A 115,343-nucleotide genomic window follows, 5' to 3' on the forward strand; every position below is an offset into this window, starting at 1 on the left:
TATTAACCCTCTAGTCCAGGCCAAATAGCTCCCGCTGGAATTGCGTGGGGTTCTTCAGCCGCTCGGCGTCCGGCAACTTACCTGGCAGGGTGGTGCCCTCCGCAAACGGCGCACCCGGCAGGTGGTCGCGGCCATGAGGCTGCGCCAGGCCCGAGAGATCCGGGCCGGCCGGGACGACCTGCGTGGGATTCACTTCGCGGTGGACGATGTAATAGTGCTGCTTGATCTCCTTGAAGTCGGTGGTATCGCCGAACCCAGGGATCTGGAACAACTCGCGCAGGTAGCCGTAGACGTTCGGCATCTCGCTGATCTTGTTCCGGTTCGTCTTGAAGTGCCCGTGGTAGACAGCATCGAAGCGGATCAGGGTGGCATATGCCCGGATGTCGGTCTCTGTGATGTGCTCACCCATGATGAATCGCCGGTTTGCCAGGCGCTCCTCCAACCAATCGAGGACCTCGAATACATCCTCATAAGCTTGCTCATAAGCTTCTTGTGACGCCGAAAACCCAGCCCTGTACACGCCGTTATTGAACTTTCGGAAGATGAAGTCATTGATCTCCTCCATCTCTTCCCGCTGTTCTCCTGGTGGAAGCAGGTTGGGAGCACCGGCCCGCTGGTACTCGGTCCATTCAGTTTGAAAGTCGCGGACGATCGAATTGAAATCGTTGGTCACGACCTTGCCGCTGGCTTCTTCCACCAACGCCGGCACGGTGATGCCCCGCGGGTAGCCCGGGAAGCGCTTAAAGTACGCATCCTGCAGGCGGGGGATCTGCAGTACGGGGTCGACGCCACCCGGATCCAGATCGAAAGTCCAGGAACGCTTGTCGTGGGTAGGACCCGCCAACCCCAGGGAGATCACATTTTCCAGCCCCAGCAGGCGCCGCACGATGACCGCGCGGTGCGCCCACGGGCAGGCGCGTGCGGCGACCAGCCGGTAGCGGTTCGGCTGCACTGGCCAGTGCAGCGCGTCAGCAGTGCTTCCACTGTTGCCATCTCCACTTGCAGGCTGCGGCTCCTCGCCGGTAACGGAAGCGACGATGCGGTCGCCGATGTAATTGGTATCCCGTTTGAACTCGCCGTCGGTAGAGGCATTTTGGGCATCGCCGGCCCAGTCCTTCCGTGAATCTTTCTGAGCTTCTGTGGCCATGCCCTTCCTTCCTGTTGTTTGCCCTATCTAGCTTTAGGCTTCGCCGATCTCTGCAAGAACCTCCCGCATCAGTTCCGCTGCCTGGGTGGGAGTCTTACCCACCCGCACACCAGCTTCCTCCAGCGCGACCTTCTTTGCCTCGGCCGTGCCCGAGGAACCGCTGACGATAGCTCCGGCATGCCCCATGGTCTTGCCCTCCGGAGCAGTGAAACCTGCGACGTAGCCCACCACGGGCTTAGTGACGTTCTTCGCGATGTACTCGGCGGCGCGCTCTTCAGCATCGCCACCAATCTCGCCGATCATGATGATCGCCTTGGTCTCTGGATCATTTTGGAAGGCCTCAATCGCATCGATGTGGGTGGTGCCGATAATCGGATCGCCACCGATGCCAATGCAGCTGGTGAACCCCACGTCGGAGAGCTCGTGCATCACCTGGTACGTCAGAGTGCCGGACTTGGATACCAGACCGATCTTGCCAGCCTCACCGGCGGAATCAGAGGGGATAATGCCCGCATTGGACTGCCCGGGAGAAATGATGCCAGGGCAGTTCGGCCCGATGATGCGGGTCTTGGAGTTCTTCGCCAGGGCAAAGAAGCTCGCTGTGTCGTTGACCGGCACGCCTTCGGTAATGAGCACAACCAGCGGCATCTCTGCCTTGATTGCCTCTTCTGCCGCAGCCTTGGTGAACTTCGCCGGGACGAAGATAACCGAGACATTCGCGCCAGTTTCTTCCATTGCCTCAGTAACGGAAGCGAAAACAGGTACCTGCTTGCCGCCTTCAAAGGTGACCGTCTGTCCGCCCTTGGAGGGGTTCACGCCGCCGACGATGTTGGATCCGGAGTCCAGCATGCGTTGGGAGTGCTTCATGCCCTCCGAGCCGGTCATTCCTTGGACGATGATCTTGGAATCGCGATCTAGAAAAATAGCCATAGTTTTTAGTCCTCTACCTGTTGGAATCCGTGGTGCTTATTTGTTCTGATCAGCCTGGGAAGCTAGCTCCGCGGCTCTGCGCGCGGCGCCGTCCATCGTGTCTTCCCGCTGCAGATTCGGCAGGTTGGCATCGTCCAAGAGCTTCCGACCCTCTTCTGCATTGTTGCCATCCAGGCGGACAACTAGGGGCTTCGGCTCGATTCCTTCAGCGGCCAGGATCTTGTAAGCCTGAATGATTCCGTTAGCAACCTCATCGCATGCGGTGATTCCACCGAAAACGTTGACCAATATCGACCTGACCTGTTCATCTGCAAGGATTACTTCCAAGCCATTGGCCATGATCTCAGCATCGGCACCACCTCCGATATCCAGGAAGTTGGCGGGCTTCGGGGCGCCGGGGAATTCCTCGCCGGCGTAGGCGACCACATCCAGGGTGGACATCACCAGACCGGCACCGTTGCCGATTACGCCCACCGAGCCGTCCAACTTCACGTAGTTCAAGCCCATCGTCTGGGCCTTCAACTCCAGCGGATCGGTGGTGTTGTGATCTGCTAGCTCGGAATGCTCCGGGTGGCGGAAGTCTGCGTTGTCGTCCAAGGTCATCTTGCCGTCGATCGCCAGCAGCTCCCCGGAATTGGTCTTGACCAGCGGGTTGACCTCAACCAGCGTGGCATCTTCGCCAACGTAGGTCTCGTAGAGCTTCTGCAGAACGGGTACCAGCTTCTCCACATCGTCTGCGGGGAAGCCGGCATCTTCTGCAATTTCGCGGGCAATGGAGTCCGTCAGCCCCTCCAGCGGGGAGAAATTGCGGCGGACGAGCGCCTCCGGCCGCTCCTTGGCCAGCTTTTCGATGTCCATGCCACCCTCGCGAGACAGCATGGCAAGGTACTGGCGCTGCGTGCGGTCCAGCATGATGGAGAAGTAGTACTCCTCGGCGATATCCGCCCCCTCGGCAACCATGACCTTGCGCACGGTGTGCCCCTTAATATCCAGCCCCAGAATGTCCTTCCCCGCCGCGGCTGCTTCGGCTGGCGAGTGGGCCAGTTTTACACCCCCGGCCTTGCCTCGGCCGCCAACCTTCACCTGGGCCTTTACGATTACGGTGCCGCCTAGCTTCTCCGCAGCCCGTTCAGCTTCCGCAGATGATGTGGCAACGATGCCCTGCAGGACAGGTACGTCGTAGTTTTCGAAAAGATCTCGAGCTTGGTACTCGTATAGATCCACTTAAATTCTCCATACATTCTGTAGGTGGGAAAGGTCAGAATATGCGACGAGCCCACTTATGACCTACCTCACTTTGGAGGCAACTTTGTGAGCTCTCAGAAACCATCGTAATGAAAAAAATGCATACTCGACAGAAAGCGCTGCTAGCTATCGTCCAGGGCGCGCAGGTAGAAGCGGCGGATAAGAGCACGCCGCGGCAGGTCGAGGACTGGGCGCAGCACGGGGAAACGGGCTGGCTGAGACTTGGCGTCAATAAGAAAAAGAACCCTTCCATCCTGCAACCGCTCGAGGGTGAAGGTCTCCTCGCCCCGTTCGGCGTGGCCGGGGAGGGTGCCATAAGTAAAGCCGCAGCGGCCGGGCGCGGAGAAAGCGTCGACCACCCGGCAGCGGAACGTCCACGGCCCGAAGCCGAGTGCGACCTCGGCGCCAGTCTCTACAACCTCGTGGGTGGGGCGCACGCGGAAGAGACCGCTGCGCTGCACACCCCAGCGGAAAAGCCGGTCGGAAGCGGCATCAAAGTCCGCGTCGATGACCCGCGACATGTGCAGCTCCGGGAAGCCGTCGGTCGAGGTGTAGGAGAGGGGAGTCATGGGAAACCCAGGCTACTGGATGTGCCCGGCGATCTGTGCGTGCTCTGGGACGTAAGGGACGAAACCCTGCACGTAGGCACCCATGGCAATCAGCGCGTTGACCCTTTCCCAGATCGGCGGGTGGGTAGCGGAAAAATTCCGTTTCTTCGTCATGGCGCGCTTGAAGACGGACCCCTTCTTGCCTGCGTCGGAATTGTGGAAGCCCTGGATGATGTCCTGCTCCGGCGCGTACAGCGCCAGGGAGCCAGGTGTGCCGTACATGGAGTTCTGCACGGTTGAAGGGTTCGCCTGGTGGAACGCGCGGATAGTGATCAGGGCTTGCGCCAGTGCGGTGGGGTTACGACACAGGGAGACCCCGTGGCTATCGGCCTGTTGCTCGCGGTGGCGAGACATGTAGGCTCTGGCGATATTGGCCAGCGCAGGGGCGGCGAGGATTACACAGAAGGAGATCAGCAAGATCACGATGGCGGCGATAGCGTTTCCGCCGCCGTTCGAGTTGGAGCTAGAGCGGCTCCGGTTGTTGTTGCTGAAGCTGCCGTAGATAAACACCGACTGCAAGATGGAAATAACAGATGCGATGGCCACCAGCTGCGTCATCACGCGATTATCGTCGGCGGTCAGGTGGCTCATCTCGTGGGCGATGACGGCCTGCATCTGCTCGCGGTTCAGCAGGTACCCAAGCTCTTCGGTAACGACGATGGTGCCGGTGTGGGGCTTGTTGCGCTTGCCTCCCAGGGCGTAGGCGTTGGGCACGCCGGTGCCGATGAGCACATAAACCTTCGGCGGGGAGGGCAGGCCTGCGGCGATCGACATCTCTTCCACGATGTTGTAGACCATGCCCTTTTCCACCTTGCGCTTCTCGCCGCCGATGGCGGAGATCACGGTCTTGGTGGAAAAGAAGTACGAATACAGCAGGATCAGCGCGGCAACTGGGATGGCGACCCCGGCGGAGATCAGGATGACCTTGCCCAGGGTGTTGTAGTCCAGGTCTCCGCCCTGGATGCCGACGTAGGCTGCGCAGGCGCAGGCCACGATGGAAAGCTGCAGCACCAGCACGTTCGCAATCCACGCGACGGCGACGCCTTTGCGTAGCTGCGAAAGCGATTCGTCAAAGGTTCTTGGCTGGTTGGACATTGTCCGTTATCCGTCCTTTCAGCACTTTCAGTGCTCACGAGTCCTGCCCGCTAGGTGCGACGCTTAAGAAGCGGAAGTGGCATTGAGGGGGCGGGGCAGGGCAAGAAAGCTAGAAAGAAACGTCCGGAGCCTGGCGCTTGGACTCTTCCACCTGGAAGAACCCGAAGGGCTGGAAGCCGTGCACGGAAGCGACGATGTTGGTCGGCACGGACTGGATTGCGGTGTTGTAGGCGTTCGTGGAGGAGTTGTAGTACTGGCGGGCGAAGCCCACCTTGTTCTCGGTGGAGGCGAGCTCTTCCTGCAGCTGCTGGAAATTGCGGGAGGCCTGCAGCTCCGGGTACGCCTCGGCGGTGGCGCGCAGGGTAGCCATGGTGCGACCGAACACGGCGTCTGCCTGGGAGGCATCCTGCACGTTGCCGGTTGCCTGCGCGCGTTCGGTGGCGGTGCGCAGCTCGGCGATGTCGTGGAACACCTTGGCTTCGTGGTTGGCGTAACCCTTGACGGTGGCCACCAGGTTGGGGATCAGGTCGCCGCGGCGCTGCAGCTGGGTATCGATCTGGGCGTAAGCCTCGTTAACCGTGTTCCGCTTCTTGACGAGGCTGTTGTACATGGCGAACCAGATGATGGCGAGGACTACGAGGATGGCGAGGATGACAACTGCGATGATCATGTAAGCAAAACTTCCCTAAAAAACTCTTGAACGTACGTATCTAGAAAATCTCGGCGCATGGCGGTTCGGTAGCGACCCGCACAGGCTAACAGTATTGGAATGTATTATCGCCAACGTTTGTTCCCGGCGCAGGCGGGGAAGTCGAAAAATTTTTCTTGCTAAGGCTGGCTAGGGTGGGGGCATGCCTACAAACTCAAACCCGATGGTCGAACGTCAGCTTTCCCACCGCACGATCAGGGAGTTCACGGATCAGCCGGTGGATGACCAGACTCTGGAAACCATCTATGACGTAGCCATGCGCACGGCATCTTCCCGCGGGATGCAGCAGGCCAGCATCATTCGCGTGACGGATACGCAGCTGCGGGAACGCCTGGCGGAGATCGGCAACCAGGAGTACGTCCGCCGCGCGCCGGTGTACCTGTTGTTCCTGGCGGATACGGCGCGGAATGCGCAGATCTTGCGGGAAAACGGGGGCGACCCGCGGGCCGCCGGACGCACGAAGGCTTTCGTGGAGGCCTTCACCGACGCCTGCCTGATGGCGCAGAATGTGGTGAACGCCGCCGAGTCCTTTGGCCTGGGCGCCAATTATCTGGGCAATATTCACAACGACACTGCCGGGGTGATTGAGCTGCTTCAGCTGCCGCGCTACACCTTCCCGGTGGTGGGGCTTACCCTGGGCTGGCCGAACCAGGATCCGCAGCTGAAGCCTCGCATGTCGCGCAGGTTCCGTGTGATGGAAAACGGCTACCAGACCAGCGAGAACCTGACCGCCGACCTGGCGGATTACGATGCGGAGATGCGGACCTACTATGACCTACGCAACGCCAACCAGCGCGTGGATAGCTTCACCAACCAGGTCTTGAAGAACTTCCCCTTCACCCGTGACAGCAACGATGACTCGCTGCAAGCCGCGCGCTGGCAAGGCTTTATTGTTTAGTGTTTTTTCTTCCTGTCTTCTTTTTTGACGCCCACAGCGTCACCCGCGCCTAACCTCAAATTAACCTGACGTTCAGAAACCTGGGTTAGTATCCGCAGGAGTTTATAAAACTATTGCAATAGTCGCCGGGCGGGCCTGGAAGCTTGGCGTCAAAAAGAATTGCAGGACGAGACTTCAAGGGTGAGAGAAAAGTGACCAAGAACAAGAGCCTCAAGATCACGATGGCCACTGTGATGGCTACGACAATGTCCCTTTCCGCAGTGAATGTGGCGCCGGCGGTTGCAGTGCCGACCGTGCCGACGATCGCGGGTTCCGAGGGAGTACCGGGTTACCCGCATCCGGTGCAGCACCCGGGCGCCCCAACCCCGCAGCCTTTCGGCCCGGAGTACCTGGGCGGCTACATCTCTGACATCAGCTCCCACGGCTACGGCGTGTACCTGGACGTCGTCGATGGCTTCAACGATGTGCGCGCCAACCACCCGGCAATCATGCAGCAGAACCTGGACAAGGTTGTGAAGATCAACAACGCTGCGCAGAACAACCCGGGCGCTATCCAGCGTGCGCAGAAGGACGCCCGCGCGGACAAGGCGGGCGTGATGGATGCGTTCTCCGACTCGCTGGGCGACGAACTTGGCCGCCACTTCCGTGCTGCCCTGCGTGAGAACCGCCTGCCGAAGACCCAGTACCTGCTGGGCAACGGCTACCTGGCACGTGCGGGCGGAGTGGCTTCCTCCACCTTCGTGGAGAAGATGGTGTTTGGTTACGACCGTCCGTTCGTGGTCGCTCCGGAGCGCATCAAGAAGTACGAGGATGGCCAGAACAAGTACTACGGCACCTCCAAGTCCTACCCGTCTGGTCACACCAACCAGGCCGTGTGGTCCACCACTCTGCTGGCTCTTACCCTGCCGGAGCTGGCTCCGCAGATCCTGGCTCGCGGTTCCGAGGCTGGCAACAACCGCGTTGTCATGGGCGTGCACTACCCGCTGGACGTCATGGGTGGCCGCATGTCCGGCACCGCCGCTGCCGCTGACCGCTGGAACGATCCGAAGATGCGCGACGCAGTCCAGCAGGCGGGCAAGGAGCTGCGCGCGGAGCTGGAGTGGCGCGCGGGTCGCCCGATCGCGGAGGTCATCAAGAAGGACAAGCCATACCGCTCCACCGATCAGGCTGTGCGCGAGTACACCGACCGCATGACCTACGGCTTCCCGAAGATCTACCGCAAGGATGCGCCGATGATCGTGCCGCAGGCTGCGCCGGATCTGCTGCTGCCGAAGTTCCCGAAGCTGAGCTACAACCAGCGCGCCTCCATCCTGCGCCAGACCGCCATCCCGTCCGGTTCCCCGCTGGACGATCAGGGCCCGCGCGGCTCCTGGCAGCGCCTGAACATGGCTGCCGCATTTGCCGCAAAGGTCAAGGTAAACGGCGACGGCAGCGTCACCGTTCTTCGCTAATTGCTGGCTAGCTGGCGGCTAATCGTCAGCTAGGCGGCAGCGCAAAAAGGGAGGCGGGGGAGCAGGGGTAACCTTGTCCAAATTGTTACCTCTGTGACGCATGTGAATCCCCGCTTCTGCGCTAGGGTTAGGTTTATGGAAGCCGCATCTGTATCCACTCAAACCCCAGCTGGGCGCTCCTTTCGTAGCGCCATCCGCCGTCGCCTCGGCGCCCTGATGGCAGGCGTGGCGCTGGCCATCTCCGCCGTTTTCGGCTCGGCCTTCACCGCGCCAGATGCCGCCGCCGCGCCCGCTGGTTCCGCAGATGCATTCTTGCAAGCTACCGGCCAACCCGGCCCGCACCGCGTTCCGGGCCACTACTTCACCTCTCCGGGTATTCCGAAGGCTCAGCGTGCCGCGGCGCCCAGCGTTCTGGCTGGGCCTTCCATGCCGATCTACGTTGGCAACAACATCTGCACCCTGGGTGTGGTTGGCTACGACAAGGCCGGAAACAAGGTGGGCATCACCGCAGGCCACTGCGGTGGGCCCGGTGCTCCGGTCGTTTCTATGGACGCCGAGGGAGCCGGCCAAATCGGCACCGTCGTCCGCAACGGGTACCCGGACTACGCCGTGATCAAATTCAACAACAAGGTGCGCCTGACCCGCGGCTACAATAACGTTCACCTCAACGCCCTCGGCGGCTCCACCCCGGCGAGCCTGCAGCAGATGTGCAAGACCGGTGTGGCCACCGGAGTTTCCTGCGGCCCCATGCTGGCGATCTCCGGGCCGTTCCTGGTTTCCCACCTGTGCGGCTCTATGGGAGATTCGGGAGCCCCGATTTACGTCGGCAACCGGTTGGTCGGCATCGTCAACGGTGGCGTGGCCAACCTGCCTTCCTGCACCACCCCGCTGCAGGGGCCGCTGCACGCGCCGACGGCGGGTGCAGCGTGGAACGTGATCGCCGCGGATCTTAATGCGGCCGGCGGGGTGGGAGCCGGATTCCGTCTGGCCTAGTTTTACTTAGCCCAAGCGCCCTCTGCCCAGTTGCAGCAGGGCCTTTGCTATTTCTACGCCCTCGGGGCCAAACTCTGCGCGGAATTGGTTAATGATGGCGACCTCGCGGGTGTAGACCAGCTTCGTTCCGCCGGAGCCCAAGCGCGTTTTACCGATCGCCTTCGATACCTCGCTGCGACGGTGGATTGCGTCGATGATGACGCGGTCGAGGCGGTTGATCTCCTCGCGGTAGGATTGAATTTCTGAATCCGACAAGGGATCGTCCGTGCCCGAGGGCATGCGGACGGTGAACTCGTTGGGCTTCGACGAAGCCGCAGAATCGTTGTCGCTCATGCGTTGTATTCTACCGCTAGTCCGGAAGCCGAGATCCGAAAGAGCCCCGGGGCACATGCACCGGCGAATTTCGGGTAATTTTTTGAGGGAGCACAAAGGGAGACATGAACAACCAGCACGATCCGTTTGCCGACCTGCCGCTGCCTGAAGAACCAACGCTTTTCGACGACGAGGTTCCGCCGCCGGCGGACGAGCTGCCGCCGGAGGGGTACGAAAGCGTGCTGGCGAACATGCACTCCGACAGCCCGGAGTACGCTCCGCAGCCGCAACGGGCAGGGAAGCGGACGGAACAGACACCGGCGCAGCCGCACAGGGATGCTGGGACGATTGCGGGGGAGACGGGGCGTCAAAAAGAAAGGTTCCTCGAAGGCCTCAACCCACAGCAGCGGCAGGCGGTGGAGCACATGGGCAGCCCGCTGCTGATCGTGGCGGGCGCGGGCTCCGGCAAGACGAGTGTGCTGACGCGCCGGATTGCATACCTGCTGGCAAATGGGGTGGCGCCGTGGCAGATCCTGGCGATCACCTTCACTAACAAGGCCGCAGCGGAGATGCGCGAGCGCGTGGTGGATATGGTCGGCTCGCAGGCGGAGCGCATGTGGGTCTCCACTTTCCACTCCTTTTGTGTGCGCGTGCTGCGTGCCAATGCACACCTCGCACCGGGGCTGAACACGAACTTCAGCATCTACGACTCGGACGATTCCAAGCGCCTGATGACGATGATCATCAAGGATGCCTCGCTGGACTTGAAGGAGTTCTCGCCGCGTGGGGTGCTGAATGTGATCTCCAATTGGAAGAACGAACTGGTCGGCCCTGCCGGGGCGCTGGAGGAAGCACAGCGCGATTCCAACCCCCACACCGCCCAGATCGCCACGCTGTACAAGACGTATCAGAACCGCCTGCGGGCGGCGAACGCGGTGGACTTTGACGATCTGATCGGTGAGGTCGTGGCGATCCTGAACAACAACCCGGACGTGCGCGAGCACTACCGGCGCCGTTTCCGTCACATCATGGTCGACGAGTACCAGGACACGAACCACGCACAATACGAGCTGGTGGCGTCTCTCGCGGGCAAGGGCAAGGCCGAGTGCGAGCTGTGCGTGGTGGGCGATGCCGACCAGTCGATCTACGCTTTCCGCGGCGCGACGATCCGCAACATCGAGGAGTTCGAGCGCGACTACCCGGATGCCCACACGATCCTGCTGGAGCAGAACTACCGCTCCACCCAGAAGATCCTGTCCGCAGCGAACGCGGTGATCGACCGGAACCAGGGGCGCCGCCCGAAGAAGCTGTGGACGGATCTGGGTGATGGCGAGCTGATCGGCGGCTACGTTGCGGACAACGAGCACGACGAGGCGAACTTCATCGTCGAGCAGATCGACGACCTGGTGGACAACGAGGGCTACTCCTACGGCGACATCTCGATCATGTACCGCACCAATAACGCCTCTCGTGCGATCGAGGACGTGCTGGTGCGCTCCGGAATGCCGTACAAGGTCGTCGGTGGCACGCGCTTCTACGAGCGCCGCGAGATCCGCGACATTGTGGCTTATCTCAAGGTTCTGGACAACGCGGACGACACGGTGGCGCTGCGGCGCATCATCAACACCCCGCGACGCGGAATCGGGGACAAGGCCATCGCGCAGGTCACTGTGCACGCGGAGGGTCAGGGGATCGGTTTTTCGGCTGCTCTTGGTGACGCCGCCGCGGGGAAAGTAGCCGGCCTTTCCGCACGCGGCCGCAATTCCATTGGCAAGTTCCTGGAAATGATGAACGCGTTGCGGGCGGAGACGGAGTCTATGGAGATGACGGCCTCGGACGGGTCCGGACTGGGATTGCCCGACCTGGGGCGGGTGATCTCTGCGGTGCTGGACATGACCGGCTACAAGGAGCTGCTAGAGAAGTCCAACGACCCGCAGGATGGGGCGCGCCTGGACAACCTGAACGAGCTGGTGAGCGTGGGACATGAATTCTCGCAGGAGTCGGCGAACCTGAAGGCGTACGAGGAGATGCCGGGTGGTGGCACCGCCGGTAGCGCTGGTAGCAGCGATGGCAGCGCCGACGCTGCCGACGCCATGCTCGCCGAAGGGGAAGCACCGCTGGGTAGCCTGCAGGCCTTCCTAGAGCGCGTGAGCCTGGTAGCGGACGCGGACCAGATCCCCGCGGACGAGCAGGACATGGTGACGCTTATGACATTGCACACCGCCAAGGGGTTGGAGTTCCCCGTGGTGTTCCTGACCGGCTGGGAGGACGGCCAGTTTCCGCACATGCGCGCGCTGGGTGACCCGACGGAGCTGGCCGAGGAGCGGCGCCTGGCCTATGTGGGCATTACCCGCGCAAAGCAGCGGCTGTTCCTTACCCGCGCGATTACGCGCAGCGGTTGGGGCGCACCGGTGAACAACCCGCCGTCGCGCTTCCTTTCCGAGGTGCCGGAGGACCTGATGGAATGGATCCGCGAGGAGCCCGCCCGCTTCGGCAGTAGTGTGGATTCCACCTGGGGTGGCGGTGGCTACGCCGATGGCACCAGCTTCGGCGGCTCAGGCGGCTCGGGTGGCTGGGGCGCGGGGTCCAGCGGCTGGGGCGGCCAGTCCTACCGGAAGCCAGCGAAGAAGGCGAAGCCTGCCTTCGGAGCCGGGGCGAAGAAGAACCAGGATCTCGACTTGGCGGTGGGGGACAAAGTCAACCACGACAAGTACGGCCTGGGCACGGTGAAGAGCGTGGACGGCAGTGGCTCGCACACGACCTGCATGATCGACTTCGGTAGCCAGGGCACGGTGCGTTTGATGTTGTTCGGTGGCGTGCCGATGGAGAAGCTCTAGCCCCTGGGGCTCTGGCGGCACTCAACCAGCGTGTTGCAGAAGTGACGATTGTGACCAATGTTGCGCAGAAAATGTTTTCTTAATGTAACGTAACAGCATCCTCTTTCGATGGGTTAGGCGTAACAAGAAGGGTATTAATGCAAAACAATCAACAAGTGACTTCCAAATTGCAAGACCTTAAGCACTTGGGCGAGGCCGCCTGGGCGGAGACCCACGCTATTGCCACCGGCCTGGGGACTGCGCTGAAATCGGGCGTAGTCGTCAGGGGTGGCGGCGTTAAGGGGAAAGCCAAGCTGGTCGAAAGCATCGCCCGCTACGGCTTCACCGCTGGTCGTCAGGCGTGGTACGCAGCAGAAGTAGCGCCGAACCGCACGGCCATCATTGATGACATCGGCGAGCGCACGTATGCGGAGGTTCGCAGCGATTCGCTGGCCTTCGCTCGCGCACTGCAGCGCATGGGCTTGGGGCCGGGCAAGAACATTGCGGTCATGGCCCGCAATTCCCGCGTGGTCGTCTACGCGCTGGTCGCCAAGGGATTCATCGGGGCGGACATTAGCCTGCTCAACCCGGCTTCCAGTCCAGTCCAGCTGCAGAAGAGTATGGAGGAGCTGGATGTTCACACCATCATCATCGACGAGGAGTTCGCGGACAGGCTGCCCGCGGACTATTCGCGCGCCAATGTGATCATCGGCTACGCGGAGGACCTGGAGAACCCGCAGGCTCCGAACCCGGAATGGGAAACCTTCCAGCAGGTCATCGACCACGCGCCCTCCGAAGCGGAGGAGAAGCTGCCTAAGATCCCGAAGCGCGGCTTCATCACCATCTTGAGCTCCGGCACCTCTGGCACCCCGAAGGCCGTAGTGCACCGGGAGCCGCCCATCCCGACTCCGCTGGCGGATCTTGTCACCTGGATCCCGTGGCGGGCGGAGATGATGATCCAACAGACGGCCTCTATGTTCCACTCGTGGGGCTGGGCGAACCTCAATCTGATCTTCGCCCACCGTGCGACTGTGGTGTTCCGCCGTGACTTCGACCCAGTGCAGGCGATGGAGGACGTCGAGCGTTACAAGGTCAACGGCATCATCACCTCGCCCATCTTCATTAAGGAGCAGCTCAAGGTCGCGCAGAACGGCGACTACGACGCGTCGTCGATTGAGTTCATCGTGTCCTCCGGCAATGCCATGCACGAAGATCTGCTCCGCGGCCTCCACAAGCAATTCGGTCCCGTGGTCTGCAACTTCTACGGATCCACCGAAAACAGCGTGGTCGCCATTGCCAAGAAGGAGGAACTCGTTGAGAATCCGGCGCTGGCTGGGCGTCCGGTTCGTGGCGTACGCGTCAAGATCTTGGACGACGACGGCAACGTGCTGCCGCCGAACACCCCGGGCCGCATCTATGCCCGGGGCACCATGACCATGCGCCGCTATGCCCACACGCGCGATCAGATGAAGATCAAGCACGGGCTGCTGGAGATCGGCGACCGCGGATACCTCGATGAGGACGGTCGCCTGTTCGTGCTCGGCCGGGCGGACGACATGATCATCGTCGGCGGCGAGAACGTGTACCCGCGCAGCGTGGAAGAGGTGCTGGCACCAATGCCTGGCATTCGAGACCTCTACGCAAAGGGCGTGGACGATGAAGAGAGCTTTAAGCGCATGGCGGTGTGGATCGTGCGTGAAGACAACCCGGAGGGCGAGGCGCTGACCAAGGAGTCTGTCCAGGAATGGGTTAGGGACAACCTGGCGGAGCACTCCGTTCCGCGTGAGGTTACGTTCCTGGATAAGCTTCCGCGAAACGCAACTGGTAAGGTCATGCCGGCAAAGCTTCCGAACAGCTAACATTTTCGCTTCTCGATCGATAGCCTTAGTACGGCATAAAAACACATACGGGAGAAACTGATGAAGAAAATTGCACGCATTCTGACTGCGGCGGTAGCCGTGGCGGGATCTGTCATGGGTCTGGCGCCTGCTGCCCAGGCTGCCCCGGGAAACACCGTGCTGCTTGGTGATTCCTACTTCGCTAATACAACGCTCAACCAGATTATTGACGCCAAGCGCGGTGGCGCACGTGGTTGCATCAAGGGCAAGTTCCGCGTAGCCACTGAGCTGCAGCGCCTGACGGGCGCTCGCGTGGATGATTACTCCTGCAACGGCAAGGAGCTGTACCTGGGCCGCGAGCCGCTGGAGGCTCGCCTGGATCAGGCTATCCGCGATGGCAAGCTGAACCGCCACACGCGCAACGTGCCGATCATGGTCGGTGCTAACGACACCTACCGCACCCTGGATCCGATCAACAACCGTGCAGCGGCTCGATCCTATGATCGTCTCGCTAACAAGATCAAGCGCGCTGCTCCGAACGCTCGTATCCAGTTCGTAAGCTACCCGCACCTCACGAACGATCGCGCTGGCCTGTGCCTGATCCGTCTGAATGGTCTGCCGCCGATTCAGGCTCCGTTCCCGATCGTGAAGGAAGCCGAGCGTCAGCTGTGGCGACAGGCTAACGATGCCGCCAAGCGCAACGGTGGCGTTTTCGTCGACCTGCACCGCTCCACCCGCGGGCACGATACCTGCCAGCCGGGCGGTAAGGCTTGGGTTGCCGGAGTCATCGATACTCAGACTCCGCACTACAACCTGACCCTGCACATGTCCCACGACGGTGTGACCAATGCGGCCAAGCAGATCGGCGCTGCTCTGAAGTAAAACTTCGGAAAGCCTCGGCTTCCGGGGTGGGGGGATCCCCACCTCGAAAGCCAAAGTCGCAGGAGGCAGGCGAAAAACCTCCCGACCGCCTTTACAGAGGCAGTCGGGAGGTTTCCTTTGTGGCCATAAACGGCCGGAGGCTCAAAGCTTGGGTGTAGAGCTAAAGCTTAGAGCTGGATGCCGCGCTCGGCGAGCCAAGGCTTCGGGTCGATAGCCTCGCCGCCGTTCGGGTGAACCTCGAAGTGCAGGTGGGAGCCGGTAGAGAAGCCCAGGGAACCCATTCCAGCGATCTTCTGGCCGGCGGTTACACGGTCGCCAACCTTAACGTCCAGGGTGGCCATGTGACCGTAGACGGTGACGGTGCCGTCGTCGTGCTTGATGCGGATCCAGTTGCCGAAGCCGGAAGCTGGGCCGGAGTCGATGACGGTGCCGTCGTGTACGGCGCGGATGGCGGTGCCCACAGCGTTGGCGATGTCGATGCCCTTGTGGAAGGTGCCCCAACGCGGACCGAAGCCGGAGGTGAAGGAGCCCTCGGCGGGCTTGACGAACTCGGGCATACGAGCAGCCAGATCAGCCTCGGTGCGCTCCTTGGCGAAACGCAGGGCGGAATCGAGCTGCTGAGACAGATCGGAAACCGGCTTGGCCTGCGGAACCTCTAGGATCTGCGGAGCTTCGTTGGCGGTCGCCTGAGCGTCCGCCGGAGCTGCAGAGCCCTGAGCGCCCTCGCCCTGGGCGAGGATGGTGGTGTTCTCGGAAGCCAGGGCGATGTCGTCCTTGGAGTCCTGGGATGCACCGGCGGTAGCGCCGGCAGCGCCAGCAGTAGTCACAGCGGTGGTAGCGACGGCCACGAGCGCGAAGCGGCGCTTCGCGGTGTTCTCCTGCTTGCGGTGGATGCCGGTACGGCTCGCTTCAGTAGTGTTTCGCACTGTCCTAGTAACCCTTTGACCTAATCGATGTTTCTTAACAACTGTCACATGTGATTTCGCACTATCGCTTTCGCTCCTCCTCGAGCCTGGTTGTTGGGGCTCGAGTCTGTTGCGCAAGCAATTTGTAACCACTTTGTTATCAACGGAACGTAACACTATCGGTTTGGCAACATTGCGGCAACTAAATCGGCTAAAAATAACGCTTTGGTTACATTGCGGGGGTAGTGAAGTTAACCTTATCTGAGCCTAAGAATGCATTTCTCCTGCTCCAGGCGTTTTTCTGCCATTTTCGTAACGGTTGAACCCCGCTAGTGATCTTTATTACGTTACCCACAAACCCTCAAGTAGAACCTTAAGTGTGTCTGCGTTAGAGGGGGTAGAGCGGGTACATTGCGGGCGCCGAACGGGAGCCGACCGGGCAATAACCAGACGCACAAGAGGGTCTAGAAGGTGGGTCAGTCCGCCAGGTGGCTGCCACTGTTAGGCACAATAGGACGGGTGAGTAAAGATTCTGCTGCCCAACGACCCGGATCCCGACGATCTGCGTCTTCACGACGCCCCGGCTCCAGCCGCACCAGGCGGACGTCGCCCGCCAGCAGTGCAGACAGAATTAAAGGCGCTGGTGCCAACACCACCGACGGTGCTGGCAACGAGCGCTTTGTTGCGGCGAAGCCCACCGGTGCCACGAACGCTAAGGCCACTCCAAAGGCCAAGTCTAAGGCTGCCGCAGATGCGTCGGCTGGCGGCGCGAAGGCTGCGGTTGTGAACTGGTGGTCGAAGTGGAAGCCCCATGTCAAGCGCTTTGGTCCCCAGCTGATGATTAATCACGCTGTAACTCTGGGCGTCATTGTTATCATCGCCGTCCTCATCGGCATCGGCGCGGGCTTTAGTGTAGTCCCCGCCAGTATCGCCTCTATGTGGATGGTGTTTAACCTGGCCCCCGTTGAGATGGCGGGGGCGAAGCTGGGCTTCGTGCCGCTGCTGCCCGCGCTGGTGTTGGTGTGGGGGCATGCGAAGCGTGCGACCACGGTGCTGGGCAATTCGATAAGCGTGCGCGGCCTGCGGGTATTCACCACATTAAGCCTGCTGATTCCCATGCTGCTGACGTGCATTGCGTGGGTGATGCTGTGGGATGCCTCCAGGGTCTACGACATCACCCCGCCGAACCTGCTGGTGGCGCTGATCTCCACGGCGCTGGTGAACGGCGCTGCGATTGTTATCGGCATGCGGGCCCGCGTGTGGCGAGCACTGTTGCTGCGCCGTGGTTGGTCCACGTGGCCGGTGGAGTCGATGCTGCTAGCCGGACGCTTCCTCAAGTGGATGGCCGCAGCCGGTGCCCTCGCCGCTGCCGTATATCTATTGACGAACATGGAGGCAGTCGGCAAGGCCTACGAAATCACTTCCTCCACCATGGGCGTTCTGGGGCTGACCTTCGTCGCGTTGCTGTATGTGCCAAATGTGGTGGTCGCGGCGATGGCGGTGCTGCTGGGCGGTGAGTTCCACGTCGGTAACGGCGCGGTCAGCCTCTTTACCGCCAACAACGTGAATCTGCCACCGCTGCCGGTCCTGGCCGCGATCCCCAACGATCAGATTCCTTTCGGCGCTGTGCTGCTGGCCGTCCCCGCTTGTGTGGCGGTCGCGTGCGTTTACACGTTCCTGCGTGGCCGCACTTATGTGGAGGCGCCGCTGCTGCAGGGCGTGGGGGCTGGTGCCTGCGCCGGGCTGATCGGCTTCTGCACCTCCTGGCTGGCCGGCGGCGAGCTGGGCGTGTACGGGCGCGCGGGTGCGGTCGAGTGGCTCTTTGCCGTGGAGCTCGCCGCCTGGCTGCTGGTGCCCGCCGCCGTGATGATGTTCCTCACCGCCCGTCGTGGCGAGTCCGTGGTTGAGGACATCCCGGAGGCCGAGGTTGTGGAGCCGGGAGAATCCCAGCAAGCTCAGACTGAGACCGAGCATGATGCCGAGGCAGGCACTGACGATGCTGACGATGCAGCAGACGGTGCGGAAAGCACGGACACTGACTCTTCTGAAGATGACGCCCCTACGGAGGAACTGGAGGACGGGGAAGATGGGGGCGTCATCAAGAAAGAACGAGAAGATACAAAAGATACAGAAGACAAAGAAGACAAAGAAGACAAAGAAGACACAGAAACAGAGGAAGAAGCAGACGATGAGGATAGTGATTCTGGCGAGCGGGACGGGGACTCTGCTCCAGAGCGTGATTGATAACGTCGACCGCTCGCGGGTGGAGATCCTCGCCGTGGGCAGCGACCGACAGTGCGAGGCGCTGGAGCGCGCCGAGCGCGCGGGTATCGAGAACTTCCTGGTCGAATACGTGCCAAAGCAGACCGACCGGGAAAAGTGGAACGAAGATCTGGCGGACAAGCTCGCCAGCTACGAGCCCGACCTGGTGGTGAGCGCCGGCTTCATGCGCATCATCGGCCCGAAGGTGGTTGAGCGTTTCGAGGGGAAGATCATCAACACCCACCCGGCGCTGCTGCCCGCATTCCCCGGGGCGCACGCTGTTGAAGATGCACTAAATTACGGTGTTCGCGTAACCGGGTCTACAGTTCATGTTGTAGATAGTGGCGTGGACACGGGACCGATCATCGCCCAGAAGGCGGTGGCGGTCGCGCGGGACGACACGGTCGACAGCTTGCATGAGAGAATCAAGAAGGTGGAGCGCGCACTCTTGGTAGAGGTGCTGCACGATTTTCAACAACAGGGAACCTTCTAGGAACGAAAGGCCAGGATCCAAAAACCATGAGTGATGGCACCACAGCAACCAACGGCGCAGACAAGAAGGAAATCCGTCGCGCGCTGATCAGCGTGTACGACAAGACCGGCCTGGAGGAGCTGGCCACGGGGCTGCACTCCGCGGGCGTGGACATCGTCTCCACCGGCTCCACCGCCAAGAAGATCGCGGACGCCGGAGTGCCCGTGACCGAGGTGGAAGCGCTGACCGGATTCCCGGAGGTGCTGGAAGGCCGCGTGAAGACGCTGCACCCGCGCGTGCACGCGGGCATCCTGGCCGACACCCGCAAGGAAGGCCACCTGAAGCAGCTGGAGGACCTGGATGTTGAGGCCTTCCAGCTGGTCGTTGTGAACCTGTACCCGTTCACCGAGACCGTGGCCTCCGGCGCTGACTTCGACGCCTGCGTGGAGCAGATCGACATCGGCGGCCCGTCCATGGTGCGTGCCGCCGCGAAGAACCACCCGTCCGTGGCCGTTGTGGTGGATCCCAACCGCTACGAGGACGTCGTGGCCGCCGCCAATGCCGGGGGCTTCACCCGCGCCGAGCGCACCGACCTGGCCGTGGATGCGTTCCGCCACACCGCTGCTTACGACGTGGCTGTGGCTACCTGGATGGGCGAGCAGACCGCCGCGCAAGTCGGGGCAGACGCAGAGTCGGATGCAGGCGTGCAGTTCCCAGAGTGGATCGGTGCCTCCTACGAGCGCGCCAACGTGCTGCGCTACGGCGAGAACCCGCACCAGGCTGCGGCGCTGTACTCCGACGGCACCGGCCTGGCCGGCGCCAAGCAGTTCCACGGCAAGGAGATGAGCTACAACAACTACACCGACGCGGATGCCGCCTGGCGCGCTGCGTGGGATCACAAGCGCCCGACTGTGGCCATCATCAAGCACGCCAACCCGTGCGGAATCGCGGTCTCTGACGAGTCCATCGCCGATGCCCACAAGAAGGCACACGCCTGCGACCCGATGTCCGCATTCGGCGGCGTGATCGCAGTGAACCGCGAGGTTAGCGTGGAAATGGCCAACCAGGTGGCCGAGGTGTTCACCGAGGTCATCATCGCGCCGGGCTACGAGGAGGGCGCGGTAGAGGTCCTGTCCCAGAAGAAGAACATCCGCATCCTGCAGGCAGATGCCCCGAGCGAGGAGCCGGAGCTGCAGGGCCGTGAGATCTCTGGCGGCCTGCTGGTGCAGCAGGTGGACGCCATCGACGCGAAGGGCGACAACCCGAGCAACTGGACCCTGGCCGCCGGCGAGGCTGCCGACGAGGCTACCCTGCGCGAGCTGGAGTTCGCATGGCGCACCGTGCGCGCGGTGAAATCGAACGCCATTTTGCTGGCCAAGGATGACGCCACCGTGGGCGTGGGCATGGGCCAGGTCAACCGCGTGGACGCAGCCAAGCTGGCCGTGGAGCGTGCAAACTCCCTGGCCGGTGACGAGAAGCGCGCCGAGGGTGCGGTTGCGGCCTCGGATGCCTTCTTCCCCTTCGCCGACGGCTTTGAGGTGCTGGCTGCCGCTGGCGTCCGTGCAGTGGTGCAGCCGGGTGGCTCGGTCCGCGACGCGGAGGTCATCGAGGCGGCGGAGAAGGCGGGCGTCACCATGTACCTCACCGGTGAGCGCCACTTCGCGCACTAGAGTGCGCACTCGCGGTGAGTGGGCTTAACGGTTCGCTACCCGCGAGGCCGGGAGGGCGCCTAAAGTTGGATTAGTTTAAAAACTGACAAGACGTTTCAACGCAGGAGTTCTCCGGTTATGTCTAACGAGCACCCCACTGATCCCGGCGTCGGGAAGAACAACCCAGATCAGCCGGAGCCGCCGCAGTACCGCCACAACGAGCAGGGTGCGGGGAAGAATCAGTGGCAGGTGCCGTCGCAACAGAGCGGTAGCCCGGGTGCGCAGGGGACGCAGGGGGATCAGAGCCAGCAGCGCTGGCAGCAGTGGGAGGCTTCGCAGCCGCCCCAGAACCAGCAGCAGAACTGGCAAGGGCAGCAGTATCAGCAGCCCCCGCAACCCCAGTACCAGCCCGACCAGCAAGCTCAGCAGTATGCCTACGCGCAGGAGCCGGAGAAGGAAAGCAAGTTCCTGCCGATCTTAGGTGTCGTGCTGGCTGTGCTCCTTGCCCTTGCCCTAGTCGCGGGTGCCGCATATTACATGGGCTGGATTGGCGACAAGGACGGAGCGGAAGACAGCGACGGCAAGGCTGCGAGCAGTTCCTCCCAGTCGCAGGGCGAAGAAGGCGAAGGCACTGACGACGAGGATGCGGCCGCGGAAAGCGAAGACACCGCAACCGACGACGAGGAAGAAGCCACGGACGACGAAGAGGATGCTGACGACGAGGCTAGCGAGGACGAGGAAGAGTCCCGCCCGGCTCATCCGAAGCTGCCTTCCGGCGCGGTGCCGGCCAACAGTGCAGCTGAAGAAGGTAAGCCTGCGGGCGACTTCAACAACGCCTACACCGGCAGCGACCTTACTTCTAAGCCTTTTGCAGTAGCCGTACGCGATGCTTTTGTGTCCCACTACCTGGATACCGATAGGACGAACGGCACCGTTTCCGCGTATTCGTCCGTCACGGGGCAGACCTACTCCATGAAGTGCAGGGATAACGGTGATTACGTGACCTGCACGGGAGGCAATAATGCCATTGTTTACATTTCCTAAACCCAGATCGCTTCGTCGCGGTCTGGTCGCCGCCGTGCTCTGCGCTGCAAGCGTTACCGTTGCGGGTTGCACGATTGGGGATGTGGAAAGGGATGATGCCACCGTCTCCGACCAGTCAAACCAGTCCCACCCAGCCCAACAGGACGAGAAGCCGAAGTCCCGCGGTCCGCAGCCGACCACTGGGGCGTCCACACCGGAAAAACCGCAGGAAGAACAGCGCGGGGAGCTCGGCTACGACGGTACTGCGACCATCGCAGTGGCCGGGATGGGTGGCGCGGGGGATACGTCCGTGGCTCCGTGGTCGACCGCGAAGGTGCCGATTGCGATTGCCGCGCTGCGGAATGATCCGAGCCTGCAGGAAGCGATGACGCAGGCGATCCAGAACTCCGACAATGCGGCGGCGGAAACGCTATGGGGCTCGCTGGGATCTCCGGAGCAAGCTGCAGAGGCGACTAGCGCGGTGATCCGCGAGGGCGGCAGTAGTGCACGGGTGGAGTCCCAGGTGGTGCGCCCGGGGTTTAGTTCCTTCGGGCAGAGCGACTGGTCGCTGAGCGAACAGGCCGATTTCGCCTCTCACCTGCGGTGTATCCGGGGGTCGGAGTCAGTGGTTTCCGCCATGGGCAACATCGGCAACGGCGGGGGCTATGGGTTGGGGACGATCCCGGGAGCGATCTTCAAGGGTGGCTGGGGGCCGAACGCCGCGGGCGCGTATGGGCTACGGCAGTTTGGGCTGATCCCGAAGTCCGATGGCGCGGGCTCGGGCTACGTGGCCGTGGCCATTGCAGTGGAAAGCCCGGATGGTAGCTACGAGTCCGGGCAGGCGGAGCTGACGGCGGCGGCGGAGTTCCTGCGGTCGAAGGTGAACAGCCTGCCGGAAGCGGCCTGCTAATCGCGGGGAAGGTATTCAGTTAGCGACGCTTAACCAGTAGGGTGTTGGTTATGCGTTCTCATTATCTAGCCGAGCCCGCCACGGAAGGCCTGTCTGCGCGTGCGGCGGCAAAGGAACAACGACGGGTGGAGCTGTTGCGTGCTGCCGCCACGATCATGGCGAACAAGGGATTCCATGGGACGCGCCTGGAGGAGGTCGGGCACGCCGTGGGGGTATCCGGGCCGGCGGTGTATCGGCACTTTTCCGGCAAAGAGGAGATTCTGACGGAGCTGATGACGGGCATCTCGGAGCACCTGCTTTCCGAGGCGCGCAAGATCGTCGACGGCCTGGAGGATCCGCGTGAGCGTCTGGCGGTGCTGATCGACTTCCAGGTGGACTTTGCACTGTCCCAGCCGGAGCTAATTCGCCTGCATAACCGTGAACTTTTCCGTATGGGGGAGGAAGGGCGCGGGCGCGTGCGTTCCGCACAGGGCAGTTATTTGAAGATGTTTGCGGAGGCGTTGGGGGAGATGGACGCGCGCTACAAGGGGGAGGCGGGGCGTATTACTGCGCAGCTGGTGATGGGGATGATTAACTCCTCGGAATTGACGCATAGCTGGGCGTCTACCGCGTTGGTGCGACGGCAGACTGCGGCTGCGGCGCGTGCTGCGGTGGGTCTGGCTTAAAGGGGGAGTACTGCTTTCGGGGGTAGTTAAAGAGGGGAAACTTTTTAGATTCACTAGCAAAAGTGGTCTAAGTCACTTAAGGTGACGGCAACAAGTTAGTTAATCGCTTGTAACTGAAACTGAGGTGCGGGGCGTTCGGTAGCTCTCCAGCACTCGCATCCCGTCACCTTCCGTCACCTTCCGTCATCTTCCTAGGAGCTGCATACGTGGATACTGCAACCACCCAAGCGACAGATCCGGCCAACCCCCGCGGCGCCGCTCGCGAAATCCCGAGCCACCGCGAGCTCGTCGAAGAGCTTCGCCAGCGCCTCACCCGTGCTCAGGCCGGAGGAGGGGAGAAGGCACGCAAGCGCCACACCGACCGCGGCAAGCTGCTGCCGCGCGACCGCATCCGCCTGCTGCTGGACCCCGGCAGCCCGTTCCTGGAGATCGCGCCGCTGGCGGCCGAAGAGATGTACGACGGCAAGGCTCCAGCGGCGGGCATCGTCGCCGGAGTCGGGCTCGTGAGCGGTCGCCTGTGCCTGATCGCCGCTAATGACGCCACCGTCTCCGGCGGTACCTACTACCCGATGACCGTGAAGAAGCACCTCCGCGCCCAGGAGATCGCCGAGCAGAACCACCTGCCGTGCATCTACCTGGTGGATTCCGGCGGCGCGATGCTGCTGCAGCAGGACGACGTGTTCCCAGACCGCAACCACTTTGGCCGCATTTTCTTCAACCAAGCCAACCTGTCGGCCAAGGGCATCCCGCAGCTGTCCGCCGTCATGGGCTCCTGCACCGCAGGTGGCGCCTACGTCCCCGCCATGAGCGACGAGACCATCATCGTGGAGAACCAGGGCACCATCTTCCTGGCCGGCCCGCCTCTGGTGAAGGCCGCCACCGGCGAGGACGTCACCCCCGAGGAGCTCGGCGGCGGTGCGATGCACTCCCGCATCTCCGGCGTGACGGATCACCTGGCAGCCGACGACGAGGACGCGCTGCGGATCATGCGCAACATCGTCGAGACCCTGCCGGAATCCAAGCCGACCCCCTGGAAGCGCAGCACCCCCGTGCCGGCCCCGCGCCCGCAGGAGGACCTCTACGACATCGTGCCTACCGACCCGAAGATTCCCTACGATGCGCACGAGGTTATCGAAACCCTGTGTGACGAGGGCAGCCTGTCGGAGTTCAAGAGCGAATACGGCAACAGCATCATCACGACGTTCGCCCGGCTGGAAGGCCACCAGGTTGGAGTGATCGCCAACAACGGCATCATCTTCTCCGAAGCCGCCATGAAGGGCGCACACTTCATCGAGCTCTGCGAGCAGCGGAATATCCCCATCATCTTTCTGCAGAACACCACCGGCTTCATGGTGGGGCGTCAATACGAAGAGGGCGGCATCGCGAAGCACGGGGCGAAGATGGTGAACGCCGTGGCCACCGCATCGGTGCCCAAGCTCACCGTCGTCACCGGCGCTGCCTTTGGCGCGGGCAACTACTCGATGTGCGGGCGGGCCTACTCGCCGCGCTTCTTGTGGATGTGGCCGAACGCGCGCATCGCGGTTATGGGCGGCCCGCAGGCGGCCATGACCCTCTCCACCGTCCGCCGCGCGCAGATCGAGCGCCGGGGCGAGGAATGGTCGGCCGAGGAGCAAGAGGCTTTCGAGGCTCCCATCCGCGAGATGTTCGACGAGAAATCCACCTGCTGGTACTCCACCGCGCGCCTGTGGGACGACGGGGTGATCGACCCCGCGGACACCCGCCGCACCCTCGCCATGGCCCTCGACATCTGCGCCCAGGCTCCGCGCGAGGAAACCGGTTTCGGCGTATTCCGCATGTAACTCCTGTTCAAGCTACCTACGTACCCACCACAAGAAAGAGATACTGACGTGAGTGACACACATGCTCTCACCGGCCCGTTCGATACGGTGCTGGTCGCCAACCGCGGCGAGATCGCCCTGCGCGTGATCCGCACCGTGCATCGCATGGGGCTGAAGGTCGTGGCCGTTTACTCCGAGGCGGATTCCGCCGCGCCGCACGTGCACGCTGCCGACAAGGCCGTGTGCTTGGGCCCTGCCGCCGCTGCGGAGTCTTACCTAAACATCGATAAGGTTATTGACGCCGCCAAGGCGACCGGCGCCGGCGCCATCCACCCCGGCTACGGCTTCCTCTCGGAGAACGCGACCTTCGCCAAGCGTTGCGAGGACGAGGGAATCATCTTCATCGGCCCGCCCGCCGGCGCCATCGACAAGATGGGCGACAAGATCACCGCCCGCGCCACCGTGGAATCCCGCGACGTGCCGACCGTGCCCGGTATCTCCCGGCCGAATCTAACGGACCAGGAGATCATCGACGCTGCCGACTCGGTGGGCTTCCCGGTGCTGATTAAGCCTTCCGCCGGCGGTGGCGGCAAGGGAATGCACCTGGTGGAGGAGCCGGAGAAGCTCGCCAGCGCGCTGGTTTCCGCCCGCCGCGAGGCCGCCAGCTCCTTCGGCGACGACACGCTGTTCCTGGAGCACTTCGTGGACACGCCCCGACACATCGAGGTGCAGATCGTCGCCGACTCCCACGGCAACGTCATCCACCTGGGCGAGCGCGAGTGCTCGTTGCAGCGCCGTCACCAGAAGGTCATCGAGGAAGCGCCGTCGGCCCTGCTGGATGAAAAGACCCGGCAGGAGATCGGCGAGGCCGCCTGCGACGCTGCCCGGGCCTGCGGCTACTGCGGTGCGGGCACCGTGGAGTTCATCGTCTCCGCCAAGCAGCCCGAGCGCTTCTTCTTCATGGAGATGAACACCCGCCTGCAGGTCGAGCACCCAGTCACGGAGATGGTCACCGGCCGCGACCTGGTGGAGTGGCAGATCCGCGTGGCCCGCGGCGAGGCCCTGCCGATCACGCAGGACGATGTGCAGCTCAACGGCCACTCGGTGGAGGCCCGCGTCTACGCCGAGGATGCCGCCGCCGGGTTCCTGCCCACCGGCGGACTGATCACGGGTCTTTCCTGGCCGCGTGGGGAAGGGATTCGTGTGGACGCCGGCGTGGTGGAGGGCCAAGAGGTCAGCTCCGACTACGACCCAATGCTGGCGAAGATCATCACCCACGCCGACACGCGCGAAGAGGCCCTCGAGCGCCTGGATCAGGCGCTTTCCCACACCCGCATCGAGGGACTGACCACCAACATCGACTTCAACCGCTTCCTGGTCACCCGCCCGGAGGTCGTGGCGGGAGACCTGCACACCGGACTGCTCGACTCCATTGTCGAAGAGTTCCAGCCCCGCGAGGTTCCCGCGGATACCTTCGCCGTCGCACTGCTGCACCTGGCTGGGGCGCTGGTTGGCGGAGCCGAAGGGGCGTCCGAAACAAAGGCAACCGCAACCCCGCTGGGCAGTGTGTGGACCGCACGCGACGGCTGGCGCGGCGCTGGGCACCGTGCCCCGCTGCGGCTGGTGCTGGCGGATCCGAGTGGCGTCACGGCGCCGGTGGAAGCCCGCGCGGAGTACAACGACGGCAGCTGGGAGGTGCAGCTCACTCCGCTGACCAGCGGTGACGACGAGGACGCGCCGGTGCAGACCGAGACCAGGAGCATCCAGGTGGTCGCCAACCCGCAGGTTAGTGCCACCGAATGGCGGCTCTCCTTCGACGGCGGCCCGGCAGAAAAGTGGAGCGCCACTGCCAACGGCAGCATCACCGGCCCGCACGGCACGCACGTGGTGGATGTGTTCTCCGGCACTGCGCACGACGCGGAAGCCGCCTCGGAGGAGTCTCCGGACATTCTGAGCCCCATGCCCGGCACGGTCATCGCCGTAGAAGTAGCCGACGGCGACGAGGTCGCCGAGGGTCAGCCCGTGATCGTCATCGAGGCCATGAAGATGGAGCACACCCTGGAGGCCACCTGCGACGGGCGGGTCAAGATCCACGCTGCCGTCGGCCAGAAGGTCGGCACCGGAGAAGTCCTGGCGGAGGTCATCGCCGCCGACAGTGCCGATGGTGCCGATACGGCTGCTAGCTAAGAACTTCACTTCACACACATCCCCCCGTAACCCAGACACCCACCCCAGAAATCCAACCCGGAAATCCAACCCAGAAAGAGGACCCAAACCATGAGCCAGAGCACCAAGAACCGCAACCCCTACCTCTCCGACGAGCTGCACGAGCTGCGCGACGCAGTCGAGGACTTCGCCAACCGCGTGGTCGACCCCGTCGCCGCCCAGCACGACCGCGACCACACCTTCCCCTACGACGTCGTCCGCCAAATGGGAGAAATGGGGCTGTTCGGCCTGCCGATCTCCGAGGAATACGGCGGCATGGGCGGCGACTACATGGCCCTCGGCGTGGCCCTGGAGGAGCTCGCCCGCGTGGACCAGTCCGTCGCCATCACCCTGGAGGCCGGAGTTTCCCTGGGAATCATGCCGATCTACCGCTTCGGCAGCGACAAGCAGAAGGAGACCTACCTGCCCAACCTGGTGGCGGGCAAGAACCTGGCGGGCTTCGGCCTGACCGAGCCTGAGGCCGGATCGGATGCTGGTGGCACCAAGACCACCGCCAAGCTCGACGGCGGCGAGTGGGTCATCAACGGCTCCAAGCAGTTCATCACCAACTCCGGCACGGACATCACCTCCCTGGTCACCGCCACCGCCGTCACCGGCCAGCGGGAGAACGGGAAGAAGGAAATCTCCGCCATCATCGTGCCCAGCGGCACTCCTGGTTTTACTGCTGAGCCTTCGTACAACAAGGTCGGCTGGAATGCCTCCGATACCCATCCGCTGACCTTCGACAACGTCCGCGTTCCGGAGGAGAACCTCGTCGGCGAGCGCGGCCGCGGTTTCGCCTACTTCCTGTCCATCCTCGAAGAAGGCCGCATTGCCATCGCTGCGCTAGCCACGGGTGCTGCCCAAGGCTGTGTGGACGAGTGCGTGCGCTACGCCAAGGAGCGCACCAGCTTCGGCAAGCCGATCTCCGAGTACCAGGCCATCAGCTTCAAGATCGCCCGCATGGAAGCCCGCGCCTGGACCGCCCGCCAGGCCTGGTATGCCGTCGCGGCGAAGATGGCCGCGGGGGAGAACTTCAGCAAGGAAGCCTCCATAGCCAAGATGGTTGCCTCCGAGGCCGCGATGGATAACGCCCGCGATGCCACGCAGATCCACGGCGGCTACGGATTCATGAACGAGTACCGCGTTGCCCGCCACTACCGCGACTCCAAGATCCTCGAGATCGGCGAGGGCACCACCGAGGTGCAGCAAATGCTCATCGCCCGAGCCCTGGGCGTGTAAGCCGCACGTCGATGGGCGCGGGGACGAGAAGGCGTCAATAAAAGAGCACCAGTAGCCAAACGAAAAGTATAGGAGACCAGCGACAATGAGCACAGAAAAAGAAGTTGTGCAGCGCGGCCTGTGGTTCGAGGAGTTCACCGAGGGCGTGGTCTACCGGCACCAACCTGGGCGCACCGTCACCGAGGCGGATAACACCCTGTTCACCACCATGACCATGAACACCCAGCCGCTGCACATCGACGCGGCATGGGCTGCCACGCAGGATGGCTTCCGTGGCGAGCGGCTGGTGAACTCCATGTTCACCCTGTCCACGGTGGTGGGCCTATCCGTCAGCCAGCTTTCCTTGGGCACCATCGTGGCTAACCTGGGGTTCAGCGAGATTTCCTTCCCCGCGCCCATGTTCCACGGCGATACCCTGTACGCCGAAACGCGCTGCGTGGGTAAGCGACTGTCGAAGTCGCGTCCCGGGCAGGGCATCGTGGAGCTGGAGCACATCGGGCGCAACCAGGACGGCACCATCGTGTGCAAGGCCACCCGCAAGACCTTGATGCAGTGCGCACCGGAAGGGGCGGGTGAAGATGTCTAACACTGCATGGCTACCACAAGGCCCCGCGCTGCTGTTCGCCCCGGCCGACCGCCCCGAGCGCTTCGCCAAGGCCGCCGACCGTTCCGACATGGTCATCCTCGACCTCGAGGACGGCTGCCGTGCCGAGAACCGCGCCGAGGCCAGGCAGAACGTGATCCACGCGGACCTGGATCTGGAGCGCACCATCGTGCGCATTAACCCCATCGATTCGCCGGATTTCGCCGCGGACCTTGCCGCCGTCACGGACTCGCCGTTTAGGACCGTGATGGTGCCGAAGGTGGAAAGCGCTCTTGTTCTTGGTGACGCCGACTCCAACCGCCGTGCGCTTCCCGAAGACTTTCGCGCAATCGCCCTGATCGAAACTCCCAAGGGCGTGGTGAACCTCGCGGAGATCACCGCGGACCCGCAGGTGGTGGCTCTGTTCTGGGGTGCCGAGGACCTCACTGCGGCACTCGGTGGGACGAGCTCCCGCTACGGCGTCGGGGAAGTTCCTACCCCCGGTGGCGGGCCGTCCGGCAACCCGGGAGGCTACCGCGAGGTTCCGCGCCTGACCCGTGCAATGGTGCTGCTGCACGCAGCCGCTGCGGGCATCGTGGCGCTGGATTCCATCCACGCGGACACGAAGGATACGGAAGGTGCCAGCGCCGAGGCCATCGACGCAGCCGCCAGTGGCTTCGCCGGCACCGTTTCGATCCACCCCGGACTGGTGCCCGTCATCCGCGAGGCCTACGCGCCCACCGAGGAACAAGCCACCTGGGCGCGCCGGGTCATCGAAGGGGCGGCCGAGAACTCCGGAGCGTTTGCGCTGGACGGCCAGATGATCGATGCGCCCCTGCTGCGCCAGGCCGAAGTGATCGCCGCCAGGATTCGCTAGTTCCCCCTCTTGCTGACCCGCTTTTTCACCCCGCCCATTCCACCCGCCCACCCGACTTTGCTGCAACGCAAGATTCCTTTCCCACGAAAAGGTTGATAACCATGACTACCCCGACTCGTAACGACCGCCCGATTGTTATTTCCGACCCGGCGGATCTGGACCCCACCCTGTCGCACCAGGTTGGACGCACCGACGTAGACCTGCTGGACGAGACCATCGGCCAGTGCCTCGCCCGCATCGTGGCTGAGTACCCGGACCACGACGCGATCATCGACTTCTACGGTGATGTGCACCTGACGTACACGGAGTTCTACCGCAAGGTGCAGCGTCTGGCCTCCGGCCTACACGCTGCCGGTTACCGCAAGGGCGACCGCATCGGCATCTGGGCGCCCAACCGCTGGGAGTGGACGCTGGTGCAATTCGCTACCGCCGAGATCGGCGCGATCCTGGTCTGCATCAACCCGTCCTACCGCCACAAGGAGCTGGTCTACGCCATGGGCCAGTCCGGTGTGAAGGGCTTGTTCTCCGCGGGCCGCTTCAAGGACTCGAACTACCGCGCGATGATCGACACGGCGGAAAGCCAGTTCAGCCGCCACAACTACAAGGAGACGATCTTCTTCGGGTCCGAGCGTTGGGACGAGCTGGCCAACCACGCGATCCTGGACCTGAATCCGGTGCGCGAGCAGCTGCACCCGGACGATCCCATCAACATCCAGTACACCTCCGGCACCACCGGTATGGCCAAGGGTGCCACCCTGACCCACCGCAACATCCTGAACAACGGCTACCTGGTGGGGGAGACCCTGCAGTACACCGACCAGGATAAAGTCGTCATCCCCGTTCCTTTCTTCCACTGCTTCGGCATGGTGATGGGCAATCTGGGTGCCATCACCCACGGTGCAACGACGATCATTGCCGGCCCGGTGTTCAACCCACAGTCGGTGCTAGAGGCCGTTGAGCACGGCAAGGCCACCAGCCTGTTCGGCGTGCCGACGATGTTCATGGCAGAGCTTGACGAGATCGAGCACGCCAAGGCCAAGGGAAAGACCTATGACCTTTCCAGCCTGCGCACCGGCATCATGTCCGGCACCGCATGCCCCACCCGCACGATGCGGCAGGTGATGGACATCATGAACATCAACGAGATCACCATCGCCTACGGCATGACGGAAACCTCGCCGGTGAACCACCAGACGCTGGTGGACGACCCGATCGAAAAGCGCGTGGGTACCGTCGGCCGCCCCAACCCGCACATCGAAGTGAAGATCGTGGACCCCGAGACCGGCGAGACCGTGAAGCGTGGCGAGCAGGGTGAAATCCTGATCCGCGGATTCCTGGTGATGCAGGGCTACTGGGATATGCCCGGCAAGACGGCGGACGCCATTGACGAGGACGGCTGGATGCACTCCGGCGACCTGGGAACGATGGACGAGGAAGGCTACGCGCGCATCACCGGACGCGCGAAGGACATGGTGATCCGCGGCGGAGAGAACCTCTACCCGCGGGAAATCGAAGAATTCCTCATGACGCACCCGGACATCTCCGACGTGCAGGTCGTGGGCGTGCCGGACGAGAAGTACGGCGAGGAGCTGATGGCCTTCATCATCATGCGCGAGGACGCCGAGCCGTTGGACCAGGCGGCAGTTCGTGAGTTCTGCGCTGGCGACCTGACCCGCCACAAGATCCCGAAGTACGTCGAGTGCGTGGACTCCTTCCCGATGACGCTTTCGGGCAAGGTCCGCAAGGTGGAGCTGCGCGAGCACGCGGTGGAGCTGCTCGGGATCTACCAGAAATAAGCACCAACCCGAACCCCCAAACCCAAACAGAGCCCAAATTGACTCAAACAGAAAGGAAGCAACCGTGAGCACCACAGCGCCACATCACTCAAAACTGCGCACTGCCGCGGAGGCAATCGCTGACATTCAAGACGGCGCCACCCTGGCTGTCGGCGGATTCGGGGTGTGCGGCATCCCGCAGGTCCTGCTCGAAGAACTCAGCCGCACGCAGGTCAAAGACCTGGAAGCGGTAAGTAACAACGCCGGCCTGGATGGCCGTGGCCTGGGGCTGCTGTTGGCGAACCACCAGCTGCGCCGCATCGTGGCCAGCTACGTCGGCGAGAACAAGGAGTTCGCCCGCCAATACCTAGACGGCGAGCTCGAGGTAGAGCTCACCCCACAGGGCACCCTGGCGGAGAGGCTGCGCGCCGGCGGTTCCGGCATCGGCGCCTTCTTCACCCGCACCGGCGTGGGCACGCTCGTCGCCGAGGGCGGCATGCCGTGGAAGTACGACCAGGCGGACAAGACCAAAGTGGAGATCGCTTCCCCTGCCAAGGAAACCCGCACCATCGACGGCGAGGACTACGTGCTGGAAACCGCCATCCGCGCCGACTTCGGCCTGGTCCGCGCCGCCGTGGCCGACAAGGACGGCAACCTGCGCTTCGCCAAGACCGCCCGCAACTTCAATCCCCTGGCTGCCATGAGCGGCAAAATCTGCATCGTGGAGGCCGAGAAGGTTGTGGAGGTCGGCGAGCTCGATCCGGACGACATTCACCTGCCCGGCGTGTTCGTCCACCGAATCGTGGAACTTTCCCCGGAACAGGCAGCCGACAAAATGATTGAAAAGGAGACCGTGCGATGACCGGCTGGACTAGGCAAGAAATGGCCGCCCGTGCCGCCCAGGAGCTCGAAGACGGCCAGTACGTAAACCTCGGCATCGGCATGCCCACTCTGGTGCCGAACTATGTGCCGGAGGGTGTGACCGTTTCCCTGCAATCGGAAAACGGCATGCTGGGCATCGGCCCCTACCCGGAAGCGGGCCACGCAGACCCGGACCTCATTAATGCAGGCAAGGAGACAGTGACGGCGCTGCCCGGCACCAGCTACTTCGATTCCGCCCTAAGCTTCGGCATGATCCGCGCGGGCAAGATCGACGTCGCCATCCTCGGTGCTATGGAGGTCAACGCCCGCGGAGACATCGCCAACTGGATGGTGCCCGGCAAGATGGTCAAGGGTATGGGTGGCGCCATGGATCTGGTCGTCGGCGCGCGCCGGGTGATCGTCCTCATGGACCACACCACCAAGACCGGGGAGCCGAAGCTCATCGAGGAGCTCACTCTGCCGACTACCGGCCTCGGTGTGGTCGATCGGATCATTACTGACCTTGCGGTTTTCGACCGCGACGAAGATGGGCTGACACTGGTGGAGCTGGCACCCGGCGTCACCAAAGAAGAGGTAGAAGAAAAGACCGCAGTGCCGTTTAGGACGGCGCTGGGGTAGACCCCCAATCGGCTTCGCTGGGCCATCGTTCGTGCCATACTTGAGGGCACGACGCAGGCTTTTTTAAGCGATGACGCCACTAGTTTCGAAAGTTAGGATTTATCAGATGACCTTGCAGGAAGACCCGAAGGACATTGTCGTTGTAGGCGCAGCACGCACCCCGCAGGGACGCATGCTCGGCGCGCTGGCGAAGAAGAGCGCGGTCGATCTGGGTGCAGAGACCATCAAGGCCGTGCTGGAGCGCTCCGGTGTGTCGGCGGATGCCGTGGATTACGTGCTGATGGGCCAGGTTGTGCAGGCGGGCTCCGGGCAGAACCCCGCGAAGCAGTCCGCCGTGGCCGCAGGTATCCCGATGAACGTCCCCGCCATGACCGTGAACAAGGTGTGCCTGTCCGGCCTGGATGCCGTGATTAACGCCTCCCGCCTGATCCGTCTGGGTGACGCCAGCATCGTCGTCGCCGGTGGCCAGGAGTCCATGACGAACGCCCCGCACATCGCCGCGGGCGTTCGCGCGGGTAAGGGCTACGGCTCCCTGGCGCTGCAGGATTCCCTGGAGCGCGACGGCCTGTCCGACCCGAACGAGGGCACCGCCATGGGCCTGGAGACCGACGAGGGCAACGCCGAGCGCGGCATCACCCGCGAGGAGCAGGACGAGATCGCAGCCCGCTCCCACCAGCTGGCCGAGGCCGCTACCAACGACGGTGTCTTCAACGACGAGATCGTCTCCATCGAGGTCAAGGGCCGCAAGGAGACCGTGACCGTCTCCGCCGACGAGGGCATCCGCCCCGGCACCACCGCCGAGGGACTGGCGAAGCTGCGCCCGGCTTTCGTGAAGGACGGCACCATCACCGCAGCCTCTGCCTCCCAGATCTCCGACGGTGCGGCAGCGGTGGTGCTGACCACCCGCGAGAACGCGGAAGCCAAGGGCCTGGAGATCCTGGCCACCCTGGGCGAGTACGGCCAGACCGCCGGTCCGGACACCAAGCTGCACTCCCAGCCGTCGCAGGCTACCGCCGCGGCGTTGAAGAAGGCCGGCTGGGAGGCCAGCGAACTGGACTTTCTGGAGATCAACGAGGCCTTCGCTTCCGTTGTCGCCCAGTCCATCAAGGACCTGGACTACCCGCTGGAGAAGACCAACATCCACGGCGGCGGCATTTCCCTGGGCCACCCGATCGGTGCCTCCGGTGCCCGCCTGGTGGTTCACGCGGCGCACGAGCTGAAGCGCCGCGGCTCCGGCAAGGCTGCCGTTTCCCTGTGTGGCGGCGGCGGTCAGGGTGACGCGCTGCTGCTGTGGCGCTAGGAACGCGGTCAGGCGCCGGTGGCGATATTCGAACTGGTGCTTTCAAAAAGCTGCTGCCGCTGGCAGTCGGCGCGGTAGCGGTGTGTGCGTGCTGCGCCATAGCCGCAGCTGATCCGCAGACCCCGGGCGGGATGATCCCAGAATGCCCCACGAAGGCACTATTCGGATTTAACTGCCCCGGCTGCGGATCGATGCGCATGATCCAGGCGCTGGTTCAGGGGGATTTCAGCGCCGCGCTGCACTACAACGCGGTTGGGATCCTCGCCGTCATCTTGTTGATTTGGAGCTGGGTGGCCTGGACCGCACGATCATGGGGGAAACGAATTCCCAACTGGGAACATTTCCGACATGCCCCCATGGCAGTGGGGGTAGTGATCGGGCTATGGTTCATCGCGCGCATTTTGCCGTTCTCGCCGTTTCTAGAATTGCGCGTATAGTTTCTTTCGGTTCGGGAACATTCTGCGCTGCTTTGGTATTTTAATGACGTATTTCAGTTACCAACCAACTCCAAGAAGTTAGCCGAGGAAGTCAGTGACCAACCCATACGATCAGAACCCTTCCAACGAGGACCCTTTCGGCCAGCAGGGAAACCAGGGGTACCCCTACAACAGCGGGTATAACCAGAACTCGAGCCAGAACCAGCCGCCGAGTTACGGCAGCTATCAGAACAACAGTTACCCGAATCAGTCCGCCGGCTACGGCGCGCAGCTGGGGCAGAGTTACCAGCCGGGCGTGGGTAGCACCCCGCCGGATAACTGGATGTGGGCGACTATTCTAGCCACCCTTCTGTGCTGCCTGCCCCTCGGCGCAGTGGGAATCTACTACTCCTCACAGGTAGAAAGCCGCTGGTACCGCGGCGATTATTCAGGTGCACAGGATGCGTCGGACAAGGCGAAGAACCTGGCCATCGCATCCGCAGTGGTAGTTCCTGTCTTTATCTTCCTGTACTTCGGCATTTTCGTCGGAGTCCTGGGCCTAAGCTTGAGCGAACTATCTGAAACTTAGAAGCACCATAATCAGCGCCATCACCGGTAGCGCGAGCCCCGTGGAAACCACCGCGGTGTCTCGCGCTAGAACTTTATTCACACCGAAACGCTGGGCGTAGGTGAATACGTTTTGCCCGGTCGGGAGAGCCGCCAGGAGAACCATGGCCAAAAGTAACTGGGACGGGGCGTCACAAAGAAAAACGCCGTAGAACGCGGCGATGGCGGGGTGCACGACAGTTTTGACGAGCGACGCTGCCCACACGGCGCGACGGGGCGACAGACCAGGCTGGAGCACGCGCACTTCCGCCATGGACATGCCGAAGGCGATCAGTGCACAGCCGACGGTGGCATCCGCGATGATCTCCAGCGGGTCAGCGACGATCGTCGGCAGGGTGAAGCCCGTGCTGTGCTGCAGCAACGAGATGACGATACCGATGGCGGCGCCGATGATAAGCGGATTCTTCAAGATCGTCAGCAGAGTGGAGCGCACAAAGTTCGTGGCCTGCTTACCGGTGCGCATATCCAGGGCAAGCACGCTTAGCGGGCCGTAAAAACCAACCTGGAAGAGGATCACCGGGAGAGTGAGCGTGGGGTCGTCCATCAGATGCGCGGCTAGCGGGATGCCCAGGTTGGAGCCGTTGCAGTAGGTACAGGCCAGCATAGCGATGATGGAATCCTCGGTGGACCGTCGCGTAATCCAGCGATAGCCGAGGAAAGCCAAGAAGCCCGTGGTGAGGGTGGACAGTGTCACGACCAGTAGGTTCGGGCCGAATAGTTGGGCAATGTCCGTCTTGGACATGAACGTGATCAGCGTGCAGGGCAGCGCAATCCAGAACACGAACATGTTGAGGGTATAGACCGCATTGGGGCCTAAAAGCCGAAGACGCCCTACTCCGAAGCCGATCGCTATGACGAAGATGACGACGGCGAAACCGGAGAGGACGTTCAACATGAGGCTCTGTTAAGTGTTTGCGCCTTAAGCGCAGTAGTCGCGACCTTAGTTAACCCCGTAGTACGCGGACTTGTCCACCACGTAGGCGTTGGCGAACTTATCGGTGAAGGACTGCTTCTCCGAGTTCTGGCCGATGGTCACGCCCACTGCAATGTAGACGACAAGCTGCAGAAAAGCACCGACGTTCGGGATCGCACCCAGGGCAACGCCGATGATGTACCAGCTGTTGCGCTTCAGCGACTCCACAGGTTCGATGTTCTGCCCGTCGGCGTTAACCACTCGGGCGCCGATAGCCATCTTGCCGAGGGTGGCTCCCTTCTTGGACTCCATGAGAACACGGTAGGTCAACCAAACGACCAGCATGATGACGCTGGAGATCATCACCTTGGTGGTCGGGTAGGGCACGTCCACGGCATCGGGGGACTCTGCGTTGACAGTGGCCTGGAACCAGTCCATCAGGTCCTGACCAGCGATAGCGAACATCACAACGCTGCCGATAACCACCTGAACCAAGAGGCTGTCGATGATGAGAGCCAGCAGGCGCTTCCAAGCGCCCGGGCGGTCGTTGCCGAACATGGCACCGTTATTGGCCGCAGCATTCGGGAATGCAGGGGCGCCGTAGGCATTGGGTGCGCCGGCGCCGTAGTTGCCGTCGCCGTAGCCACCCTGCTCAGCACCGTAACCGGCCTGCTCGGCTCCATAGCTGTTCTGTTCAGCGCCATAGCCGGCCTGCTCGTAGGGGTTGGAGTCGCCGGAGTTACCGCCGGTGTAGCTGTTGTAATCCGGCAGATCATTGGAACCAAAGTCGCCGTTGGGATAGTTGTTGTTATTGCTCAACTGCAGGCTTCCTAACTGTTGTTCGGCTTGCGCCCGATGGGGGCAGCGCCCCTTCTCAACCCGGCAGGCAAAGGGGAGCGCGTAAGAGTTTTACTGTGCAAGCTTAGCGAAGAATGCCGACAGGCCGCCGGGCGGGTGGCAAAAAGGCACGAAAAAGACCCGCCGCCTAGCTCGCGCTTTCGCACGGGGCGGTGGGTCTTGATCGTGTCTGTTAAACGTCTCCGGGCTGCGGCCTTATGCTGCCAGCCCGAAAGGGCACAGCGGCTTAGCGGCTGTGGAAGGGCAGCAGGGCCATCTCGCGCGCGTTCTTCACGGCGGTGGCAACCTGACGCTGCTGCTGCGGGGTCAGGCCCGTTACGCGGCGAGAGCGAATCTTGCCACGCTCGGAGATGAACTTACGCAGCAGATCGTAGTTCTTGTAGTCAACCGTCTCAATGCCCTCGGCCTTGAGCGGGTTCTTCTTCGGGCGGCGGGACTGTTCCATCCGCGCCTTCTTCATGTTGGTGCGCTTCATTGTGAAAGCTCCCCCTTACCAGCTGGACTTGCGTACGCCCGGCAGCTCACCGCGGTGAGCCATGTTGCGGACACGTACACGGGACAGGCCGAACTTACGCAGGTAGCCGCGCGGGCGGCCATCAGCTGCATCGCGGTTACGGACGCGAACTGGGGAAGCGTCGCGGGGCTGACGGTTCAGCTCCCACTGTGCATCCAGGCGCTCCTCGTCGGTGCTGTTCGGGTTCTTGATGATCTTCTTGAGCTCAGCGCGACGCTCCGCGTAGCGGGCGACGATTTCCTTGCGCTGCTCGTTCTTCGCGATCATGGACTTCTTAGCCATAAACTATCGCTCCTCGCGGAATTCGACGTGCTTGCGGGCAATCGGATCGAACTTCTTCAGAGTGATGCGATCCGGGTTGTTGCGCTTGTTCTTACGGGTGACGTAGGTGTAACCGGTGCCAGCCGTAGACTTCAGCTTGATGATTGGGCGGATATCGTTACGTGCCATAGTTAGATCTTCTCCCCACGGGCGCGGATCTTGGCAACGACAGACTCGATGCCGTCACGGTCAATGGTCTTCAGGCCCTTGGTGGACACGTTCAGCGTGATGGAACGGCCCTCAGAGGGCAAGTAGAACGTACGGCGCTGGATGTTCGGGTTCCAGCGACGGTTCGTGCGGCGGTGCGAGTGGGACACAGACTTGCCGAAGCTCGGCTTGCGTCCCGTGACCTGGCAATATGCCGACATGGGTTTTCTCCTTCCGCCGGAGATCTCAGGTGCCTGCGCCGCGCACTTAACAAAACCCATGGTTAGACGGGCCAAGGGTTTTAGGTGGTGGGGCGCTGCTTCTAGCGTATCTAGCCTAAAATCTGTCCGGCGATGACGTTTACATAGACAACAGCGGGAGCTAACTTTACAGCACCGCTGCGCCATAACCTAATCGCTGTTCTTGACGCCCCTACGCCCCAGCTGCTGGCCCCATCCCAGCTCGGGAAACGCGATTTTCTTTATGGCCTTCTCTTTCGCTATGATAATTCCTCGTTGTGCGACCGACTTTGTCACGCCCAAAATCCACCTGCTTAGCGGGCTGGCCTTAAGGGCGTCAGTAAAAAGAAGGCGCGCTGCTTTTTATGACCCGACTCAGGCACGACCCGCGCAAGTAACGCACGGGACCGACCTGATGTACACGTACCTAAGGGAATAAGAGGAAACCATGAAGAAGGATATCCACCCCGACTACCACCCCGTAGTCTTCAAGGATGCGAGCACTGGCCACCAGTTCATCACTCGCTCCACTGCTACCTCCGACCGCACCGTTGAATGGGAAGACGGCAACGAGTACCCGCTCATCGTCGTTGACGTGACCAGCGAGTCCCACCCCTTCTGGACCGGCGCTCAGCGCGTTATGGATACCGCCGGCCGCGTGGAGAAGTTCCAGCGTCGCTACGGCAACATGACCCGCCGCAAGAAGAAGTAAGACCTCTTCACACCAAGAAGTTCACAAGAAACCTATTTCAGACCATTAATAAGGAGGTAGAAGACAATGGCAGTTCCGAAGCGCCGTATGTCTCGTGCAAACACGCACTCCCGCCGTTCCCAGTGGAAGGCCGACAACGTAGCTCTGCAGCACGTTAAGGTTCAGGGCCAGGATGTTCAGATTCCTCGCCGCCTGGTGAAGGCAGCTCAGCTGGGTCTCATCGACCTGGATTAATGCGAGCCCAGTAGAGCGACCCCCGTCACACATGCCCGTGTGGCGGGGTTTTGCGTATGCAAACTAGGCCTAAGAAATCCTGTGCTTTCCTTAAAAATGTTGTTGCGCGCAGGCGTGATTTCAGAATCATAGGCACAATGGAGTGCATGAAGATTCTTGTTGTAGATGATGATCAGGCCGTGCGCGAATCCCTGCGCCGTTCCCTGATCTTCAACGGCTACACCGTCGTCCTGGCAACGGACGGCGAGGAGGCCCTTAAGCTCATCGCTGACGAACGACCGGATCTGGCCATCCTCGATGTGATGATGCCTAAGAAGGACGGCCTGGACGTATGCCGCGAGCTGCGTAGCCACGGCGATGACCTGCCGATCCTGCTGCTGACCGCCCGTGATTCCGTAGAGGAGCGAGTCGCCGGCCTGGATGCCGGTGCAGATGACTACCTGCCCAAGCCTTTTGCTCTGGAGGAGCTGCTGGCTCGCACCCGTTCGCTATTCCGCCGCGCGGCGCGCCCCGCGATCCAGGAAGGGGAGGCGCACGAGCCACTGAGGTTCGAGGATCTGACCCTGAACCCGGAGACGCGGGACGTTTTCCGCGGCGACCGACAGATCAGCTTGACCCGCACGGAGTTCGCCCTGCTGGAGCTGCTGATGAACAACCCGCGCAAGGTGCTTTCCCGCAATACCATCCTGGAAGAGGTCTGGGGTTATGACTTCCCAACCTCCGGAAACGCGCTGGAAGTCTACATCGGCTACCTGCGCCGTAAGACGGAGGCCAACAACGAGACTCGTTTGATTCACACTGTTCGTGGGGTGGGCTACGCGCTGCGTGAGACCGCACCGTGATCCTGCGTAGGCTCCCGGAGGGTTACCTCGCGGTAGAGCCCGAGCACGCCTCTGCCGAGAACAGGGGCGCGGATACTCGAGGAGAGAGCAGGAGGGACCGGCTGATCCAGTCCCTCCGTTTTTCCGTGCGCGGACTATCTCTGCGCACGCGACTGGCGGCCCTCACCGCCATGGTGGTGATGCTTTGTATCGCTATCATCACCATCTCCTCCTACGCCACAGTGAAGCAGGTGCTGTCGCAGGAGATGGATAAGACGCTGCAGACGCAGGCGCAGGCCTATATCGACTCGGGCTTTGAGTTCCCAGTCAGCGAGACCGGAGAGGGCGATGACTACCGTCCCCGCTTTTTCGACGCCGATAACAACCTGAGTGTCCTCGTCGTGCCCGCCGACCAGGCGGGGCGGCAAGCAGATGTGCACAAGTTCGAGGGCATTCTCAGCCCCAACGAGATCTCCGTCCTTGTTGGCGACGACCCGTATACCTTCGAATCAGAAGGCGACAAGCGAAGCTTCGCCATCGGCGCCCTCGACGGGCGCGTGATTGTGTTGCGCCTGGACATCGCCTTTACGAACCAGACTCTGGAATCCCTCTGGTTGGTTCTGATTCTGATATCGGTGACCGGCTTCATCGCCTCCATCATCGCGGGCATCGCTGTCGCGAACTCCGGCATTCAGCCGATTACTCGCCTCCGCCGCGCGGCTGACGAGGTTTCCCGTACCGGTGAGCTGCGCCAGATCCCCGTCTATTCCCAAGACGAGCTCGGATCCCTCACGGACTCTTTCAACAACATGATGAACGCCCTCCAGGAGGCGCAGACGAAGCAGAAGAACCTCGTAGCGGATGCCTCGCATGAGCTGAAGACACCGTTGACTTCGCTACGCACAAACGTGGAGCTGCTGATGTTGGCGTCACAAAGAAAAGACGGCGAAGGCCCCGGCATCAGCGAGGAAGACCGCAAGGATCTAGAGCGAGACGTGATCGCACAGATCGACGAGATGAGTGGGTTGATCGGCGACCTGGTGGATCTTGCCCGCGAGGACTCCAACCCGGAGGTTCTTAGCATCGTCGAGATCTCCGAACTCATCACCCTGGGCATCGAGCGCGTGCAACGGCGCCGTCCGGACGTGATCTTCGATACGCACCTGATTGAGTGGCACCTGCGGGGAGATGCCTTCGCCCTGTCGCGCGCGCTGCTGAATCTGCTGGACAACGCGGCGAAGTGGTCGCCAGAGGGCGGTGTGGTGCGCGTGTGGATGCAGCCGATTGTTGTTGAGGAAGGTGACGCCGCAGGCTCCGATACCGACGTCCCAGCGCACCAGGAAGTGGAGATCCGAGTGGCGGATTCCGGCCCTGGCATTCCAAAGGAGGACCGTGAGAATGTCTTCGACCGCTTCTACCGTTCGATCCAGGCGCGTTCAATGCCTGGCTCCGGCCTGGGGCTGGCGATCGTCAAGCAGGTCATTGAGAGGCACCACGGAGTGATCGTGGCTGACGAGTCGGACGACGGCGGCGCCCTGATGCGCGCGGTGCTGCCGGGGGGAGCCGAGTTAGCTGGATCCAGGCGGGGCTCGGGAACTTTTCTCTAAAAATTTTCCTTAAACTGGCAGAAAAACTACAGCATTCGTAGTGCTGAATTACATACATAACGGACATACTGGTCGCTATGGACGAAAGGGAACACAATATGGGTGAGAACAACTCGGGGGACGGTCAGCGGATGCCCGGCGAACCGGACTTTTCTAACCGTGGCCAGAAGCCGGTGCGAGGGGGCGGCGAGCCGCTGGGTGGAGTTCGCCGAGACCACATGCCCTGGGACGCTCAGCAGCGGCAGACGCAGGAGCCGGTTACACAGGTAGGCCCGGCGGTGCAGCCTCAGCAACCTGCACCGCCGGCACAGCAGGCGACACCTCCGAGCTCACAGCCATTCCCGCAGCAACTAAGTCCACAGCACCCAGAGCCGCCGCAGGGGCTGACCCCGCCGCCGGGGTCGGGACAGGAGCCTTTCACGGACCCGTACCAGCCTCAGCTGAGCAGCCAGCCGCAGGAAAAGAAGCGCTGGTCCACCCCGGCCGTTGCGGCGCTGCTACTGGCGGGCGCTGTTGTTGCTTCCGCCGTCACATATGTGGGCATGGACTCGATCAACGGCAACCAGGCCAGCAACAACGCCACATCTTCCTTCGACAACTCCAACAATTCTGGCAAGGCCTCGCAGGATAGGAAGGCTTCCAACCCGGTAAAGCCGGGCAGCACGACCGACATTGCCAACAAGGTCCTGCCCTCTGTGGTTTCAATCCGAGTTATGACATCTCGGGGCGGGGAAGAAGGCTCTGGCTCAATTATTTCCTCCGACGGCTTGATCCTCACGAACAACCACGTCGTCGCGGGTGCCGAGGACGGTCGCGCGAAGATGGAAGTTACTCTCAACGACGGCCGTACCCTCGAGGCAGATCTGGTTGCCGCCGATAAGCCCACGGATATTGCAGTTATCAAGGCAAAGAACGTCACGGACCTGCAACCCATCGAGTTTGGAGACTCGGACATGGTGAATGTCGGCGAGGACGTGATGGCGATCGGTTCCCCCCTGGGGCTGTCAGCCACGGTCACTACCGGCATTGTTTCAGCGAAAAACCGCCCCGTCCAGGCTTCTGGCGAGGACGGCGGAGAGGCCTCCCTCATCGATGCAATCCAGACTGACGCCTCCATTAATCCCGGTAACTCCGGTGGTGCCTTGGTGGACATGGAGGGCAAGCTCGTCGGCATTCCCTCCGTCATCGCCTCGACCGGTGGTAGGGAAGTGGCCGGTTCCATCGGCCTGGGCTTTGCCATCCCGATCAACCAGGCAGAGCGCATTTCCAAGCAGCTGATCGATAACGGCAAGGCCGAGCACCCGATCATCGGTGCGAAGGTCGATACACGCTCTAACGAGAATGGCGCAGTTATCGCGGATGTGAACAAGGACAGCCCCGCGGACAAGGCAGGGCTGAAGAGAGGCGATCTTGTTACTCACGTGGATGATCGACGCGTCGATTCGGGCGTGGGGCTGATCGCAGCCATCCGTTCACACGCTGTAGGCGACAAGGTCAAGCTAAAGGTCAAGGATGGCCCCGAAGGCGAGGAACGTGAGGTCGAGCTGACGCTCACCACCGCCGAGTAAATCCCTATCCCGTTCGCCTGTACAGCCGAGGGTGAACGGGATATTTTATTAGATACATCCTTTTATCGATTCAGGAGGAACGCCGTGCCAGCTCGGAAGGCTAAAGAAGGGTCTGCGGACATCAACGCGGACATCAGCGAAGTTATGGCCATGAGCTCCGTCGATCACGCGCAGGTGGACCGTCTGGCAGAGGAAATCCCGGAGCCGGACGACGCACTGTTCCACTCTCTGGATGCCCAGGAGCGTAGCCGCGAACAGCTCAGCAACGAGCCGCCACTGCACGCCATGGTTGTGCTGGTCACCGACTTCCCGGAGGAAAAGGCCAAGAACGGTGAACTGGTTGCAGAGCTGCTGGCAGAGGAAGGCTTCCTCGTCGATGCCGTGCTCAACGTCGAGTCCCGCAAGTCCGCAATCCGCAAAGTGATCCAGACCGCTGTGGTCGGTGGTGCCGATCTCGTAGTCACGATCGGTGGTACGGGTACCGGCCCGCGCGATAAGACTCCGGAGGCCACCCGCGCTGAACTGGATCGCAAGGTCCCGGGCATCGCGGAGGCTCTGCGCGCTTCCGGTTTGGCGGCTAACTCCCTGGATGCGGGTCTGTCCCGCGGAGTCGCAGGCATCTCGGGTTCGACCGTGGTGGTCAACATCGCCGGGTCCCGCGGCGCGATCCGTGATGGTATGGCCACTCTTGGACCTCTGGTTCGTCACGTTGTCGGCGATATGAATAACCGGGCTTAGCATGAGTGCCGGCCACCCGCGTAAGGGCCAGCCGGACCGCCGCCGTCGCCGGTTCTACGGCAAGGTAGGCAAAGCCGGCCAGGCTGGGGGTTCGGGTTCTTCTTTTATTGACGCCATCGTCTCCGACAAAACAAAACCCCACTCAAGCCCTTCACGGGATGAGTGGGGTGACGATCGCCCTTCCGCAGAGCAGGAGCGCCGCTTCCTAGAGGAACAGCGCCCGCCGCACTGGGGCTAGCGGGGGCTGGGGCACGTTAGTTTTCTGCGTGCTTGCCGGTCGGCTCTGCCTCGCCGCCACGCTGCTCCACCAGCAGGTCGCGGATCTCGGCCAGCAGCTCGGTCTCAGTAGCAGCAGCCTCCTCCGGCTCGATGCCCTTGCGGCGAGCGTTCATCTCAGCCAGCTTGTTCATCGGCATGATCATCACGAAGTAGATGACGGCAGCGATGATCAGGAAGTTGACGGCGGCGGTCAGGACAGCGCCGATGTTGACGAACGTTGCATCGTTGCCCTCGCGGAGGTGGAAGCCCATTCCGAACTCGGGGGAGCCGCCGACTGCAGCCAGGAGCGGCTCGACGATGCCGTTGGTGAAAGCGGTGACGATGGCGGTGAAGGCACCGCCGATGATGACGGCTACGGCAAGTTCCATGACGTTGCCGCGCATGATGAACTTCTTAAAACCTTCAAGCATTGCGCAAAAGACCTTTCTTGTCCGCGACCTAGCGCAGACTTTTTAAAGCAATTAAAAGATGGGGAAGTATCCGAGGTCGTGGATCACAGCGTCTACGACCAGATCGTGGTCTTGGCAGGGAACGTCGCGGGTGAATTCTTCGTGGTCTACCACTGCCCATACCTTCACATGCGATGGGCGATTGGCAAGAGTTCGATCATAGAAGCCACCGCCCTGTCCGAGCCGTGTCCCATGATAATCAATCGATAGAGCAGGTGTAACTATTACATCGACGCATGTCGGGAAAGTGTGAATTGCATTACTCTCCGAGTCGCTTACGGGCTCGCCCACCGGCTCGAGTATTCCCCACGTGCCTTCGACGAGGTTTGGGTTGTCCGGCTGATATTCGATCCATTCGAGACTGGGGGCGTCACCACGAACAACGCGAGGAAGCAACACTCGCGCTCCAGTGCGCGCCAGGACATCGGGAAGATCCGCGCCGCCCGGCTCGCCCGGGAGGGGGACATATCCGCAGATGGTGGAAGGTGTGCAGGGGAGGTCCGCGAGAGCGTCCAAGAGGTGAGTCTGAATGCTTCGGTCGCGAAAGGGGCGCTCGTCGACGCGGTCGGCGCGGGCAGCGCGCACTCGGGCGCGGGCGCGCTTCTTCAACTCAGAGGGGGTGGTCATCGCCTCAAAGCCTACTGCAAAAGAAAACTCTCCTTAAGCGGTGTGTAGAGCACGAAACCCGGAGCTTAAAGCGCTACTATTCCGGCATGACTTCTAGCCCTACGATCTCCACGTCCGAGCAAGCCGCACTGCGTACCGTCGTGGTCCCGGCTGCTGGGCTTGGAACCCGCTTTTTGCCCGCCACCAAAACCGTTCCCAAGGAACTGCTGCCCGTCGTGGACACTCCCGGGATCGAACTGATTGCAAAGGAAGCCGCCGATGCAGGTGCAGACCGCTTGGCGATTGTGACGGCTCCGAAGAAGGGCGGGGTGCTCGGCCACTTTGATACCGACGAAGAGCTGGAGCGCACGCTAGAGCAGCGCGGCAAGACCGACCAGCTGAACAAGGTGCGCGCTACCGACGGGCTGATCGACGTGGTGGCTGTCGAACAGGAGAAGCCGCTCGGCCTGGGGCACGCCATCGGGTTGGCCGAAGAGGTGCTGGATGACGACGAGGATTGCTTCGCCGTCATGCTGCCGGACGACCTGGTTCTGCCGATGGGCGTGATGGAGAAGATGCTTGCCGTGCGCAAGCAGTACGGCGGATCCGTGCTGTGTGCCTTCGAGGTGCCGCGCGAGGAGACGAGCAACTACGGAGTCTTCGAGATCGACGAGGCGGACCACGCCGACGTGAAGATCGTGAAGGGCATGGTGGAAAAGCCGGCCGTCGAAGATGCTCCGTCCAACTTTGTGGCCACCGGGCGCTACCTGCTGGATCGACAGGTATTTGATGCTCTGCGCCGCACGAAGCCGGGCAAGGGTGGGGAAATCCAGATCACCGACGCCATCGAGCTGATGATTACCGAAGGCCACCCTGTGCACATCATCGTTCACCACGGCCTACGCCATGACCTAGGCAACCCGGGTGGGTACATTCGAGCTTGTGTCGATTTCGCGCTTCAGAATGAGACATATGGCCCCAGCCTGAAGACCTGGCTGCGGGAGCGCCTGAACCAGGAAAACTAGGGGCAACAAACATGCGATCGGTCGAAGAACAACTGGCAATCATCACCTCTGCGGCGGTGACCCCTGAGCCAGTGCGCATCGCCATCACCGAGACTCTGGGGCTGCGCTGCGCCGAAAGGGTCGAGGGCGCCGAGCCGCTGCCCGGATTCGACCAGGCCGCCATCGACGGCTATGCCGTGCGCAGCGTGGATATTCGCCAAGCTCTGGCAGCCGCCCGGGGCGGCGACGCCGACCGAGACCCGGAGGATGCCGCGGCCGCAGAGAACACCAGCGGTGTGAAGGAAACCCTGCCGATCGTCGGCGACGTAACCGCCGGCTCCCTGCGTCCGATCCGTTTGCAGCCGCGCCAGGCGGTGCGGGTGGAGATGGGCGCGCCACTGCCGACCCTGGCGGATTCGGTGCTCCCACTGGACTGGGTGGAAAAGGAAGGCCGCAAGATCCGCCCGTTGGAGGCCATCGCCTCCGGCGAGTTCGTGCACCGGAAGGGCTCCGACGTGCAGCCCGGCGACGTTGTCGTGGAGGAAGGCGCCGTCATCGGTGCCGCCCAGGTGGGCTTGCTGGCCGCTGTGGGGCGATCCAAGGTGCTGGTTTACCCGCGCCCGCGCCTGTCGGTGCTCTCCTTCGGCCGTGAACTGCTGGACATCGACCGCGACCCGGCTGTGGGCCAGGTTTACGACGTGAACTCCTATGCCCTGGCCGCCGCCGCCCGCGAAGCCGGCGCGGACGTGCACCGCGTGGGCATCCTCAGTGGCGAGCCGCGCAAGATGCGCGAGGTGCTGGAAAGCCAGCTGCTGCGCTCCGAGGTTGTGGTGATCTCCGGCGCAGTGGGAGGTGCGGCCAGCGACGAGCTGCGGGAAATCCTCTCCGAGATGGGGGAGATGGACATTCAGCGCATCGCCATGCACCCGGGTTCAGTCATGGGCTTCGGCACGCTGGGGCAGGACAAGGTGCCGACCTTCCTGCTGCCGGCCAATCCCTCCGCCGCCCTCGTTTCCTTTGAGGTCATGGTGCGCCCGCTGGTGCAGCTGATCCGTGGCCGCCGTCAGGCCACCCGCCGCGTGGTTCCCGCCCGCACGATCGCCGGCATCGCCTCGGCTCCCGGTCGCCGTGGCTTTATCCGCGGCCAGTTGATGCGCGACCGGGAGACCCGCGAGTTCCTGGTGGATCCCCTCGGAGCGGTGAACGGCGGCGAGCCGACCCACCTGCTGGGCAGCCACGGGCAGGCTAACTGCCTGATTGTGGTGCCTTCCGATGTGACGGACGTGGCACCGGGGCAGGAAGTGGACGTGCTGTTCCTCAGCAACAAGGATTAGCCCACCCGTGCTTCATCGACTGCGCGCCGCCTTCGCCCCCACCGCGGTGCCCGAACAGCACACGCGCACCGTTTTGAGCCGTGGGCACATGTACGGAGATCTTAATGACGCCCCCACGGCCGCCCTGCCGGTAACTCTGCGTCCCGTGCGCGCCACCGACGGGGCGCAGTGGAGCGCCGCGCGGATCGAGGATCAGAAACTACTGCAGCCTTTTGAACCGACCGTGCCGGGGGACTGGGCTGCAGCGCACAGCCCGCAGGCCTGGCGGCAGACTTTCCACAACCTGCAGGTCCTGTCCGCCGACCGCCTGCTGGTGCCGATGGTCATCGACATTGATGGGGAGTTCGCGGGACAGCTGACGATCGGCAACATCCAATACGGAACCGTATCCAGCGCGTGGATTGGCTACTGGGTGCACTCGCGGTTCCAGGGCCACGGCGTGGCCACCGCGGCGGTAGCGCTGGGCGTGGACTTGGGGATGCAGGTAGTGGGGCTGCACAGGATAGAGGCTACGGTCATGCCGGAGAACGTGGCGTCCAGAAAAGTGCTAGAGAAAACCGGCTTCCGCATCGAAGGGCAGCTACAGCGAAACCTGCACATCAACGGCGAATGGCGGGACCACCTGCTGGTGGCGCAGACTCAGGAGGAAACGGCGCCGGACGGGGTGGTGCGCAGGCTGGTGAACCGCGGAATCTTGGGGCTGGCTGTGAACCGAAACTAGCCTCGGCGTGGCGAGCGCGGATATAGGGGTTACGCGGGTAGCGTGGCAAGCACTTGACCATTCACGCTGCCCGCATAAGCTTCACAAACTTCGAGGAGAACTGATACACGTGTCCGGCTCCCTTTTGCTCATTGCCGCCGTTTGGTTGGTGCTGCTGGCGCCGCTTCTGCTGCGCAACCAGAAACCCGTGCGACGGACTGCCCAGGCACTGAGCGAGACCCGCGTGCTGCACCGAGGTGGCAGCACCCTGAAGGCGAAGCGCAAGCTCAAGCCGGCCGAGGGCCTGTACATGTCCTCTGATGACGACGAACTGGAGCTGGTCGACGCAGAGCCGGAGTATGTCCTGCTGGAAGACGAAGATTCCGCAGCCGGCGCGAAGTCGGGCAAGCCGCGTGGGCTGCGGGCGCTGATGAACACGAAGGGCAGTGAGCGCAGTGAGGATAGCGTGGACGCTGAAGTCGTTGACGGCGAAGTGGTAGACGCTGAGATGGTCGATGCTGAGGTAGTGGACGCCGAAGCAGCAGATGCCGAAGCAGTAGATGCCAAGGCGAAGACCGCGGAGGCGACCGAGCAGACGGACGCGAACGGCGATGGTTCTGACGCAGCAGATAAGGGCTCCGGCAGGGGCGCCGAGAAGGTCTCCGAAAAGGTCGTGGCAGCGGCATCTGCGGGCAGCGCAGTGCGTTACACCGCCCAGGATGAAATGGACACCGGCGAGTTCTCCCCGGTGAAGAAGGCGGAGATGAGCGCTGAGTCTGCTGAGTCTTCTGGGTCTTCTGAGTCCAGCGACTCCAGCGATTCCACGGAGCACGCCGAGCAGTCCGAAGAGCAGAGCGCCCGCCAGGCCGCATACGCCGCAGTCCCGACTGAGTACGTGCGCGGTGGGGACGTGAAGGCGTCACCAGATTTGGTAGACCACGTCGATGAAGCACCGACGGGCAAGAACCTGGACATCCTCGAGGACTCCGATGAGCTGAGCGAGGCCGATCTGCAGTACCTGGCGTCCCGCCGTGGTCGCGGTGTGTACGACCCGGTAGCCTCCGCGCGCCTGGCCCGTGAGCGACAGAACCGCCGCAAGAAGGTGCTGCTGGTGCTGCTGGCGCTGTGCGCCCTGACCTTTGGCGCCAGCCTGGCCCTGGGCAGTGGCGTGTGGCTGACCTTCGTGGCCATGGTTGCCTTCACCGCCTTCTACCTGGTGATGCTCCGCCGCCAGGCCATCGAGGAGCGCGAGCTGCGCCACCGCCGCCTGGTGCGTATGCGCCGCGCCCGCCTGGGTGTGCGCAACACGGAGGACGACGAGCTGGGCGTGCCGGATCGCCTGATCCGCCCGGGCGCCGTGATCCTGGAAACCGACGAAGACGACCCGGCCTTCAGCAACCTGGAGTACGCCGACGGCAGCGACTTCTTCGACGTACCGGGCGGGGGCTCCGACGCGGGCGCACCATCCGCTTCCGCCGCAGACGAGGAATACCTCGACCCGCGCTCCGGCATCCGCGCGGTCTAGGAGTAAACCTCCCGCATGCTGAACCACCCCGCAGCGCGTGACGCGGCCCTGCTGCTCCTGCGCCTTGTCACCGGCGTGATCTTCATTGCCCACGGCTGGAAGAAAGTCTTCATCGACGGCATGGGCGGAGTAACCGGCACCGTCGCCACCTTCGACCGCCTGCACATTCCGCAACCAAAGGTCAGTGCCTGGGCGGCGGCCAGTTTCGAGATGCTCGGCGGCGCGATGCTCATCGTTGGTCTGCTTACCACGGCAGTCGCAGGACTCTTCGCCATCTACAGCGCGCTGGTGCTGTACTTCGTGCACTGGTCCAACGGTTTCTTCGTCGCCGATGGGGGCATGGAGTTTGTGCTGCTCCTGGTCGTCTCGCTTATGATGATTGTTGTTTTCGGCGCGGGGCGCGCGAGCCTGGACAAGGCTCTCTCGCGCTTCGGCTGAAGTTGAGTCAAGCACGCAAGAGGCGGGATTAAGCGCATGGACTGTCAAGCGGTCAGGACCTCAATGTCCGCCCGGCTCGACGGCGAGACCGCCGAGCTGTCCGACGACCTCGTCGACGCGCACCTTGCCGCCTGTGAAGACTGCCAACGTTGGTATGCCACCGTCACCGCACTGGGGCGCCGGATGAACGTCTCCGCCACCCCAACGGATGATGGCCCCACGACGGAGCCGGGCGACGAACAGAAGGCGGCGCTCCTCGCACAGGTGCTCGAGCAGGCCGATCACAACCCTCAGATCAGCGGAGGCCTGCGCCGCCGTCAGCTGCCTCTCTACTTTGGTCGCTTCGCCCTTGTTGCCGTGGCGCTGGTTTATGTTGTGTGGGGCCTGTCGCTGTTGTTCGGCTCGCCTATTGGGGATGACGCCGACTCGTCTCAGCTTCGACTAGTCTCCGACGCGGCGACGATGCGCTTTGCACTGGCCGGTGGCCTCCTGTGGGCGGCTTGGCGCCCGAAAGCGGCTGCCGCAGTGTTGCCGATCTACCTGGGGCTATGGGCTTTCGGTCTAGGGTTCGCAACGCGGGAGATCGTGCTGAGCATGGTCGGGGAAGGTGGCAGCCTGACCACACTCTGGCTGCTGCTGGTGCACTTGGCGGCGGTCGTGGCCCTGGTCGTGGTGTGGGCTGGCAGGCAGAACGTGTTCATGCCGCTGCAGCAGTCGCTGCGCGCGCTGATGGCCCAGCCGGTGAACTTCAGCCCGAGCGACGCCCGACGCAACTCCACCTTCGAGCTCGGCGAGCCGCGACCGCGGGGCTGGGATTAGCGCCAGGAAGGCAGCCACATCCGCATGTCGAAGGCGAAATCGGAAAGCGGAGTGGCCGTGTAAATCGGCAGGAAGTAAAGAAAGTTCCAGACCACCAGCATCAGGTAGATCACTACCAGCAGCTGACCGGGGCGAGCCTTCACGAAGGTCTTAGGGGAGGAGTGCGGCTGGGCGGCAACGTCCGGGCGCTGCCAGCGCAGCAGCTGCCCCAGGGCCATCGCCAGCGCAATCGCCAGGAACGGAGCCAAGTTGGCTGCGTAGAACAGGTACATCTGGCGATCGAGGTTGACTAGCCAAGGCAGGAAGCCGGCGGCGAAGCCGATGACGGGCACCACCCAGCGGCGGTCTTTATGCACGATCAGGCACCATAGCCCCCACAGCATGACGGGGACGCAGAACCACCAGATAGCGGGCGTGCCGACCAGCAGGATCACCTTGTGGATGCCCTCGTCGCTGGACGGGTTGTAGTACATCAGCGAACGGCTGGAAACCAGCCAGGACCACGGCTTGGACTCCCAGTTGTGGTGGTGGCCGTTAGAGTTCGTCAGCTCCGTGTGAAAGCGCATGACGGACACGTGATAGTAGATGAAGTTCTGCAGGGCATCGGGCAGGAAAGACCAGAACCAATCCCCGGTGGTGTTGGTGTACTGCTCGGACTCCACGGCGTGGCGGAACACGCCCGTTTCGGAGGCGAACCAGGCCCGCCAGCTGACCACGTACAGAATCGCGGGGACGATCACGATGGAAAAGAAGGAGGGCAGAGCGTCGAAGAAAGCGGTCCCGAGAAGGGGACGGCGCACGCCGAAACGGCGGCGTCGAAAGTAATCAACCGCAACAATCGTCACCCCGAAGAAGGCCATGTAGTACAGACCATTCCACTTCACCGAAAGCGACAAGCCCAGCGCCACGCCCGCGGCGAAGCGCCACCAGCGATAGCCCATGCGCGGGCCGAGGGCGAAATCGTGGATCCGGTCAGCGGCCCAGACGTGCTGGAAGCGGGCCTCCATCTGCTCGGCATCCCGCACCGCGAAGTAAGTCGCCAGGCACACCAGGAACACCTGGAAGTGGTCTAGCATGGCCGAGCGCCCCGTGACGAAGAGGATCCCGTCGCACAGGGCAATAATGCCGGCGAATAAACCGATGAGGTCGGACTTCGACACTCGGCGCGCAATCGTGGCAATCAGCAGGATCGTCATCACAGCCAGCAGGGCGGACATGATTCGCCAACCCCATGGCGTATAGCCGAACACCGCCATGCCCAGCGCCTCGAACTGCTTGCCCAGGGGCGGGTGGACGACCAGGCCGTAGCCGGGATTGTCTTCGATGCCGCCGATCAGCGGGTTAGACCAGCTCTGCAGAATCTGCCAGGCCTGCGGCACATAGTGCTTCTCGTCGAACACCGGGGTGCCCGCATCCGTGGGGCGCTGCAGCATCAGTAGGCGGCTGAGCGCACCGAACAGGCCGAGGACAACCAGGATGCCCGTCCACCGGGTGAAAGTGAACGTGTGGCGCCCGGACGCAGCGGTAGACACGCGACTGTCCACGTCGGTTGTGGCGCGCTGGTCGGCGGACACTGCAGGAGCGTCGGCAAGCGGGGGAGTCGGTGTGGTCGGCACGAAAGCCAACTGTAGTAGAAGCCCCGGACAATCGGGCGCACTGGCGGGCATACTGGCGGGTATGAGTGAACCCGTAGATGCCAAGACTCTTTCCGCCGACGCAGCTACTGCGCTGCTTACCCGCGCCGCCGAGAATCGACCTCTGCCGCAGGGAGGAATCATCTTGGCGGCCACGCCGCTGGGCAATCCGCTGGATGCCTCGGTGCGGCTGATCGACGCGCTGGCCAGCGCCGACATCGTGGCTGCGGAGGACACCCGCCGCACCCGGGCGCTCGCGGACACGCTGGGGGTGGAGATTGCCGGCCGGATCTACTCCAACTTCGACCACAACGAGGCCGAGCGGGCGGAGTTCTTCGTGGAGCAGGCAGAGCAGGGCCGGCGCGTGCTGGTGGTGACGGACGCCGGCATGCCCTCCGTCTCCGACCCTGGTTTCCCGCTGGTCGTCGCTGCCCGTCGCGCGGGGGTGCCGGTGACGTGCCTGCCGGGTCCCTCCGCGGTGCCGACCGCTCTGGCGCTATCCGGCTTGGGGGTGGGCCACTTCGCGTTCCTGGGCTTCGCCCCACGCAAGGACGGCGCCCGGCGTTCGTTCTTTGGTTCTTTTAGTGACGCCCCCTACGCCGTCTGCTTCTTTGAATCCCCGCACAGGCTGGCCAAGACTCTGCAGGTAGCAGCCGAAGAGCTGGGGGATCACCGACAGGCGGCGGTGTGCCGCGAGCTGACGAAGACCTTTGAAGAGGTGAAGGTCGGCGGGCTGCGCGAGCTGGCCGAGTGGGCGGAAAACGGCGTGAAGGGGGAGATCTGCGTGGTGGTGGATGCTGCGGACGAGCAGGCAGAACCGGACGTGGAATCGCTGGTCCCGCTGGTGGAGCAAAAGGTGGCGGAGGGGGAGCGCCTGAAGGTGGCAGCCGGGGACGTGGCAAAGGCCAAGGGTGTGAGCAAGCGCGAGCTTTACGAAGCTGTGCTGCGCGAACGCGAGGAGAATTAGAGTTCTTTAAAAATTTTTAGCTGGGCTACGAGGCAGGCGGTCGATGAGTGGGATAAGGGCAGGTGAATAGGGTTTTAGGAGAGGGGAGAACGGGCGCTAGGGGCGACGTCTGCGCGCGGCTGGGGCACCACTGCGGTTGAAAAGCCCCCGCAATACCCCCCAATATTGAGGAATGACTGTATCAAGAGAAGAAGTAACACCGACTGAGGCTGATCAAGAACAGTCCATCGACTGGGTGGTCACGGGCTGTGCGGCAGCCCTCATCCTGGCCGTCGTGCTGTGGGGCGTATTTGGTGGCGATAGCTTCGCCGCCTTCGCCTCGACGGCGCTGAGCTATGTCGTAGGTGACTGGGGCTGGCTGTACGTCCTCGCCGGCACGGTGTTTGTCGGGTTCATTCTGTTCATTGCATTCAGTAAGTTCGGGCACATTCGCCTGGGCAAGGATAACGAGCCGCCGGAGTTCAACAGCATCTCTTGGGTGGCCATGATGTTCGCCGCGGGCATGGGCATTGGTCTGATGTTCTACGGTGTGACCGAGCCGTTGACGTACTACCGCGACGGTGTTCCGGGAGCGCAGGAGAACGATGTGGCCAGCTCCTTCGCCTCCACGCTGTTCCACTGGGGCCTGCACCCGTGGTCGCTGTACGCCATCGTGGCGCTGGCCATCGCCTACGGCACCTTCCGTATGGGGCGCAAGCAGCTTCTGTCCGCGGCGTTTATTCCGTTGATCGGGGAGAAGCGCGCCGAGGGCGCGCTGGGCAAGATCATCGACATTGCCGCCATCTTCGCGACGGTCTTCGGTACCGCGGCTTCCCTGGGCTTGGGTGCCGTGCAGATCCAGTCCGGTCTAGATGCCACGGGCCTGATTTCCAACCCCGGTACTTGGGTGATTGTCGGCACCATCGTGATCCTGGGTCTTTGCTTCCTGGCTTCCGCCGCTTCCGGTGTGGGCAAGGGTATTCAATACCTGTCCAACACCAATATGGTTCTGGCCGGTCTCATCGCTTTGTTCGTCCTGATCGTCGGGCCGACCGTGGTGATTCTGAACCTTATCCCGACCTCCCTGGGTAACTACCTTTCCCAGTTCTTCCAGATGGCGGCCCGTACCGCTAACTCCGGCGATGGTGCGGATGAGTGGCTGGGTACCTGGACCATCTTCTACTGGGCATGGTGGGTCTCCTGGTCTCCGTTCGTCGGCATGTTCGTCGCCCGCATTTCCCGCGGACGTACGATCCGCGAGTTCGTGTGCGTCGTCCTGATGGTCCCAACCGTGGTGACCATCATTTGGTTCTCTATCTTTGGCGGTGCCGCGATCAACGCGGAAGAAACCGGCAATTCCATCTGGGGCGATGGTGAGGCCACCAGCCAGCTGTTCAACTTGCTGCAGACCCTGCCGATGGGCCAGGTAGCAAGTATCGTCGCGATGATTCTGCTGGCGACCTTCTTCATTACCTCCGCGGACTCCGCCTCCACCGTCATGGGGTCCATGTCGCAGCGTGGACAGCTGGTCGCCAACCGTGGCGTCACCGTGCTGTGGGGTGCGCTGACCGCGGTCATCGCCCTGATGCTGCTGCTCACTGGCGGCGACGAGGCGCTGACCAACCTGCAGAACGTGACGATCATCGCCGCCAGCCCGTTCTTGCTGGTGATCATCGCCCTGATGTTCTCCATCTACAAGGCTCTGTCTAACGACCAGCTGTACCTGGACGAAAAGGCACAGCGGGAATACGCCCTGCGTATGGCTCGCGAGCGCCGCATCAACCAGCAGAACGAAGCTACGGCCGCTAAGCGCAGCCGCCGTTACAGCGGGAGCGATGTTCCGGAGCCCGTCGCAGAAGGCAACGCAGAGCATTCCTAAGCCGGGCTGCTTTCGCGTCGTGGTAGGGGATCACCTAATCTAAGGGTTATGTCGAAACGAGTTCTCACCTCAGTTGCATGGCCCTACGCTAACGGCCCCCGCCACATCGGCCACGTCGCCGGATTCGGTGTGCCTTCGGACGTTTTCGCGCGTTTTCAGCGAATGGCTGGCAACGAGGTGCTCATGGTTTCGGGCACCGACGAGCACGGCACCCCGCTGTTGGTGCAGGCGGAGAAGGAAGGCACGACCGTCCAGGAACTGGCGGATCGCTACAATCGCATCATCGTCGAGGACCTCGCGGGCCTCGGCCTTTCTTATGACCTGTTCACCCGCACCACCACCCGCAACCACTACGCGGTCGTGCAGGAGCTCTTCACCGGCCTGTACAACAATGGCTACATGGTCACTCAGACCACCCGCGGTGCCATCAGCTCGTCCACGGGCCGTACCCTCCCGGATCGTTACATCGAGGGCACCTGTCCGATCTGTGGCGCCAATGACGCCCGCGGCGATCAGTGCGACAACTGCGGAAACCAGCTGGATCCCGAGGATCTAATCGACCCGCGTTCCAAGATCAACGGCGAAACGCCGGAGTTCATCGACACCGAGCACTTCATGCTCGACCTGCCCGCCCTGGCAGAAGCCCTCGCCACGTGGCTGAAAGGCCGCACCGACTGGCGCCCGAACGTGTTGAAGTTCTCCCTGAACCTGCTAGAGGACATCCGCCCGCGCGCCATGTCCCGCGACATCGACTGGGGCGTGCCGATCCCCGTCGAGGGCTGGCAGGACAACAACGCCAAGAAGCTCTATGTGTGGTTTGACGCCGTCGTGGGGTACCTCTCTGCGTCCATCGAATGGGCCTGGCGCATCGGCGACCCGGAGGCCTGGCGGAAGTGGTGGAACGACCCGGAGGCCCTGTCCTACTACTTCATGGGTAAGGACAACATCACTTTCCACTCCCAGATCTGGCCGGCAGAGCTGTTGGGCTACGGTGGCCAGGGCTCCAAGGGTGGCGAGGCCGGCGAGCTGGCCGAACCGGCGCTGAACCTGCCAACGGAGGTCGTATCGTCCGAGTTCCTGACGATGTCGGGCTCCAAGTTCTCCTCCTCCAAGGGCGTGGTCATCTACGTGCGCGACTTCCTGAAGGAGTTCGGCCCCGACGCGCTGCGTTACTTCATCGCCACCGCTGGGCCGGAGACCACCGATACGGATTTCACCTGGGACGAGTTCGTTCGCCGCATCAACTCCGAGCTCGCCAACGAGTGGGGCAACCTGGTGAACCGCACCGTCTCCATGGCTTACAAGAACTTCGGCGAGGTTCCCACCCCGGGCTCGCTGACCGCAGAGGACGAGGCGCTGCTCGCCGAGTCCGCCAAGGCCTTCGACGTTGTCGGCGATAACATCAACCTCTCCCGCTTCAAGGCCGGCATCACCGAGGCCATGCGCATCGCGGGACGTGCCAACCAGTACATCGCGGCTATGGAGCCGTGGAAGCTGGCGAAGGACGAGGACCAGCGCGAGCGCCTGGCCACGGTGCTGTACACCGCTCTGCAGGTCGTCTCCGACGTGAACACCCTGCTGACCCCCTACCTGCCGTTCTCCGCGCAGAAGATCTTCGAAACCCTCGGCGGCGAAGGCGTCTGGGCTGCCCAGCCGGAGGTCATCGAGGTGACGGATGACTCTCCACGGGAGCCGGTGGGCGTCGGGCTGCCCGAAGCAGGGCGCACCTACCCCGTCATCATGGGCGACTACACGAAGCAGAAGGCCACGTGGGCACGCCAGGAGATCCAGCCTGGCACGCCACTCAGCAAGCCCAAGCCGCTGTTCCCGAAGCTCGATCCGGAACTGGCGGAGACCGGCCCGGAGTGGGCTCCGGTGCAAAAGTAACGGGCTGGTTAGCCAGTTCTAACGCAACTAGTTTGCGCAGTTTGTGGCTAATTAGTCCGCGCGGCGCAGGCCGGTGATGGGCGAGAGCACCTCGTGGACGGATTCCACGCCGCGCCAGGGGAAGGCCTCCCAACCACGGCGCTTGGCGGCATCCAGGTTGGTCTGACGGTCGTCGAAGTAGATCAGGGAAGCGTACTCGTGGCCGGCTGCGGCCGCGGCCTGCTCGAAGCGGCGGAACGCACCCTGGTGGGGCTTGGTGAAGCGCAGGTCGGGGGAGAAGCAGCTGACGGCCGCGGCGGTCGTCCAATCCTGATCCATCACGGCCTCCATGACCAGGCGTGGTGCGTTGCTGAAAATTCCCCACGGCTGGTCGATGGCGTTCAGGTGATTCAGCAGGTTCAGCACGGATGTGTTCACGGTGGAGCACAGGCGAGTGTCGGTCTCCAACAGCTCCGCGATCAGCTCCTCGGTGGGCTGCACGCCGGCAGCGCGGCAGAGGGTGGTGAAGTAGTCGTTCGGCCCCATCGACAGGCTGTAGCTTTCGCGGTAGCGGCCGTAGGCTGCCTCGAAGCTGAACGGGTCGGTGATGATGCTGGGGACACTGGTCTGGCTGCCGTTGTTGGAGCGAGACTGAATGTTGGCGTGGCGGATCATCACGGTGGTGAGCTCGCGCAGGGTGTGGCGGCGCTGAACCAGTACGCCGCCCAGGTCGAAGACGATCAAGTGTTCCATGGTGTTGGTGCCTGCCTTTGCAGTCGCAATGTAGTGGGAGGTTGCTGGTCTAGTAGGGTTTGTAGCTAGTGTGCCGCGCCTGCGTGACTAGAAAGTGGCGCTGACGCGAAGCTAAAACGAACCGGGGGTGAACAAAATGATGAATATGTCCAGTGCGGCCAGCGCGAACCGTCGCGTGCCGTCCGCGGTGGCGATCATCGCTGCTCTCGCGGTGCTGCTGACCAGCTCCAACCTGCGCAGCCCCGTCAGCGCATTCCCGCCGATCGCCGACGAAGTGCGCACCGGCCTCGGCGCCTCCGACCTTTTCATCGGGCTGGTCGGCATGGCGCCTACGGCCATGTTCGCCGTCGCCGCGGTGCTTTCCAATCCCTTAGCCAAGGCGCTATCCTTCCGCGCGGTTATTAGCACCGCCATGGTGCTGGCCACCGCCGGGTTCGGCCTGCGCACGGTGGCATCCAACGAGTTGCTGTTCCTCGTCGGGACGATGATCGGCCTGGTTGGAGTGGGTATCACTAACACCCTGCTGCCTGCTGTTATTAAGGATTACTTCCCGTTCAAGCTAACGGTCATGTCTATCGCCTACATGGCCGTCGGGCAGGTCAGCATGGCTACCGCATCCGTGGTGTCCGTTCCGTTGGCCGAGCTGGGCGGGTGGCGCGTGGCGATTGGAGTCTGGGCGATTCCGCCGCTGTTGGCGCTGCTGTGCTGGGGTGTTCTCGTGTTCTCGGTGACTCCGGGAACCGCGGCCCAGCGCGGCAGCGAGATGTTGCGACAGGCGCACCCGCGGAAGCTTCTGGGCGTCATAAAAAACAAAAACAGCGAGTCGCGCGGCGCGTATCGGCACATGTGGCGCAATCCCGTGAGCTGGGGGATCGTGGTGATGTTCGCCATGACGTCCTCCATTTCCTACTGTTTTATCACCTGGGCGCCGAAGATCATCGTGGAATCCGGTGGATCGGCGCAGCTCGGCGGCATTATCGGCGGAGTGTTCGCGCTGGTCGGAACTGCCTCGTCGTTTATCGTGCCGTGGATGACCTCGCGCTTTGAGCGCGGCGCGGCATGGGTGACGATCCTGTCGTGCAGCTGCATGTTCGTGGCCCTGCTGATGGTGATCACCGACCCGATGCGCCTGCCGGTGGTGTGGATTTCACTGGTTTCGCTGGGCTGCTCTACTTTCCCGCTGGGGCTGATGCTGATCGCCACCCGCACCCGCGAGCCGAAGGCCGCCGCCGTGCTTTCCTCGGGTGCGCAGGGCATCGGGTACACGGTCGCCTGCGTTGGGCCTTTTGGTTTTGGTGCTCTTTATGACGCCACCGCGTCCTGGACCGCCGGACTGCTGGTTCTTGTGGGGTTCAACTTCGTTTTGCTGGCGGCGGGCCTGGTGGCCAGCCGGAAGGTGTTCGTGGACGACCGCACGTAGAACCGCCTAGGGAGCACCTCCTAAGGGAGCGCTAGGGTGGTGGGCATGGCAAAAAAGAAGCGTCCGACACCCGTTCCGCCCGCGCCGATCGTCCCGCTGTTCGACTCGCACACCCACCTGTGGTCCACAGTGCTGAAGAATCAGCGTCGGCAGGACGTGGTGGGCTCGGATGCAGGGGACAAGGCGTTCGGGGAGGAAGACCACCGCCGGCTGGTGAGGGAGTTCATGGATCGCGCCTATGCCGTCGGCGTGCGCGGTGTGTGCACCGTGGGCGACGGCATCGAAGAGACGGAGAAGGCCCTGCAGGCCGCGGAATTCCACGACCGCGTGTGGGCGGCCTGCGCTGTGCACCCGACGAAGGCTCAGACGGTGACGGGAGCAGTGCGCGAGCGCTTGCGCGAGATGGCCTTCCACCCGCGCTGCGTGGCGATCGGCGAGACCGGCCTGGATGCATATTGGATCGGCAAGGATCCCGGCGACGGGGAGGAAACCCCGAGCATCGAGGTACAGGAAGAGGCACTGCGCTTCCACATCGACCTAGCCTGCGAATCCGGCAAGGCGCTGATGATCCACAACCGCGAGGCCGATGCCGACCTGCTGCGGGTACTCGCCGACGCGCCGCAGCCGGAGAATGTGATCCTGCACTGCTTTTCCTCCCCGCTGGACGTGGCCAAGGAATCGCTGGATCGCGGCTACGTGCTGTCCTTCGCGGGCAACGTGACCTTCAAACGCAATGAGGAGCTGCGCGAGGCGGCGCGCATAGCCCCGGCGGAACAGATCCTGGTGGAGACCGATGCGCCCTACATGACACCCGAGCCTTTCCGGGGTGCGCGCAACGAGCCGGCCTTTGTTGGCTACACTGCCGCCTGCGTGGCGGAGCAGCGGGGGATGGCGCCGCAGGAGCTGGGAGAGCTGGTTACGGTGAACGCTCAACGGCTCTACGGGATCGATCTGGGCGCTTAGTGCACACTGTGGTTTTACCGGTATCTCTGCAGGTGTCTCCGCTAGTGAGGTTCCTGTTTCTGGTGTGACGCTAGGTAACGAAAACATATAGAAATTAACGCTTGTTGGGGGTTGTGGCTGCTGTTATCGCAGCTGCACCCCCCATATTTGTGATTTGCGGAACATTTTGGCGCGGATCTTTGTTTAACAAGGATCGTTATCGTATTGTGACAAAAGTTGAGAAAATCGGCGTTCGGGCGCCCCATCGCTACGTGCACAGAACGTGGCGAGGTTGAAACCTAAAGGGCGTCAGTAACAAGAGAGGCAACGATCTAGTGTCACCGAAGAAGAAGTCCCACCTGCACCGCATTAACAACACCAGCTCCACCCCGCTGCGCATCGCCACGGGTGGCATGCTCGCAACCCTGGTTGTCGGCGGTGGCGTTGCGGTGGCAGGTCAGAAGTCGGTCACTCTGGACGTCAACGGCGACATCATCCAGGCCAGCACCATGTCCGGCGACGTCGAGGGTGCACTGAAGTCCGCTGGCGTGGAGATCGACAACCGCGCAATGGTCACCCCGGCACTGGACGAGGCCATCAGCGACAACTCCAAGATCACCGTCCGCAGTGCCCGCACTGTGGCTCTGACCATCGACGGCAAGCAGGAGAAGATCGACACCACCGCGCTGACCGTCGGCTCCCTCCTGGATCAGATCGGCCGTAGCGACGCCGTCAGTTCGCTGTCCCAGGCTCGCAACCAGGAAATCCCGCTCGACGGCATGGAGCTGGAGATCGTTACCCCGAAGAAGTTCACCCTGAACGACGGTGGCAAGGACGGCCGCATGAGCCTGCCTGCCCGCACCGTGGGTGAGATCTTCGAGATGCGTGGCACCCCGCTGGGCAAGGAAGACAAGGTCACCCCGGCTGCTAACACCCCTCTGAAGGAGGGCATGCACGTCGAGGTCACCCGCATCGCCAACCGCGAGGAGACCAAGGTCGAGGAGATCCCGGCTCCGGAGCGTGTGAAGGAAGACCCGAACATGCCCGAGGGCGAGGAGAAGGTCGTAGAGAAGGGCGCGCCGGGCAAGGCTCGCGTTGTTGCGACCGTCCGCACCGTCAATGGCGAAGAGGTTAGCCGCAAGGAGAAGTCCAGCAAGGAGATCACCGCTCCGAAGGAGCGAGTAATCATCCGCGGCACCAAGAAGGCTGACAAGGACGAGGGCAAGGACAAGGGCTCCAACACCGGCGCAGCAGCTCCGGCTGTGGCCAACGGTTCCGTCTGGGACCAGCTGGCGCAGTGCGAGGCCGGCGGCGACTGGTCCATCAACACCGGCAATGGCTTCTCCGGTGGCCTGCAGTTTACCCCGTCTACTTGGGCCGGCTTCGGCGGTACTGAGTACGCCCCGGCTGCTCACATGGCTACCCGTGAGCAGCAGATCGCCGTTGCAGAGCGCGTCCAAGCCGCACAGGGCTGGGGCGCATGGCCTGCCTGCACCTCCAAGATGGGTCTGCGCTAAGCCTTAGGTCACTGCCGAGCATGGCTGTGCATAGTTATGCACAGCAGCGCAGCAACCTCGGTTTTTATCGGGCACCAGCTCGACTATCCTGTGAATGGTGAATGAACGGAAGATTCGGCTGCTGGGGCCCAATGAGATCCGGCAGCTCGCCGAGGAACTGGACCTAAACCCCACTAAGAAGCTGGGGCAGAACTTCGTCCACGATCCCAACACGGTGCGCAAGATCGTCAAGGCCGCCGATGTCACCACGGACGACAACGTGGTGGAGATCGGCCCTGGCCTGGGCTCTTTGACCCTCGCGCTGCTGGAAACTGGCGCGAGCGTTACCGCCGTGGAGATCGATCCGCGCCTCGCCGCCAAGCTGCCCGCCACCCTGGATGAACAGGGAGCAGGCGAGGCCGATGCAGCGGTGATCCTCAAGGACGCGATGGCGGTCACGGCGCAGGACTTTGCCGACGCTGGACGCCCCCTTCCCACCGCACTGGTGGCGAATCTTCCCTATAACGTCTCCGTTCCCGTGCTTTTGCACATGCTGGAGGAGTTCCCCAGTATCGACCGCGTTCTGGTCATGGTGCAGCTGGAGGTCGCCGACCGTCTGGCCGCCGCGCCCGGATCCAAGATCTATGGTGTGCCCAGCGTGAAGGCTGGTTTCTACGGCTCCGTCGCCCGCGCGGCGACTATCGGCAAGAACGTCTTTTGGCCAGCGCCGAAGATCGATTCCGGCCTGGTGCGCATCGACCGCTACGCCGAAGGGGCGGAGCCGTGGGCTGGCAGGCAGTCGGGCGCCGAGCAGTTTGACGCAGATCAGGGTATTGAACAGCTAGATGCCGAGCAGCTGCGGCGCGAGGTCTTCGCTCTGGCAGACGCTGCTTTCCTGCAGCGCCGCAAGACGCTGCGTGCCGCCCTGTCCGGCCACTTCGGCAGCGGCCAGGCGGCCGAAGGTGCGCTGCGAAGCGCGGGGATCGACCCGACCCTGCGCGGTGAGAAGCTCTCGACGGAACAGTTCGTGCAACTAGCCGCGGCCTCGCTGAGGGGTGCACAATGACTGTTTCCCACATCTTCGGCCCCCAGGAGCCCCAGTACCGCTCCGTCACGGCTAGTGCACACGGCAAGGTGAACCTGCATCTCGGCGTGGGGCCGGCCCGGGAGGACGGCTATCACGAGCTCGACACGATCTTTCAGGCCGTCTCGCTGAAGGAAGAGGTCACCGTCGCCCTGCGGGATGCGCGAGGCACGCAGGATGCCGAAGCTGTACAAGAGGCCGAAGCGGCACAGGAGGCCGAAGTGGCACAGGAGGCCGCCGACGCGGCGCCGTGCACCTGGAGTGTCTCCGGCTTCGACAGCCACCTGGTGCCACAGGATTCCAGCAACCTGGCGTGGAAGGCCGTTGCCGCGATCCAGAAACTGGCACGAGACGCGCACGTCCCCTGGGCAGCACAGCCCGTGCACATCCACATCAACAAGGGAATTCCCGTTGCTGGCGGAATGGCCGGGGGATCGGCGGATGCGGCAGCCGCGCTGGTTGCGGCGGCAGAGCTGTACTTCCCGGACCCGCGTTCCCCGCGCCGCCCGGACGGCGCACAACTGTCCGGCATCGCAGCCGACCTCGGCGCCGACGTGCCCTTCTGCCTGCTCGGCGGCACAGCAAGGGGCACGGGCAAAGGGGAAAACCTCATGCCCGTCATCGCCACGGGCACCTATCACTGGGCCATCGCCACCGACAAGCGCGGCCTATCCACCCCGGAGGTGTTTAGTCAGCTGGACCAGCAGCGCGCCGCTGCCTCGGAGGCCAGCCCCAAGGCCGCGCGAGCCGGAAGCCCCGAGGGGCTGATCGCAGCTCTGCGGACAGGCAACCCGGAAGAAGTGGGAAAGCTGCTGGTTAACGACTTGCAGGCCCCGGCCATCAGCCTGCTGCCCAGCCTGCGCGAGACCCTGAAGGCCGCCGAGGAGGCCGGCGCCATCGCCGCAATCGTTTCCGGCTCCGGGCCCACGGTCGCCATGCTATGCGCATCCGCTGACGACGCGGTGGAGGTCGCGACAGCCGTTAGTGTGGCCGGGAAAGCCAGCTCCACGATGACGACGAGTTCTCCAGCTCCGGCTGCGGGCGTCATAAAAAGGGAAGAAGTACTTGAGTAACCTCATCAACCTAGAAAAAGTCTCGAAGAGCTACGGGCTAAAGACCCTGCTCGACGACGTAAGCCTCGGCGTGGATAGTAACGACCGCATCGGCGTGGTCGGGCTCAACGGAGGTGGCAAGTCCACCCTGTTGAACATCCTGAGCCGGAAGGACGAGCCGGACTCCGGGCGCGTAAGCCACAACAACGACCTGCGCATGGCCATGGTCACCCAGGACGTGCTGCGCGACGCGCCGGAAGACATGACTGTCGCCGGGGCAGTGCTGGAACCGCTGGGGCTGCAGGAATACGAATGGGCCGGCGACCCGAAGGTGCGCAGCGTACTCAACGGGCTGGACATCGCCCGGCTGGGGCTGGATACTCCCGTGCACTCGCTGTCCGGTGGCGAGCGCCGCCGAACCGGCCTGGCCGCCGCGTTGGTGCAGGATCTGGACCTGCTGATCCTCGACGAGCCGACCAACCACCTGGACGTCGAAGGCGTGCAGTGGCTGGCTGAGCACCTGCTGGGGCGCAACACTGCACTGGTTGTGGTCACCCACGACCGCTGGTTCCTGGATACCGTCGCCAACCACACCTGGGAGGTGCACGACGGCGCGGTGGACGTCTACGAGGGTGGCTACAACGACTGGACCTTCGCCCGCGCCGAGCGCGCCAGGCAGGCGGATGCGGCCGAACAGCGCCGCCAGAACCTCGCGCGCAAGGAACTGGCGTGGCTTCGCCGCGGGGCGCCCGCGCGCACATCGAAGCCGCGCTACCGCATCGAGGCCGCGGAATCCCTGATCGCCGACGTGCCGCCGATGCGCAACAAGGTGGAGCTGATGAGTTTCTCTGCGCGCCGCCAGGGCAAGAAGGTCATCGAGCTGGAGAACGCGCGCATCGCCACCCCGGACGGGCGCACCCTTGTCGAGGACCTGACCTGGCGTTTGGGCCCCGGCGAGCGCATCGGCCTGGTGGGGGTGAACGGTTCCGGCAAGACGACCCTGCTGCGCACCCTGGCGGGCGAGGCGCCGCTGGAGCAGGGGCGCCGCGTCGAGGGCAAGACCGTGCGCCTGGGTTGGCTGCGGCAGGAGCTGGACGACCTGGATCCCACGAAGCGCCTGATCGAGTCGGTCGAGGACGTCGCCAGCTACGTGACCTTCGGCGACAAGGAAATCAGCGCCTCCCAGCTGGCCGAGCGGCTGGGCTTCAGCGCGAAGCGCCAGCGCACGCCCATCGGGGACCTGTCGGGTGGCGAGAAGCGCCGCCTGCAGCTGACCCGCGTGCTGATGGCCGAGCCAAACGTGCTGCTGCTGGACGAACCGACGAACGACCTGGACATCGACACCCTGCAGGAGCTGGAAAGCCTGCTGGACGAATGGCCCGGCACGCTCGTGGTGATTTCCCACGACCGCTACCTGATCGAGCGCATCTGCGATTCCACGTGGGCGCTGTTCGGCGATGGCCGGCTGACGAACCTGCCCGGTGGCATTGAGCAGTACCTGGAGCGCCGCAAGCAGGAGGCCAGCGATGAGGGGCGCAAGAACACTCTGACCTTCGACGCTGCGGATTCTGGCGCTGTTTCTTCTGGACGCCCCAGCCTCGGCGCCAAGGAAGTTCACGCACTCACCAAGGAAATGAGCGCGCTGGAAAGGAAGATGGGCAAGATCGAGCAGAAGATTAACTCCATCCACGAGAAGATGAACGAGGTGGCGGAGAAGGCAGCCACCGGCGAGCCCGTGACGGACGAGCTGGCCGCATTGGATAAGGACCTGAAGACTCACCAGGAAGAACACGGCGAGCTGGAGATGCAGTGGCTGGAAATCGGGGAGAAGCTTGAAGATAGCTGATGTCGCCTCCACCGCAGAGGAGGAAATCACTGGGAGGCTGAGCGCTGCCAGGGATCAGTGGGAGGCCCACGTGGATCCCGGCGGTGTGATCGTCGGCGCGCTGCTGTTCGCGGCTTCGCTCACGCCCTCGCTACTGCCGCGCGACTGGCTATTCCAGGGCGTGGTCGCGGGTATCTCCGGTGGCACCGGCTACACCGTTGGCGTGTTCTTGCACTGGCTGTGGGAGGCCTTCCTGCAACGGCGCTTCAATGAGCCCATGGGACGGGGCCGACGCAAGGCCTTGGGGCTGCTAGAGAAGCTGCAGGACAGGCTGGAGCTCAGCGACCGGGGGATGCGGAAGCTGAAGAATGGCCTGGAGATCGGCTTCGTGGCAGTCGTGATCCTGGCACTACTTGTGTGGGTTTCCTTCGCCGTGCGCTGGCAGCGAGAGCTGGCACATCTGATGGACGCGGAGGCTTATACGGCGGCGGAGTTCCTGCTGGTGCTGCCCATCGGCATCGGACTGTGGGCGCTGATCGTGCTGGTGGGCAAGGGTCTGTTGTGGCTGATCGAGGCCTTGGAAGATGGCCCCGTGGGGCGCCGTTTGGGTGGGGTTACCCGCCCGCTGTTCGCCTGGTTGGCCGTCGGCATGGCCTTGCTTTTCCTGGTGGATACCGTCGTCCCCGGCACGGTTGTCAGCGCCACCGAACGGGTGTTTTCGGTCCGGGACCAGGAGATCCGGGAGGATCTGGAGCAACCCCAGGTGCCGGAGCGCTCCGGTAGCCCGCAGTCGCCCAACAAGTGGGAGGACCTGGGGGCCTTCGGCACTAGGTTCGTCGGCTTAGGGCTGTACAAGGATGAGCTGGAGGAGCTGACCGGCCGACCCAGCAAGGAACCCATCCGTGTGTACGCCAGCCTGGAAAACGGTGCGGAGGATACGGATAAAGCCCGAGCGGAAAGCGTGGTCGAGGAGTTGAAGCGGACGGGCGCGAAGGACCGCGAGGCGTTGCTCGTGGTGCCCGCGACCGGCACCGGGTGGGTGAACCCCACGGCCGCCCAGGCCTTCGAGCTGATGTTCGACGGCGATTCCGCGATCACCTCGGCCCAGTACTCCTACCTGCCCAGTGGCGTGCAGTTCATCGCCGACCAGCAGCGCGTGGAAGACGCGGGAGAGGCGCTGGTCTCCACCGTCGTGGACTGGTGGCGCACCCTGCCGGAAAACGACCGCCCGAAGCTGTACGTTTACGGCGAATCGCTGGGTACCAACGCGGGCAGTGGGGCATTCTCTGGCGTGCGCGACATCGTCTCTAGCGTGGATGGCCTGCTGTGGGTGGGGCCACCGAACTCAAACAAGCTGTGGCACGACCTGGTGGATCGGCGAGACCCCGGCTCGCCGCAAGTGTCTGCGGAATACGCGGGCGGGCTGAATGTCCGCTTTGCGGAGAACTCCGATGAGATCTGGCGGTGGCGTCGAGAAGAAGATCTGACCTCGCGCGCCGGCTGGCACCATCCGCGAATCCTGTTTATTCAGCATCCTTCGGACCCGGTGGTGTGGTGGTCGCCGTCGCTGATCGCCCAGGAACCCGATTGGCTGAAGGAACCGGCGGGTTTTGACCGCTCGCCGTCTATGTCCTGGATCCCGTTTGTTACCTTCTGGCAGGTCACTATGGATCTTCCAGTTGCGGCCAACGTGCCGAATGGCCACGGGCACAACTACGGCAACAGCGTGTTGGACGGGATGCTGGCGATGGTCGGCGGGCGGGACTTCAACCCGCAGCGCGCCGAGGAGCTTCGCAAGCAGTTGGACGCGGCGATGGAGTCCCAAGGCCCGGAGAAGGAAGTCGGCGTGGACAACGGCTAGAGCCGGGCGCAGGCCGTGTGTAGGCCGGAGGCAGGTCAAAGATCTTCGGCCAGCTGGCCATCTGCCAACACTCGGGTGCACAGCGTAGGGTGGGGCACCATGATCCTTATTAATGTGAAGTACAAGGTCCGCCCCGAGTTCGTCGACAACTTCCTGCAGGAGGTCTCCTGGTTCACCGAGGCCACCCGCGCCGAGGAAGGCAATATCTTCTTCGACTGGTTCCGCGATCCGGAGAACGCAAACGAATACCTGCTGATCGAGGCTTTCCAGGACGATGCCGACGTCGCCCACGTAGAGTCCGAGCACTTCAAGCGCGCCTGCGACGAGATGCCGAAGTACCTGCTGGAAACCCCGGAGATCATCAACACGAAGATCCCAGGAAAGACCGAGTGGGACCGCATGGCCGAGTTCCGCGTCGAGGATAACTAGCCCTTAAACCCACCTCTTTCACACCACCCCCTTAGCACCACTATGACTGTCAGCGTTTTCGACCTCTTCCAGATCGGCGTCGGCCCGTCTTCTTCGCACACCGTCGGGCCGATGCGCGCGGGTCTGTCCTTCGCGCGCCGGGTCAAGGCTTTTTTGGGGGATGACGCCACGTCTCCCCGCGCCGCCGACTCAGCAACCGAGGAGGGGCTGCGCCCGCTGGGCTCCGACAAGCTGGCCGACGTGGTGAGCCTGCCCGATGAGGGTGAACACCCGCTGAGCATCAGCGTTGTCCTGTATGGCTCGCTAGCCGCTACGGGTGCTGGACACGGCACGCTGGGAGCCTGCCTGCTGGGCCTGGACGGCGCCGATCCGGCGCAGGTCGATCCGGATTACATGCAGTCCCGGCTGGATGAGATCCGCCAGACTCGCACCATTTGTCTGGCGGGCGATAAGAGCCTGCCCGTCACCTGCGGTTTCGAAGACATTGTGCTGCGGCCGACCGTGCGCCGTTCGATTCACACGAATGCTATGACATTCGTGGTCAGCGGCCTATCCGAGCCGCTGAAGCAGACTTTCTACTCCATCGGCGGTGGCTTCATCCGTACCGAGGAGGAAGTTCCCACACTGGACGAGCTCAGCGGGCAGTGGCTGTTCGAGTCCGGTGACAAGCTGATCTCCCTGGCGGAGCACGTGGGCATTAGCCTGGGGGAGGTGCAGCGGCGCTGCGAGCAGTCGCTGCGCACCGACGAGCAGATCGATGCGAACCTGGATGCCATCGCCCAGGCCATGCAGGATTGCGCCAAGCGCGGAGTAACCTTCGCCGGAGTGCTGCCCGGGGCCTTGATGGTTCGCCGTCGCGCGAAGCGTTGGTACGACCAGCTGATGGAGGAGGACCCGCATCGCACTGCCGAGTTCTCCGAGGACTGGGTAAACCTGATCGCCTTGGCGGTAAACGAGGAGAACGCAGCTGGTGGGCGGGTGGTCACCGCGCCGACGAATGGCGCCGCGGGAATCATCCCCGCCGTGATGTTCTACGCCCGCGAGTTCACGCCCGCCGGCAAGCAGGACCCCTTCCAGGTGAACCGGCGCTTCCTGCTGGCCGCAGGCGCGGTTGGTTCGTTGTACAAGGAGCGCGCCAGCATCTCCGGCGCGGAGGTCGGCTGCCAGGGCGAGGTCGGCTCCGCGGCTTCCATGGCCGCCGCCGGGCTGGCGGAGGTGCTGGGAGGGTCTCCGCGGCAGGTGGCGAACGCGGCGGAGATTGCGATGGAGCATTCGCTGGGGCTCACCTGTGACCCCATTGGGGGATTGGTGCAGATCCCGTGCATCGAAAGAAACGCCATCAGTGCGGGCAAGGCCATCAACGCCGCCAAGATGGCGATGCGCGGCGACGGGGACCATCACGTCACCCTCGACGAGGTCATCGAGACCATGCGGCAGACCGGAAGGGACATGTCCGAGAAGTACAAGGAAACGGCCGGTGGTGGGTTAGCGACGAACGTCTCCGTCAACGTGCCGGAGTGCTAGGAGCAGGAGGGCTTAGGCCCCTCAAACCCTTAAGCCCCTAAAGCCCCTTAAGCCCCAGAGCTTGCCCCAGAGTCTGGGGTCTTGTCGAAAGTCTTGCCGCGGTAAAGCGCGAGGCGAACCGTCATCACCAACAGGGCCAGGATTGTCCACCACAGGTAGGAGTTACCCAGGAGCGCCTGCCAGGCGTTCCACTCGAACTCGCGCTGCTCCTGGAAGGGAACGAAAGCGGTGGGTTCGAAGGCGAAGGCGGTAAAGCCCAAGGCAACCAGGGCAACCCACAGCCAGCGCGGGGTGGCCAGCGGGGAAGTGGGGTCCGCGATCGCGTAGCAGGCCAGGGCCACCAGCAGCACCGGAGCCCACGACCAGTGGTGGTTCCAGGAGATCGGGCTGGCCAGCAGTGCAAACAGCGAGTTGACGCACAGCGCGACGACCGGCGCCTGTGCCTCCAGAAGCTTGATCATGACGAAGGTGATGACTGCCAGCGAAACGCACACCAGGACTACCCACAACAAGCTGGAGGAATCATCCGTACGCAGGCCGAAGCGGTACAGCAGACCGTTGATGCTCTGGTTCAGGGCGTATTCGTGGTTGCCGATACGCCCGGTTTCGCGCAGCGTGTGCGTCCAATACTCTAGAGAATCCCGCGGCAGGATCAGCCATGCTAAAGCTGTAGTGCCGAGCGTGCCTACGCCCATGCGCAGGATGGAACCCCAGTCCTTGCGCAGAAGGAACCATAGGCCGAAGACTGCGGGCGTCAATTTGATAGCAACCGCAGCCCCCGTGAGCAGCCCGCGGTAGCGACGAGGCACGACGAGCGCATCGATGAAGACCATGCCCATCAGCAGAACGTTGATCTGCCCATAGGCCAGGGTGGTGTGGATGGGGCTTAAGTGGATCAGCACAGCGGTGAGGATTACCGCGACCCAGCCTGCGGAGGGGCGATCCAGGCGTGCTGCCGCGTGCACGGTGTGGGCGAGCACCCACCAGGTGACAGTCACCGTGGCGCAGACCAGCAAAACGGCGGCCAGGTTATAGGGCATCACCGTCAGGGGAGTGAACAAGAGGGCCGAAATCGGCGGGTACGTAAACGGCAGATACGTATCGCCGATGATGTGGAAGTGGCCGCTGTAGAGCTCCTGGCCGTCCAGAACGCGCTGGGCTCCCACCCGGTAGACGTCAAGGTCCAGGTTGTAGTGGAAGCCGCGAGTGTTGAAGATCTTCGGTAGGACAGAAAGCACCAGCAGCACACTCAACGCGATCTTAACCGGGAGGTTGATCTTGAGATGTCTGAAGTTTTCCAATCGCGCCGAAGCGACTTCCTTTGTCTGCATAAGGGCTAATTATTGCACTATCTGTGAGGTTGCTCTCGCCCAGGTTTAGTAAGGCCCAAAAGCTAAGAGATTATTAGGCGTTCGGCCTGCGAAGAACTAAGCTTGGAACAATGAGCGATAGACTTCCCAAGCTGGACAAACAGGCCTATGAAAAGGAGCTCAAAAGGCTCCAAGCTGAACTCGTCGAAATGCAGCAGTGGGTGGTGGAAACCGGAGCCCGCATCGTCATCGTGATGGAGGGGCGCGATGCGGCGGGCAAGGGGTCCGCGATTAAGCGCATCACCCAGTACCTCAGCCCGCGCGTCTGCCGCATTGAGGCTCTGCCAGCCCCCAACTCGCGCGAGAAGGGACAGTGGTACTTCCAGCGCTACATCGAGAAGCTGCCCACCGCCGGAGAGATCGTCATCTTCGACCGCTCTTGGTACAACCGCGCTGGCGTGGAGCGCGTGATGGGCTTCTGCACCACCCAGGAATACCGCCGCTTCCTGCACCAGGCTCCGATCTTCGAGCGCCTGCTGGTTGAGGACGGCATCATCCTGCGCAAGTACTGGTTCTCCGTGTCCGATGAAGAGCAGATCCGCCGCTTCCAGTCCCGCCAGTCCGACCCGCTGCGCCAGTGGAAGCTCTCCCCGATGGATCTGCAGTCCATCACGCGCTGGGAGGACTACTCGCGCGCGAAGGATGAGATGTTCGTGCACACCGACATCCCGTCTGCCCCGTGGTACACCGTGGAGTCCGAGGACAAGAAGCGCTCCCGCATCAACGTGATCAACCACCTGCTGAACACGATCCCGTGGGAGTACGTGGAGAAGAACGTGCCGAAGATTCCGGAGCGCCCGGCATCCGAGTCCACCTACGAGCGCCCGCCGCGCACCCAGTTCCGCTACGTGCCCGACGTGGCGAAGCTGCTGGAGAAGGACCTGTTGAAGCGGCAGGCCGAGGAAGCCAAGCAGGCTCAGGAGGCTGAGTCCGAGGAGAACTCCAAGAAGGATTCGAAGTCCGAGGGCAAGGAGGCTGCGGCGTCCAAAAAGAACAAGGGCGACAAAAAGAAGAAGGGCAAGAAGTCCAAGAAGGGCAAGAAATCTAAGTAGACCTTAGATTTAAATTAGGCTGCACTTCCTTGTCGTTCCTGTAATTATGGTGACATGGCAGACAAGAGAAGGAAGCACCCGACGTACGACCCGGATGCGGAAGTAACGACTGTCGTCGCAGGTCACGTCGGGGTTATCGAGCTGAATCGCCCTAAGGCTCTGAATTCCTTAAACGTGGAGATGATCCGCCTAATCCGCGAGGCGGTCGACAAATGGGCCGACGATGATTGGATTCAGTTCATCGTGATCAAGTCGTCCTCCGACCGGGCCTTCTGCGCAGGCGGGGACGTGCGCTACGTGCGGATGCGAGACATGAAGCGCATGTACCGCTTCGGGGACTCCTTCTTTGAGGAGGAATACGACCTCAATGAGCGGCTGTCGCGGGTAAACAAGCCCGTGATCGCGCTGCTGGAAGGCGTCGTGATGGGCGGCGGCATGGGTATTTCCATGCATGGCTCGCACCGCGTGATCACCCCGCGCACCCTGGGGGCAATGCCGGAGGCTGCGATCGGGTTTGTGCCCGACGTGGGTATGTCTTACCGGCTGACGCACCTGGATTGCTCGCCCGCAGTGGGGCTCTTTATCGCCGCCACGGGTTGGCGCCTAAGCCCTGCGGACATGTTGTACACCGGCCTGGTCACGAACCTGGTGGCGGATGTGCATGCTTTTGAATCCGACCTGCATTCGGGCGACCTTCCCGAGGCGCTGCGGTCTAATGCTCTCGACCCGCAGAAGCTGGAGGAGCCCACGTCTACGCTGCAGAAGCACGCGGAGTGGATCGAGCGGACTTTCGCCGAAGGTTCTTGGGCAGACATCGAAGCCCGGATCGTGCGGGATGAGGGTTCTGTTTCGGACGCCGAATTGGCGCAGTTTATAACCAAGGTGACCGATTCCCTGAAGGGTGCCAACCCGGAGAGTCTTGTGGCCACGGTGGAGCTTTTCCGCCGCGCGGAGGGTGCAACGCTGCGCGAGGCTTTGGATATGGAATTCAAGGTCGGTGGCGAGCTGCGCCGGGGGCCGAACTTCATCGAGGGAGTGCGCGCAGTGCTGGAGCACAAGGATCACAACGCGCAGTTCGAGCCGGCTTCCACGGATGACGTGGACGTGGAGAAATGGCGGGCGCTACTGGGCTAGGCACTAGCTGCTGGCGGCGCCTGCGGCGCCGGTGGTTTTCGTGCGTTGCACCCGCAACCACACGAAGAATCCCCACAGCACGAACGCGCCGTAGACCACGTATAGCGCCGCGGAGGGGTAGTAGCCCGCGGCGAGCAGCAGGGGTACGCCGACAATATCCACGCCGATCCAGATCAGCCAGAACTCCGTCCAGCCGCGGGCCATGCCGAACGTGGCCAGGATGGAGCCGGTGAAGATCCAGGCGTCTGCCCACGGCCCCCACGAACCTAGCGCGTCGAAGATCAGCGCGAAGACTACGGTGCCGATCACCGCAAAGGCGAGCATGCCGAGGCGTTCCTTGGTGCTGGCCCAGCTGGGCTGCACTGCGGCGCTGTCGGCGGCGGGCTCGCTGACGATGGAGCGGGAGGGGTCGGTGTTATCAGGCTCGCGCATGCCGGCAGTGCGGGCGCGGCTCCATTGATACCAGCCGTACAGCGAGACGATGAGGAACATCACCTGGCGGCCTGCCTGGCCGTAGAGGTCCAGATCCTGTGGGGTGTGGAACAGTCCACCCAGGAACACCGTGAACAGCAGCACATTGCCGACGATTCCCACGGGCCAGGCCCACACCACGCGCTTCATCCCGCCGACGGCGGAGGCTAGGCCGAAGAGATTGCCGATGATTTCGCGCCAGAGGATCGGGTAGCCACCGATGATCAGCGTTGCGTTGAGAAGCGTTGTAAAGATTCCCTCTGATTCCACAGTGCCCATCTTCCCTTATCGGGGTTGGGCAAAGGAAACCGGGTTTGATTCTTGGTGAGGCGACTACTCCTCGTCCTCAATGCGATCGACACGGGCCAGCATGTCGAAGGCCTGGTTGTAGAGCTCCTCGGGGCTGAGGCCACCGGATAGCCGCTCGTCCGCAGCTGCCTCTACGGCGCGCATGGCGATGCTGAAGGAAACATCCAGCAACAGGAATGCCTTGAAGGGGGAGAGGTCGGGGGCGACATCGCACAGCGCCTTGGTTCCAGGTTCTGTGAGGGTAGGTAGGTCCACATCCAGGTGTTCGCTGCTGCCCTTATCCTGCGGGTTCTCCAGCATGATGAGCAGAGGCTTGAACTTGCGGATATCCGGGGTGGTGGGATCCACCAGCTCAGAAAATTCGGCCGAGCCCGTCTGGCTAACCGATTCGCCCTGATCAACGTGCGGCGGGAAGCAGTAGATCCACATTGCGTCGCGCATGATGTCCACGATGCGGCCGGTGGGGTGGTCCACCGCAATCTCCCGGATGCGGCAAGCGAAGTGCTCGAAGACCTCGTGCAGGTAGTAGGCGAAGACATCGTCGCGGCGCTCGAAGTAGTTGTGGAATGTGCGCGTGGATACGCCCGCCCGCTTAGTGATGGCCTGGACCGTCGCTTCCTCCGGGCCGTAGCCCATGAACAGCTCAATAGCTGCATCGATGAGATTCTGCTTCGTTTCGGCCTTCTTCTGTTCGCGCCGGGAAGCGGAGGGGTCGGGGATTGTCGAGCTCGATGGCCGTGATGACATTATGAGTGAGAAACCTTTCATTATGCCCAGATGATCCGATTTGTTGGATAACGCTCGATGCAGACTAGCGTAGCAAATTTGATATTCACAAATGGAAGCTGGGCATTTAACTGCTTCTCATCTCAGCTAGCCGAGCTGCGAAAGTCCTCCCGCTAGTAGTTGGAAAGCGCCTCGAATTTCTTCTTCCGTCGCACACTCCCCACCCTCGTTGAGTTCCACGAAAACTGTGGGTACAACCATGATCGAATTGATGAGCAACAACGCGTGGGCGATGTTGAGCGCCTGACCTTCGCGCTCGCTGTACCGCTGAAAAGCCTGTACGAGCGGAGAGAAGAACTCCACGGCGTTGCGGGGAAAGCCATCGTTCTCTGTGAAAAGCTCTGTACGAGCTTGGGCGGGGATAGAGAGTAAGTGGTCCGCAAGACGGGAGAGGGTTTGAATGCTGTTCGGACTGCCCGTCGTTCGATTAAAGAAGTCCACCGCGATATTCTCGCCGATCGAGATCAATCGTTGCCCAGGTTGTGCAGTATCCACCATGCCAACCATTTCCTCAACGAATTGATTAAGCGTGAATAGTAAAGCCGCGTCTCGATGAGGGAAATAGTTGTGAAAAGTGCGCGGAGAAATATCAGCTCTTTCTGTGATCTTCGCGATGGTAGCATTCTCGACGCCCTCGTTGACTAGTAGGTCAACGGCGGCACAGGCGATGCGCTCACGGGTTTCGGCCTTCTTGCGATCCCGTAGACCCGGCGTTGCTGCCTCTGCGCTTTTTCCGCCTTCGTAGCTCACTTTCACAACCTTTCCCTAGTGACGCCTTACTTTACTCGGGCCTGTGCGTCTCGCGAATCTGCCTCACCTGATTCGGTAGGGGTATCCGGAGTGCGGCTGCCGTCGGCATTCAATCCCACCAGGCTCTCACCTTCGACATCGACAGCGGGAATGATCTTCGCTAGCCACTTGGGGAACTTCCACGCGCGCTCACCGAGAAGGAACATCGTTGCTGGAATAAACGTCATGCGGACGATGAAGGCGTCAAAAAATACGGCGGCAGCCAGGGCAAAGCCCATCACCTTAATAAACGGCTCATCGGCCATCATGAAGGCGGCGAAGACCGAAATCATGATGAGCGCGGCTGCAGTGACCACGCGCGCGCCGTGCTTGAAACCGTTGGCGGTGGCGTTGCCGGCGGTCTTGCCGTGCGCCCAGCCCTCGCGCATGCGGGTGACCAGGAAGACCTGGTAGTCCATGGCCAGGCCAAAGACGATGCCGATCAGCATGATGGGCAGGAAGGAGATGATGGGCTGCGGGTCGTCGATGATGCCGCCGAAGCCCTCCTGCCACAGTGCGACGGTGACGCCGAACGTGGCGGCCACCGACAGGCCGAAGCCCAGTGCCGCGATCAGTGGCACCCAGATGGAACGGAAGACGACCATCAGCAGGATGAAAGCCAACACGAGGACGATGGCGATGTAGGGGATGAGGACGTCCGACAGGCGCTGTGAAATGTCCTCGTACATCGGGGTGACGCCGGTGATGGCATAGGATGCGCCGGTCTTTTCGGTATAGCCGGCTTCCTCGGCGCGCATCTGCTCAAGGACATCGGCGGCACGGGCGTCCGTCGCGCCGTAGGACGGGGTGATCATCACCTGAGCCGCAGTACCCAGGTCGGCTGGGTTGCGCGGATCGCCGTTGGTCTGCACTACCTGGGCGTTCTCCACGCCTTCGGTGCCCTGGAGGGTCGCGACGGCCTCCTGGGTAGCGGCAGCCTTCTCCTTGTCGTTGAGGTCGGGGTATTCAACGAGGGCGACCATCGGGGCATTGCGGCCAGCTCCGAAGCCCTCCTCCGTCATTTCGTAGGCGACACGGTCGGGGGTGCCCTTGGCCATAGAACCATCGGAGGGCATGGCCAGACGCAGGTTCATTGCGGGGATGGCCAGCAGAATCAACAACACTGCAGAGCCTACCAACCACAGGGCGGGCTTCTTGCGGATGATGCGCACCCACTTCAGCCCCATGGTCGGCTTCTCGTTCTCTGGGTCCGGAGCCTTGACGAAAGGCGCGCGTCCTGCGAAGACCTTCGTGCCAATGAGGCCCATGATGGCGGGCAGAAGCGTGATCGCGACGATCACGGCAATGGCAACGGTACCGGCGGCGGCCAAGGCCATCGCGGTGAGGAACGGAATGTTGATGATGGACAGTGCTGCCAGTGCAATCAGGACCGTAAGGCCAGCGAAGACAACTGCGGAACCGGCCTTGCCGACTGCGAGGCCGGCCAGGTGGGCGCGTTCCTTGACGGGAATCGTCTTGAGTTTCTGGTGTAGTTCCTTCGGTTCCAGATCCTGGCCATCCACATGGGCGACCAGCTCGTTGCGGAAGCGGGAGAGGATAAACAGCGCATAGTCGATGCCCACGGCCAGGCCGATCATGGAGGCCAGGGTGGGGGTCATGGAGTTGATGCTGTCCGTGACGGAGGTGGCTGCCATGACGATGCCGATGCCGGTGCCCACACCAATCACTGCGGAGAGCAGCGGCAGGCCTGCAGCCACGAGGCTGCCGAAGGTGACGATCAGAACGATGGCAGCGACCGCCAGGCCGATGGCTTCGGAGGCCATGCTCATCTCCGGCTGCTGGAATGCGTTACCGCTCCATCCAACCTTGAGGTTGCCTTCGTTGTTCTTTACTGCATCCTCGAACTTCTGCACGTCCTCTGCGGGCACGTCTGCTGCAGTTTCCGCATCGAAGGAAACCTCGATGGTGCCAGTGCGCTTGTCGGGGCTCAGCGGGCTTAGAGCAGCGATGTCGGAGGTGATCTGCTCCTTCGGCATTCCCTGCTTTTGCTTCATGGGAGCCATTTGCTGGTGCATGCCTTCGCTGGCCAGCACGGGGGAGACGAGCTGTTCCTTGTCCTTCAGGAAATCGAGCTCTTGCAGCGCCTGAAGGATGTCTTCGGTCGATTGTGCAGCCTCGCCCTCGGCAAGGGTTTGGCCTTCAGGGGCCTGTAGCACGAGCTTGCCCGTGGCTGCCTCTAACTGGTCAGAATCTTCGCCATTGGGGAATTCCTCTTTGATCCTCTCCTGGGTCTCGATGGACTCCAGGCCAGGGATGGTGAAGGACTGCGAGGTTGGTTTGGTTAACAGTGCGGAGGCGGTGCCCACGCCGATCAACACGATCAGCCAGACGGCGAGGAAGCGCCACTTGTGGAAGTAGGCGGAGCGGCCTACTCGATACAGGAATTTTGCCATGCGCAAAATATTTGCACAGAATGCGAAATATTACAAGGCTTGTGCAAATATTTTCGATGGGGTCGCGACGAATCTCTGCTCCGCCTAGTCGGCGACCAGGGTCTCCATTGTCAGCTCCGGGTGCTCCTTCTCCACGAAGGCTAGCTTCCACTTGTCGCCGAACAGGGCAATCAGCTCCCCGTCCGTGCGGGTGAAGATCTCCACACCTCGCTGCTTGGCCAGCACCGGCGCGGACTCGGCGTCAGTACGACGGGCGACAGAGTAAGGGACGGGGTCGGCCACGGTCTCCACGTTGTACTCAACGTCCATCCGGGCCTGCATAACCTCGAACTGCATGGGGCCGACGGCGGCCATGACCGGGTTAGCGTCACCGCGAGCGTCGTTGCGCAGAATCTGCACAACACCTTCGGAATCCAGCTGCTCGAGGGCCTTGCGGAACTGCTTGTACTTGCCCAGGGACTTGGCTCGCAGCGTGCGGAAGTGCTCCGGAGCGAACTGCGGCATGGGCGGGAACTGCACCTTCTTGCCGGCGTAGATCGTGTCTCCCGGGGCGAGCGAACCAGCGTTGACCAGGCCCACAATGTCGCCAGGGTAGGCGGCCTCCACGGTGGCACGGGTGCGGCCGAAGACAGTCAGGGCGTACTTCGTGGAGAAAGACCGGCCGGACTGAGCATGTGTGACCTGCATGCCGCGTTCGAACACACCTGAGACCACGCGCATGAAGGCCAGGGAGTCGCGGTGGTTGCGGTCCATGCCGGCCTGCACCTTGAACACCACGCCCGAAAAATCATCGGTAGGGTCGCGGTGCTCGTCCACCGCGACGGAGTTTCCGCCCGCGGCGGCCTCGAGGACCTTCGGGTCGGAATCGCGGCCAGCCGGGGCGGGCGCCAAAGCGCAGAGGGTATCCAAAATCTGGTGCACGCCGAAGTTCAGCATCGCAGAGGCGAAGATCAGCGGGGAAGTGGTGCACTCCAAGAACAGCTCCTGGTCGTGCAACGCACCGTCGGCGGCCAGCAGCTCCACCTCTTCGGCAGCGGTTTCCCACACGTCTTCTTCCCGCTCTGCGGCCTGCTCCGGGGTGTAGTGCTCCTCCGGGGCGATCGTCGAACCACCGGCGGTGCGGAGGAAGTGGATGTACTCCTCGGCCTCGCCGTCGTCGTTTATGCGCGCCAACCCGCGGAAGTCACCAGCCTCGCCGACTGGCCAGAACAGGGGAGTGGGCTGCAGCTGGATCTCGTTGACGATCTCGTCCACCAGCTCCAGCGGGCTGCGGCCGGGGCGGTCCCACTTGTTCACGACGGTCACGATCGGCAGGCCGCGGGCTTTGCACACGCGGAACAGCTTCAGCGTCTGTGGCTCCAGGCCCTTCGCGCCATCAATGAGCATCACCGCGGCATCCACGGCGGACAGAACTCGGTAGGTATCCTCCGAGAAGTCCGCGTGGCCCGGGGTGTCTACCAGGTTGATCATGAAGGGCTCGCCGTCGTGGCCCTCCGGGGCGTACTCAAATTGCAGCGCGGAGGAGGCGATGGAAATGCCACGATCCTTCTCCATATCCATCCAGTCGGAGACGGTGGACTTGCGGCCGGCCTTGCCGTGCACGGCGCCGGCTTCCCTGATCATGTGGGCGTGCAGAGCGAGCGCCTCGGTGAGGGTAGATTTACCGGCATCCGGGTGGGCGATGACGGCGAATGTGCGGCGGCGCGAGGCTTCGGATGCGGTTGAACTCATAATGCCCACAAGTCTAGCGGGTAGGCATTAGGCGCAGGTAGTCGTGGTCTTCTTCTTATGCTCTGCAGCCTGGGCCAGCGCCTCGTCGAAGGATTTCGCGTACTCCTGCGCGCCCTCGGGCATTGGGTGAACACCATCCTCGAACAATAGATCCTGGTGGGACTGCGCGTGGCCGCACCAGTCGGCGATGTAGACGTTGTCGTGAGTTTTGGCAGCGTCCAGCACTTCCTGGCGGGATTGCGCCATCCACTCTCGATCGCCGTAGGGTATGGCCATGAAGATCTGACGGTCGGGGCCGATGAGGTTAATCATCTCCTCCAGCTGTCCCGGGAAGGCTGAGCCGTTGGTCCCGAAGCCGAGGAACACGTTCTTGCGCAGCTGGCCGGAATCGTTCAGCTGTTGCAGCACTTCCAAGCCGGCGGTGTAGTGGCGGGAAACGTCTGCATCGATGTAGATGCCCGGGTAGTTCGTGTTCAGCGCTTCGCTGGCTGCCAGCATCACAGAGTCACCCACGGCGGTGATGTCCTTGCCCTGCACGGCCGTGGCCTTCTTCTCCTTCGGAGGCGGTGGAGTGGCCGTGGCGGGGGCCTTACCCTTGTTAGCCTCTTGGTTCATACGTTGTAGCTGGTCCAGTTCCTGTTCCAGTGCAGTCTTATCGTTGGAGTTCACCACTCCGTAGACCACACCGCCGACGCAAGCCACGACGAGCAGTGGCACGACAGGCCATGCGACCTTCTTAAAGCCCTCGTTGATCTCGTGGAAGCTGGGGCGGGAAGCCCAGTAGTCCTTCCACGTTTGCTTGTAGCCGCGGCGGCGGAAGGGGTTTTCCACGTGCTGGTAGGAAATCTCGGAGATCAGCAGAGCGATCGGCACCGCTACCAGTCCCAGAATCCACTTGTGGTCCATGTGACCGTCGGCGTCAAAAAGAGCGCGCAGAATCATGATGACCGGCCAGTGCCACAGGTACAACGAGAACGAGCGTTGGCCGAGCCAGCGCATGACATTGGTGCGGAAGACCCACGTCAGCGGGCCGGTCTCACGGATCACGCCCCAGATCATCAACACGCCCAGCACGCTGGTTAGCAGCAGGCCGCCCTGGTAGGTCACCGCCAGGTCGTCGCCCATAAACAGCAGTTGGATGACGTAGCCAATAAGGGCAAGGGCACCGATGGCTCCTGCAGCTCGCGCCTCAAACTCTCCTGCCGACGGCCAGGAATCCACTCGCGGATCGTTGCGTGTGGAGGTGACAGCCAGCGAGAGGAAAGCGCCGATGAGTAGGCCGAAAGCGTGCGTATCCGTGCCGTAGTAGACGCGCGTCGGATCCTCGCCGGGGGTGAACAGTAGCGCCATGGCCGCAGCGGAAAGCACGGCCAATAGCGCCGTCACCAGCATCGGGATGCGGCGCGGACTGCGACGGAGCCGGCGCTGGGTGAACACGAAAATCCCGAGTGTCACCAGCGGCCAGATGATGTAGAACTGCTCTTCGACAGCCAGCGACCAGTAGTGGGCGAAAACCTGGACCTCGTTTTCCGCGAAGTACGACTGAGAGGTGGCGATCTGCGTCCAGTTGTTGACGAAGAACAGCGTGCCCAGGAATTGCTCGCGGATGCCCACGGCAATGTCCCCACCTATGGCGGTGACGATTGCGGTGACGATAAACAGCGTGACCAGCGCGGCAGGAAGGATACGGCGGAAACGCCTGATCCAGAAGTCTTTCAGGCTGATCGTGTTGTTTACCCGGTACTCGCGCACCAGCAGCGAGGTGATCAGGAAGCCCGATAGGACGAAAAACAGGTCCACGCCCAGGTAACCGCCGGGCAGGATATTGCCGAAGAAGTGGTAGATCACCACTGCGAGCACGGCGAGGCCACGCAGGCCATCGAGTCCCTTTACCTGGCGCAGGCGAGCACGGCGATCTTTCTTAACCGTCTTGTTCTCCGGCGGGATCGCCAGCGCTTCCGGCACGTTGTTCTGCTGTGGTGCAGGTTGTGCCGTCGCCACCTGTTTCGGTTCGGGCTGTTTCTTTGGTTGTGACGCCGACTTCTCCGCCGCTGGCGGCATCGGCTTCGGCGCCGCCTTCGCGACTGGCTTGGGTGCTTGCTTCGCAGCGGGCGCCTGTGTGGGCTCCGGTTTGGGTACAGGCTTTGCGGCTTGCTTGCGTGCCTGCTTTGCAGCTGGCGCGGGCACTGGCTTTGGCTGAGCCTTCGGTAGGGTCGCCTTCTTGGGAGCCTGCTTGGCAGCCGGGGTCTTTCGCGTCACGCCAGGTGCAACCCCCGGGGCAGGCGGCGCGCCTACGCTACCGAGTTTGATGGCCGGAGCAGCCGCAGCTGGTCGGGTAGTAGCAGCTTGCTTGGGGGTAGTGCTTGTCTGCTTCTTGATTTTGTCTGCTTTAGGGGTCTTCGCATCCGTAGTGGACTTCCTGGGATCCTGCGAGGCTGCGGTTGCCTTCGGTGGCTTCTGCTTCTGGGGGGCGGAAGCCTTTGGTGGCTTTGGAGCGGAGGGAGCCTTGGGGGCGCCGACTGCGGAGAGCTTGATCGGTGGCTGCGTGGTCGCCTTGGAAGCTGCCTTCTTTGACTCCTGCTTCACCGGTTCCTGCTTCGGAGGGGCAGGCTTTTTCTCCGCAGAGGTCTTCTCCTCGGAAGGCTTGGAAGCTGCAGACGGTTCGGAATCCGCAGACGGTTTAGAAGACACAGAAGCCCCGGAAGATACACTAGATTCCTGGTGTTTCTGCTGGTCGGGGGACGACTTCGCCGAACCTGTTCGAGCGTTACGAACAGCGCGCAGTAGTCCAAAAACCTGCTTCACTTTGCATCTCCCAAAGGCAAGATCGAGTGCATTGATTCAACAATACTAACGCTAGGTAGCTCGAAAACCCGCGAGTATTCTCCTTACTGCGCGCTACCTGCACCGCAGCATTTATTAGTGCTTGCGTGTGTGGATATCGTTTCGCGCAATGTCTGTGCCATTGTTCACGATGAGCGTCACTGAGTCCACCGAATCTGAAAGAGTGTTTTCCATCCACCCGCTCTCCGGGTCGATGTCTGCATCCTCGAACGGGCTCAAAACGAAATCAATCACAGATGTGCCCTTAGGCGGGCGGCCGATGCCCATGCGGACGCGCACGTAATGCTGGGTGCCCAGCTCGGCAGTCATTGAGCGCAGCCCATTGTGGCCACCCTCGCCGCCTTTATCCTTGATACGCACCTGGCCGGTGGCGATATCCAGCTCGTCGTGGCAAACAATGACCCGCTCCGCCGGCAGGCTCAAAGCGGAAGCCAGCGGCCCCACCGCTTCACCAGAGTTATTCATGTACGTCGTAGAGCGCAGTAGCAGCACGGGGGTTTCTTCCACCGTGATCAACGCCGCATGAGCCTTCTGGCCCTCCACCGGCAGCCACTGCGCCTCATACCGCTCAACCAGGCGATCAATCGGCCAATAGCCGATGTTGTGCCGGGTTTCCGCGTACTTGGCGCCGGGATTACCTAGTCCGATCACAATCCATTCAGGGGCGAACTCTTGCAGCTGCCCGACGGTGAACTTGGAACGCTTCGCAGGCTTCTTACCTGCGCTTTTATCTACCGGCTCCTGCGACGCGGAGTTCTTGCGGAAAACGGAAAATAAAGATTGGAGGAAAGACACAGCCACTAGTTTCCCACACCGAGGGTGCGCTCAACCTCGTCGGCTGCGTCAGCGCACATGATAGCCACATCCGCTGCCTCCGACTTGGGGAAGGGCTTCAACACATAGGCCGCCGGATCCATGCGTCCGGGTGGCCGCCCAATGCCGCACGACAGGCGCCAGTAGTCCTTCGTGCCCAGGGACTTCGTGATGGACTTCAACCCGTTATGCCCCTTGTCGCCACCGGACTGCCGCAACTTAACCGCCCCCGGATCGCCCTCGAGGTCGTCGTAGGCGACGATGATGTTACCCGCCGGGATCTTGAAAAACGCCGCCAGCTGCTGCACCGGCCCGCCCGACACATTCATGTAGGTCCGCGGCTGTGCCAGCACCACCTTGCGCCCCGCGATCGTCACCTCGGCGATGTCAGTGTTCGTCTTCTTGTGGGTATTCAGGCTGGCCGCTGGTACTTGCCGATCCAGCAGTTCGCCGATCACCATTCGCCCAACGTTGTGCCTGGTGTTGGCGTATCTATCGTCGGGGTTGCCTAGGCCGACGATCAGCCACGTATCGCTGTTGGTGTGTTGTTTCTTGTTTGGTGACGCCACCGTCTTCCAGCCCTCTCTCTAGCTCACTGACGGTCATTGTACTGTCCACCCCGGACAGCCCCCGCGGCCGTGGGTGGGCGTCAATAAAACAGAGCAACAAAAAAAGGGGCCACCCGGTGCGAGAATTGCACGCGGTGTGGCCCAGTGGGGGGGGAGTGGATTACTCCTCGGACTCGCCCTCTGCGGACTCGCCCTCGGCTGCCTCGGCAGCCTCGCCCTCGGCGCCTTCGCCCTCCTCGTCCGGCTCCGGCAGTTCCTCTTCCTCCGGCTCCACGACGTTGATGATCAGGGTGTCTTCCTCGGAGACCAAGGTTGCGTTGCCCGGCATCTGCAGGTCGCCGGCCAGAACCTGGTCGCCGATTTCCTTGCCCTCGATGTCGACGGTGATCTCTTCCGGAATGTTCAGAACGTCGGCCAGGATGGTGATGACGTCTGCCTCCTGGGTGACCAGGGCGCCCGGAGCAGGCTGACCGGTGAAGATAACCGGAACGTCAACCTCAACCTTCTCGCCGCGCTTAACGTTCAGCAGGTCAGCGTGGTCCACGTCCAGGGTCAGCACGTTCTGGTCCACAGCCTTGATCATGACCAGGTGGTCCTGGCCCTCGATCTCCAGCTCCAGAACGGCGTTCACGCCCTCGTTACGCAGGATTGCCTGGAACTCCAGGATGTCCACGTGAACGTGCATCGGGTCCAGCTTGTTGCCGTAGACAACAGCTGGAACGCGGAAGTCACGACGCAGGCGGCGGGAAGCGCCCTTGCCGAACTCGGTGCGCAGCTCGCCCTTCAGGCGGGTAATGTCAGCCATGATTTTCTCCTTCAAATTCTGTGTTTCAGATTGCTCTGAATCGCTCTTGCGTTTCTACCGCGGACATAAAAAATGCCGCGATATCTCGCGGCGTGTATGCATCCCACAGTTTCATTGGTCACGCACCCGCACACGAGCGGACTCGCTTTGAAAGGTTACGTCACACAAAAAGAAGGGGGAGTGTGCTTTTCGCGCCGATAACGGCCAAATTCTATGTAGGAATTCAGCCCTCGCCGAGATTCGAAAGTATGTTAGCACACCCCCAACCGGGGATTAAAACTACTCAAACAGCGTGGTCACGGAGCCATTCTCGAAGATCTCGTGAATGGTCTTGGCCACCAGTGGGGCGATCGGCAGAACCGTCAGGTTGTCCCAGCCCTCGGTGGACTGCGGCAGAGTATCGGTGGTGATGATCTCGCGGGCGCCACAGCTGCTCAGACGCTCGCGCGCCGGACCGCTGAATACGCCGTGGGTGGTGGCGATGATCACGTCGCCTGCACCAGCCTCGCGCAGCACGCCGACGGCGCCGGCGATGGTTCCACCGGTATCGATCATGTCGTCCAACAGTACACAGGTGCGCCCCTTCACGTCACCGACCACGCGGTTGGCGGTGACCTTGTTGGCCACGTCCACGTCGCGGGTCTTGTGGATGAACGCCAGCGGGGCATCGCCCAGCACGTTGGCCCACTTCTCGGCCACCTTCACGCGACCAGCGTCGGGGGAGACCACGCAGATGTTGTCCAGGTTGTAGTTGGCCTTCACGTAGTCGGTCAGGATCGGCATGGCGTGCATGTGATCCACCGGACCGTCGAAGAAGCCCTGGATCTGGTCGGTGTGCAGATCCACGGAGACGATGCGGTCCGCACCGGCGGTCTTCAGCAGGTCGGCAACCAGGCGGGCGGAGATCGGCTCGCGGCCGCGGTGCTTCTTGTCCTGGCGGGCGTAGGGGTAGAAGGGCAGGATCGCGGTGATGCGCTTGGCGGAGCCACGCTTTAGTGCATCGATCATGATCAGCTGCTCCATCAGCCAGTTATTCAGCGGCTGCGGGTGGGACTGCAGCACGAAGGCATCGGAACCGCGGACGGACTCTTCGAAGCGGACGAAGATCTCGCCGTTAGCGAAGTCGCGGGCGGTGGTCGGAGTGACCTCGATGCCCAATTCGCGGGCAACAGCCTCCCCCAATTCCGGATGAGCCCGGCCGCTAAACAGCATCAGGTTCTTTTGATTGTCGATCCAGTGGGTGGTGGACACTTGTGCTTTAACCTTCCGGTCGAAGAGCTGGACTATTCACTTTTACTAGGCGCTCCCTATTTTAGGGCGCGCCCAGACATATCAACAAAAACCAGCGTAGCTTGCGTGCGCTACTTCTGGTCTGCCTGCTGGTCTGCCTGCGGTGTGGAAGCCGGGGAACCACCTTCCGCCACACGCTTGGCTGCGGCCTCGCCGGCCTCCGCCGCCGGGGTTCCGGGGCGCTTCTTAGCCACCCAGCCCTCGACGTTGCGCTGCTTGCCGCCGGATACCACCAGCGCGCCCGGTGGCACGTCTTCCTTGATGACGGTGCCGGCGCCAGAGTAGGCACCATCGCCCACGACGACCGGGGCGATGAACATCGAATCGGAACCGGTGCGCACGTGGGAACCTACGGTGGTGTGGTGCTTGTTCACACCGTCGTAGTTCACGAACACGCTAGAGGCGCCGATGTTGGAGTACTCGCCGATCGTCGCATCGCCGACGTAGGTCAGGTGCGGGACCTTCGAGCCGCGACCGATGTTCGCCTTCTTCGCCTCGACGAAGCCGCCGAGCTTGCCATCTTCGCCCAGCACCGTGCCGGGGCGGATGTAGGTGAAGGGGCCTACCTCGGCGCGCGGGCCGATGGTGGAATCGAACCCGTGGGTGCGCACCACCTGCGCGCCTTCGCCGACCGTGACGTTTTCCAGAGTGGTATCCGGCCCGATCTGCGCGTTATCGCCGATGGTGGTGGTGCCCAGCAGCTGCGTTCCCGGCAGGATGGTGACGTCCTGGCCGACCTGTACGTCCACGTCGATCCAGGTCGTCGCCGGGTCCACGACGGTGGCCCCGCCCCGCATCGCGGCGGTCACGGTGCGGCGGTTGAGTTCAGCGCCGGCGGCGGCAAGCTGTACTCGGTCGTTGACGCCCGCGAGTTCCGCCGCGTCGGCGGCAATGTGGGCCCGAACGGGGTGACCCGCCCGGCGGGCGATGCTCAGCACGTCCGTCAAGTACAGCTCGCCCTGGGCGTTATCCGTGTTCAACTGCGCCAGGCCATCGCGCAGGATGGCCGTGTCGAAGGCGAACACGCCGGAGTTAACCTCGGTGATTGCCTTCTGCTTTTCCGTCGCGTCCTTTTCCTCCACGATGGCGGTAACCATGCCGTCGTTGGTGCGCAGGATTCGACCGTAGCCGGTGGGGTTGTCCTGGTTGACGGAGAGCACGGTCACGCTGGCGCCGTCGTGGGTGGCAGTAAGTTCCTGCAGGGTCTCCGGAGACAGCAGTGGCACGTCCGCGTTGGTGACCACTACGGTGCCCTCGAAGCCCTCCAGCTCCTCCATTGCGCACTGCACGGCGTGGCCGGTGCCGTTCTGCTGCTCCTGGATCGCAGTGTCGATGCTGCGCCCCAGCTGCTCGGCTACCTCTTCCACCGCCGGGCCGACCTGCTCGCGCCCGTGGCCGATAACAGCCACGATGCGGGCGGGGTCGATGCCAGCGGCAGCGTGCAGGCTGTGGGAAAGCAGGGTGCGCCCGCCGATGGAGTGCAGGGTCTTTTGGGTTGCGGACTTCATCCGCGTGCCCGCCCCTGCGGCCAGTACGATCACTGCCACAGGCTTGTCTTGGGCCTTTGGTTGAGCTTCGGGGTTCTGAGCAGCATCAGTCACGTTGTTGGCATTCCTTACTTTCGGTTAAAAGCGAATACCAGCATAGCGCCGCTTAGCTACCGCATCGGGGAGGGGCGCCCGCGGGCGTTTAGGAAATCTTGTTTTTGCCCACCGAGACTTCCGGCAGGGTCTTCGACAGCGCGGCGCCGAGTAGCCCGAAAACTGCCAGGGCAGCTAGTGCGACCTCGGGGGAAACCAGTGCCAACACACTGGTCAGCGCACCCACAATCAGAAGCAACACGCCCATCAGGGTGTTCGCCACCGAGACATAGCGGGTGCGTTGCGTGCCCTCTGCCATGTCCACGATGTAGGTAGAGCGGGCGACCCTAATCGCGGCGTGGGCAAGCGAGATGATGAAGAACGCGATGGGCAGCCACCACACCAGGGCGGTGGTCCACGCATGGGCGTCACTAAGCGAAGAAGCGTAACCCAGTGCCACGGTGATGATGAGCACGATCGTCGCCAGTAGTGCGGCGCCGGACAGGGTGTTGCGGGAGCTCACATCGGACAGTAAGCCGGAGATCCTGCCGGCGAGCAGCGAGGCCACGCCGGAGGCGATCACGAACGTCCCCAGGCCCGTGAAGATGGCGCTGGCCAGCGAGGATTCCTCCGTCACACTCTGTTGGTTCGCCATTGTCACCAGGAAAGTCGGCGACAGTGCGGAGGCCAGCAGCAGCGATCGGACCAGCACGAAGCGCCTAAAGTCGCGGTCAGAACGCACGAGGTCCACGATGTCGTCGAACACATCGCGTAGGTAGTTCGTGCCCTGTGGTAGCTCTTTTTGTTCTTGTTTAGTGACGCCCTCACGGATCCCCTTAAACAGCCATGCGCTGGCCAGCCAGGCTGCGGTGGCGATGGCGAAGAGAACTGCGAAGAGGGTAGGGGTGAGCTCGCCGCGGGCGGCCTGAATAGCCACACCCACCAGGATCGCCACCGCGCCGGACAAGGTGGTGGCAAAGCCGGTCAGCCGCCCGCGGAAACCCTTGGGAACCGTGCGCCCGGCGATGTCCTTGCTGGTCAGCGAAACCAAAGAGCGGCAAGTGGACAGCAGGGCGAGGGCGAACAGAATGATCAACCCGGCCAGCAGCCCGTCGGTCAGAAGCGCGGCGGCGACCATGATCGCGCACGCCAGCGCCTGGCCGAGCGTGCCGACAAGCATGAAACCTAGCCGCGAGGTCTTTGTCTGCAGCCACGGGCGGAACAGAGCCTGCGGCAGCATCGAACCGGACTCACGGATAGGCACCAGCAGCGGAATGACCCACGCCGGGGCAGCGACGACTGACAGGAACCACGGCAGAACCGTCTTAGCGGAAACGATCTGATCGCCGATGTTCTGCGTGCCGAAGCCCAGGGAATAGCGGCCTGCGTTTTCCTCGACGTGCTTCAGGTCGCTCTCGGGTGGTGTGCCGATGAATTTCGTGGTGAATGTGTGCCAGAACTTGCTGGATTCTGTGCTGGATTTGCCGGACATGTATCGCCCCCACTCTTCCAAATGAAAAAGCTCTCCCACCAGGACTCGAACCTAGAATGACGGTACCAAAAACCGTAGTGTTGCCAATTACACCATGGGAGAAGCGCACATATTAATGTGCAGCGAACACTTTACAGCACGCCCAACCGGGCGCATAAACCGCAGTGTGGCGTGGAGGATAAACTGTTGGCCATGAGTCAGACAGCCACGCCCAAAGCCAATGCCAACCGCTCTTCGAACCCGGCGCCTAGCCTGGCGGGGCTGCTGAAAGCTGCTGCGCAGGACGGGAAACTGCGTGGGATGATGACGCACCTGGGGGAGAGCTCCCTGCACATGCAGGCCCCCGAGGGCGCGTGGCCTTTCGCAGTCGGCACGCTGGCGGAGCGCACCCCGCTGCTGGTGGTGACTGCCACGGGGCGCCAGGCTCAGGACCTCACCACGGTGCTGCGCTACATGCTCGGGGATCGCGTGGAGCTATTCCCGTCGTGGGAGACCCTGCCGCACGAGAAGCTTTCCCCGGCCGTGGAGACAGTCTCCACCCGCATGCGCGTACTGCGCCGCCTGCACGAGGGAGACGAGGACCTGCAGGTGGTGGTAGCTCCGACCCGCGCGGCGGTGCAACCCGTGCAGTCGAACCTGGGCGAGGTCACCCCGGTGCGCTTGAAGGTGGGCGAGGAGATCGACTTCGACTCCCTGACCCACCGCCTGCAAGAGCTCGGCTACACGCACGTGGACGTGGTGGGTAAGCGCGGCCACTTCGCCATCCGCGGCGGCATCGTGGACATCTTCCCCGCGACCGAGGAAATGCCCGTCCGCGTGGACTTCTGGGGCGACGAGATCACGGAGGTGCGCGCCTTTAGCGTCGGCGACCAGCGGACCATCCCCGGGGTGGAGCCGGACCAGGTGATGGTCTATGCGTGCCGGGAATTGGTTGTCACGGACGAGGTGGCGTCCAAAGCAAAAAACCTTGCCCAAGAGCACGCCGGCAACGCGGAATTGGCCGAGATCCTCGACAAGATCAGCCAGAAGATCCAGGTGCAGGGGATGGAATCGCTGATCCCGGCGCTGCACACGGCCGAGCTAGTGGCGCTGCCGGAGCTTATGCCGGAAGGTACGCACACGCTGGTGATGGCGCCCGCAGCCGTCGAACGCCGTGCTCACGACCTGCGCGAAACCGGCCAGCAGTTCCTCGAGGCCGGCTGGGATGTTGCGGCGATGGGAGGTTCGGCGCCGATGGAGGGCGTGGCTTACCTATCGATCGACGCGGTGCAGAAGGTACAGCAGAAGCTGGGGCGGCCCTGGTGGACGTTGTCTACGCTCGGGATGGCCGATTTTGACGCCGACACTTCCGATGTTCTGGAACTCAACTACGACTCGGCGCCCCGACCGCACGGCGAGATGGAGGCCATCGGTGCGCTGATGAGCGACATCCGCAAGCGCGTCGAATCCGGCGGAAGGGTGGCCTTCGCGGCCCCAACCCCGGCCGTGGCGGCCCGCATGCTTCGGCGCTTCCAAGAAGCCGGCATCGCGGCCGAGGCAATCGGCGTGGATCTCAGCGGCAGCCGTGGCCTGGGGCGGATTAGGAAGTCCAAGCACACCACCGCCGACGAGCCCGCGCCGCACCAGGTGAGCATCTACCACGCTGTGGCCTACGAGGGGCTGGTGTTCCCCTTCGCCAGGGACGACAAGCGCCCTAGCCTGCTGTTCTTCACGGAAACGGATCTGACCGGCAACCGTGTGGACGCGAAGGCCACGGGCAAGCGCAAGCCCGCGAAGAAGCGCAACCGAGTGGACCCACTGGCACTGGAGCCGGGTGATCTGGTGGTGCACGATTCCCACGGCATCGGCAAGTTCGTGAAGATGACGGAACGCACCGTGGGCAAGGGGCCGGATGCCTCCCGCCGCGAGTACCTGGTGCTGGAGTACGCGCCCAGCAAGCGGGGCGGGCCGGGCGACCAGCTCTACGTGCCGATGGATCAGCTGGATATGCTGTCGCGCTACGTCGGCGGGGAGAAGCCCGCGCTGTCGAAGATGGGCGGCGCGGATTGGAAGAACACCAAGCGTAAGGCCCGCGGTGCTGTGCGCGAGATCGCGGGCGAATTGGTGCAGCTCTACGCCAGCCGCCAGGCCGCGCCGGGCTACGCCTTCGCCGCGGATACGCCCTGGCAGCGGGAGATGGAAGATGCCTTCCCGTTCACCGAGACCGAGGACCAGTACAACGCCATCGAGGCTGTGAAGGCCGACATGGAAAAGCCGGTGCCGATGGACCGCGTGATCGTCGGTGATGTGGGCTATGGCAAGACAGAGGTAGCGGTGCGTGCCGCATTCAAGGCCGTGCAGTCCGGCAAGCAGGTGGCCGTGCTGGTGCCGACCACCCTGCTGGCGCAGCAGCATTACAACACGTTCAGCGAGCGCATGCAGGATTTTCCCACCACCATCAAGGAGCTGTCCCGCTTTACCACCCCGGCGGAGTCCAAGAAGGTTATCGATGGCATGGCCGACGGCACGGTGGACATCGTGATCGGCACCCACCGACTGCTGCAGATGGGCGTGCATTGGAAGAATCTGGGGCTGATCATTGTGGACGAGGAGCAACGCTTCGGCGTGGAGCACAAGGAGCACATCAAGTCGCTGCGCACCCACGTGGACGTGCTGACGATGTCCGCAACCCCGATTCCCCGCACGCTGGAGATGTCGATGGCGGGCATCCGCGAGATGTCGACGATCCTCACCCCGCCGGAGGATCGCCACCCGGTGCTGACGTATGTGGGTGCGCAGGAGGATAAGCACGTCGCCGCGGCCATCCGTCGCGAGCTGCTGCGCGACGGTCAAGTGTTCTACGTGCACAACAAGGTCCGCAGCATCGAGCAGACCGCCGCGGACATCCGCCGCCTGGTACCGGAGGCTCGCGTGGTGGTTGCACACGGCCAGATGAGCGAGGAGCAGCTGGAGACCACGGTGAAGGGCTTCTGGGATCGCGAGTTCGACGTACTGGTGTGTACCACCATCGTGGAGACGGGCCTGGATATTGCGAATGCCAACACCTTGATCGTGGAAAATGCTCACCACATGGGTCTATCCCAGCTGCACCAACTGCGCGGCCGCGTGGGGCGTTCCCGCGAGCGCGGTTATGCCTACTTCCTCTACCCCAAGGGCGAGGTGCTGACCGAGACCTCCTACGACCGGCTGACAACCATCGCCCAGAACAACGACCTGGGCGCGGGCATGGCGGTGGCCATGAAGGACCTGGAGATGCGCGGTGCGGGCAACGTCTTGGGTGCCGAGCAATCCGGCCACATCGCGGGCGTGGGCTTCGACCTTTATGTCCGCCTGGTCGGCGAAGCAGTGGAGGCGTTTCGCGCGATGGCTGACGGCAAGCCCGTCGACGGCCGGGAGGAGGAAAAGAAGGAGATCCGCATCGACCTGCCGGTGGATGCGCACATCCCGGCCGAATACATCGCTTCGGAGCGTCTGCGCCTGGAGGCCTACCGCAAGTTCGCCGAGGTACAGGACGAGGAGCAGATCGAGAAGGTGTTCGAGGAGCTGCGCGACCGCTATGGCGAGCCGCCGGAGCAGATCCAGATGCTCGCGGTGCTCTCGCGCCTGCGCCTGCTGTGCCGCGATCTGCAGGTCACGGAGGTGGTGGCCACGGGCTCGAAGATCAGCTTCAGCCCCATCGAGCTGCAGGATTCCACCCAGGTGCGCCTGAAGCGCCTGTTCCCGGCGGCGAACTACCGTGCGACTACCAAGATCGTGCTGATCCCGGCTCCGAAGCGCGGGCAGGGCATGCGCGCGGTTCCGCTGCGCGATACGGAGCTGGTGCAGTGGTGCGCCGATGCGTTGACGCAGTTGGCTGGCATCCCGATTCGCAACATGGCGGGCGGTGCCGGCAAGGGGGCTGGTAAGGGCTCAAGCAAGGGGTCAGGCAAGGGGTCAGGCAAGGATAAGGGCACGTCCTAAACACCGACGCGCTAGAATAACCGCCATGTCAGTCGTATTACTAGATCCCCGTTTCCCCGCGATGATTCCCGTGGAGGCCGTCGATCTGCTCCGTGGAGATGTGTGCTACACGGAGGAGGTGCCCATCCGCGTCCGCTGGGTTATCGCGGACCTGGGCGGCCACACGGTCGATGAGTCCGACATTATCGTCACGACGGATCTGGAAAACGAAGCTGTCGTTACCCGCATCGAGGCTGGTGAGGAGCTCATCACCGCGCCGAGCCTCAAGGTGCACATGGAGCCCGCCCGCGAGCTGGAGACCGGTCGCTCTTCTGTTAGTGACGCCACCGACGGGGAAGACGCAGCCGAGATCACCCACTCGGGCGATGGCGTGGTGGACGGCGAGATCGTCGGGACCGACGAGCACACTGCGGCCGTGGCCGGCCTGCGCCGCACGACGCGCACCGAGGTGCCGGCTTCCGTGATGGATGAGATCGAGGACGCGGTGGCGCTGATGGCGCGTGCCCTGCGCCAGGGGGAGTGGGAGCAGTCCATGACCCACACCAGCCTGGTGAAGTTCCTGCGGGAGGAAACCGAGGAACTGGCCCGCACCATCGACTTGATGGAGAGCTGGAAGCCTGAGGGCGAGGGTGAGGCTGCTGCGCGTCCAGAGTGGATCGAGCAGGATCTGTGCTCCGAGCTGTCGGACGTGTTGCTGCAGGTGCTTTTCCACGCAGAGATCGCCAACCGCCGTGGCGCCTTCGACATTGGCCACGTGGCCGGGGCGTTTTCTGCGAAGCTGCGCGCCCGCGCCCCCTACCTGTTTGAGGAGATCGAGCGTCAGGTTCCGCGCCAGGAGCAGGATCGCCTATGGGAGGAGGGCAAGAAGGAAGAGGAAGCTCAGCGAATTCGCAGTTTCGGTGAGGAGTACCTGCGCTACAGCGAGGCCAAGAAGGAAGCTGAGCGGAAGGCGGCCGAGAAGCAGGCTGAGCCTGCACAGCCCCGCCAGGAGCCGCACGCGGAACAGTTTCCGGCCGTCCAAGCGCCCGCTGAAACGGCAGGTTCGGCAGTTCCCGCCGACTCTGTTGGCACAGCTGTCGGCTCGACCGGCACCAGCGCCCTGACCGCAGCGGAGGCCGTCATCGCCGAGGCGCGGGAGCGGGGAATCCCGGATAAGGACATCCCGACCGACATCCGCTACCCGATGGTTGGCCTGGAGCTAGATAGCCCCGGTGAGGCAGAGCGCCGCCTGCACGATGCTGTTGCGGCGTTCCGCGAGAAGCTGCAGTCCCAACAGCACGAGCCTCAGCATCCCAACCCCCAGCAGCCAGGGAGCCAGCAGCAGGGCAGCTAGCGACGTGCCAGCAGCGCCCGCATCAGCCCCTCACGCGGGGCAAAGAGGTACGTCAGGCAGAAGATTCCCGACTGCACCAGCACAATCGTGCCGCCGGTGGAGACATTCAGGTTGAAGCTCAACAGGATGCCCGCCACACAGCTCACCCAGGCCACCAGCGGGGCGATCAGCAGCATGCGGCGGAAGCGGCGCGTCCACAGGTAGGCCGTCGCGCCGGGGGTTATCAGCATTGCTACCACCAAGATCACGCCGACGGCCTGGGCGCTGGCCACCACCACGCACGCCAGGCACGCCAGCAGTACCCACCGTATGGCCTTCGTGTTGAAGCCCATGGTTCTGGAGTGTTCGGCGTCAAAAGCCCACAGAGTAAACGTGCGTGCATTCGCCAGCAGCACCACAAACGCGATGCCGCCAATGGCCAGGATCTGCCACAGCGCGGACTGCGTGATGCCCAGCAGGTTGCCGAACAGGATCTCCTGCAGGTGTGTACCGCTGGGGGTGATAGAGAGCAGCACCAGGCCGAGGGCGAAGAAGGTAGTGAAGATGATGCCGATGGAGGTGTCCTCCCGCAGCGTAGTTCTTTCCTTGACCGAGCCCACCAAGCCCACGGCAATGAGGGCGGCGATCATCGCGCCGACGGCGAAGGGCGCGCCAAAGATGTAGGCCAGAACCACGCCAGGCAGTACAGCGTGCGAGACCGCATCGCCGAGTAGCGACCAGCCCACCAGGATCAGCCAGCAGCTCAGCAGCCCCGCGACCACGGCCATCACGCTGGCGGCGAGCACCGCCCGCTGTACGAAGCTGTAGCTCAAGGGGAGCAGGATTGGGTCGAAAATGCTTGCGAGCGTGCTCATTACAGCGCCGCCTTTCCTTTAGTTCCCGTGGATCCATCGGCCCCTGCGATTGCGGTCGAAGCGTCGAGGCTAAACGTGCGGGTGAGGTTCTCCGCCGTCAGCACTTCGTCCAATGCGCCCTCGGCGACGATCCGGCGATTGAGCATCGCTACGTTGTCGCACAGCTCCGGCAGCCGATCCAGGTCGTGAGTGGAGATCAGCAGCGCCGTCCCGGCCTCAGCCAGCTCGTGTAGCAGAGCGGTGATCTGCGACTGTGACTGCGTATCCACGCCAGCGAAAGGCTCGTCTAGCAGCATGATCTTCGCTTCTTGTGCAATGCCACGCGCTACGAACACGCGCTTGCGCTGTCCGCCGGATAGGGCGCCGACGGGGCGATCCTGCAGGTTCGTCAGTCCGGTCTGCTGTAGCGCTTTATCGACGATGCGGTCGTTGTTCTTCTTTTCTTGACGCCACCTTCTCAGCCCCCACAACCACGAGCTCTCGGGCAGGAACCCTGCCTTCGAGCGTGCCCGGCGCCGCCCGCTGGCGACGATCTCGCGCACACTGATGGGGAAGTGCCAGTCCACCTGGTCGTGCTGGGGTACGTAGGCCACCGCGCCGCGCAACCCCATGGCCGAGTTCTCGCCGGTGTTGACCACAATGCGCCCAGAGGTTGGGCGCTCCAACCCCATGATGGCCTTGAATAGCGTGGACTTGCCCGCACCGTTCATGCCGATGAGCGCGGTGATCTGGCCGAAATTCAGGCTGAGGCTCACGCCGGTCAGGGCATTGACGGCGCCGTAGCTCACGTGCAAATCATCGACGATCAAAGCGGGGGAGGTGGAAGAGCGTGGAGAGTTCATTAGTTACTTCGCATCCTTGCCGGTCAGTCCGTTGACGATGGTGTGGGCGTCATAAGAAAGAAGGTCGAGGTAGGTCGGCACGGGGCCGTCGGCCTCAGATAGCGAGTCGACATACAGCGTGCCGCCGTCGCGGGCACCCGTATCTCGCATCAGCTGCTCCTTGGGGCCGGGCTCGACGGTGGATTCGCAGAAGACGGCGGGAACGTCGTTGTCACGGACAAAGTCGGACGCCTGGGTGATCTGCTGAGAGGTGATCTCGCCCTCGGTGTTGACGGGCCAGATGTAGCCCTCCTTCATGCCGGCATCGTGGGTGAGGTAGCTGAAGGCACCCTCACAGCTCATCAGTGTCCGCTGGTGGCGGGGCAGGGATTTCAGGCCGTCCTGGAGCTCGGTCTGCACGTCGTCGAGCTTGTCTTTGTACTTCTTGCCGTTGTCCTCGTAGGTCTTTGCGTTTTCCGGACGCAGGTCGCTCAAGGCCTGGACGATGTTGTCCACATAGGTTTTGGCGAGGGTGGGGCTCATCCAGGCGTGTGGGTTGGGCTGATCGGTGCCCTTGATGTTGATGGGCTTCACGCCGTCGCTGGCAGTGGTGCGCTGGGCGGAGCTGTCTGCGGTCAGCTTGTCCAGCCAGTGTTCCAGCCCGAGGCCGTTGTTGATGATGAGCTCCGCGTCGGAGGCAGCGGCAATGTCGCTGGGAGTGGGGTCGTAGCCGTGGACTTCTGCGCCGGGTTGGGTCAGCGAGCGCACGGTGAGGGTATCGCCCGCGATGTTGGAGGTGATGTCTTCCAGAATGGTGAAAGTGGTCATGACCTCGGCTTTTTCATGGTGTTTTGTATCGCTACAGGCGGTGGCGCCCGCGTTGGCGAGGGTGATGGTGAACAGGGTTGCTATCAGTTTCTTGCCGTTTTTCATTCGCGAGATAATAAACTTTCCGTTCCTTGAGGGGTGCAATGTTCAACGCATTGAACAATATAGTGAAGTCTAAACCAGGCCAGTGAGTTCTTGAAACCCCCGTCACCCCCGTACACTGGTCGGCATGCACGTCACAGACCTTCCCGAGAGGTCCCAGGACTACCTGAAAAAGATCTTCGATCTGCAGGAGTGGTCCGGGGGTGGAGTTTCCCTCTCTGTCTTGGCCAGTCACATGGACCAGCGCCCTTCCACGGCCTCCGAGGCGATCAAACGCCTCGCCGCCCAGGGGCTCGTCGACCACGCCCCTTATGGCGACATCGAGCTCAGCGAAGCGGGCCGCAAGATTGCCCTGGCCATGGTTCGCCGTCACCGCCTGATCGAGACTTTTTTGTGCAACCACCTGGGCTATGGCCTGGACGAAGTGCACGACGAGGCCGAGGTTTTGGAGCACGCGGTTTCCGACACCTTCGTCGATCGCATCGCCAGCCTGCTGAACAATCCCACCCGTGACCCGCACGGGGACCCTATTCCCGACGAGGGGGGACACATTCCTGCGAGCTCGGCTTTCCTTCTTTCGGACGCCCACACGGGCGAGCAGCTCATCGTGGATCGCATCAGCGACAGGGATGCTGCCCTGGTGCGTTATCTCACCGAGCACGGCGTACTCCCCGGGGTGCACATCACCGTCGGTGAACGTGTGTTTGCAGATATGGCGGAGCTGCACATCACCGAGTCGGAAACACGGGTTCAACTTCCGGCTAGTAGCCTAAGCGCAGTGTTGGTAAGTGCAGCCGATAAGAATTCGCAGAGCGGTCACACTGAGAAGCCCAAGAAGGCCTAAGAAAAAGAAGCAGGAAGGACATCCATGGCGTCGAACCACTATCGCCGCCCGCAGAGGATCGAACCAAACGATTCTGTGTGGGATGACGACGCAGCCGGAAGCCGCCCGAACCGGGGGCTGCTGGGCGGTTGCGGATTCTTCGTAGTGGTCATCGCGCTGCTGGGTATCATCGCCCTGGTCGGCTACCTGGTGGCAGGGTTCGTCACTAGTGACCACGGCTCTGAATCCGACCGCCTGCCGGTGCCCACCGATATTCCACCGAAGGCCGCGAGTCCGGCGCCGGACTTCGACCCGCAAGACAGCGACCGCGCATACCAGCAGGCTTTGGACTGGGCTAAGCCGAAGTCCGAGGAACTGCATATCCCTCTGCAGGCTCTCATGGCCTACGGAAAGGCCGAAGGCTTCGCCCGGAAGGAAACCCCCGACTGCAATCTGTCCTGGAATACGCTGGCCGGGCTCGGTTACGTAGAGACCCGCCACGGGACTTATGACGGCCAGCGCTTCGGGGCGTCCAAACTCAACGACGACGGCATCGCCGAGCCCGACATCATCGGCCCGCAGCTCAACGGCCGCGAGTTCGCCAAGGTGGAGGACACCGACGACGGGCGCCTGGACGGCGACCGCGAGTACGACCGAGCGCTGGGGCCGATGCAGTTCATCCCCGAATCCTGGAAGATCTACGGGGTGGACGCGGACGGCGATGGCAAGAAGAATCCGCAAAGCGTCTATGATGCTGCCGCCACCGCGGCAAAGCTGCTGTGCAACGAGGGACGCGACCTCGGCACCGAAAGCGGCTGGAAGAGCGCGATCAAGGGCTACAACCTCTCCAACGAATACGTCATGCAGGTACGCGACGCAGCGGCGAACTACGCGATCGGCCAGTCGCCGCAGTAAGCCAATCCCCCTTTAGGGAGGGGTGGTTTTGGCCAGGTTTTGCGCCCGTGACGGCGAAAAATTTCTGGCGGTGCCACAATGGAAGTAGACCGCTGTGCTCGGTGCCACCCGTGGGCTGCCCAGCGCTGCGGTGGAGACCTTTGTTAGCTGTTAACCCAAGAACAGATAATCAACAGTTTGGCACCTCAATGCCACATGCCAAGGAGGCAGACACATGGCCCTGATCCTCAACATTGACGCCCGTGAAATCATCGATTCCCGCGGTAACCCGACCGTCGAGGTAGACGTACTTCTGGACGACGGCTCTTTCGGCCGCGCAGCCGTTCCCTCCGGCGCTTCCACCGGTGTGCACGAGGCACACGAGCTGCGTGATGGTGGCGAGCGCTACCAGGGCAAGGGCGTGCTCAAAGCCGTCAAGAACGTTATCGAGGACATTGACGAAGAACTGATGGGCGTGGAAGCAGACGATCAGCGCCTGATCGACCAGCTGATGCGCGACCTGGACGGCACCGAGAACAAGTCCAAGCTGGGCGCCAACGCCATCCTGGGTGTTTCCATGGCTGTTGCCCGTGCCGCTGCAGAGTCCGCCGACCTGCCGCTGTTCCGCTACGTCGGTGGCCCGAACGCCCACGTGCTGCCGGTACCGATGATGAACATCCTCAACGGTGGCGCACACGCCGACTCCGGCGTGGACGTCCAGGAGTTCATGATCGCCCCGATCGGCGCAGAGACCTTCTCCGAGGCACTGCGCGTTGGCGCCGAGGTCTACCACACCCTGAAGAAGGTCATTAAGGACAAGGGCCTATCCACCGGCCTGGGCGACGAGGGCGGCTTCGCCCCGTCTGTGGACTCCACCAAGGCAGCCCTGGATCTGATCGTCGAGGCCATCGAAAAGGCCGGCTTCAAGGTCGGCGAGGACGTCGCACTGGCGCTGGACGTTGCCTCCTCCGAGTTCTTCAAGGACGGCAAGTACCACTTCGAGGGCGGCGAGCACACCGCCGAGGAGATGGCGAAGGTCTACGAGGATCTGATCGAGGAGTACCCGATCGTCTCCATCGAGGACCCGCTGCAGGAGGACGACTGGGAGGGCTACACCGCCCTGACCGCCAAGATCGGCGACAAGGTTCAGCTGGTCGGCGATGACTTCTTCGTCACCAACCCGCAGCGCCTGGCCAAGGGCATCGAGGAGAAGGCAGCCAACGCGCTGCTGGTGAAGGTGAACCAGATCGGTACCCTCACCGAGACCTTCGACGCTGTCGAGCTGGCACACCGCAACGGCTACCGCAGCATGATGTCCCACCGCTCCGGTGAGACCGAGGACACCACCATCGCCGACCTGGCCGTCGCCCTGAACTGTGGCCAGATCAAGACCGGTGCTCCGGCTCGCTCCGAGCGCGTTGCTAAGTACAACCAGCTGCTGCGCATCGAGGAGATCCTGGGCGACGCAGCCGTCTACGCTGGCCGCTCCGCCTTCCCGCGCTTCACCAAGTAAGCGCTAGGCGCCCCTCAGGGGGCGCAAGGCAATCAGGTAGCCACAGCCATCCAGCCGATGGCCGTGGGCTACTCGCATTTCAGTCTCGCTTCGCTAGACTCTGTAGACCATGAGCAAATCGACCAAGGGCGAACCGGACAAGGAGCCGGAGGATCAGCCGCGCGCAGACGTGGCGTCCGAACAAGAGGGGCCAGAAAACAGCCGCCCCGAGTCCGCCCACCTGCCCCGAGCACGGTCGATCGAGAGGCGCGAAAGGCGCCGAGCCCGCGCGCAAACCGCGCCGAAACGCATGGCGCGCTCCTTTGTAGAAGTGCCCAAGAACATGAGCCCCACCACGTGGCTCGTGACGCTGGTGTTGGTGATTTTCCTGGCAGTTTCCATAGCCAACCCGCTGCGTAACTACTTCGAGCAACGCGCCGAGCTGGCGCAGCTGAACCAGAAGATCGAGGCGCAGGAGAAAGAGAAAGCGGAGCTCACCAGCGAGCTCAACCGCTACCGCGACGAGGACTTCATCAAGGAACAGGCGCGCACGCGACTGGGGTTGATTGAGCCGGGGGAGTCGGCATTCCGCATCATCTCCCCGAAGATCCACGCCGACGAGCTAGGCACCGAAACGGACGAAGAGTCCCAGGGTGAGGGTGACGGCAACCGCGACTGGTACGCCCAGCTGTGGGATGCGATCTCCACGCCGGAGGAAGAGCTCAAGGAAGACGATCCGGCGACCGAAGACCACAAACTGCCGACGGTGCCGGAGGAGAAGCCGGAGCAGGAACAGCCCGCAGCGCCCGCGTCCGAGGGGCAGCCCGCAGCGCCAGAACAGGCGCCAGCACCAGCACCGGCTAACTAGAGCACCAAACTAGAGCGACAACTCCAACAGAGGAACTGAGGGATCCCATGACCAACCAACGCCAGCCCGGCCCGCCAACCGAAGACGACCTGGAGATAATGCGCCAGCAGCTCGGTCGCCCGCTTCGCGGTGTGGTCGAGGTCAGCTACTACACGCCGGATGGGGTTCCCGCAGTGGTGAAGACCCAGCCGAAGCTACCGGATGGCACACCGTTCCCCACGCTGTACTACCTGACGGACCCGCGCCTGACCGCCGAAGCCTCCCGCCTAGAGGTTGCAGGTGTGATGAAGACGATGCAGGCTCGGCTGCCCGAAGACGAAGATCTGGCTGCCGATTACCAGGCCGCGCACGAGCACTACCTGGCCGAGCGCAACAAGATGGAGGATCTGGGCACGGACTTTTCCGGTGGCGGCATGCCCGACCGCGTGAAGTGCCTGCACGTGCTGATTGCCTATGCGCTGGCGGAGGGGCCACAGCGGGTGCGCCTGGGCACCGAGGCCGTCGCGTTGGCCATCGAGAACAATCCGAAGCTAAAGGGCACGGCGCTGCCAGCGGGCTGGCCGACGTCGGCCTCGCTGGGTACGTCCATGGATGCCGCGAGCATCGCGGAGTAGTCGCAAGGCTGCCGCAGAGTGACCGCAGCGTAACCCCAGGGCTGTCGCGGGGTAGCCTGGGTACCATGAGTACCGCCCAGAACCAGCGCCCAAACGAGTCCCCAAACCCCCGCTTCGCCGCCATCGACTGCGGTACGAATTCCATCCGCCTGCTGATCAGCGAGCGGACACCGGACGGGCAGATTAACGAGCTCAACAGGGATAACATCATCGTGCGCCTGGGCCAGGGCGTGGATGCCACGGGACGCTTCGCCGACGAGGCCCTGCAGCGCGTGGACGAGGCCTTGCAGATCTACGCCGATCGCATGGTTGAGTACGGCGTGGTGGACGTGATGATGGGGGCGACCTCCGCCACGCGCGATGCGGCGAACCGCGAGGAGTTCTTCGACATCACCCGCCGGCACCTGGGTCGCGTGCTCGAAGGGGCGGTGGCGCAGGTGATCTCCGGCGAGCAGGAGGCGGAGCTGAGCTTCCGCGGAGCCATCACGGATCTGCCGGATGCGCAGGACCGTACCGTGTGCGTCATCGACCTGGGTGGCGGCTCCACAGAGTTCGTCGTGCACGGCCCGGGGCGCGAGACGCAGGCTTTCTCGGCAGACATGGGCTGCGTGCGCCTGACAGAGCGATTCCTACACGACCAGCCACCGGCGGAGCAGCAGGTCGCCGAGGCTCGCGCCTTTGTTGGGGAGCTGATGGAGCAGGTGCGTTCTAACGTGGATCTGCGCGACGTGGATCAGGTCGTGGGTGTGGCGGGCACGATGACTACCCTCGCCGCCATTACCCTGGGGCTTTCCGAGTACGACTCGCGGGCTATCCACATGGCCACCCTGTCGCTGGAGGACTTCCGCGCCACGGCGCGCAATCTTTTGGGATTGACGCCACCCCAGCGCTGCGAGTACGGGCCTATGCACCCGGGCCGCGCGGATGTGATCGGTGGCGGTTCTATCGTGGTGGACGCCTTCACGAGCCAGTTCCTTGATTGGGGGCTTAGTGAGATCACGGTCAGCGAGAAGGATATATTGGACGGGATGCTGGCTGAGGTCATGGCACGCCCCCTATAGCCCAATTGGCAGAGGCAGCGGACTTAAAATCCGTTCAGTGTCGGTTCGAGTCCGACTGGGGGGACTTTTTGTTTTTCTTTTAGAACTTCTTCTCGAAAGTGAGCCAGCTCACGATCACACTGTTGTAGCGTTACTCCCGAGAAAGTATTTCGCTGGCAAAATCACATGCCGGCGTTTCAATTCACTTTTGAGGGAGCCATCGACATGATTCTGGATAACTACCGCGCACCTTGGGAAACCGAGGAAACTGACGCCCTACGCCTGCACGCCCGCGAGTTCATCGCCAGGGAGGTGACTCCCAACGAGCTGAAGTGGGAAGAAAACCACCAGGTCGAGCGCGAGTTCTGGAACAAGGCCGGCGATGCTGGCCTGCTGTGCGCCTCCATCCCCGAGGAGTACGGCGGGGGTGGCGGCACCTTTGCCCACGAGGCCGTGATCCAGCAGGAGCTCGCCCTGGCTGGCGACTCCGCCTGGCACAACGGTGTGCACTCCGTGATCGTCGCCCACTACATCTACCAACTCGGCACGGAGGAGCAGCGTAAGCGCTGGCTGCCGGGAATGGCCAGCGGTGAGCTGGTCGGCGCTATCGCCATGACCGAACCCGGCACCGGTTCCGACCTGCAGGCCATCAAGACCCGCGCGGAGCTGGATGGCGACGAGTGGGTAATCAACGGCTCGAAGACCTTCATCACTAACGGCACGCACTGCGACGTTGTGGTGATTGTCGCCCGAACCAATGACCAGCCGGGCGGCAGGGGACTGTCCCTGATCGTCGCCGAAACCAAGAACCTCGAGGGCTTCGAGCGTGGCCGCGTGCTGGACAAGATCGGCCAGCGTGGTCAAGACACCCGCGAGCTCTTCTTCACCGACATGCGAGTGCCCGCCGATAACCTGCTGGGAGGCAAGGAAGGTATGGGCTTCCTGCAGCTGATGCAGCAGCTGCCGCAGGAGCGCTTGATCCTGGCCATCGCCGGTTCATCCGCTTGCGAGGGCGCCGTGCGCGAAACCATCCGCTACGTCAACGACCGTGAGGCGTTCGGCCGCCCGATCCTGGGATTCCAAAACACCCAGTTCGTTCTGGCCGAGTGCGCGAGTGAGACGCTGGCGGCGAAGACTCTGACCGACCACTGCACGGCGCTACACATTGAGGGCAAGCTGACGCCCGCGCAGGCCTCGGCCGCGAAGTACCTGGCCTCCGACCTGCAGAGCTCCGTGGCAGACCGCTGCCTGCAGCTATTCGGCGGCTACGGCTTCATGCGCGAGTACCCGATCTCCCGCATGTACACGGATGCTCGCGTGCAGCGCATCTACGGCGGCACGAACGAGATCATGAAGCTGCTGATCGCCCGCGAGTTTAAGCAGGACTAGCGAGACTGGGCCAGGGGGTCAGAGGAAGGTCGGCGGCTCGGCTAGCTCGAAGTCCGTGCCGCCGTTCCAGGTCAGGTAGACCTGCGTGCGCTGGGAGGGGGAGGACATCGGGTCTGAATCGCCGTATCCGAGGTAGTCGAAGAACAGCTTTCCATCCTCGATCTTCACCTCGTCGGCCGTCTGGCCTCGCAGACCCATCGTCGGCAGATCTTCGTCGAGGTCATCCACCTGGGTGTAGCCCATCGGGGTGAGGTTCTTGTCGTACACCACGAAGTGGTTGACGAAGCTGTTTCCTCCCCGGTTGCTGTACATTTGCACGACGATTTCGTCCTCCCCGTCACCGTTAAGGTCGCCTTGCGCGTAGATTGGGGAGATTTTGTCGCGATCGCCGCTTGGATCGTTGCTGCCGAGTCTGATGTTGAAACCATAGCCGGGTTCGCCGTACACGCCATCGCTCAAAGTGACTGCCGGAAAGTTCGTTTCATCGGAGCGTTCGGCATCTTCGAGCACGCTGAAGTCGGGCACCGTCATTGAGGCCATCCGCGGGACCAGGTCGGCGGCGTCGAACTGCTCCCCGGACTCGCTGGATCCGTCGGAGTCGCCCCCGTCGTCGGAGTCTTCTGCCGCTGGATCTGCGTCAGCCCCCTCGTCGTCCCTTGCGTCAGGTGCTGCGCCGGATGCTGCGGAGGGCTTGCTGCCGGAGTCAGCTTCGTTACCGGCGGGTTCGGTGAGCTTTTTGTATCCGAACAGGCCACCTGCCAGCAGCAGGACGCAGACGATGAAGGTGACGATTGCCGGCAGAAGTGCCGAGCTTTTCTTCGGAGGCTGAACCTGCGCCATGGCCTGCGCTGCCGCAGGTGGGGGAGCCATGCCCGGGCCGAACACGGGTGCGGGGCCTGCGCTGGGGCTGGGGCCTGGGGCTGAAATGGGATTGAAAGCTGGCTGTTGGGGCGGCGATACCGGTTCGAAAGGCTCCGTGGAGGGGTGCGTGGTGGAGCCGGTTTTCGCATCGGTGTCGGCGGCCGGGGTCTCGTCCGAGCGCACCACGGTCTTCCACTCGTTCCGCGAACTCCACTCATTACGCGAGTCGCGCGAACTGCGAGTGTTATTCGATGGCCCTGAGCTCTGCGAGTTCCACTGGTTTCTTTGGCTTCGCTGGTCTCGCTGGTTCCGGCTGCCGTTTTCCGGTGATTCCACGCCTGGGCTCCTACACGTTGGACTGCTTATGGGCGCTAATCTCACGAGCGTTGCATAAGCATTGCATTAAAGAAGAACGTACAGAAGCTTAGTGTGTTTCCGCACGTTCTTGGGAGTTTACGTTCTTGGGGGTTTGCTCCTACAGTCCGGAGTTCACCACCAACTCGTCGGAGGGCTGGCCGCCCTTCGACTTCGGGTAGGCCTTGGCCAGGGCAGCGGGGAAGCGCTCGGCGCGCTGGCTGTTGCCCTCGGGGCCGTAGTGGGCGAAATCGCCCTCGGCAAACCACTCGGGCTTCGCCTCGGCGGCCCAGTCGTAGATCCGCAGGTTCGGGTAATCCTTCTGCGCGTCACGCAGAGCCTGGTTGAACTCCTCCATGTTGGAGTTCGCGTAGTAGCCCTCGTTGGTGTTGGTGGTGACCGTCGGCCACATGACCTTCTGGTCGCCCAGAATGTCCATCATGATCTTGATGCGCTCCGGGGCTGCCAGGTTTGCGCCCGCCGCGTAGTTAGCCGCATCGTTCACACCGGTAGCGATAACCCAGCAGGTATCCGGGCCAGCGGCGGTGGGCAGCAGCTCCTGCACGGAGTCGATGGCCGGCGGGTAGCTCTGTGAACCGTCCTCGGACTGCCATCCCTCGGTGGTGTTGCGCGCGCCGAAGACACTGTCGATGACTTCCTCTGCGCCGTACTTCAGATACGTCTCGAAGGCCGTGTTCTCGGGATCGTTCACCATGTCGTTGGCGAACATGCCGATGGACGTGGAATCGCCGACATGCACCACGCGCTTGCAGCTCATCAGCTTGGAATCCGGTTCCTGGTCGACATCTTCGGCAGGCTCCTCAGCATTGGGGTTCTGCGACCCCGCAGCCTTCCCAGCGCCACCCGGGCGCTGCGAAGGATCCAGTTCCATTGCGGGCTCACCGCCCTTGCCCGCGCCAGCTTCCTGCTGGGATGCCGTGGGGTTGATGCTAATGGGCGTCGCACCAATAGCGACCACCGCGGCCAGCACCACAGCGGCACCGGAAGTGAAGTAGGTGGGGAACGGCTGGCGGAAAATGCCCACAGGCGTGCCAGAGCTGTCGCGGTTGTCGCCGACCTCGCGGTCTGCCTTGCGGCTGCGCATCCATGCCTTGATCGGCGGGATCACGCCGTGCTTGCGGATCGGATCCTCGATCAGCGTCCAGCTGATGGCGGCCAGAGCCACGCTCACGCCGATGGTGATGATGCTGGCCAGCAGCTTGTTGTTCTCCAGCCATGACTGCGGCATGAAGGCAATTACCGGCATGTGCCACAGGTAAATGCCATAGGAACGCTCGCCGAGCCAGCGGATCGGGCTAAAGCCCAACACCCGGCTCCACAGGCTCTGCGGGTGCAGAACGGAGAAGATCGCCAGCACGGAAGCTACGGAAAGCAGAATTAGCCCGCCGTGGTACAAGAACATCGATTCCTGCTCCACCAGCACAACAAGCGCCACGATGCCCGCCAGGCCGATAAGGCCAAACAGGTTCGCGGTGCTTTTCGCAGGTTCGACGGACTTACCCGCTTGGCGGCGGGAGGATAGCCAAATCGCCAGGCACGCACCCAGCAGCAGGCCGCCGGCACGGGTATCGGTCCCTTCGTATGCGCGGGTGTTGTCCATCCCCGGGGTTGCCAGCACCCACATCCAGGCGAAGGAGGCGCCCGTCAGCAGCAAAGAGCCAATCAGTGCACCAATCCGCGAGCGGGTAACAACCAGAAGCACAAGCAGCACCAGAGGCCAGAGCAGATAAAACTGCTCTTCGACGGACAGCGACCACATGTGACTCAGCGGGCTCGGCCCGCCGAAGTTATCCCAGTAGGACTTTTCCTGGAAGATGGTGTGCCAGTTGTTCACGTAGAACAGGGCGGAAAGCGCTTCCCAGAAACGATCGGTGAGCTCGTCGCGGGCAAGCGCCGCAGTCAGAATCAGAGTGGCAAGCAGCGTGACTATCACCGCCGGCATAAGGCGCCGGAACCTGCGCAGCCAGAAGGTGCGGAGCGTCAGGTTGCCCTTCTTGTCCCACGAACGCATGAGGTTCGCGGTGATGAGGTAACCCGACAGCGTGAAGAACACGCCCACGCCCATGAGTCCCCCGACGAAGCCGGGAACGTGCAGGTGGTACAGCACAACCACGGCAACTGCGATCGTCCGCAGCCCGTCGAGTCCGGATACGTACCGCTGATTCTTGTTTATTGGGCGAGGCATGTGAAGCGAGTGAACCTTTATCCAAAAAGTGAGGTGCTTATGAGGTTTTATGCGCGCCGCCGGCGCGTCAGTTCAGACTTTGCAGTCTAGCCCTTTGGGGAACCTTTGGGAAACGATTCTTTAGGACGCCACCACGTGGGCGAGGCTTGGGGTCTGGTTCGAGCGCAGGGTAGGTGCGTTGCACACCTATCATGGGAGACATGCGCACTCTTTACACAGCCCAGGACATCCGCACGGCCGAGGCGGCTTTGTTCCCCCGCGAGCAGCGGGAGGACGAGCTGATGCAGTCTGCCGCGCACGCGGTGGCGGTCGTAGCGGAAAAGATGCTGGCCAAAGCAGAGGAGTCGGCGGGCGCTGCGGAAGGTTCCGTGTTGTTGCTGGTCGGCCCGGGTGGCAACGGCGGCGATGCGTTGTACGCTGGCGCGGTTCTTGCGATGCAGGGTAGGAAGGTCGAGGCCTTCCCGCTCGAAGGCGCCGACCGCGTGCACGAGCGCGCCGCGCGGGCCTTCACTGCGGCGGGTGGCAGCTTCGTCGGCCTGGAGCGAGCAGACAGTTATCGCGTGATCGTCGACGGGATGTTCGGCCTCGGCGGGCGTGGTGAGATCCCGGTGGAGGTCGACGAGTTCCTGCGAAAGCCCCAGGGGGTTCGCACCGGCGGGAAGCACCGGCCGCGCGTGCTGGCCATCGACCTTCCCAGCGGTGTGGTCGCCGATACCGGCAAGGCGCCGGGCAGGCACGTTAGTGCCGACGTGACCGTCACTTTCGGTGGGTTGCGCCGGGCGCACGGCCTCAGTGCCGAGTGCGGGACGGTGCTGTGCGAGGACATCGGCCTGGACGATGGTTCTATGCTTTCCGCCGAGCTGTCTAGGCTCGAAAGCACTGTCTCTTTGTGGCACACGCCGGTCGAACGCCTAGCGCCGGAAGACATGGCTGCACAGCTGCTCGGCAGCCCGGAACCCTTGCCTGGGGAACTGCCCGCCGAACCGGGCGCAGTGGACGACAAATACTCCGGCGGGGTAGTGGGCATCTGCGCGGGCAGCAAGGACTATCTGGGAGCAGGCGTGCTGGCCACGCTCGCGGCGGTGAACACCACCAGCTCGATGGTGCGCTACATCGGCGAGCACCCCGAATACGTTCTGGCGACCACCCCGGAAGTCGTTGTGCACCCTGTGGTTCGCGGGGCGGGGCAGGTGCAGGCGCGCATGGTTGGCTCCGGTCGTGGCACGGATCGCGATGCCCGCGACGAACTGCTCGCCGTTCTAGACATGGTGCAGCCCTTGGTTCTGGACGCCGACGCGATCACCGTCCTGGCGAAGAACCCTGACGTTCTAGAGATCCTGCGTGCTCGCAACGCTCCCACGCTGCTCACCCCGCACGACGGGGAGTTTGACCGGCTGGCTAAGGCGGCCGGACTGCCGGCGGAATCGCCGGACCGGATCACCTCCACAGAACGGCTGGCACGTGAACTGAACTGCACGGTTTTGCTGAAGGGCCGCTTCACCATTATCGCCAACCCACAGCGCACTGTGGTTGTCGATACCGCATCGTCCTGGGCCGCTACTCCCGGATCCGGCGACGTATTAGCGGGAATTCTGGGCGCGCTGGTGGCGCGCGATGCCGGCAAGCGGGCTCGGGACACCGGATACACAGAAGCCGGCCAGTACGAGTTGGAGGCGCACGAGGCAGACTACGTGGTCGATTCAGCTGCGGTTGGTGTGGCTATCCACGCTGCGGCGTCATATATATCCTCCCTTACCCCGTACGGCCCGGCACCGACCTCGGCGCTGAAGATCGCGCAGCACATCCCGCATGCGACGGCGTGGCTGGGCACAGTGGTGCAGGGGTAGGCGCCCGACTACGAATAACGCGAGAACGCGCAAGGGCACAGAGCAAGAGAACACGAGAGCAATAGAAGGGAAAGCAACAATGGATCGCAAGATCGCACTGATCACCGGTGGCACGCGAGGCATCGGCCTGGCGATTGCCCGCGAACTGCAGGACGACTACCACCTGATCATCGGCGGCAGCTCGGAGAAGGCCTACGACGTTGCCTCCCAGTTCCCAAGCGCGCAAGGCTTCGTGGCGGATCTCGCCGATACGGAAGGCATCGGTGCAGCCGTGGCTGAGCTGGGGCTCGATAGTCTGGATGTGCTGGTGCACTCCGCGGGTGTGGTGGCGCACGACCCGGTCACCGAAACCACTCCTGAACAGTGGAAACACGCCTTCGACATCAACCTGTTTGCCGTTGCGGAGCTCACCCGGCAGCTGCTCGGCGTGCTGCAGGCGGTGCACGGAACCGTGGTGACGATCAACTCCGGCGCGGGCTATCGCTCCAGCGTGGGCTTCGGGCCATACGCCACCACGAAGTTCGCCCTGCGTGCCTACACCGATGCGCTGCGGGAGGAGCAGCGCAACAAGATCCGCGTGAGCTCCATCCACCCGGGCAAGGTTAATTCCGACATGCAGCGCCAGATCCAGTCCCATCGCGGCGTGGCCGAAGCGGATTATGACGAAACCCAGTACCTGCGCCCGGAATCGGTGGCGAAGGCCGTGCGCCTCGCCGTTGATGCGACGGACGATGCGATGATCGAGTCTCTGACGATCCGCCCGGCCAACGGGCGCTAAGTATTACATGGCACGCCCAGAATCTGACCTAAACCGCGATCCAAACCGCATCCTGGACTGCGCCATTGTCGGCGGCGGCCAGTCCGCACTGGCCACGGCCTTCTACCTGCGCCGGGAGGGAAGGCGGAGCCGCAAAGCTCCCGACTTTGCGGTGTTCGACGATCAGCCGGAACCGGGTGGGGCCTGGCGGCACATGTGGCCGTCGATGACGTTGTTCTCCGCCGCCAACTTCTCCAACCTTCCGGGCATGCCGATGCCCAGTTACGAAGGGTCTAAGGGCTATCCACCGCCCGGCCATGTGGTCGACTACCTGCGCGAATACGAGCGCCGTTACGATCTGCCCGTCATCCGTCCCGTGCATATCGACCGGGTGGAGTACGACGAGCCGACCGGGCTGTTTCATCTGCACGCCCGCCCGGGTAGCGGCGCTGCCCGCCCGACTAGCTCCTCCCACACCCTGCGCTCCCACACCTGGCGTGCCCGCACCGTCGTCGCCGCCACGGGCACGTGGTCCGCGCCTTTCGTTCCCTATTATCCCGGCAAGTTTGCTGGCCAGCAGTGGCACACCGCCACCTACCCGGGGCCGGAGCCGTTCGCCGGTTCCTCCGTGGCCGTCGTGGGAGCGGCTAACTCGGGAGCACAGATCGCCGCCGACCTGGCCGACGGCGCCGACGTCGCCGACGTCACCTGGTTCGTCCGCCACCCGCCCCGCTGGATGCCGGACGACGTCGATGGCGCGGAGCTCTTCCGCCGCAACCGCGAACGCTACCTCGCCATTTCCGCAGGTAAGGAAGACCCCGGCGCCGATTCCAGCCTCGGGGACATCGTCATGCTTCCCGCGGTCCGCCGCGCCCGAGACTCCGGACACCTGCGCCCCACCCCGATGTTCTCCTCCCTCGACGAAGTCACCACCGACCACCTGATCTGGTGCACCGGCTTCCGCCCCGCCCTCGGCCCTTTTCGCGGGTTGCTCTCTTTTCGTGGTGACGCCCCCTCGCCCCAGCACCCCGGCCTCTTCCTCGTGGGCTATGGCGATTGGGTGGGTCCAGGCTCCGCCACCATCACTGGCGTTGGAGTGCATGCAAAAAGGGTGGCCGCCGAGGTAGTGGCGGCCACCCGAGGGTGACGGTAGCGCGAGCATCGCGCGGCGGGCTTTGCCGCAAGGCCTACTGTGAAACTACGGCGCAGTTTCGGCGCTACTTCAGCACAGTTACGGCAGCATGCGGAAGGTCTTGCCGGCCTTCAGCAGGGTGAGCATGACCTTGGAGAAGCTCTTCCGGCTGAGGGACTCCGGTCCGCGGAAGTACATGAAGCGCTGCGAGGTGACGTTCTGTGTTGCCGTGTACTTCTGCAGCCCCTCCGCGCCGTGGCGGTGGGAGACACCGGATTCCTTCATGCCGCCCATGGGGTTATCGATGGCCGCCCAGCTGGAGGTGTAGCCATCGTTCAGAGCCACCGAACCGGACTCGATCTTCGGGCCGATCTTCCAGGCAGTGTCGTCGGCGGCAAACACAGAAGCGTTCAGGCCGTAGTCCGTGTCATTGGCCAGCTCGATCGCGTCGTACAGATCCTCCACCGGCTCGATGTACACCACCGGCCCGAAGACCTCCTCGGTGCGCAGCAGCGCATCCTCTGGAACGTCCACCATGACCGTCGGCTCGTAGAAGTACGGCCCCAGATCTGGGCGCTTCTTGCCACCGCACAGGATGTTCGCGCCCTTCTCGCGGGCGTCCTCCACGTACTTCTCCACGGTCTCCAGCTGGCTGGCGGAAGCCAGCGAACCCATCTGCGTCTCCCACTCGAAGCCGCTGCCTAGGCTCATGGACTGCACGCGAGAGGAAAACGCGCCCACGAAATCCTCGTAGGATGCACGCTCGACGTAGATGCGCTCGATGGAAACACACAGCTGACCGGAGTTAGAGAAGCACGCATCGATAGCTCCGCGGGCTGCGTAGTTGACGTCCGCGTCGTTGGCGATAATCAGCGGGTTCTTGCCACCCAGCTCGGCCGAGTAGCCGATCAGGCGACGGCCAACCTGCTCGCCCAAAACCTTGCCCGTTGCGGTGGAGCCAGTGAACATCAAGAAGTCGCACTGATCCGCAATGGCACTACCAACCACGCGGCCGGACCCGGTAACTAACTGCACCAGGTCGCGCGGCAGTCCGGCGTCAAAAAGAAACTTAAAGACCAAAAGCGAGGTAAAAGGCGTAGCAGAGTCGGGCTTAGCGACCACAGCGTTTCCGGCGAGGAGCGCGGGGATCGCGTCGCCAATGCCGAGGGACAGCGGGTAATTCCACGGGCTGATCTGGCCGACCGCGCCCAGCGGGTGACGGTACTCGATGGACTTCGCCATGATCGACATCGCCGAGGCGCGCTTGCGCGGCTTCATGAACTTCTCCACGTTGTTGGAGTAGTAGCGCGCATTGTTGGCGACGTCCATGACCTCGTCAAAGGCGCTGGCGCGGTTCTTGCCGGTCTCCAGCTGCACCATGTCGCAGAGCAGCTCGGCGTTCTTTAAAACCAGGTCGTGGAAGCGGCGGAAGATGCGCTTGCGCTCGGCGAAGGGGACATGCACCCAGGACTGCTGGGCGCGGCGGGCGAAGCGGAAGGCTTCGGTGACATCGTCGGCGTCACCGCTGGCGACCCAGCCGATCGTCTCGCCGAGGAAGGGAGCCTCGATCTCCAGGCGCTTGCCGTCGTAATCGTCGTTGAGGTTGTGCAGGCGGGCGTTGGTGGTGAGCTCGCGCAGCTCTACTTCCAGGTCGGCGGGCAGAGCGGCTACGGATAGGCGCTTGTAGTTGGTTCGTTTCATGTTTGGGAGACTACCTAAAAGGCCGGGGGAGTGTGTTCGATCTAGAACATTTCTAAGCAAATGAATAGTCGCGAGAGCACGAACTTTTGCTTGTGGGAACCTTTAAGCAGGCTTAGCCGTTGGTAGGATGTACGCGAAAGCGCCGGTGGCTTATTGCTAGGCTCCGGCACCGAAAATGACCAGCACAACTTTGGAGTACTAAAGAATGAAGAGCTCGAACCCGTTCATGGGGTCGCTGGCCAAGAACCAGGGCCAGCACCCGTTCGCACAACAGGGCAACCAGGGTGGCTACGGCCAGCAGGGCGGTTATGGCCAGCAGGGGATGAACCCCTACGCGACCTCCGCTCACGGCGGTGTACAGACCGCCGCTATGGGTTACGGCATGCAGGACGCATCCAACTACGGCCAGGCCGGCAGCGCCGACCGTCCGATGACCGTCGATGACGTTGTTACCAAGACCGGTATCACGCTGGCCGTGATCATCGCTCTGGCAGTGGTGAACTTCATCATTGGCCTGAGCAACCCCGGCCTGGCGATGATCCTGACCTTCGTCGGCATGATCGGTGGCCTGATCGCCGTTCTGGTTTCTGCATTCGGCAAGAAGTACGACTCTGCGCCGGTCACGCTGACCTACGCTGCCTTCGAGGGTCTGTTCGTCGGTGGCTTTACGTTCCTGCTGTCTGGTGCTGCGGTTGGTGATACTGACGCCGGCATGCTCATCGCCCAGGCGGTTCTGGGAACCATTGGTGTGTTCATTGGCATGCTGTTTGTGTACAAGACCGGTGCTATCCGCGTGACTCCGAAGTTCACTCGCTTCCTGGTGGGCGCCATGATCGGCATCCTGGTTCTGGCGCTGGGCAACCTGGTGTTTGCACTGGTTACGGGCTCCGCAGGCATCCTGCGTGACGGTGGTCCGATCGCTATCATCTTCTCCCTGTTCTGCATCGGCATTGCAGCAATGAGCTTCCTGCTGGACTTCGACCAGGCGGATCGTCTGGTCCGCGCGGGTGCTCCGTCGAAGATGGCTTGGGGCGTGGCACTGGGTCTGGCCGTCACCCTGGTCTGGCTGTACACCGAGATCCTGCGCCTGCTGTCCTACTTCAGGGACTAGCGCTTTAGGAGCTAGCGCTGGGGCGCTGTTAGTTGAGGGGCTTCCGGTTTACCGGGAGCCTTTTTCTGCTGCCGGTGTGCGGAGAGGGGGAGTTGGCTGCTCTTGTGCGGGGGATATTGCCGCTAGGGCGGGGAATTTTGCTGTCTGTATGCGGGAGGTTTCGCAGCTAAGGGGGGAAATGTCGCTAGATCGGGAATACGTGGGCGCCGGCAGGGGAAAATGTCGCTAGATCGGGAATACGCGGGCGTGGACATGGACAGATGTCGCTAGATCGGGAATACGCGGGCGCGACCAGTCGGCCTGATGAAGGCGCAGCGCTCTGACCTGCATTTTCTTATAGTTGAGAATGGTTATCAAGAATGTATTCCCGTTCTAGCGACATCCAGCCCGGTATTGCCCTGATTTGGCGGGGTTCCCTCCTGTGTATTCTCGATCTGGCGACATCTGGAGGTTTAACCTCTTTCAGGGTGGGGCTAAGGGGAATGGCGGGGTAGAGAAAAGGGGAGTGCGGGACGGGAGAATGTCGGAAAAATTGCAGTTCTCAGGCCTAGATGTCGGAAAAGTTGCAAAACTAAAATTCCTGCTATCGATGCGTGAATACCAAAACGCTCTGACCTGCAAGTTTAGGTAAGTGAGAATGTCTCCCAATAACAAATTGCAACTTTTCCGACATTTAACCCTCCGAGGGGCGCACAGGGCGCTGCCTGGGTGGGAAAAGTGCAGCCGGGGTGGCATTGGATCCTGTAGGGGCAAGCATTGAGCCCGGGAGGTAGTGGGGCGCGCCGGAGTGGCATTGGACCCTGCAGGGGGAGGCCCGCAAGGCAGAGGAAAACAAGAAGGGCGCCCGCAGCGCCCTTCATAAATGCAACCGGCTCAGCCAGCCCCAGCTAAAAGCCCAGCCGCAAACTAGCCCGGGCAAGCCCAGCCAGCCGCAAACTAGCCCGGGCAAGCCCAGCCAGCCGCAAACTAGCCCAGCTAAAGCCCAGCTCAACCGGCAGAAACTACTGCTCCGCGCGCGGAACGTCCAGGTCCGGGTCGTAAGGCTCAGCTGCCACGATCGTCACAGATACAGTATCGCCAGTCGGGGTCTGGTACTCGCGGGTTTCGCCGACCTTGGCGCCGACGATGGCCGCACCCAGCGGAGCATCGGTGGAGTAGGTCTCCAGGTCCGGGTTAGAAGACTCCAGGCCACGGGTGCCGATCAGGAAGGTCTCCTTATCGTCCTCGTCACCGTCG

General features: G+C 62.9%; 101 protein-coding genes and 2 tRNA genes (1 of these 103 running past the window's edge). 64 read left to right on the forward strand and 39 right to left on the reverse strand.

Annotated features, from left to right (window positions below; genetic code table 11):
• Positions 1-10 precede the first annotated feature (10 nt).
• The 6 genes from QKE30_RS01590 to QKE30_RS01615 all read right to left on the reverse strand — a co-directional run bounded on the left by QKE30_RS01590 (position 11) and on the right by QKE30_RS01615 (position 5,695).
• Positions 11-1,147, reverse strand: a complete 1,137-nt coding sequence (locus tag QKE30_RS01590; protein WP_347933920.1) for a glutathione S-transferase C-terminal domain-containing protein — start codon at positions 1,145-1,147, stop codon at positions 11-13.
• Between the two features lie 33 nt (positions 1,148-1,180).
• On the reverse strand, positions 1,181-2,077 hold the full coding sequence (gene sucD / locus QKE30_RS01595; RefSeq protein ID WP_347933921.1) for a succinate--CoA ligase subunit alpha: 897 nt from the start codon (positions 2,075-2,077) through the stop codon (positions 1,181-1,183).
• 36 nt (positions 2,078-2,113) lie between these two features.
• Positions 2,114-3,301 (reverse strand): ADP-forming succinate--CoA ligase subunit beta, encoded by a 1,188-nt coding sequence (gene sucC, locus QKE30_RS01600; RefSeq protein WP_347933922.1) that lies wholly within the window; start codon positions 3,299-3,301, stop codon positions 2,114-2,116.
• A 143-nt stretch (positions 3,302-3,444) separates the two neighbouring features.
• Complete coding sequence (locus QKE30_RS01605; protein ID WP_347933923.1) at positions 3,445-3,891, reverse strand: DUF1990 domain-containing protein; 447 nt, start codon at positions 3,889-3,891, stop codon at positions 3,445-3,447.
• 12 nt (positions 3,892-3,903) lie between these two features.
• Positions 3,904-5,025 carry a M48 family metalloprotease gene (locus tag QKE30_RS01610; RefSeq protein WP_035004231.1) on the reverse strand — a complete coding sequence of 374 codons (1,122 nt, stop codon included), beginning with the start codon at positions 5,023-5,025 and terminating at the stop codon, positions 3,904-3,906.
• Between the two features lie 109 nt (positions 5,026-5,134).
• Entirely contained in the window at positions 5,135-5,695 is a 561-nt protein-coding gene (locus tag QKE30_RS01615; protein ID WP_347933924.1) for a LemA family protein, read from the reverse strand.
• 181 nt (positions 5,696-5,876) lie between these two features.
• Between QKE30_RS01615 and QKE30_RS01620 the strand changes: the two genes are divergently transcribed.
• From QKE30_RS01620 to QKE30_RS01630, 3 genes are all read left to right on the forward strand, one after another.
• Positions 5,877-6,632 (forward strand): NADPH-dependent oxidoreductase, encoded by a 756-nt coding sequence (locus QKE30_RS01620; RefSeq protein WP_347933925.1) that lies wholly within the window; start codon positions 5,877-5,879, stop codon positions 6,630-6,632.
• A 191-nt stretch (positions 6,633-6,823) separates the two neighbouring features.
• Entirely contained in the window at positions 6,824-8,083 is a 1,260-nt protein-coding gene (locus QKE30_RS01625; RefSeq protein ID WP_347933926.1) for a phosphatase PAP2 family protein, read from the forward strand.
• Positions 8,084-8,218: 135 nt separating this feature from the next.
• Positions 8,219-9,076: a S1 family peptidase gene (locus QKE30_RS01630; RefSeq protein ID WP_347933927.1), complete on the forward strand. Its 858-nt coding sequence runs from the start codon at positions 8,219-8,221 to the stop codon at positions 9,074-9,076.
• A 6-nt stretch (positions 9,077-9,082) separates the two neighbouring features.
• Here the strand turns inward: QKE30_RS01630 and QKE30_RS01635 are convergent, their stop codons facing one another.
• Entirely contained in the window at positions 9,083-9,409 is a 327-nt protein-coding gene (locus QKE30_RS01635) for a chorismate mutase (RefSeq protein WP_034988095.1), read from the reverse strand.
• 230 nt (positions 9,410-9,639) lie between these two features.
• Here QKE30_RS01635 and QKE30_RS01640 point away from each other — a divergent pair, with 230 nt between their 5' ends.
• The 3 genes from QKE30_RS01640 to QKE30_RS01650 all read left to right on the forward strand — a co-directional run bounded on the left by QKE30_RS01640 (position 9,640) and on the right by QKE30_RS01650 (position 14,924).
• Positions 9,640-12,225, forward strand: a complete 2,586-nt coding sequence (locus QKE30_RS01640) for a UvrD-helicase domain-containing protein (RefSeq protein ID WP_347934071.1) — start codon at positions 9,640-9,642, stop codon at positions 12,223-12,225.
• A gap of 155 nt (positions 12,226-12,380) precedes the next feature.
• Positions 12,381-14,063 carry an acyl-CoA synthetase gene (locus tag QKE30_RS01645; protein WP_237744809.1) on the forward strand — a complete coding sequence of 561 codons (1,683 nt, stop codon included), beginning with the start codon at positions 12,381-12,383 and terminating at the stop codon, positions 14,061-14,063.
• A gap of 60 nt (positions 14,064-14,123) precedes the next feature.
• Complete coding sequence (locus QKE30_RS01650; RefSeq protein ID WP_035004211.1) at positions 14,124-14,924, forward strand: SGNH/GDSL hydrolase family protein; 801 nt, start codon at positions 14,124-14,126, stop codon at positions 14,922-14,924.
• A 167-nt stretch (positions 14,925-15,091) separates the two neighbouring features.
• Here QKE30_RS01650 and QKE30_RS01655 read toward each other — a convergent pair whose 3' ends face one another.
• A complete protein-coding gene (locus QKE30_RS01655) occupies positions 15,092-15,850 on the reverse strand; it encodes a M23 family metallopeptidase (protein WP_347933928.1) in 759 nt (252 codons plus the stop codon).
• Between the two features lie 498 nt (positions 15,851-16,348).
• Here QKE30_RS01655 and QKE30_RS01660 point away from each other — a divergent pair, with 498 nt between their 5' ends.
• The 17 genes from QKE30_RS01660 to QKE30_RS01740 all read left to right on the forward strand — a co-directional run bounded on the left by QKE30_RS01660 (position 16,349) and on the right by QKE30_RS01740 (position 35,096).
• Entirely contained in the window at positions 16,349-18,073 is a 1,725-nt protein-coding gene (locus QKE30_RS01660; RefSeq protein ID WP_347933929.1) for a DUF6350 family protein, read from the forward strand.
• Positions 18,018-18,584, forward strand: a complete 567-nt coding sequence (gene purN / locus QKE30_RS01665) for a phosphoribosylglycinamide formyltransferase (protein WP_347933930.1) — start codon at positions 18,018-18,020, stop codon at positions 18,582-18,584. Before QKE30_RS01660 ends, purN begins: the two co-directional genes overlap by 56 nt.
• A gap of 26 nt (positions 18,585-18,610) precedes the next feature.
• Positions 18,611-20,233 (forward strand): bifunctional phosphoribosylaminoimidazolecarboxamide formyltransferase/IMP cyclohydrolase, encoded by a 1,623-nt coding sequence (purH, locus tag QKE30_RS01670; protein ID WP_347933931.1) that lies wholly within the window; start codon positions 18,611-18,613, stop codon positions 20,231-20,233.
• Positions 20,234-20,350: 117 nt separating this feature from the next.
• Positions 20,351-21,256 carry a hypothetical protein gene (locus QKE30_RS01675; protein ID WP_239202682.1) on the forward strand — a complete coding sequence of 302 codons (906 nt, stop codon included), beginning with the start codon at positions 20,351-20,353 and terminating at the stop codon, positions 21,254-21,256.
• 82 nt (positions 21,257-21,338) lie between these two features.
• Positions 21,339-22,145, forward strand: a complete 807-nt coding sequence (locus tag QKE30_RS01680) for a hypothetical protein (RefSeq protein ID WP_347933932.1) — start codon at positions 21,339-21,341, stop codon at positions 22,143-22,145.
• Positions 22,146-22,195: 50 nt separating this feature from the next.
• Positions 22,196-22,810: a TetR/AcrR family transcriptional regulator gene (locus QKE30_RS01685; RefSeq protein ID WP_239202678.1), complete on the forward strand. Its 615-nt coding sequence runs from the start codon at positions 22,196-22,198 to the stop codon at positions 22,808-22,810.
• Positions 22,811-23,076: 266 nt separating this feature from the next.
• Positions 23,077-24,630: a carboxyl transferase domain-containing protein gene (locus QKE30_RS01690; protein ID WP_347934072.1), complete on the forward strand. Its 1,554-nt coding sequence runs from the start codon at positions 23,077-23,079 to the stop codon at positions 24,628-24,630.
• A 48-nt stretch (positions 24,631-24,678) separates the two neighbouring features.
• Positions 24,679-26,796, forward strand: a complete 2,118-nt coding sequence (locus QKE30_RS01695) for an acetyl-CoA carboxylase biotin carboxylase subunit (RefSeq protein ID WP_347933933.1) — start codon at positions 24,679-24,681, stop codon at positions 26,794-26,796.
• Between the two features lie 90 nt (positions 26,797-26,886).
• A complete protein-coding gene (locus QKE30_RS01700) occupies positions 26,887-28,056 on the forward strand; it encodes an acyl-CoA dehydrogenase family protein (RefSeq protein ID WP_347933934.1) in 1,170 nt (389 codons plus the stop codon).
• An 85-nt stretch (positions 28,057-28,141) separates the two neighbouring features.
• Positions 28,142-28,642 (forward strand): MaoC family dehydratase, encoded by a 501-nt coding sequence (locus QKE30_RS01705; protein ID WP_347933935.1) that lies wholly within the window; start codon positions 28,142-28,144, stop codon positions 28,640-28,642.
• Complete coding sequence (locus QKE30_RS01710; RefSeq protein ID WP_347933936.1) at positions 28,635-29,516, forward strand: CoA ester lyase; 882 nt, start codon at positions 28,635-28,637, stop codon at positions 29,514-29,516. Before QKE30_RS01705 ends, QKE30_RS01710 begins: the two co-directional genes overlap by 8 nt.
• A gap of 101 nt (positions 29,517-29,617) precedes the next feature.
• Positions 29,618-31,312 carry an AMP-binding protein gene (locus QKE30_RS01715; protein WP_347933937.1) on the forward strand — a complete coding sequence of 565 codons (1,695 nt, stop codon included), beginning with the start codon at positions 29,618-29,620 and terminating at the stop codon, positions 31,310-31,312.
• A 64-nt stretch (positions 31,313-31,376) separates the two neighbouring features.
• Positions 31,377-32,153, forward strand: a complete 777-nt coding sequence (locus tag QKE30_RS01720) for a CoA transferase subunit A (protein ID WP_347933938.1) — start codon at positions 31,377-31,379, stop codon at positions 32,151-32,153.
• On the forward strand, positions 32,150-32,791 hold the full coding sequence (locus tag QKE30_RS01725) for a CoA transferase subunit B (RefSeq protein ID WP_035009459.1): 642 nt from the start codon (positions 32,150-32,152) through the stop codon (positions 32,789-32,791). Before QKE30_RS01720 ends, QKE30_RS01725 begins: the two co-directional genes overlap by 4 nt.
• A 106-nt stretch (positions 32,792-32,897) precedes the next feature.
• Positions 32,898-34,091: an acetyl-CoA C-acetyltransferase gene (locus QKE30_RS01730; RefSeq protein WP_347933939.1), complete on the forward strand. Its 1,194-nt coding sequence runs from the start codon at positions 32,898-32,900 to the stop codon at positions 34,089-34,091.
• A gap of 197 nt (positions 34,092-34,288) precedes the next feature.
• Entirely contained in the window at positions 34,289-34,528 is a 240-nt protein-coding gene (locus tag QKE30_RS01735) for a DUF2752 domain-containing protein (protein WP_347933940.1), read from the forward strand.
• A gap of 94 nt (positions 34,529-34,622) precedes the next feature.
• Positions 34,623-35,096 (forward strand): CD225/dispanin family protein, encoded by a 474-nt coding sequence (locus tag QKE30_RS01740; protein WP_347933941.1) that lies wholly within the window; start codon positions 34,623-34,625, stop codon positions 35,094-35,096.
• Here the strand turns inward: QKE30_RS01740 and QKE30_RS01745 are convergent.
• From QKE30_RS01745 to rpmB, 6 genes are all read right to left on the reverse strand, one after another.
• Complete coding sequence (locus QKE30_RS01745) at positions 35,082-36,029, reverse strand: AEC family transporter (protein WP_347933942.1); 948 nt, start codon at positions 36,027-36,029, stop codon at positions 35,082-35,084. The two genes, QKE30_RS01740 and QKE30_RS01745, sit on opposite strands and share 15 nt — an antisense overlap.
• 45 nt (positions 36,030-36,074) lie before the next feature.
• Positions 36,075-36,866, reverse strand: a complete 792-nt coding sequence (locus QKE30_RS01750; protein WP_241476796.1) for an RDD family protein — start codon at positions 36,864-36,866, stop codon at positions 36,075-36,077.
• 265 nt (positions 36,867-37,131) lie between these two features.
• Positions 37,132-37,380 carry a 30S ribosomal protein S18 gene (gene rpsR / locus QKE30_RS01755; protein WP_005293672.1) on the reverse strand — a complete coding sequence of 83 codons (249 nt, stop codon included), beginning with the start codon at positions 37,378-37,380 and terminating at the stop codon, positions 37,132-37,134.
• Between the two features lie 15 nt (positions 37,381-37,395).
• Positions 37,396-37,701, reverse strand: a complete 306-nt coding sequence (gene rpsN, locus QKE30_RS01760; RefSeq protein ID WP_005293669.1) for a 30S ribosomal protein S14 — start codon at positions 37,699-37,701, stop codon at positions 37,396-37,398.
• 3 nt (positions 37,702-37,704) lie between these two features.
• The gene (gene rpmG / locus QKE30_RS01765; RefSeq protein ID WP_005279910.1) at positions 37,705-37,869 is read right to left on the reverse strand and encodes a 50S ribosomal protein L33; all 165 of its coding nucleotides are present in this window, start codon (positions 37,867-37,869) and stop codon (positions 37,705-37,707) included.
• 2 nt (positions 37,870-37,871) lie between these two features.
• Positions 37,872-38,108: a 50S ribosomal protein L28 gene (gene rpmB, locus QKE30_RS01770; protein ID WP_005293665.1), complete on the reverse strand. Its 237-nt coding sequence runs from the start codon at positions 38,106-38,108 to the stop codon at positions 37,872-37,874.
• Positions 38,109-38,574: 466 nt separating this feature from the next.
• Between rpmB and QKE30_RS01775 the strand changes: the two genes are divergently transcribed.
• The 7 genes from QKE30_RS01775 (at position 38,575) to QKE30_RS01805 (ending at position 44,044) form a co-directional block, all read left to right on the forward strand.
• Entirely contained in the window at positions 38,575-38,838 is a 264-nt protein-coding gene (locus QKE30_RS01775; RefSeq protein ID WP_005293662.1) for a type B 50S ribosomal protein L31, read from the forward strand.
• 66 nt (positions 38,839-38,904) lie between these two features.
• Positions 38,905-39,072, forward strand: a complete 168-nt coding sequence (gene rpmF / locus QKE30_RS01780; protein ID WP_011273951.1) for a 50S ribosomal protein L32 — start codon at positions 38,905-38,907, stop codon at positions 39,070-39,072.
• Between the two features lie 146 nt (positions 39,073-39,218).
• Positions 39,219-39,914, forward strand: coding sequence for a response regulator transcription factor (locus QKE30_RS01785; RefSeq protein WP_034988140.1), 696 nt, complete (start codon positions 39,219-39,221; stop codon positions 39,912-39,914).
• Positions 39,911-41,500 carry a HAMP domain-containing sensor histidine kinase gene (locus QKE30_RS01790; RefSeq protein WP_347933943.1) on the forward strand — a complete coding sequence of 530 codons (1,590 nt, stop codon included), beginning with the start codon at positions 39,911-39,913 and terminating at the stop codon, positions 41,498-41,500. The genes QKE30_RS01785 and QKE30_RS01790 overlap by 4 nt, the downstream gene beginning before the upstream one ends.
• 98 nt (positions 41,501-41,598) lie before the next feature.
• Positions 41,599-43,068, forward strand: coding sequence for a trypsin-like peptidase domain-containing protein (locus tag QKE30_RS01795; RefSeq protein WP_237744813.1), 1,470 nt, complete (start codon positions 41,599-41,601; stop codon positions 43,066-43,068).
• Between the two features lie 84 nt (positions 43,069-43,152).
• Complete coding sequence (locus tag QKE30_RS01800; RefSeq protein ID WP_034988144.1) at positions 43,153-43,806, forward strand: molybdopterin-binding protein; 654 nt, start codon at positions 43,153-43,155, stop codon at positions 43,804-43,806.
• Position 43,807: 1 nt separating this feature from the next.
• Positions 43,808-44,044: a hypothetical protein gene (locus QKE30_RS01805; protein ID WP_034988148.1), complete on the forward strand. Its 237-nt coding sequence runs from the start codon at positions 43,808-43,810 to the stop codon at positions 44,042-44,044.
• A gap of 16 nt (positions 44,045-44,060) precedes the next feature.
• On the opposite strand, the gene mscL is transcribed toward QKE30_RS01805, so the two are convergent.
• A complete protein-coding gene (gene mscL, locus QKE30_RS01810) occupies positions 44,061-44,495 on the reverse strand; it encodes a large conductance mechanosensitive channel protein MscL (protein WP_049049201.1) in 435 nt (144 codons plus the stop codon).
• Positions 44,496-44,546: 51 nt separating this feature from the next.
• Complete coding sequence (locus tag QKE30_RS01815) at positions 44,547-45,161, reverse strand: 5-formyltetrahydrofolate cyclo-ligase (RefSeq protein WP_080722695.1); 615 nt, start codon at positions 45,159-45,161, stop codon at positions 44,547-44,549.
• 86 nt (positions 45,162-45,247) lie between these two features.
• On the opposite strand from QKE30_RS01815, the gene QKE30_RS01820 reads away from it, so the two are divergent.
• The 6 genes from QKE30_RS01820 (at position 45,248) to QKE30_RS01845 (ending at position 50,960) form a co-directional block, all read left to right on the forward strand.
• Positions 45,248-46,165, forward strand: a complete 918-nt coding sequence (locus tag QKE30_RS01820; RefSeq protein WP_192816650.1) for a UTP--glucose-1-phosphate uridylyltransferase — start codon at positions 45,248-45,250, stop codon at positions 46,163-46,165.
• Positions 46,166-46,176: 11 nt separating this feature from the next.
• Positions 46,177-47,478, forward strand: coding sequence for a gephyrin-like molybdotransferase Glp (glp, locus tag QKE30_RS01825; RefSeq protein ID WP_035004484.1), 1,302 nt, complete (start codon positions 46,177-46,179; stop codon positions 47,476-47,478).
• Positions 47,479-47,485: 7 nt separating this feature from the next.
• Positions 47,486-48,199 carry a GNAT family protein gene (locus QKE30_RS01830; RefSeq protein WP_347933944.1) on the forward strand — a complete coding sequence of 238 codons (714 nt, stop codon included), beginning with the start codon at positions 47,486-47,488 and terminating at the stop codon, positions 48,197-48,199.
• A gap of 109 nt (positions 48,200-48,308) precedes the next feature.
• A complete protein-coding gene (gene glpR, locus QKE30_RS01835; RefSeq protein ID WP_347933945.1) occupies positions 48,309-49,703 on the forward strand; it encodes a gephyrin-like molybdotransferase receptor GlpR in 1,395 nt (464 codons plus the stop codon).
• Positions 49,704-49,718: 15 nt separating this feature from the next.
• A complete protein-coding gene (locus QKE30_RS01840) occupies positions 49,719-50,141 on the forward strand; it encodes a DoxX family protein (RefSeq protein ID WP_080722694.1) in 423 nt (140 codons plus the stop codon).
• Positions 50,142-50,177: 36 nt separating this feature from the next.
• On the forward strand, positions 50,178-50,960 hold the full coding sequence (locus QKE30_RS01845) for a zf-HC2 domain-containing protein (protein ID WP_035004479.1): 783 nt from the start codon (positions 50,178-50,180) through the stop codon (positions 50,958-50,960).
• Here QKE30_RS01845 and QKE30_RS01850 read toward each other — a convergent pair.
• Complete coding sequence (locus tag QKE30_RS01850; RefSeq protein WP_241476793.1) at positions 50,957-52,627, reverse strand: glycosyltransferase family 39 protein; 1,671 nt, start codon at positions 52,625-52,627, stop codon at positions 50,957-50,959. The two genes, QKE30_RS01845 and QKE30_RS01850, sit on opposite strands and share 4 nt — an antisense overlap.
• 10 nt (positions 52,628-52,637) lie before the next feature.
• Here QKE30_RS01850 and rsmI point away from each other — a divergent pair, with 10 nt between their 5' ends.
• The 3 genes from rsmI to metG all read left to right on the forward strand — a co-directional run bounded on the left by rsmI (position 52,638) and on the right by metG (position 57,306).
• Complete coding sequence (rsmI, locus tag QKE30_RS01855) at positions 52,638-53,561, forward strand: 16S rRNA (cytidine(1402)-2'-O)-methyltransferase (protein ID WP_347933946.1); 924 nt, start codon at positions 52,638-52,640, stop codon at positions 53,559-53,561.
• 172 nt (positions 53,562-53,733) lie between these two features.
• Positions 53,734-55,419: a BCCT family transporter gene (locus QKE30_RS01860; protein ID WP_297666235.1), complete on the forward strand. Its 1,686-nt coding sequence runs from the start codon at positions 53,734-53,736 to the stop codon at positions 55,417-55,419.
• A gap of 48 nt (positions 55,420-55,467) precedes the next feature.
• Complete coding sequence (metG, locus tag QKE30_RS01865) at positions 55,468-57,306, forward strand: methionine--tRNA ligase (RefSeq protein WP_347933947.1); 1,839 nt, start codon at positions 55,468-55,470, stop codon at positions 57,304-57,306.
• A gap of 51 nt (positions 57,307-57,357) precedes the next feature.
• Here the strand turns inward: metG and QKE30_RS01870 are convergent, their stop codons facing one another.
• Positions 57,358-58,038, reverse strand: coding sequence for an HAD family hydrolase (locus QKE30_RS01870; RefSeq protein WP_297666233.1), 681 nt, complete (start codon positions 58,036-58,038; stop codon positions 57,358-57,360).
• Between the two features lie 145 nt (positions 58,039-58,183).
• Between QKE30_RS01870 and QKE30_RS01875 the strand changes: the two genes are divergently transcribed.
• The 9 genes from QKE30_RS01875 (at position 58,184) to QKE30_RS01915 (ending at position 69,671) form a co-directional block, all read left to right on the forward strand.
• Positions 58,184-59,458, forward strand: coding sequence for an MFS transporter (locus QKE30_RS01875; RefSeq protein ID WP_347933948.1), 1,275 nt, complete (start codon positions 58,184-58,186; stop codon positions 59,456-59,458).
• Positions 59,459-59,503: 45 nt separating this feature from the next.
• A complete protein-coding gene (locus tag QKE30_RS01880; RefSeq protein WP_347933949.1) occupies positions 59,504-60,421 on the forward strand; it encodes a TatD family hydrolase in 918 nt (305 codons plus the stop codon).
• A 314-nt stretch (positions 60,422-60,735) separates the two neighbouring features.
• Positions 60,736-61,917 carry a transglycosylase family protein gene (locus QKE30_RS01885; RefSeq protein WP_347933950.1) on the forward strand — a complete coding sequence of 394 codons (1,182 nt, stop codon included), beginning with the start codon at positions 60,736-60,738 and terminating at the stop codon, positions 61,915-61,917.
• A gap of 94 nt (positions 61,918-62,011) precedes the next feature.
• On the forward strand, positions 62,012-62,962 hold the full coding sequence (gene rsmA, locus QKE30_RS01890) for a 16S rRNA (adenine(1518)-N(6)/adenine(1519)-N(6))-dimethyltransferase RsmA (protein ID WP_347933951.1): 951 nt from the start codon (positions 62,012-62,014) through the stop codon (positions 62,960-62,962).
• The gene (locus QKE30_RS01895; RefSeq protein WP_347933952.1) at positions 62,959-64,053 is read left to right on the forward strand and encodes a 4-(cytidine 5'-diphospho)-2-C-methyl-D-erythritol kinase; all 1,095 of its coding nucleotides are present in this window, start codon (positions 62,959-62,961) and stop codon (positions 64,051-64,053) included. The genes rsmA and QKE30_RS01895 overlap by 4 nt, the downstream gene beginning before the upstream one ends.
• Positions 64,046-65,878, forward strand: a complete 1,833-nt coding sequence (locus QKE30_RS01900; RefSeq protein WP_347933953.1) for an ABC-F family ATP-binding cassette domain-containing protein — start codon at positions 64,046-64,048, stop codon at positions 65,876-65,878. Before QKE30_RS01895 ends, QKE30_RS01900 begins: the two co-directional genes overlap by 8 nt.
• Positions 65,865-67,718 (forward strand): alpha/beta hydrolase, encoded by a 1,854-nt coding sequence (locus tag QKE30_RS01905; protein WP_347933954.1) that lies wholly within the window; start codon positions 65,865-65,867, stop codon positions 67,716-67,718. Before QKE30_RS01900 ends, QKE30_RS01905 begins: the two co-directional genes overlap by 14 nt.
• A 99-nt stretch (positions 67,719-67,817) precedes the next feature.
• Positions 67,818-68,147: a putative quinol monooxygenase gene (locus QKE30_RS01910; RefSeq protein ID WP_347933955.1), complete on the forward strand. Its 330-nt coding sequence runs from the start codon at positions 67,818-67,820 to the stop codon at positions 68,145-68,147.
• Between the two features lie 42 nt (positions 68,148-68,189).
• Complete coding sequence (locus tag QKE30_RS01915; RefSeq protein ID WP_347933956.1) at positions 68,190-69,671, forward strand: L-serine ammonia-lyase; 1,482 nt, start codon at positions 68,190-68,192, stop codon at positions 69,669-69,671.
• A 47-nt stretch (positions 69,672-69,718) separates the two neighbouring features.
• Here the strand turns inward: QKE30_RS01915 and QKE30_RS01920 are convergent, their stop codons facing one another.
• Positions 69,719-71,002: a glycosyltransferase 87 family protein gene (locus QKE30_RS01920; RefSeq protein ID WP_347933957.1), complete on the reverse strand. Its 1,284-nt coding sequence runs from the start codon at positions 71,000-71,002 to the stop codon at positions 69,719-69,721.
• A gap of 110 nt (positions 71,003-71,112) precedes the next feature.
• Here QKE30_RS01920 and ppk2 point away from each other — a divergent pair, with 110 nt between their 5' ends.
• Positions 71,113-72,093: a polyphosphate kinase 2 gene (gene ppk2 / locus QKE30_RS01925; RefSeq protein WP_347933958.1), complete on the forward strand. Its 981-nt coding sequence runs from the start codon at positions 71,113-71,115 to the stop codon at positions 72,091-72,093.
• Between the two features lie 54 nt (positions 72,094-72,147).
• On the forward strand, positions 72,148-73,227 hold the full coding sequence (locus tag QKE30_RS01930) for an enoyl-CoA hydratase/isomerase family protein (protein WP_347933959.1): 1,080 nt from the start codon (positions 72,148-72,150) through the stop codon (positions 73,225-73,227).
• A gap of 3 nt (positions 73,228-73,230) precedes the next feature.
• Here the strand turns inward: QKE30_RS01930 and QKE30_RS01935 are convergent, their stop codons facing one another.
• The 13 genes from QKE30_RS01935 to QKE30_RS01995 all read right to left on the reverse strand — a co-directional run bounded on the left by QKE30_RS01935 (position 73,231) and on the right by QKE30_RS01995 (position 89,222).
• Entirely contained in the window at positions 73,231-73,977 is a 747-nt protein-coding gene (locus QKE30_RS01935; protein WP_239201760.1) for a nicotinamide riboside transporter PnuC, read from the reverse strand.
• A 54-nt stretch (positions 73,978-74,031) separates the two neighbouring features.
• Positions 74,032-74,754, reverse strand: a complete 723-nt coding sequence (locus QKE30_RS01940; protein ID WP_347933960.1) for a TetR/AcrR family transcriptional regulator — start codon at positions 74,752-74,754, stop codon at positions 74,032-74,034.
• Between the two features lie 126 nt (positions 74,755-74,880).
• Entirely contained in the window at positions 74,881-75,543 is a 663-nt protein-coding gene (locus tag QKE30_RS01945; RefSeq protein ID WP_347933961.1) for a TetR/AcrR family transcriptional regulator, read from the reverse strand.
• 26 nt (positions 75,544-75,569) lie between these two features.
• Positions 75,570-77,996 (reverse strand): MMPL family transporter, encoded by a 2,427-nt coding sequence (locus QKE30_RS01950; protein ID WP_347933962.1) that lies wholly within the window; start codon positions 77,994-77,996, stop codon positions 75,570-75,572.
• A gap of 84 nt (positions 77,997-78,080) precedes the next feature.
• The gene (locus QKE30_RS01955; protein WP_347933963.1) at positions 78,081-79,727 is read right to left on the reverse strand and encodes a peptide chain release factor 3; all 1,647 of its coding nucleotides are present in this window, start codon (positions 79,725-79,727) and stop codon (positions 78,081-78,083) included.
• A gap of 27 nt (positions 79,728-79,754) precedes the next feature.
• Positions 79,755-82,418 carry an acyltransferase family protein gene (locus QKE30_RS01960; RefSeq protein ID WP_347933964.1) on the reverse strand — a complete coding sequence of 888 codons (2,664 nt, stop codon included), beginning with the start codon at positions 82,416-82,418 and terminating at the stop codon, positions 79,755-79,757.
• A 228-nt stretch (positions 82,419-82,646) separates the two neighbouring features.
• Positions 82,647-83,372, reverse strand: coding sequence for an aminoacyl-tRNA hydrolase (gene pth, locus QKE30_RS01965; protein ID WP_347933965.1), 726 nt, complete (start codon positions 83,370-83,372; stop codon positions 82,647-82,649).
• The gene (gene pth / locus QKE30_RS01970; RefSeq protein ID WP_347933966.1) at positions 83,372-83,953 is read right to left on the reverse strand and encodes an aminoacyl-tRNA hydrolase; all 582 of its coding nucleotides are present in this window, start codon (positions 83,951-83,953) and stop codon (positions 83,372-83,374) included. The genes pth (QKE30_RS01965) and pth (QKE30_RS01970) overlap by 1 nt, the downstream gene beginning before the upstream one ends.
• A 160-nt stretch (positions 83,954-84,113) precedes the next feature.
• A complete protein-coding gene (locus QKE30_RS01975; protein WP_347933967.1) occupies positions 84,114-84,758 on the reverse strand; it encodes a 50S ribosomal protein L25/general stress protein Ctc in 645 nt (214 codons plus the stop codon).
• A 279-nt stretch (positions 84,759-85,037) separates the two neighbouring features.
• On the reverse strand, positions 85,038-86,009 hold the full coding sequence (locus QKE30_RS01980) for a ribose-phosphate diphosphokinase (protein WP_005293382.1): 972 nt from the start codon (positions 86,007-86,009) through the stop codon (positions 85,038-85,040).
• Between the two features lie 110 nt (positions 86,010-86,119).
• Positions 86,120-87,595 (reverse strand): bifunctional UDP-N-acetylglucosamine diphosphorylase/glucosamine-1-phosphate N-acetyltransferase GlmU, encoded by a 1,476-nt coding sequence (gene glmU, locus QKE30_RS01985; protein ID WP_347934073.1) that lies wholly within the window; start codon positions 87,593-87,595, stop codon positions 86,120-86,122.
• 142 nt (positions 87,596-87,737) lie between these two features.
• The gene (locus QKE30_RS01990; RefSeq protein WP_347933968.1) at positions 87,738-89,120 is read right to left on the reverse strand and encodes an MFS transporter; all 1,383 of its coding nucleotides are present in this window, start codon (positions 89,118-89,120) and stop codon (positions 87,738-87,740) included.
• Between the two features lie 30 nt (positions 89,121-89,150).
• Positions 89,151-89,222 (reverse strand) — tRNA-Gln (locus tag QKE30_RS01995).
• 90 nt (positions 89,223-89,312) lie between these two features.
• On the opposite strand from QKE30_RS01995, the gene mfd reads away from it, so the two are divergent.
• Both mfd and QKE30_RS02005 read left to right on the forward strand, forming a co-directional pair.
• A complete protein-coding gene (mfd, locus tag QKE30_RS02000) occupies positions 89,313-93,080 on the forward strand; it encodes a transcription-repair coupling factor (protein ID WP_347933969.1) in 3,768 nt (1,255 codons plus the stop codon).
• Positions 93,081-93,105: 25 nt separating this feature from the next.
• The gene (locus QKE30_RS02005; RefSeq protein ID WP_347933970.1) at positions 93,106-94,413 is read left to right on the forward strand and encodes a MazG nucleotide pyrophosphohydrolase domain-containing protein; all 1,308 of its coding nucleotides are present in this window, start codon (positions 93,106-93,108) and stop codon (positions 94,411-94,413) included.
• Here the strand turns inward: QKE30_RS02005 and QKE30_RS02010 are convergent.
• From QKE30_RS02010 to QKE30_RS02020, 3 genes are read right to left on the reverse strand one after another with little or no spacing between them, the layout of a single operon-like run.
• A complete protein-coding gene (locus QKE30_RS02010) occupies positions 94,410-95,267 on the reverse strand; it encodes a metal ABC transporter permease (protein ID WP_239201707.1) in 858 nt (285 codons plus the stop codon). The two genes, QKE30_RS02005 and QKE30_RS02010, sit on opposite strands and share 4 nt — an antisense overlap.
• Entirely contained in the window at positions 95,267-96,109 is an 843-nt protein-coding gene (locus tag QKE30_RS02015) for a metal ABC transporter ATP-binding protein (protein WP_051876242.1), read from the reverse strand. The genes QKE30_RS02010 and QKE30_RS02015 overlap by 1 nt, the downstream gene beginning before the upstream one ends.
• Before the next feature lie 3 nt (positions 96,110-96,112).
• Positions 96,113-97,021 (reverse strand): zinc ABC transporter substrate-binding protein, encoded by a 909-nt coding sequence (locus QKE30_RS02020; protein ID WP_347933971.1) that lies wholly within the window; start codon positions 97,019-97,021, stop codon positions 96,113-96,115.
• 124 nt (positions 97,022-97,145) lie between these two features.
• Between QKE30_RS02020 and QKE30_RS02025 the strand changes: the two genes are divergently transcribed.
• The 8 genes from QKE30_RS02025 (at position 97,146) to QKE30_RS02060 (ending at position 104,138) form a co-directional block, all read left to right on the forward strand.
• The gene (locus QKE30_RS02025; protein WP_297666208.1) at positions 97,146-97,862 is read left to right on the forward strand and encodes a metal-dependent transcriptional regulator; all 717 of its coding nucleotides are present in this window, start codon (positions 97,146-97,148) and stop codon (positions 97,860-97,862) included.
• A gap of 24 nt (positions 97,863-97,886) precedes the next feature.
• Positions 97,887-98,756: a lytic murein transglycosylase gene (locus QKE30_RS02030; RefSeq protein WP_347933972.1), complete on the forward strand. Its 870-nt coding sequence runs from the start codon at positions 97,887-97,889 to the stop codon at positions 98,754-98,756.
• Between the two features lie 214 nt (positions 98,757-98,970).
• Positions 98,971-100,248 carry a phosphopyruvate hydratase gene (gene eno, locus QKE30_RS02035; protein WP_034985815.1) on the forward strand — a complete coding sequence of 426 codons (1,278 nt, stop codon included), beginning with the start codon at positions 98,971-98,973 and terminating at the stop codon, positions 100,246-100,248.
• Between the two features lie 109 nt (positions 100,249-100,357).
• Positions 100,358-101,095: a septum formation initiator family protein gene (locus QKE30_RS02040; RefSeq protein WP_347933973.1), complete on the forward strand. Its 738-nt coding sequence runs from the start codon at positions 100,358-100,360 to the stop codon at positions 101,093-101,095.
• A gap of 47 nt (positions 101,096-101,142) precedes the next feature.
• Positions 101,143-101,709, forward strand: a complete 567-nt coding sequence (locus QKE30_RS02045) for a DUF501 domain-containing protein (protein WP_347933974.1) — start codon at positions 101,143-101,145, stop codon at positions 101,707-101,709.
• 65 nt (positions 101,710-101,774) lie between these two features.
• Positions 101,775-102,770, forward strand: a complete 996-nt coding sequence (locus QKE30_RS02050) for a Ppx/GppA phosphatase family protein (RefSeq protein ID WP_347933975.1) — start codon at positions 101,775-101,777, stop codon at positions 102,768-102,770.
• Positions 102,761-102,834: transfer RNA gene (locus tag QKE30_RS02055), tRNA-Leu, on the forward strand. Before QKE30_RS02050 ends, QKE30_RS02055 begins: the two co-directional genes overlap by 10 nt.
• Before the next feature lie 140 nt (positions 102,835-102,974).
• On the forward strand, positions 102,975-104,138 hold the full coding sequence (locus QKE30_RS02060) for an acyl-CoA dehydrogenase family protein (protein WP_347933976.1): 1,164 nt from the start codon (positions 102,975-102,977) through the stop codon (positions 104,136-104,138).
• Between the two features lie 18 nt (positions 104,139-104,156).
• On the opposite strand, the gene QKE30_RS02065 is transcribed toward QKE30_RS02060, so the two are convergent.
• Complete coding sequence (locus QKE30_RS02065; RefSeq protein WP_347933977.1) at positions 104,157-105,335, reverse strand: hypothetical protein; 1,179 nt, start codon at positions 105,333-105,335, stop codon at positions 104,157-104,159.
• 139 nt (positions 105,336-105,474) lie between these two features.
• Entirely contained in the window at positions 105,475-107,559 is a 2,085-nt protein-coding gene (locus QKE30_RS02070; protein WP_347933978.1) for an acyltransferase family protein, read from the reverse strand.
• Between the two features lie 200 nt (positions 107,560-107,759).
• On the opposite strand from QKE30_RS02070, the gene QKE30_RS02075 reads away from it, so the two are divergent.
• The 3 genes from QKE30_RS02075 to QKE30_RS02085 all read left to right on the forward strand — a co-directional run bounded on the left by QKE30_RS02075 (position 107,760) and on the right by QKE30_RS02085 (position 111,310).
• Positions 107,760-109,406: an NAD(P)H-hydrate dehydratase gene (locus QKE30_RS02075; protein WP_347933979.1), complete on the forward strand. Its 1,647-nt coding sequence runs from the start codon at positions 107,760-107,762 to the stop codon at positions 109,404-109,406.
• Positions 109,407-109,485: 79 nt separating this feature from the next.
• Positions 109,486-110,184 (forward strand): SDR family oxidoreductase, encoded by a 699-nt coding sequence (locus QKE30_RS02080; RefSeq protein WP_347933980.1) that lies wholly within the window; start codon positions 109,486-109,488, stop codon positions 110,182-110,184.
• 7 nt (positions 110,185-110,191) lie between these two features.
• Positions 110,192-111,310 carry an NAD(P)-binding domain-containing protein gene (locus tag QKE30_RS02085; RefSeq protein ID WP_239317273.1) on the forward strand — a complete coding sequence of 373 codons (1,119 nt, stop codon included), beginning with the start codon at positions 110,192-110,194 and terminating at the stop codon, positions 111,308-111,310.
• Positions 111,311-111,394: 84 nt separating this feature from the next.
• Here the strand turns inward: QKE30_RS02085 and QKE30_RS02090 are convergent, their stop codons facing one another.
• Positions 111,395-112,996: a succinic semialdehyde dehydrogenase gene (locus QKE30_RS02090; RefSeq protein WP_070487895.1), complete on the reverse strand. Its 1,602-nt coding sequence runs from the start codon at positions 112,994-112,996 to the stop codon at positions 111,395-111,397.
• Positions 112,997-113,201: 205 nt separating this feature from the next.
• Between QKE30_RS02090 and QKE30_RS02095 the strand changes: the two genes are divergently transcribed.
• Positions 113,202-114,107, forward strand: coding sequence for a Bax inhibitor-1/YccA family protein (locus tag QKE30_RS02095; RefSeq protein ID WP_347933981.1), 906 nt, complete (start codon positions 113,202-113,204; stop codon positions 114,105-114,107).
• A 1,001-nt stretch (positions 114,108-115,108) separates the two neighbouring features.
• Here the strand turns inward: QKE30_RS02095 and greA are convergent.
• On the reverse strand, positions 115,109-115,343 hold the final stretch of the coding sequence (greA, locus tag QKE30_RS02100) for a transcription elongation factor GreA (RefSeq protein WP_035004425.1). Its footprint extends 287 nt past the window's final position; the window shows 235 of its 522 coding nt (coding positions 288-522); its start codon lies beyond the right edge, outside the window; it ends in the stop codon at positions 115,109-115,111.

It is taken from the genome of Corynebacterium sp. c24Ua_83 (assembly GCF_039907245.1).
Taxonomy (GTDB): domain Bacteria; phylum Actinomycetota; class Actinomycetes; order Mycobacteriales; family Mycobacteriaceae; genus Corynebacterium.

Excerpts from the sequence above, each read along its gene's own strand:
- QKE30_RS01590 (WP_347933920.1), bottom strand. The coding sequence starts at position 1,147 with ATGGCCACAGAAGCTCAGAAAGATTCACGGAAGGACTGGGCCGGCGAT.
- sucD (WP_347933921.1), bottom strand. The coding sequence starts at position 2,077 with ATGGCTATTTTTCTAGATCGCGATTCCAAGATCATCGTCCAAGGAATG.
- QKE30_RS01605 (WP_347933923.1), bottom strand. The coding sequence starts at position 3,891 with ATGACTCCCCTCTCCTACACCTCGACCGACGGCTTCCCGGAGCTGCAC.
- QKE30_RS01610 (WP_035004231.1), bottom strand. The coding sequence starts at position 5,025 with ATGTCCAACCAGCCAAGAACCTTTGACGAATCGCTTTCGCAGCTACGC.
- QKE30_RS01615 (WP_347933924.1), bottom strand. The coding sequence starts at position 5,695 with ATGATCATCGCAGTTGTCATCCTCGCCATCCTCGTAGTCCTCGCCATC.
- QKE30_RS01620 (WP_347933925.1), top strand. The coding sequence starts at position 5,877 with ATGCCTACAAACTCAAACCCGATGGTCGAACGTCAGCTTTCCCACCGC.
- QKE30_RS01630 (WP_347933927.1), top strand. The coding sequence starts at position 8,219 with ATGGAAGCCGCATCTGTATCCACTCAAACCCCAGCTGGGCGCTCCTTT.
- QKE30_RS01635 (WP_034988095.1), bottom strand. The coding sequence starts at position 9,409 with ATGAGCGACAACGATTCTGCGGCTTCGTCGAAGCCCAACGAGTTCACC.
- QKE30_RS01640 (WP_347934071.1), top strand. The coding sequence starts at position 9,640 with ATGCACTCCGACAGCCCGGAGTACGCTCCGCAGCCGCAACGGGCAGGG.
- QKE30_RS01650 (WP_035004211.1), top strand. The coding sequence starts at position 14,124 with ATGAAGAAAATTGCACGCATTCTGACTGCGGCGGTAGCCGTGGCGGGA.
- purN (WP_347933930.1), top strand. The coding sequence starts at position 18,018 with ATGAGGATAGTGATTCTGGCGAGCGGGACGGGGACTCTGCTCCAGAGC.
- purH (WP_347933931.1), top strand. The coding sequence starts at position 18,611 with ATGAGTGATGGCACCACAGCAACCAACGGCGCAGACAAGAAGGAAATC.
- QKE30_RS01675 (WP_239202682.1), top strand. The coding sequence starts at position 20,351 with ATGTCTAACGAGCACCCCACTGATCCCGGCGTCGGGAAGAACAACCCA.
- QKE30_RS01685 (WP_239202678.1), top strand. The coding sequence starts at position 22,196 with ATGCGTTCTCATTATCTAGCCGAGCCCGCCACGGAAGGCCTGTCTGCG.
- QKE30_RS01700 (WP_347933934.1), top strand. The coding sequence starts at position 26,887 with ATGAGCCAGAGCACCAAGAACCGCAACCCCTACCTCTCCGACGAGCTG.
- QKE30_RS01705 (WP_347933935.1), top strand. The coding sequence starts at position 28,142 with ATGAGCACAGAAAAAGAAGTTGTGCAGCGCGGCCTGTGGTTCGAGGAG.
- QKE30_RS01710 (WP_347933936.1), top strand. The coding sequence starts at position 28,635 with ATGTCTAACACTGCATGGCTACCACAAGGCCCCGCGCTGCTGTTCGCC.
- QKE30_RS01715 (WP_347933937.1), top strand. The coding sequence starts at position 29,618 with ATGACTACCCCGACTCGTAACGACCGCCCGATTGTTATTTCCGACCCG.
- QKE30_RS01725 (WP_035009459.1), top strand. The coding sequence starts at position 32,150 with ATGACCGGCTGGACTAGGCAAGAAATGGCCGCCCGTGCCGCCCAGGAG.
- QKE30_RS01730 (WP_347933939.1), top strand. The coding sequence starts at position 32,898 with ATGACCTTGCAGGAAGACCCGAAGGACATTGTCGTTGTAGGCGCAGCA.
- QKE30_RS01735 (WP_347933940.1), top strand. The coding sequence starts at position 34,289 with ATGATCCAGGCGCTGGTTCAGGGGGATTTCAGCGCCGCGCTGCACTAC.
- QKE30_RS01745 (WP_347933942.1), bottom strand. The coding sequence starts at position 36,029 with ATGTTGAACGTCCTCTCCGGTTTCGCCGTCGTCATCTTCGTCATAGCG.
- rpsR (WP_005293672.1), bottom strand. The coding sequence starts at position 37,380 with ATGAAGCGCACCAACATGAAGAAGGCGCGGATGGAACAGTCCCGCCGC.
- rpsN (WP_005293669.1), bottom strand. The coding sequence starts at position 37,701 with ATGGCTAAGAAGTCCATGATCGCGAAGAACGAGCAGCGCAAGGAAATC.
- rpmG (WP_005279910.1), bottom strand. The coding sequence starts at position 37,869 with ATGGCACGTAACGATATCCGCCCAATCATCAAGCTGAAGTCTACGGCT.
- rpmB (WP_005293665.1), bottom strand. The coding sequence starts at position 38,108 with ATGTCGGCATATTGCCAGGTCACGGGACGCAAGCCGAGCTTCGGCAAG.
- QKE30_RS01775 (WP_005293662.1), top strand. The coding sequence starts at position 38,575 with ATGAAGAAGGATATCCACCCCGACTACCACCCCGTAGTCTTCAAGGAT.
- rpmF (WP_011273951.1), top strand. The coding sequence starts at position 38,905 with ATGGCAGTTCCGAAGCGCCGTATGTCTCGTGCAAACACGCACTCCCGC.
- QKE30_RS01785 (WP_034988140.1), top strand. The coding sequence starts at position 39,219 with ATGAAGATTCTTGTTGTAGATGATGATCAGGCCGTGCGCGAATCCCTG.
- QKE30_RS01795 (WP_237744813.1), top strand. The coding sequence starts at position 41,599 with ATGGGTGAGAACAACTCGGGGGACGGTCAGCGGATGCCCGGCGAACCG.
- QKE30_RS01805 (WP_034988148.1), top strand. The coding sequence starts at position 43,808 with ATGAGTGCCGGCCACCCGCGTAAGGGCCAGCCGGACCGCCGCCGTCGC.
- mscL (WP_049049201.1), bottom strand. The coding sequence starts at position 44,495 with ATGCTTGAAGGTTTTAAGAAGTTCATCATGCGCGGCAACGTCATGGAA.
- QKE30_RS01815 (WP_080722695.1), bottom strand. The coding sequence starts at position 45,161 with ATGACCACCCCCTCTGAGTTGAAGAAGCGCGCCCGCGCCCGAGTGCGC.
- QKE30_RS01820 (WP_192816650.1), top strand. The coding sequence starts at position 45,248 with ATGACTTCTAGCCCTACGATCTCCACGTCCGAGCAAGCCGCACTGCGT.
- glp (WP_035004484.1), top strand. The coding sequence starts at position 46,177 with ATGCGATCGGTCGAAGAACAACTGGCAATCATCACCTCTGCGGCGGTG.
- QKE30_RS01840 (WP_080722694.1), top strand. The coding sequence starts at position 49,719 with ATGCTGAACCACCCCGCAGCGCGTGACGCGGCCCTGCTGCTCCTGCGC.
- QKE30_RS01845 (WP_035004479.1), top strand. The coding sequence starts at position 50,178 with ATGGACTGTCAAGCGGTCAGGACCTCAATGTCCGCCCGGCTCGACGGC.
- QKE30_RS01850 (WP_241476793.1), bottom strand. The coding sequence starts at position 52,627 with ATGCCCGCCAGTGCGCCCGATTGTCCGGGGCTTCTACTACAGTTGGCT.
- rsmI (WP_347933946.1), top strand. The coding sequence starts at position 52,638 with ATGAGTGAACCCGTAGATGCCAAGACTCTTTCCGCCGACGCAGCTACT.
- QKE30_RS01860 (WP_297666235.1), top strand. The coding sequence starts at position 53,734 with ATGACTGTATCAAGAGAAGAAGTAACACCGACTGAGGCTGATCAAGAA.
- metG (WP_347933947.1), top strand. The coding sequence starts at position 55,468 with ATGTCGAAACGAGTTCTCACCTCAGTTGCATGGCCCTACGCTAACGGC.
- QKE30_RS01870 (WP_297666233.1), bottom strand. The coding sequence starts at position 58,038 with ATGGAACACTTGATCGTCTTCGACCTGGGCGGCGTACTGGTTCAGCGC.
- QKE30_RS01875 (WP_347933948.1), top strand. The coding sequence starts at position 58,184 with ATGTCCAGTGCGGCCAGCGCGAACCGTCGCGTGCCGTCCGCGGTGGCG.
- QKE30_RS01880 (WP_347933949.1), top strand. The coding sequence starts at position 59,504 with ATGGCAAAAAAGAAGCGTCCGACACCCGTTCCGCCCGCGCCGATCGTC.
- rsmA (WP_347933951.1), top strand. The coding sequence starts at position 62,012 with ATGGTGAATGAACGGAAGATTCGGCTGCTGGGGCCCAATGAGATCCGG.
- QKE30_RS01895 (WP_347933952.1), top strand. The coding sequence starts at position 62,959 with ATGACTGTTTCCCACATCTTCGGCCCCCAGGAGCCCCAGTACCGCTCC.
- QKE30_RS01910 (WP_347933955.1), top strand. The coding sequence starts at position 67,818 with ATGATCCTTATTAATGTGAAGTACAAGGTCCGCCCCGAGTTCGTCGAC.
- QKE30_RS01915 (WP_347933956.1), top strand. The coding sequence starts at position 68,190 with ATGACTGTCAGCGTTTTCGACCTCTTCCAGATCGGCGTCGGCCCGTCT.
- QKE30_RS01920 (WP_347933957.1), bottom strand. The coding sequence starts at position 71,002 with ATGCAGACAAAGGAAGTCGCTTCGGCGCGATTGGAAAACTTCAGACAT.
- ppk2 (WP_347933958.1), top strand. The coding sequence starts at position 71,113 with ATGAGCGATAGACTTCCCAAGCTGGACAAACAGGCCTATGAAAAGGAG.
- QKE30_RS01930 (WP_347933959.1), top strand. The coding sequence starts at position 72,148 with ATGGCAGACAAGAGAAGGAAGCACCCGACGTACGACCCGGATGCGGAA.
- QKE30_RS01935 (WP_239201760.1), bottom strand. The coding sequence starts at position 73,977 with ATGGGCACTGTGGAATCAGAGGGAATCTTTACAACGCTTCTCAACGCA.
- QKE30_RS01940 (WP_347933960.1), bottom strand. The coding sequence starts at position 74,754 with ATGTCATCACGGCCATCGAGCTCGACAATCCCCGACCCCTCCGCTTCC.
- QKE30_RS01950 (WP_347933962.1), bottom strand. The coding sequence starts at position 77,996 with ATGGCAAAATTCCTGTATCGAGTAGGCCGCTCCGCCTACTTCCACAAG.
- QKE30_RS01955 (WP_347933963.1), bottom strand. The coding sequence starts at position 79,727 with ATGAGTTCAACCGCATCCGAAGCCTCGCGCCGCCGCACATTCGCCGTC.
- QKE30_RS01975 (WP_347933967.1), bottom strand. The coding sequence starts at position 84,758 with ATGGCTGACATTACCCGCCTGAAGGGCGAGCTGCGCACCGAGTTCGGC.
- QKE30_RS01990 (WP_347933968.1), bottom strand. The coding sequence starts at position 89,120 with ATGTCCGGCAAATCCAGCACAGAATCCAGCAAGTTCTGGCACACATTC.
- mfd (WP_347933969.1), top strand. The coding sequence starts at position 89,313 with ATGAGTCAGACAGCCACGCCCAAAGCCAATGCCAACCGCTCTTCGAAC.
- QKE30_RS02005 (WP_347933970.1), top strand. The coding sequence starts at position 93,106 with ATGTCAGTCGTATTACTAGATCCCCGTTTCCCCGCGATGATTCCCGTG.
- QKE30_RS02010 (WP_239201707.1), bottom strand. The coding sequence starts at position 95,267 with ATGAGCACGCTCGCAAGCATTTTCGACCCAATCCTGCTCCCCTTGAGC.
- QKE30_RS02015 (WP_051876242.1), bottom strand. The coding sequence starts at position 96,109 with ATGAACTCTCCACGCTCTTCCACCTCCCCCGCTTTGATCGTCGATGAT.
- QKE30_RS02020 (WP_347933971.1), bottom strand. The coding sequence starts at position 97,021 with ATGAAAAACGGCAAGAAACTGATAGCAACCCTGTTCACCATCACCCTC.
- QKE30_RS02025 (WP_297666208.1), top strand. The coding sequence starts at position 97,146 with ATGCACGTCACAGACCTTCCCGAGAGGTCCCAGGACTACCTGAAAAAG.
- QKE30_RS02030 (WP_347933972.1), top strand. The coding sequence starts at position 97,887 with ATGGCGTCGAACCACTATCGCCGCCCGCAGAGGATCGAACCAAACGAT.
- eno (WP_034985815.1), top strand. The coding sequence starts at position 98,971 with ATGGCCCTGATCCTCAACATTGACGCCCGTGAAATCATCGATTCCCGC.
- QKE30_RS02040 (WP_347933973.1), top strand. The coding sequence starts at position 100,358 with ATGAGCAAATCGACCAAGGGCGAACCGGACAAGGAGCCGGAGGATCAG.
- QKE30_RS02045 (WP_347933974.1), top strand. The coding sequence starts at position 101,143 with ATGACCAACCAACGCCAGCCCGGCCCGCCAACCGAAGACGACCTGGAG.
- QKE30_RS02050 (WP_347933975.1), top strand. The coding sequence starts at position 101,775 with ATGAGTACCGCCCAGAACCAGCGCCCAAACGAGTCCCCAAACCCCCGC.
- QKE30_RS02060 (WP_347933976.1), top strand. The coding sequence starts at position 102,975 with ATGATTCTGGATAACTACCGCGCACCTTGGGAAACCGAGGAAACTGAC.
- QKE30_RS02070 (WP_347933978.1), bottom strand. The coding sequence starts at position 107,559 with ATGCCTCGCCCAATAAACAAGAATCAGCGGTACGTATCCGGACTCGAC.
- QKE30_RS02075 (WP_347933979.1), top strand. The coding sequence starts at position 107,760 with ATGCGCACTCTTTACACAGCCCAGGACATCCGCACGGCCGAGGCGGCT.
- QKE30_RS02080 (WP_347933980.1), top strand. The coding sequence starts at position 109,486 with ATGGATCGCAAGATCGCACTGATCACCGGTGGCACGCGAGGCATCGGC.
- QKE30_RS02085 (WP_239317273.1), top strand. The coding sequence starts at position 110,192 with ATGGCACGCCCAGAATCTGACCTAAACCGCGATCCAAACCGCATCCTG.
- QKE30_RS02090 (WP_070487895.1), bottom strand. The coding sequence starts at position 112,996 with ATGAAACGAACCAACTACAAGCGCCTATCCGTAGCCGCTCTGCCCGCC.
- QKE30_RS02095 (WP_347933981.1), top strand. The coding sequence starts at position 113,202 with ATGAAGAGCTCGAACCCGTTCATGGGGTCGCTGGCCAAGAACCAGGGC.